Below are 115,343 nucleotides of genomic sequence, written 5' to 3'. Positions count from 1 at the left end.
GTTACAGTGTGTGGGGAGGGGCTGACAGCATTTTCCCTGTAGATGTATATATTCCCGGCTGTCCTCCAACTCCGGCAGCGACGTTGTACGGCATGGCTATGGCCCTGGATTTACTCCAACAAAAGATTAAAGGAGAGCAGTTTGCAGAAACGGAGGTTACCCGGGTTGTTCCGAAATACGATGGAGTTTGCCCCGAACTGGCCAAAGAGATTGAGCAGGAGGCCCGCCGTTTGAGCGGTTACCTGCATGGCCGGCGCATAGCCGCGCAATATATCGAGTTCGTCAGGGAAGGAGACCCGCTGGCGGTCGACCGGAAGATTAAAGAGCTGATCAAGCAGGAGAAAGACCCGCGACTGGCCGAAGTTTTTTTGAGCTTGCACAAAATTTATATGGAGAAGATGGAGAGTGGAGGCCGTAATGCCGGGTAAGGTAAAATTCTACAAGTTATGCAAGAGGTTTGTGGACGAAAAAGACGCCCCGCCCCGGGTTAAGCAAATGGAGTATTATGCCCTGGCCATCGGTCACCATATAGGGGTGGTTGATTGTTTGTCGCCCGTTATGGTTATCGAAGAGGGGGACTATTTTAAATGGATTAGCAAGCTGCCCCGGGGTAAAGCCAGGAGCAAGCTGGAGGGCCTGGCCAGGTGGGGAGAGTTGGAGATAAATAAAGAGCATGTTTCACCATTAGTAGCAGCACTGGCGGGAGCTGCTTCCAGTTTCCTTACGGAAGAGAAGCAATGGGCCGGCTGCCTGCTCCAGCATCTCCAATCTATAGGAAAAGAACCGTCTATATATCTGGTGGTGAGGCTAAGTGAAGGGGCTAGTGATTACTGTAGGCAACGAACTGATGGGCGATGATGGAGCCGGGCCGTTGCTGGCCCGGCTCCTAGAAGAAAAACGCGTCCCCGGGTGGGAGGTAATTAACGGCGGGCCGGTGCCGGAGAATTACCTGCATCAAGTGCGTGATCTTAAACCAGAAGCGGTGGTGGTAGTAGATGTCTGCGAAATGAACCTGCAGGCCGGGAGCATACGGCTCCTTTCTGAAAGTGATATTGCCTGCGAGTTTATTTTGTCCACGCATCGGTTACCTTTGTCATTCTTCATATCAGCCTTGAAAGAACTGGTTCCGGAAGTCTGTTTTGTCGGTATCCAGCCTGCGGTAGTTGCCTTTGGTTTGCCGGTGTCGCCTGAAGTAAGGCGAGCTGTAGAGACTGTGTATCAAAAGTTGCAAACGGGAAAGCTCGATTTTCCGTACCTCGGGTAATTAGGGAGAGCAAGGAGTGCCTGCTCGATGTTCCGGTTCGGGAGCAGGAAAACGGGAATCTGAGGATCGCCGATGTCCTATCCGGCGGGTTTCCAGACCTCGAGGACGCGGTGTTGGCCAGGTAGACCCTGGGTGAGGTGCTGAAAAGGCTCATGGGGATCGAGGGCCGGGCGGTCCTCATGCTGGCCTGGGGTTACAACCAGGCAGAGATCGCAGCGGCTGTAAAGGAAGGGTGCCAGGGTGGACAACGCCCTGCGGGGGCCCGGCAGAAGGCCGCTAGGGCGTGGGCCAAAGGACAGTTTTGACAAAACTTCAGGAGGGGGAATGGTGAAGATGAAAGGCATTATCTTTTCCGTGCTCAAGGAGTACGCCGGGAACCGGCACGGCGACGGGGGAAGGGAAGCCTTCAGGAGGGCGACCGGGCTGACGGCGCCGCTCGCCACTTCCGACTACCCCGACGAGAAAGTGGCGGCGGCCGTCGGGGCGCTGGCCGAGCTTTCCGGTAAGAAGCCTGAGGAGGTGCTGGCCGATTTCGGCCGCTACTTCGTGGCGGAATCACCATTAATGCAGAAGACCTACGCGGCGTATTTTAAAAATGCCAGGAATGCCAGGGATTTCCTGCTGAAGATGGACTCGGTACATGTCCAGACCACCAAGGCCCTGCCGGGCGCCGCGCCCCCGCGGTTCGAGTACGAGGACCGGGGCGACGAGCTGGTGGTCGTCTACCGCAGCGAGAGGAAGCTGTGCCTGCTGCTGAAGGGCCTGATCGAGGGCATAGGGCTGCGGTACAACGGCAGGCCGCTGTCCTGGCGCGAGGAGGCCTGCATGCTGGGCGGGGCCAAGGCCTGCCGCGTGGCTGTGAGGTTCTAGGCGTAAGCCTGCGGCGGACCGTAGAGCTCGGGCGGAGAAATCCGGAAGCGTTTTCCGGGTTTCTCCGCTTTCTCCCCGGAAGAGAGCAATGGGCCGGCTGCCTGCTACAGCTTCTCTAAAGTTGCAAACGGGAAAGCTCAATTTTCAGTACCTCGGGTGATTAAGGAGGGGGATAGGATGCATGAACTGGCCCTGACGGCTGAGTTATTAAAGCTATTAGAACGCAATGCCCAGGAGAAAGGTATAAAGCGCATCCGGAAAGTTAAGCTGGTGATAGGGGCAATGACCTCGGTTTTACCGTCTGCCCTGGAGTTTTCTTTTTACGCGCTTAAAGAAGGACCGTTGTTTGACGGGGCCCAATTGGAAATAGAGGAAAGGCCTGGGCGGGGACATTGCCAAGATTGCCTGGCTGAAGTAGTTCTGGATAACTGGTGTATTATGTGCCCTTCCTGCGGGTCGAGGAGGGTTGCTATAGATCAAGGAAGAGAGCTTTATATTGATTTTTATGAAGGCGAATGAACCCTGGGAGGAATTACCCTTGAAGGATACCGCCACAGTCATTACTCGATTATTAATGTCGGCAGAATATATAATTCATATTTTAGCGGCGATCCTGCTTGTTATCGCCGCAATAGGGATCTCTTTTCAATCCCTTAGCGAAATCAAGTTTTCCATGGTTAGTATGCTTACCCTTATTAGCAACTCGCTCCTCATACTGATTATAAAAGAAGTACTGTGGACAATCATCAGGTTTATAAAAACTCAGGATTTCAGTGTCAGCTCATTTCTCCATCTCGGCGTTGTATCAAGTATCCGGCAAATGCTTTTCATTGAAGCCCAAAAATCAACGGAGAAGATGGAGCCGTTAATTTATTTTGGTGAATTGGGAGTAAATGCTATCGTAATTTTAATCCTGATGGCTTCTTTCTATTTGTGGCAGAAGGGGTATAGTTTGAAGGTTTTAAAAAAGAACGGAGGGAATATCGATGAAAGTAATAATGGCTCAAAAGATTCTCCAGGCTAATCAAGATATAGCCGAGCAAAACCGAAAGCGCCTATCCCAAATACTAACTGTCAATCTGATAGGTTCTCCTGGTGCGGGTAAAACTGCACTCTTGGAAAGGACAATAGCCTCATTAAAAAGGGAATTTACCGTCGGGGTGATTGAAGGTGATATATACACCACCCTAGATGCCGAGCGTATTGCCGGTCAAGGGGTAGAAGTTGTCCAGATCAATACCGAAGGAGCTTGTCACCTGGATGCCAGTATGCTCTCCAGTGCGCTAGAAGGGCTCGACCTTTCCAACCTGGAACTTATATTTATCGAAAATGTGGGCAACCTGGTATGTCCGGCCGAATTTGACCTGGGTGAGGATTATAAGGTGGCCCTGTTGAGCGTCACTGAAGGCAGCGATAAGCCTGCCAAGTACCCTTTGGTATTTCGCGAAGCCCGGGCAATAGTAGTTACAAAGGCAGACCTCTTACCGCACACTAACTTTGATTTGAAGGCAGTCGAAGAAGAGATTAAGGCAGCCAATCCTGCTGTGAAGATTTTTGTAACCTCAGCTCAAACCGGTGAGGGCCTGGAGGCATGGTGTTCATGGCTCAAAGATGCAATGCAAAGAAAAAGGGGATTGTTCGCTATCGGATAATCGTCAAAGGGATCGTCCAGGGTGTGGGGTTTCGCCCCTTTGTTTATAACCTGGCAAGCCTGCATCGCCTGAAGGGCACGGTTTCCAATACCAGTCAGGGCGTGCTCATTGAAGCCGAAGGTCAGGAGGAGACAGTACACGCTTTTCTGTCCTGTTTAAAGGCAAATCATCCTCCATTATCGCGGATAACTGCTTTAGAATGGGACGTCCTGGAACCGTGCGGTTATAGTTCTTTTACTATTATCCCAAGTGGAGAAGGAGCCGGAAAGGAAGCCCTGATTCCCCCTGATGTAGCCCTGTGTTCTGATTGTGCCCGGGAAATAACGGATCCCCGGGATAGGCATTACGGCTACCCCTTTACCAACTGTACCAATTGTGGACCGCGATTTACCATTGTACGGGGCGTACCGTATGACCGCGCGAAGACCTCCATGGCCCGGTTTCCGATGTGTCCGGAATGCGCCCGGGAATACTACGATCCGGGCAACAGGAGATTCCACGCCCAGCCGGCCGCCTGCCCGGCCTGCGGGCCTCAGGTAGAGCTGGTGGACAGGCAGGGGCGAAAGGTGGAAGGCAACTGGTTGGAGCTGAGCTGGAGATTCTTGCAAGACGGCAAGATATTAGCCGTAAAAGGGCTGGGAGGCTTTCACCTGGTATGCGATGCCAAGAATAGGGCAGCCTTAAAGACCCTCCGCCGGCGCAAGGGCCGTGAAGCCAAACCCCTGGCGGTAATGTGCCTCCTGGAAACGGCCAGGAAGTACTGTTACGTTAGCCCGGAGGAGGAAAAATTGCTGTCTTCTCCTCAAGCACCTATTGTTATTCTTACCAAACTGGCCGGTTGTAATTTGCCGGATGAGCTGGCCCCGGGGATGATGACCCTGGGTATAATGTTACCTTATACACCGCTGCACCTGATGCTTTTAAACGGCCCCCTGGAAATTTTAGTCATGACCAGCGGTAATCGCAACGGTTTGCCCCTGGCAAAAGACAACGGTAGAGCCCTGGAGGAACTGGGCGGTATAGCCGACTATTTTCTCTGGCACAATCGCGAGATTGTCAACCGCTGCGACGATTCCGTTGTAGCGGTGACAGGTGATATGGTTCAGATCTGGCGACGCTCGCGGGGATATGTCCCCTCGCCCGTTAAGGTTGCGGTTAAATCCAGTTCCCCTGTGCTGGGCGCCGGCGGGGACATGAAAAACACCTTTTGCCTGTTAAAAGGCAATCAGGCCTTTGTCAGCCAGCACATCGGCGACCTGGGCAGCAGGGAAGGTGAAGCACACTTTTTCTCCAGCCTGGAGAATTTAAAAAACCTCATCGGCTCCGAACCTGAAGTGGTCGGTTACGACATGCATCCCGGCTATCGTTCCTCCCGCCTGGCGGCAGGAATTCCGGCCAAGGCGCACTTTGCCGTTCAACACCATCACGCCCATATGGTTTCTTGCCTGGCCGACAATGGCGTGGATGAGGAAGCAATCGGGGTAATCCTTGATGGAACCGGATACGGAACCGACGGGCGTCTCTGGGGTTTTGAGATCCTCACCGGGGATTGTGCCGATTTTACCAGGGAGTATCACCTGGCCTATGTACCGTTGCCCGGTGGCGAGCAGGCAGTGCGTTATCCATGGCGGACAGCAGTAGCCTATTTAATGAAATACCTTTCGGCGCAAGGCGAGTCGCTTGCCGACCGCCTTTTTCAAAGCAGGGGGCAGGAGCTTGAGGTTATCAAACGCCTCGTCGCCACAGGCTTTAATTCACCGCTAAGCTCGAGCTGCGGTCGTCTTTTTGACGCCGTTTCGGCCCTCCTCGGCCTCTGCTGCCATAATAGTTACGAAGGACAGGCGGCAATCGAGCTGGGAGAAATGGTCCTTGACCCGGCGGAGGGCAAAAGATTAATACCCTATCCATTTTTTATCGAGGGGAAAGTTATCCATCCGGGCGGGGTCATAGCCGGCGTGGCGGCCGACCTGGAACGGGGAGTTGCCAGGGAGATTATTGCCACCCGTTTCCACAATACGGTCCTGGCGATGGTACGCGAGGCGGTACGAATGGTTGCTGAAAGAACACATATAAAGACTGTAGCCCTTAGCGGTGGTGCCTGGCAAAACCGCTATCTTTTCAGCCTTGCTAAAGAAGTCTTGCCTGGCGACGGTTATCGCCTGCTGGTCCACCGGCAGGTACCGGCCAATGATGGGGGGCTCTCCCTGGGCCAGGCAGTAATCGCTTGCCGGAGGTGGCAACAATGTGTTTAGGTATTGTGGGTAAAGTAATTAAGGTAACTGCGGCTGATGAAACCGCGATAATTGATGTTCACGGCGCCCGCAGGGAGATATCCATAGCTTTACTGGGGCAGGTAAAGGTTGGCGATTATGTGCTGGTTCATGCCGGATTTGCCATTGAAAAGATTGATTTAAAAGAAGCAGAACAGATGGTAAAAATGTGGGAGGAACAATTAAACGATGTCACCTCTGGACAGGTTTTGTGATACGGAATTAAGCAGGAAACTCATGGGCCGGGTTGCCGCCCTGGCAGATGAGGTTGCGGAACGCCTTGGGCGGCCGGCAGTTTTTATAGAAGTATGCGGTACACACACAGTGGCTATTTCCCGGCTGGGATTGCGGAGCTTGCTGGCAGGTCGCGTAGAATTGCGAAGCGGCCCCGGGTGTCCTGTTTGTGTAACCGATCACCAGGAAATCGATATGATGGTCAATCTGGCCCGCTTGCCCGGGGTTACGGTGGGAACCTTCGGGGATATGTTACGCGTTCCCGGCAGCCAGTCTTCCCTGGAGAGGGAACGCGCCGGCGGTGCCGACGTGCGCATTTTTTACTCGCCCTTGGACGCAGTGGCCTTTGCTGAAGCCAACCCGGGAAGAGAGGTCGTGTTCCTGGGAATTGGTTTCGAAACAACTGCCCCGGCAGTCGCTGCAAGCCTTGCGAGAGCCCGGGCTAAAGGGGTGAAAAACTTCAGTATATTTTCGGCCCATAAACTCATCCCCCCGGCCCTCCGCGCCGTTCTCAGTGACCCCGAATTAAAACTTGACGGGCTTATCTTGCCGGGGCATGTTAGCGCCGTTACTGGCAGGCGGGCGTTTGACTTCATCGTTAAAGAGTATGGCCTGCCATCGGTAATCAGCGGGTTTGAACCCATGGATATTCTGATTGCCCTTCACGAGCTTTTGCTTCAATTGCTCCGGGGCGAGGCACGGGTAGCGAACAAGTACACGAGGGTAGTGCGGGAAGAAGGTAACCTGGATGCCCGCGAGCGCATAGCGGAGTGTTTTGAGGAGGTCGATGTCCCCTGGCGCGGCCTTGGAGTTATTCCTGAAAGCGGACTTTCACTACGGGAAACTTTTCGCGATTTCGATACGCGATTTAAACTAAATATAGAACCGGCCCCGCTATCACCTCTTTACCCGCCAGGCTGTGCCTGTAAAGAGATTTTACGGGGAAAACTTTTACCCCTGGAATGCCGGCTATTTAGTAATGTATGTACACCTGTTCATCCTGTAGGCCCCTGTATGGTTTCAAGTGAAGGGGCCTGCGCGGCTTACTATCGATATGAACGTTTATCTACAGTTGGAGGTGGCATTTAGGATGAAAGAGAATGGCAGTGATATTGTTTTGCTGGCTCACGGTGACGGGGGTGCCCTTACCCATGAACTCATCAATACCCTTTTTCTTCGCTATTTTGGAAGCAATATCTTGAAAAAGCTCAGTGATGCAGCGGTTTTTTCCGTAAATCAAGGGAGAATGGCCATTACTACTGATTCCTTTGTGGTTGATCCGCCTTTCTTCCCCGGGGGAGATGTGGGAAAACTGGCGGTTTGCGGCACGGTAAATGATCTGGCGGTCAGCGGCGCCCGGCCCATCTATCTCACGGCTTCTTTTATTTTAGAAGAAGGACTGCCCCTTGCCGATTTAGAAAGAATTGTTCAATCTATGGCCGGGGCCTGCGGGGTGGCGGGCGTAGAAATTGTCACCGGGGATACCAAGGTGGTTGAAAAAGGACATTTAGATAAAATTTTTATTAACACCACCGGTATCGCTTATATTTTTCCAGGAGTAGATTTGGGTTACCACCGGATTAAACCCGGTGATAAAGTTTTAGTCAATGGTAACCTCGGGCAACACGGTATTGCGGTACTCTGCAAACGGTATGGCTTTGATTTTGCAGGACAGGTCATGAGCGATTGTGCCCCGCTCAACGGCATAACTAGCCTGCTTTTAAAGGAAATCCGGGGGATCAAGATAATGCGGGATCTTACCCGGGGTGGCCTGGCGACTGCAGCCAAAGAAATTGCGTCAGCCTGCGGTTTAGATATCTGGCTGGATGAAGATTGTATCCCGGTAGATGCCGGAGTAAAGGGTGTTGCTGAGATGCTGGGACTGGATCCCCTTTATCTTGCAAACGAGGGGAAATTTATGAGTATTGTCAGCCCGGAGGAAGCAGGAAAAGCTGTAGCGGTAATGCAAGAGCATGCCCTGGGAAGGGATGCTAGTATTATAGGTGAGGTGAAGGCTGGTGAAGGTAACGTTTATCTCTCTACATCCCTTGGAGGTACTAAGTTTTTAGATCTTCTAGCCGGGAGACCTTTACCACGGATCTGTTGATTACTGCACCTTCTGATTAAGTTAGGAGGCTGATTTCGTAGAATTTATAGGTGGCGGTCACTCGCTGCCTGAAGTGATAGAGGCGGCAGTCGTTGCCCAGCATACCGTAGTTACAGCCATAGGGAGCGACACCGATGGGAAGAAGCCCATCCCGGGGCTCTGTCTAACGTATCTTTCTCGCCAGGCGTTGTATAACAAAAAATGGTAAAATATGACACAGCTAAAAGTGATGTCAATAAATTTTTAATGTGTCAATTTAAATTGACACCCGGATAAAGGAGATTGCCCAAGCTTACCGGCTTTTTGTACAATCTTACCGACCTTTTGTTTTTATGGCACACTTCTTGCTAGATAAAATAAATGCTAGATAACATTTTATAGCCAAAGCTGAAGGAGATGAAAATTCTTGACCCACTATGTCATCGTCGGAAACAGCGCTGCCGGTATTGCCGCGGCCGAAGCTATTCGCAGCGTTACCCTTAATGGAGACGTAACCATTGTTTCTGATGAACCTTTGCACCCATATTCCCGCTGCCTGATAACCGAAGCTATAGCCAAAGATTCCCCCGTAGAAGAAATAAGCTTTAGGCCAGTTGATTTTTACCACCGTCTTAACATTCAGCCATTGCTCGGCAAAATAGTAGATGCCATTCATCCTGCCGAGCAAAAAATCCGCTTGGACAATGGAAGAGAACTATCTTACAACGCCCTCCTGGTGGCTACCGGCGCAAGGGCTGTACGCGCAGATGTTCCCGGCCAGGAATTAGATGGAGTTTTTACATTACGCACCTGGAGTGATGCTCAGCGAATAGCCAGGAAAGCAGAAAAAGCTGAACGAGCAGTAGTAATAGGGGGCGGTCTGGTAAGTCTTAAGGCGGCAGCTGCTCTGAAAAAAAGGGGTGTTCCACGGATAACTGTAGTTGTCAAATCAGGGCGTCTCTTGTCCCGGCAGCTTGATGAGCGAGGGGCAGCCCTCATTCAGCAGGCGCTGGAAGCTGAAGGAATAGAATTCGTTTGGGGCCAAAACCCCAAAGCCTTTAAAAATAAGCCTGGATCTTCCCTGATAGAAACCGTACTTCTAGAGGACGGGAGGGAAATAAAGGCCAGCCTGGTGATAGTGGGTAAAGGAGTAATTCCTAATGTCGAGCTAATCAAAGAGGCCGGGGGTCGCGTCCGGCAGGGAGCAATTGTAAATAAATACCAACAAACTAGCTTGCCCGGGGTCTATGCCGCTGGAGATGTAGGTGAAACAATAGATCTTCTTACCGGTGAAATGGTTCCCTCTGGCCTCTGGACTCTGGCTGTGGAACAAGGTAAGATAGCCGGCTTCAATATGGCAGGGGAAAGATGCATATACGAGGGCAATTTGACCCGCCTGAATGCCGCAGAATTCGCCGGTGTTCCCTTTGTATCCGTTGGTCTGGTGGAAAAGGAAGGAACCGGATGGAAACATATGAGCTATTTCAGCTCCCATAAAAATTCTTATCGTCGATTGGTATTCCGAGAGAATAGGTTGGTTGGAGCTATCCTGGTAGGCGATATTTCCCAGGCCGGTATTTACACAGCATTAATCCGCCAGGGAATAGAAGTTTCCGGTCATGAGGAAGAGCTCTTGTACGGAGAAGTTTCGGGTTACCAATTTATGGGCTTAGCTAAATTAGACCAGAACTTATCCAGGATGAAGGTTGGTCACTCGACCTTGGAAGGGGGAAATAAATATGCATAGGGAAATCCTTATACGCTTTGACAGGTGCCTTGGCTGCCTTTCATGCGAAATAGCGTGTGCCATAGCCCATGCTGAGGAACAAACTCTCCTCGGCGCCATAACCCAGCCTAAACCGCCGCAAAAAAGAATTTACGTTGAGCAAGTTGAAAGCAGGAAAGCCCCCGTAACCTGCCGGCATTGCCAAGAAGCTTACTGTATAGATGCCTGTATTGCCGGAGCCATGCACCGGACAGAGGAAGGCGTGGTAACCAACCTGGGGAGAGAACAAAAGTGTATCGGCTGCTGGATGTGCGTCATGGTATGCCCTTACGGCGTAATCCGCCGGGATGGAGAACAGCGCATAGCTTTGAAATGCGACCGGCAATGTCTTGATGATCAAAAAGTGCCGGCCTGCGTCCGGGCTTGTCCAACAAAAGCCCTCGTATTTACCACGGTAGAGGAATTTGAAGCTGAAAAACGGCATCAATACCTCGCCTCGTTAACCTGAATCGAGGAGGAGGGGGCGGCTAACCCCCTCCTCTCACACTACAGTAGGTTCTCGGAAACTCCCAGACGTTGGTACTCAAGCCCTTCGTGAAGGCTTTTATTTTTTTCTCCACATCCCCTATGGGGTATAAGGATAAATAGGTGCCGAAAATAGGCGTTTGAGTTAGACGTGTGCGATTTAGGTTATATTGCTTCTAATTCCATCCATCATGGCAAATTTTAGCCCTCGACTTTTTCAAAACACTACCAAAAGGGAGATGTTGGGCATGAACCCCATATCAACAGGTTTACTCGTTTCCAATCATGGGAAGGTAAAACTATTTTCAATGAATACCCGCTCCACATCCGCCATGGCAATATCACGGTAACCCTGCTTTTTCAAGATAAGGAGTCTATCGAACGCTTATGGCAACTCCTGGGGGCAACCATGTTGGAGATTGAATCTGCGGACCCGGTAAATACTTTACCTTTTCTTTAAACCTGGCCCTTTCCTGGCTGGAGGATAGGGCTCTGCTGGGAAGCAACCTGAGCGCCTGCAAGGTTTCTACAAAAGGACGGGGCGGGGTGACTGCCTGTTGAAGTTGCCTTGCCTCTGCTTTTTAATCTAAAACCCTTTGGAGAAACTAAAGCGATAAATCCCGGGGGTTTGGGGGCAGCGCCTCCAATAATGATCATTTTCTATCGCTTAATCGTGCTTATTACCTTGCATCTGATCATTTATTTCATCCTAATTTTATGCTCATTTATCTTGATTTTTCTGTGCTCATTTAATTTGACGTGTAACACTATCTACCCGCGAAAGACTGGCAAGAAGAGAAGTAGACCTGGGTAATGAGAACATACCGGGCCGGACGGACAGTGGACCGCCATAATGACTTTAGGAGTCATTATGCGGATATTTTTTGACGATACCTTCCCTGCAGGCGCAATAATTAACGGAGCAATATAATGGTGAAGTAAAAGTTTGACCCTTGAAGAAGCGTGGCATTGAGTTTAAGCTTAGGGTGGAGGGATAAACATGAATCAGGAAACGATCCGCCGTCAGGAATATGTGGACGCCCACTGCCATGTATGGGAATTTGCCCTCTTCAATCACTTCGCCAGCCTGGAAAAATGCTCAAACCTTGAAGAGCTGGTGGAAACCCTGAAGTCACGTCTTATTGCAGGGTGGGCTGTTGGGGTACGTTTTAACCAGGAAATCCTGGCCGAAAAGATTATACCCGCAAGGGCCTTCCTGGACCGTACCTTTGGTTCGACGCCGGTAGTAATAATACGGACCTGCCTGCACTTGGCTGCAGCCAATACGGCCGCCATGCAGGGGCTGGGATTTTTCGCGGAAAACGGGCTCTTCCATGAAGCCAAAGTATTTAACCTCCTAAAGACCCTGGTGGCCAGGCTAAACCTGGAACCGGGAGACATCCTCTCCCGGGGCTTAAGGGAGCTTAAGAAACTGGGGATAGTTAAAGTCATCGATATGGGAATGGACCGGCACAAGCGTCCCTTCTTTGAGAGTCTTGAGCAGGAGGTGAAAGTGGATTTCTACACGGTGGAGTTCGGGCTACTGGATGAGGCCCTGGGGTTCAAGGTATTCCTGGACGGGGGCCTGGGCGCCCGTACCGCCGCCCTGACAGAGGAATACGCCGACGATCCAGGTAACTACGGCCTGCTTAATCACAGTGATGCAGCCCTCCTTTCCCTGGTTGAAAAGGTTCACCGAAAAGGTAAACCCATAGCCGCCCACGCCATCGGGGACAGGGCCGTTGACCAATTCCTGCGCGTTGTGCGGCAAAGCCGCCACCCCCTGGACCGCCTGGAGCACGTCCAGTACGCCCGGGAGGAGCAGCTGGAGGCCCTGGCTGAGCTCGAGATCCCCGTCTGTATACAACCCATCTTTTCCCGGGAAATGTCCTGGGCCATGCGCAGGCTGGGCCCGGAGCGGATGAAAACAGCCTATGCCTGGGGGCTTATGAGGGACAAAGGCATCCGCTTGTTAGCCGGCTCCGACGCCCCTGTGGATCACCCCGATCCCCGGGAAGCGGCCGCTACGGTTGCCCTTCTAAAAGGTGGGCATCATCTGGATTTTGAGGAGGTTTTAGACCTTTTTGCCCACGCCAACCGGGAATTTTATCCAGGAAATTAAATTATATTTAATTGTGAAAACGGGCGCAAAAGCGGAGTTGATTTGGAGGAAAAGAGGCAAAAAAGGGTAGTATATTCGGTTAAGTATAATTTAACACCTGTCTGAAAAATTTTTTATAAAAGTGTTAAGGAAAAGCAGGAATCTTAATTTAAATGGCGAAATATATTAGCGAACCGGAACCGATTTCGATATATACATCATCTATCGTTAAATAGAGCCTTATATTTCAACATAATCATGTTTAGGAAGCGTTTTCGATAAACTGTAGCAACAAGGGTAGAAAAGAGGGAGAAAAATTGCAGGATTTACGTTATCAAACCACCCGCCGCTCGCCGGAAGAGTTAATCCGGCACTTGCAAAATTTTGAGCTAAAACTTCGCTTTTCAGCCGGCATATGGTTCTTTTCCGGCAGCAACAGCCGCTTTCATACCCGTTATGGCAGGGAACTGACCATTGAGGAACGCCTGGAGAAATACGCGGCTCTGCAACAATATGGCCTGGAAGGCATTGAGGCCCATTATCCCAACGAGATCAATGAACATAACCTCACCCTTTACCGGGATTTTTGCCGGGATACCGGGATGCAAATAGTAACGGTAGTGCCCAATCTTTTCTATGAAGAACAGTTCCGCCACGGGTCTTTATCTTCACCCCTGCCGGCGGCCCGGCAGGTAGCCATCCAGCGCGTTAAAGAAACGCTAGAAATAAATAAAGAGCTGGGCACAGAGTTCATGGTTGTCTGGCCCGGAATAGATGGCTATGAAAACCCCTTCGGTATCGATTTCATAGAAATGCGCCGTCGTTTCGCTGCCGGACTGGCAGAAGCCATGGATGCTGTGCCTGGGGTACGGGTGGCCATGGAGCCAAAACCATATGAGCCCCGGGGGAGAATAATCTACGGCACCACCGCGGAAGGGGTTTTGCTGGCCGGGAAGGTTGAGGGGCTGCTGCAGAACCAGGAAAATAAACAACTCCTGGAGCAGGGCTATACCCTGGTCGGCCTCAATCCTGAGATCGGCCATGTTCTCATGGGTTATGAAGATTTGCCTTATGCTTTGAGCCTGCCCCTGGAGTACGGCCGGCTGGTGCATACCCACTGGAACAGCCAGCCCCTGGGTAACTACGACCAGGATTTGAATGTCGGCGTCGTAGCGCCGGAACAGGCCGAGGCCGCCCTCTACGTCCTCAAGATGCACGGCTACCAGGGCTGGTTTGGCCTGGACATCAACCCGGAGCGGATGCCGGTAGAAAGGGCGCTGCTGAACTGTATCGATGCCTTGCGGGCCATGAATGACCGCATCAACAGCCTGGATCACGAAATGGTAGTCACCTGTTTGCAGGACCCGGAGCGCTATGCCGGTTACCTGGAGGCCATCCTCATCCGCGCCCGGGCCAGGAAGGCTGATATTTTGAGCCCTTTAGCCTTCTCAACGCCATAGTTATATATCCCGGGGCCCGGCACGTCACCAAAATCACCAATTCCCGGATAAGGGTCGTTACAGTGAGCCATAAAAGCTCTCTTAAGGGCAATCGAATCAAGCAGTGGGCGCAGGGGTCCTAAAAAGCAACCAGCTATTAGTCCTGGCAGGAAGGGAAAAAAGATCATGCCATACTTACTCGGGATCGACATCGGTACTTCTGGCACCAAAGCCGTCCTGGTGGAGGAAGACGGCAGGGTAGCGGCTTCCTCCTATGTAGAGTATCCATTGAGCCAGCCCCGGCCGGGCTGGGCCGAGCAGGAGCCGGAACAGTGGTGGCAGGCCGTGGTGATGGCGGTGCAGGAAATCTGGGTTAAAAGTGGCCATGACGGCCGGGATGTCGCCGGCGTTGGCCTGTCGGGCCAGATGCACGGGGCCGTAGTTTTAGACGCCAACTACCAGGTTTTACGGCCGGCCATCCTCTGGTGCGACCAGCGCACCGGTGGGGAATGTGCCTGGATGTACGAGGAAATAGGGGAAGAAAAGCTCTACCAGTGGACGGGGAACCCCGCCCTGCCAGGCTTTACGGCACCCAAGCTGGTCTGGCTTAGACGCCACGAACCGGAAATTTATAATCAAATCCGCCATGTGCTGCTTCCTAAAGACTATATCCGTTTCCGCCTGACGGGGGAACTGGCCACCGAAGTATCCGACGCTTCCGGGACGTTGCTCCTGGATGTGGCTGCCCGCCGCTGGTCGGGAGAAATGCTGGCGGCCCTGGACCTTCCCCAGGAATGGTTGCCCCGGGTACACGAGTCGCCGGAAATAACCGGCCAGATCACCCCGGAAGCCGCGGCTGCCACCGGCCTCCCGGCCGGGACGCCGGTAGTGGGTGGCGGTGGTGACCAGGCTGCCGGGGCTGTAGGCACAGGCATTGTAGAAGAAGGGATTCTATCGGCGGCCCTGGGAACCTCCGGTGTGGTTTTCGCCATGACTGCTAAGCCAAATATCCAGCCGGGCAGTACCCTGCACGCCTTCTGCCATGCCGTCCCCGGTAAGTGGCACCTTATGGGAGTGATGCTGGCTGCAGGGGCTTCATTACAGTGGTTCTGCAACCAGCTGGGTGGCGAAGAGATCAAAGAAGCTGCGGCAACGGGTACTGATCCCTATGACTTGTTGACGGCCCGGGCGGCTGAGGCGGGCCCGGGAGCCGAAGGGTTGCTGTTCTTGCCCTATCTGCTGGGGGAAAGGACGCCCCATCCCGACCCGGCAGCACGGGGCGGATATATCGGTCTCACCATGCGCCACAAGAAGGGTCACCTGGTGCGGGCCGTCCTGGAAGGCGTGGCCTTCGGCCTGCGCGATTCCCTGGAACTTTTACAGCAGGCCGGGGTGAAGGTGGAAGAAATCCGTGTTTCCGGCGGCGGCGCCCGCAGTCCTCTATGGCGGCAGATTCTCGCCAGCGTCTTTAAGCACCCGGTGACCACGGTGAACAGCACCGATGGGCCGGCCTTTGGCGCAGCTTTGCTGGCCGGGGTGGGGGCGGGTATTTACCCTTCCGTGGAAGCTGCCTGTAGCTCTACCATCAAGGTGACCAGCCGGGCCGAACCGGTACCGTCAGAAGCAAGCACCTACGACCGCCTTTATACCCTGTATACGTCCTTGTATCCCCTCCTGCGGGGCACCATGCACGATTTGACCAAGATGACGGAGTGAAAAAGAGTTGGCAAATATCTCTGATGTTGCTAAAAGAGCCGGAGTATCACGAACTACAGTATCCAGGGTTCTCAACGGGAAAGACGACGTCAACGAAGAGACCCGGCGCCGGGTGCTGGAGGCTATCCGGGAGCTTAACTACCGTCCCAGCGCCCTGGCCCGCAGCCTGGTGAAACAAAAGACCGACACCATCGGCGTTATCCTGTCGGATATCACCGACCCCTTCTTCTCCCGCATCATCCAGGGAGTGGAGGATGTAGCCCATAAGTTTGGCTACGGCATCGTGTATGCCAGCATGCGCTGGGACCCGCAAATCAAGCACAACTATGTTAATTTCTTACGCAGCGGCCGGGTAGACGGCCTGCTCATGATGGGTCACACCGTAGGGAATGAAGACTATGTGCGCGAGATGGTGGAAGAAAGATTTCCAATAGTTCTGGTAGAGTACTGGATCGAAAATTTGAAGGCGAACTTCATTGCCATCGACAACCGGGGTGGTGGTTACCTGGCTACCAGGCACCTGCTGGGCCTGGGGCACCACCGCATTGCCCATGTAGCGGGGCATAAGAATGCCCGGGTGTCGCAAGAACGCCTGGCCGGCTACCGCCAGGCCCTGGCCGAGGCTGGTGTATCCTACGATGAAAGCCTGGTGGTTTACAGCGATTTTACCACCGAAGGGGCCATACCGGTTGCGAAAAAACTATTATCCCTGCCTGAGCGGCCGACAGCCATTTTTGCTGCCAACGACCTGATGGCCTACGGTGTCATCCATGCGGCGCGCGAACTGGGCTTAAAGGTTCCCCAGGACCTGGCTGTGGTGGGTTATGACGATATTGAGCTGGCGTCCCTGGTAACGCCGCCCCTGACCACCGTCCACCAGCCGCGGTACGAAATCGGCTCCATGGCCGCCTGGTCCCTGATCCAGCAGATCGAGAATAAAGAGATGCAGCCCACAGTAACCGAGTTTAAGACGAGCCTGGTTATCAGGGAATCTTGCGGTGCTGTTTTCCGGCGCGGCAGCCAGGGGTATCTAGAAGGAGGTAAACCGGCATGAGCCCCTGCTGGTGGCGGGAAATAAACTTCCGCGGCTGGGATGGCGCTGTCGAGTTCGGCAATGACCTCATCCGGGTGGTGATGGTCCCGGCCCTGGGCGGAAGAATTATGGCCTATGATCTTGGTGATTATTCCTTCCTTTACGTTAATAAAGAGTTAGAGGGCAAACTTTTCACGCCCGAAGAAAATTACGGCGATGGTTCCATTGCCGCCTGGAAGAATTACGGCGGTGATAAAACCTGGCCGGCACCCCAGGGGTGGGATACCGAGGAAGAATGGCACGGCCCGCCGGACCCGTTGCTTGATACCGGGGTATATACGGGGCGATGGCTGGAATGCAGCCCGGAAAAAGTAAGCTATGAAGTGGAAAGCCCGCCGGATACCCGGACGGGGATTAAGATTTTTCGCAAGGTTACTATCCGGCAGGACAGCAGCAAGCTGTGGCTGGAGTTAAGGATGAAGAATGTCAGCTCCCGGCCAGTGGCCTGGAGTATCTGGAATGTAACCCAGTTAGATACGCGATTAAGAAGTAGCAACGGCTATGACACTAATTGCCACCTTTATATACCTTTAAACCCTGAGAGCAGGTTTGCCAAAGGATATCGCGTGATCTTTGGCGAAGAAGATAACCCGCAATGGGGCAGGCGAGAAGGCGACCTCTTAGTAGTACCTTATCTGTTCTATGTTGGTAAAATTGGTGTCGATTCACCGGCTGGTTGGATGGCCTTTGTCAATGGTACCGAAGGCTATACCTGGTGCCTGCGTTACCCCTACTATCCGGGAGAGAAAGAGGCCTATCCCGACGGAGGTTGCACAGTGGAATGCTGGACGGTGGGACGCGGTGTAGTGGCTGGTAAGGATTATTCGCAAGAAACCGGTTATCACCTGGAAGCGGAAGTGTTGGGGCCCATCCGCAAGCTGAAACCGGAAGAAATACAGATTTTTCCTTTGGAAATGGGAGTTGCTAAAGGGGGTGGGGGATTTGCGAGTGTAACAGCAGCGGGTTATATAGCCAGAGGGGGTGACGTCAGGTTAGAACAAGGGAAATTAATAATAAATCTTTCTGGCGGTGTTTTTTATAAAGGAAGGCTACGGGTAGTTGTAACTGATGCCGGGCATAACGTTATTTGCCAACAAGATTTAGGAGACGTATCTCCTCAAGAAGAGGTAAAAATTAACCGAAAAATAGACCTGCCCTTTTCCAACAAAAATTTGCTAACTCTGCAAGCTCATTTAGTCATTGACCATCCCGGAGGTATGGATGAATACTACCAAACGTACCTCTAATTCTAAGAAAAGGATAAATTTGACTTTAATTCTTAGTGTGAAAAGGAGGAGCTTTAAGAGTGCTAAAAAAGAGGACTACCAGGATAATTGCCCTGGCTGCAGTTTTGATCCTGCTGGCTATGACCCTTCTTACAGGTTGCGGTCAAGGTGGAAATTCGAGCAAAAATGGAGGTAATCAGGGCGCTTCAGCCAAAAGTGGCGATAAGATAAAAATAGGTCTCTCAATGGATGATTTACGCCTGGAACGCTGGCAGCATGATAGAGACTTGTTTGTCGCTAAGGCCAAGGAACTCGGAGCTGAAGTACTGGTACAATCGGCAAACGGTGACGATGCTACCCAGCTTTCCCAGGCTGAGAACCTCATTTCCCAGGGTATTGATGTCTTAGTTGTAATACCCCATAATGGCGATGCTATGGCTCCTATTGTCGAAGCGGCGCATAAAGCTGGTGTGAAAGTCCTGGCTTATGATCGTTTAATAAGAAATGCAGATGTAGATCTCTATATTTCCTTTGATAATGTCCGCGTCGGTGAATTGCAGGCAGAGTATTTGACCAAGAAGGTTCCTAAAGGTAAATATTTCCTTATGGGTGGATCGCCTACAGACAACAATGCTAAATTATTTAGACAAGGGCAGATGAATGTTCTTAAACCGCTTATTGATAAGGGAGACATTAAGGTTGTTGGCGATCAGTGGGTTAAAGATTGGCTGCCGGAAGAGGCCATGAAGATTATGGAAAATGCCCTGACCAGCAATAATAACCAGATTGATGCTGTGGTCGCATCTAATGATAGTACCGCCGGCGGAGCTATTCAAGCTTTAGCTGCCCAGAACTTAGCTGGTAAAGTGGCTATTTCTGGCCAGGATGCGGACCTTGCTGCCTGCCAGCGTATTGTTGAAGGAACACAATCGATGACTGTTTATAAACCTATTACGGCTCTGGCTACCCGGGCCGCCGAGGTTGCGGTAGCTCTGGCCAAAGGTGAGGATGTTAGACCTAATAATAAAGTAAACAATGGGAAGATAGATGTGCCGTCCATTTTGCTGACACCCATCATGGTAGACAAAGATAATATGGTCCAGACCGTAATTAAAGATGGTTTCCACAAACTTGAGGATGTTTATAAAAACGTCCCCAAAGAAAAGTGGCCGAAGCAATAGACAATCAAGAAATACAGATAGGCAAGAGGCCACTATGGCCTCTTGCCTGTTAAATTTAAGGCCGGCTGATTCTATTGGGAAAGAAGGGGTCTATTATGGACCACTATATCCTGGAGATGCGGGAAATTACAAAGCAATTTCCCGGCGTCAGGGCTCTAGACAAAGTTGATTTTAAGGCCAGGAAAGGTGAAATACATGCTTTATGTGGCGAAAACGGGGCTGGTAAATCTACCTTAATGAAAGTCTTAAGCGGTGTATATCCTTATGGTACCTACCAGGGAGAAATTTTGATTAACGGTCAACCCCAAAAGTTCTACACCATTAAGGATTCAGAAAGAGCCGGAATAGCTATTATTTACCAGGAACTGGCTTTAGTTAGCGAATTATCTGTAGCGGAGAACATTTTTCTGGGCAATGAGCCTCTGCAGCATCAATTGATTGATTGGGACAAAATGTATATGGAGGCGACGAAATGGCTCAAAGAGGTGGGCCTGGAGGTAAGCCCGGGGACCAAGATTAAAAACCTGGGGGTAGGGCAACAGCAGCTGGTCGAGATAGCCAAAGCTTTAGCGAAGAACGCTAGTATTCTTGTTCTAGATGAACCTACTGCCGCTTTGACGGAAAGTGAAGTAGAAATTCTGATGCGTATTTTACGCCAGCTAAAAAGTAAAGGAGTTACTTGTATTTATATTTCCCACAAGCTAAATGAAGTCTTTGCAATTGCCGATAATATTACCGTCCTTCGTGATGGTAGAACCATTGGCACCGTGAAAAAAGACGAAACGAGCCAGGATAAGATCATATCAATGATGGTTGGCCGGGAACTGAACAGCCTTTTCCCCTATACTAACCATAGTCCCGGAGCAATTACTTTGGAGGTTCGTAATTTTAGCGTCTACAGTCCAGATAACCCCCGCAAAAAGATAGTAAAAGATGTCAGCTTTTATGTCCGCCAGGGAGAAATCTTAGGTATTGCCGGACTTATTGGCTCGGGCCGTACGGAATTAGTTACCAGCATTTATGGCGGTTATCCAGGTAAAAATGAAGGAGAAATATGGCTGGATGGGAGAAAGGTAAAAATAAAGAATTGCGAAGATGCCCTTTCGAATGGGATAGCTCTCGTGCCTGAAGATCGCCGGCGTCAAGGGCTGGTACTGGATATGGATATCCGCAAAAATATAACCCTTGCCAGCTTAAAAAGATCATATAATATTATGCTTAACGAAAACGCGGAAATTAGAGATGCGGAATTCTATGTTGATAAATTGAAAATAAAGACCCCCTCCGTAGAAGCTCGTGTAGGAAACTTGAGTGGTGGCAATCAACAAAAAGTAGTCCTGGCTAAAGCCATGATGACTAAACCCAGGGTCCTAATTCTTGATGAGCCAACACGGGGTATTGATGTGGGGGCTAAATATGAAATATATAATCTCATTAATAGTTTAGTTAGTCAGGGTGTAGCCATAGTTATGGTGTCATCCGAGTTACCTGAGATATTGGGTATGAGCGATCGTATCCTGGTGTTATGTGAAGGAAGAATAACGGGCGAGTTTTCCCGTGAAGAAGCCAAAGAAGAAAAAATAATGGCCTGTGCAACTGGAGGTAAGGCAAGTGCTTAAAGTACAATCTAACCCTAAAGCAGGCGGGTTTTTAAGTAAGATAGATGTGCGCGCTTATACAATGATATTAGCCTTGCTGGGTATATGGGCTATTTTCACTTATACTACCCAGGGTGCTTTTTTAACTTCCCGTAATCTATCAAACCTCTTCAGGCAGATGTCAATTACTTCTATTTTAGCGATTGGTATGGTCTTTGTTATAGTCGCCGGTCATATTGACCTTTCCGTAGGTTCGCTCATGGGACTTACTGGAGGGGTAGCGGCAATTTTACAGGTCTGGCATGGGTGGCAGACCATTCCCGCCATTTTGGTAAGCCTTTTAATCGGCCTGCTGGCCGGCTTATGGCAGGGCTGGTGGGTAGCCTATAAAAAGGTTCCTGCTTTTATTGTCACTCTGGGCGGTATGATGGTATTCCGGGGAATTCTTATAGGAATTAGCCATGGCGAAACTGTATCGCCTCTTATGAATAGTTTTAAACAGATAGGCCAATCCTATGTACCTGAAAATATAGGCTTCTTACTAGCAGCACTTGGCATTATTTATGTGACCTATGTTACTGTAAAGCAACGGTATACTAGAATTAAGTATGGTTTTACTGTGCCTTCTTTAACTCTGGAAATAATGCGCACTACTTTTTATGCCGTTCTCATTGGCCTCTTTGTCTATCTAATGAATGATTACCAGGGTATACCTGTACCCGTCCTTATGGTAGTGGTGATGGCACTTATTTTTACGGGTTTGGCGACGAAGACACGCTTCGGGCGTTATGTCTATGCTATTGGTGGCAATAGTGAAGCAGCACGCTTATCTGGTATTAATATTCGCCATAATGTCCTGGCTGTTTTTGTTCTCAGTGGGTTAATGGCTGCCCTGGGCGGCATCCTGTTAACAGCAAGATTGAACGCTGCTTCAGTAGCTGCGGGTCAAATGGCTGAGCTTGATGCTATTGCAGCGTGCGTTATTGGTGGTACAAGCCTCATGGGTGGTACAGGTAGTATTGGTGGGGCGATTATAGGAGCACTTGTCATGGCCAGTTTAGATAATGGCTTGAGTATGATGAATACCCCCCCTTTCTGGCAGTTTATAGTTAAAGGCCTGATTCTCGTGCTGGCGGTATGGGTCGATATTGCAACTAAAACAAGGGCTCAAAATTAAGGGAAACAGATTATATTCGTCAAAGAAAGCCAGATCATCTCCTGGAAGAAAATAAGGGCCTCAATGGCAGCGTGCTTTGAGGCCCTAATTTATATTTTTCATTCCGGTCAGGAATTAACGGCCCAAGATCTCCGGCGAGTTATCTCAAGACCTTATCATGGTCAGCACCATCTTGAAATTTGTTAGCGCCCGCAGGGCATGGGGCTGGTTGGCGGGCATGATTACGGCCTCCCCTGGCTTTACATGGAGGGGTCTGCCGGAGATGGTAATTTCCACTTCCCCGTCCAGCACGTGTACCAGGGCGTCGTAGGGCGCCGTATGTTCGCTCAGGCCCTGCCCTTCAGCAAAGGCGAATAAAGTCACCGTACCACTTTTTTTATCGATAATGGTACGGCTGACGATAGAGCCCTCCTGGTAACCTACCAGCTCGTTTAAAATGGCCGCCTGGGCTTCAAGGGGCCTCCTGCCCGCCTGCTCCTTATTCTGCTCCATTTCATTGACCTCCCGGCTGTTGTTTCGATTTTACTGGTTTATTATACCACCAGGAATGGAGGAATAAAATAACAAAAAAGTGTGAACAGTATCCGGCACTGGCCCCCTGGCTGCAAGACTAAGGGGGCTGTTGCGTGCAAATATGTATAACCCGGACTTTGGCCAGGGAAACATTTAAGTATAATATTAAAAGGAGAAATGATCGTGAGCGAACTGCTGGATACCCGGGAAGAGCGCCAGGAAATTTTAAAGGGGATTATCCGGGATTTACATGCCGGTAAGGACCTGGAAGAGCTGAAACAACGCTTTGCCCGGCTGATCCGTAACGTCAGCCCGGGTGAAATCGCGGCCCTGGAAAGCCGGCTTATTGCCGAGGGCATGCCGGAAGAGGAGATCAAGCGCTTATGTGATGTTCACGTCGCCCTGTTTAAGGAATCCCTGGCCGAACAGCAGATGGATACTACCCCGCCCGGCCACCCCGTCCATACCTTCCGCCTGGAGAACGACGCCATCCGCGGTGTGGTGGAAGCCCTGAGGAAGCTTCTGGGGCAAATTAAGGCTGGAGATAAGGAAGGCCAGGAAGTTTTCCGGCAGCTGAAGGAAGACATTAAAAAAGAGCTGGCCCGCCTGGCGGAAATCGACAAGCATTTCCTCCGCAAGGAGCACCAGCTGTTTCCGCTGCTGGAACGGCGGGGAGTATACGGCCCGCCCAAGGTCATGTGGCAGCTCCACGACGACATCCGGGATATGTTGAAAAAGGTAACCCGTGCCGTGGATGAAGATGATCTGGCTACTGTTATCAACCAGGGAAACGAACTGCTCACGGCTATAGGGGAAATGATTAATAAGGAAGAAAGCATCCTCTTCCCCATGGCCCTGGAAAAACTTACACCCTCCGACTGGGTTGAGGTACGCCGGGGTGAAGAGGAAATAGGCTACGCCCTGGTTTCTCCCGGGAACGAATGGCGGCCGCGCCAGGCGGCCGGGACCGCCCCGGATGCGCAGGAAAAAGAAGGCCCGGCAGGGGCAATCGAGTTGGCTACCGGCAGGTTGACCCCGGAACAGGTGAACCTCCTTTTAACCCATTTGCCTGTAGATATCACCTTTGTTGACGAGAATGACAACGTACGCTATTATTCCGCCGGTAAGCATCGCATTTTTACCCGCAGCCCGGCTATCATCGGCCGTAAAGTGCAAAACTGCCATCCCCCGGCCAGCGTCCATGTGGTGGAGAAGATTCTGGCCGAATTCCGGGACGGTACCAAGAGTGAGGCTGAATTCTGGCTGACCATGAACGGCCGTTTCATCCATATTCGTTATTTCGCCGTGCGCGACGCTGAGGGCCGCTACCGGGGCGTGGTGGAGGTCACCCAGGACGTGACGGACATCCGCGCCCTCGAAGGAGAAAAGCGCCTGCTGGACTGGTAGGCTGGGCATAAGGGCAGGGCGGCAAAGAGTTGACTGTGGGATATAGAAAGCAGGTTAACTCAAGTTGAATACCAGGAGTTGAGGAGAAAGCTCTGGCTCTAGCCAGAGCTTTCTCCTTGCGGGGGCGGGTTGAGGCCCATTTTTAGGACCTGGGCCAGCATCCGGCCGGTAAACTGCTGGAATTCCGGGGTGCGAATGAGGTTCCACACTAATTGTAAGGATGAAGCCGGTAGTTGCATAGAAGTGGTGCTGGCGGTACTGGCGGCTGGAGCCAGGCCCAGTTCCTTTTCCAGGGTACCTTTGGCGATGTTAACAATGTTTCCAGCCGTCTCGATACCGGTATCGGCGTAGAGCAAGAAAGTCCGGATTTTTTCGATCCAGACCCGCAACTCGGCCAGGACCTGGTTAACGCTACCGTTTAAAATAGCTTCCCGGAAGAGGGCCTGGCTGTGGGCGGCCAGGGTCAGGGGCTGGTTCTGGCCCTGGCCTGGCGATAGGCCGGGCGAGGCATCTTCTGTGGGTGCAGGGGTACTGTCTGCCAGCAGGCCGGAGCCGCTGGCATTTTTCTCACCTTCCTGGTAATCTTCTTCCAGGCCAGCCAGGGCGGCCGCAATTCCTTTCTCTTGCTGAGGGGCCTGCAAGCGGATTATTTGCTTCTCTGCGTCCCTATTGAACACCTTGTTCACCTCACATATACTTTACCTGCTGCATTATATGCAGCCCTTTCCTGGATGGAGAGAAAGAAAAGAACCGCGTAGCAGGTTTTTTATCTATCGGGGCGAATATAAGTAATGTTTGGGAGTGTGAAGATCTTGGCAGACTTTATGGCTTTACTTAACAAGCCCCAGCAAGAAGCCGTCAGCCATCGCGGTGCGCCCCTCCTGGTCCTGGCCGGTGCCGGGAGCGGCAAAACCAGGGTTTTGACCTACCGGGTGGCCTCCCTGATCCAGGAAGGGGTGGAGCCGGAAAATATCCTGGCGGTGACCTTTACCAATAAAGCGGCCCAGGAAATGAAGGAACGACTGGAGGGGCTGGTGGGTAACGCGGCCCGGCGCCTCCAGGTCAGCACCTTCCACTCGGCCTGTGTCCGCATTTTAAGGCGGGATGCCCACCTGCTAGGCTACCGGCCCAATTTCACCATTTACGACACCGACGACCAGCAGGCTGTCATTCGTGAGGTTTTAAAGGAATTAAACCTGGATGAGAAAAAGTTCCCGCCCCGCTCGGTAGCCCATGTTATCAGCAATGCTAAAAACTCCTTGCAGACGCCCGAACAATACCTCGGCTGGAGCGCAACTGTAAAAGAACAGCAGCAGGGCACTATCTACCGCCGCTACCAGGAGAGGCTTAAAGCCGCTAATGCCATGGATTTTGATGACCTCATCATGCAGACGGTAGCCTTATGGCAGAATAACCCCCTGATTTTACGCTACTACCAGCAGCGCTGGCAGCATATCCTGGTGGACGAGTACCAGGATACCAACCATGCCCAGTATGTCCTGGTGCGCCTGCTGGCCGGCAATGGTGAAAACCTCTGCGTCGTCGGCGACCCGGACCAGGGCATTTACGGCTGGCGCGGGGCCGACATCGGCAATATCCTGGCCTTTGAAGAGGATTTTCCCAATGCCCGGGTAATCCTCCTGGAAGAGAATTACCGTTCCACCCAGCCCATCCTCAAGGCGGCCAATGCCGTTATCCAGCATAATGTGGGCCGCAAGGAAAAGCGCCTCTGGACGCGGCGGCGGGAAGGGGAACTGCTGCACCTCTACAGCGCCAACGATGAACGCGACGAAGGTAATTATATTGCCGCTGAAATTTACCGCCGCCACAGCCAGGAAAGCCGACCCTTCAGCGATTTTGCCGTCCTCTACCGTACCCATGCCCAGTCGCGGGCTTTAGAAGAGGCCTTCCTCCAGGCGGGTATTCCCTATGAAATCGTCGGCGGCCTGAAATTCTACCAGAGGAAAGAGATCAAGGACATCCTGGCCTACTTAAGGGTGATAGCCAACCCCGATGATGCCACGAGCCTCTTAAGGATTATCAATGTCCCCCGGCGGGGCATCGGTGAAACCTCCCTGGCCCGGCTGGAGGCTTTCGCTGCCAGCAGCAGCCTGGGTCTTTACCGGGCTTTACAACAGGTGGAAAACATCCCCGGTATTCCCGCTAAAGGCCGGCAAGCCCTGCAGGAAATGATAATCTTGCTGGATAACCTGCGGCAACAGCAGGAAAACTTAACAATAACGGCCATGGTGACCGCCATTTTACAGGAAACCGGTTACCAGGCCGAGTTAGAAGCGGAAAAAACGCCGGAAGCCCAGGCGCGGCTGGAAAACTTAAAGGAGTTCCTGACGGTTACCAGGAATTATGACCAGGGTAGTGAGAAGCCTGAGCTGGCCGATTTTTTGGCCCAGGTGGCCCTGGTGGCTGAAAGCGATTCCTATAGCGGCGGTAACGCAGTGGTCTTTATGACCATGCATACGGCCAAGGGCCTGGAGTTCCCGGTGGTCTTCCTGGCGGGCCTGGAAGAAGGGGTCTTCCCCCATTTTCGCTCCCTGGAGGACCCGGAGGAGATGGAAGAAGAACGCCGCCTCTGCTATGTGGGCATGACCAGGGCGAAGGAAGTCCTCTACCTTACCCATGCCTGGACCCGCAACCTTTACGGCAATACCATGAGCAACCCTCCTTCCCGTTTCCTGGAGGAAATACCGCCTGATTTAATCGCCCGGGATGGACAGGCCGGCCTCCCAGCTTCCGGGGGCGGTATCACCGGCCGCCAGCAGGGCCGACCCGGGACCGGGATAGCTCGCGGGGTCCAATTTGACTGGCAACTGGGGGATAAAGTCCAGCATAATAGTTTTGGTCTCGGGGTTGTTGTAAAAATCAGTGGCGAAGGTGAGGATACTGTTATCAGCGTTGCCTTCCCCGAAAGAGGTATCAAGCAACTCATGGTCCGGTATGCTCCCGTTAGGAAGGTATAAGACACTATATTGTTCAAGGTCTGGCTTTTGTTTGGAGCGAGCGACTTGGCCCGAGCGGTAAGCGGACTTGGCGAAGCCGAGGAGCGAGGGTGGGGCCGAGGACAGCGGGACTAAAGGCCGGCCTCGGAAGGCTTGTGATGCCGAATGGGCCGGGAACCCCGCCTTAAGCCCACGGCTGAGCCATAGGTTGCTCAGCATGGGCTTTGATGCGATCCAAAAACAAAGCCTGACTAAGAAGAGATGCGATATGTTTTTTTGGAGGAAGGTAATAAATGGATTTCCAAACAGCCCGGCAGAGGGTTGAAGAACTGCGGCGCCTGATAGAAGAACACAACTACCGCTACTATGTCCTCGACCAGCCGGTAATCAGCGACCGGGAATACGACGCCCTGATGCAGGAATTGATAGCCCTGGAAGAGGCCTACCCGGAACTCCTGACACCGGATTCCCCCAGCCAGCGGGTAGGCGGCGCGCCCCGGGAAGAATTCAACCCCGTCCGGCATCCGGAAGTTTTATTGAGTTTAAACGACGCCTTCAATGAGGGCGATTTGCTGGATTTCGACCGCCGGGTGCGGGAAATAACCGGCGGCGAGGTGTCCTACCTGATCGAGCCCAAAATAGACGGCCTGACGGTGGCCCTCACCTATATTGACGGGGCTTTTAGCCTGGGGGCCACCCGCGGTGATGGCCAGGTAGGGGAAGAAGTGACGGCGAATCTCCGGACCATCCCTGTGCTGCCCCTGCGTTTACGGCAACCCCTGCCCCACCTGGTAGTGCGGGGGGAAGTCTACATGCCCAAGGCAGCCTTTGCCCGCCTGAACGCCGAACGAGAAGAGGCCGGGGAGCCCCTTTTCGCCAATCCCCGCAATGCTGCCGCCGGGTCTTTGCGCCAGCTGGATCCAAAAGTAACGGCCGGCCGCAGCTTAAGCCTTTTTGTCTACCAGGTGATCAGCGTCGCCGGGGCACAGGTTACTACCCAGGCAGAAGCTCTGGAGTTGATGGCCGGATTGGGCCTGCCCGTCAACCCCTACCGTTTCCTGGCCCCCGACATCCGGGCCGTACTGGCAGAAATTAAAAACTGGACGGCGGAGCGCCGCGCAGCATTACCCTATGAGATTGACGGCCTGGTGATCAAGGTTAATGACCTGGCCCTGTACCCTGTCCTGGGAGCGACGGCTAAAGCGCCGCGCTGGGCCGTGGCTTATAAATTTCCGGCCGAGCAGGCGACGACCCGGGTGGAAGGGATTATCCTCCGGGTAGGGCGCACGGGAGTCCTGACACCAACGGCTATCTTAACGCCGGTGCGCCTGGCCGGGACTACCGTCAGCCGGGCTACCTTGCATAATGAAGACTACATCCAGGAAAAGGACATCCGCATCGGCGACACGGTGGTTATCCAGAAGGCCGGCGACATCATTCCGGAAGTGGTGGAGGTCCTGCCGGAACGGCGTACCGGGTCGGAAGAGATATTTACCATGCCGGAGAAGTGCCCGGCCTGCGGCGCGGCAGTAGTCCGCCCGCCGGGGGAAGCGGCCCACCGCTGCACCGGGGGCCTGGCCTGCCCGGCCCAGGTCCTGGAAGGGATCATCCACTTTGCCTCCCGGGGGGCCATGGACATCCAGGGCCTGGGGCCGGCCATCGTCGCCCAGCTTCTGGAGGCCGGCCTCATCCATGATGCGGCCGATCTCTACTACTTGAAAAAGGAAGACTTGCTAAAACTGGAGCGCTTTGGCGAGCAGTCGGCCAGCAACCTCATTGCGGCCATTGCCGAAGCCAAGGACAGGCCCCTGGAACGCCTGCTCTTTGGCCTGGGCATTCGCCATGTGGGCGAGCGGGCGGCGCGGGTCCTGGTCGGCCATTTCGGCTCCCTGGAGAAGCTAAGGGCGGCCTCAGAGGAAGAACTGACCGCCCTGCCCGACATCGGCCCCCGTATCGCTGAGAGTATCCGGGAATTTTTTGCCGAGCCCAGGAATCTGGCCGTCCTGGAGAAACTGAAAAAAGCCGGGCTACGGATGGAAGCCGAAGGCAAAGCGGCTCCGGCCGGACCTTTAAGCGGCAAGACCTTTGTCATCACCGGCACCCTGCCGGGTCTGACCCGCCAGGAGGCAGAAGAACTTATTACCAGGGCAGGGGGTAAAGTCAGCAGCAGTGTGAGCCGGAAAACCGACTATGTAGTCGCCGGCGATAAACCGGGCTCCAAGTACGACCGTGCCCGCGAACTGGGGGTGCCGGTGATAGATGCGGACGGTTTAAAACGATTGCTGGAAGGAAAACGAGCCTGGCGGCGAGAAGATCTATATGACCGGGCTTAACCAGGCAAGGATTGCCCTTGGGCACCCCTTCTGTTATAATTAGGCAGAAAGTATACCTTAAAAAGGTGGTTATTATATATGCCTATCACGACAGCCGAGGTAGAACATGTCGCCCTGCTGGCCCGCCTGAAGCTTACCCCGGAGGAAAAGGCGGCCTATACCGGGCAACTCAACGCAATCCTGGAATATATGGATAAATTGAACGCCCTGGACACCACGGACGTGGAGCCCACGGCCCACGTGTTGCCCCTGCGCAATGTTTTCCGCGATGACGTAGCGCGGCCCGGTCTACCCCGGGAGAAGGCCCTGGCCGGGGCACCGGCAGCCAGTGAAGGGCAGTTTAAAGTGCCGCGGGTAGTTTAGACCGGGAGGTTAAGGCGATGGATTTACACTATTTAACCGCCCACGAGCTGGGCGATCTTTTACAGCGCCGCGAGGTCAGCGCGGTAGAGGTTACCGAAGCCATTGTCGACCGCATCGAGGCCGTCGATGGCCAGGTGCAGGCTTATCTAACCCGGACGGCCGAACAGGCCCTGGCCCAGGCTAAAGCCATTGATGCGGCCCGCGCCCGGGGGGAGGAACCGGGGCCCCTGGCCGGCGTACCCATGGCCCTGAAGGACAACCTCTGCACGGAAGGGATACGGACAACCTGCGCTTCACGAATGCTGGCCGACTGGGTGCCACCCTATGACGCCGCCGTTGTCCAGCGCCTTAAAGCGGCCGGGGCGGTAATGCTGGGCAAGCTCAATATGGATGAATTTGCCATGGGCTCCTCCACGGAAAACTCCGGCTTTTTCCCTACCCGTAATCCCTGGGACCTGGAGCGGGTACCGGGCGGGTCCAGCGGCGGTTCGGTAGCGGCCGTGGCCGCTGGGGAAGCCTGTTATGCCCTGGGGTCCGATACCGGCGGTTCCATCCGCCAGCCGGCCTCCTTTTGCGGCGTCGTTGGTATGAAGCCGACCTATGGCCGGGTGTCGCGCTATGGCCTGGTGGCCTTTGCCTCATCCCTGGACCAGATCGGCCCCATCACCCGGGATGTCACCGACTGCGCCCTGGTCATGGGGGTCATTGCCGGTCATGATCCCTGCGATTCCACCTCGGCTGAATTGCCGGTACCTGATTACCGGGCGGCTTTAAAACCTGAAATTAAAGGTTTAAAAATAGGTGTACCGCGGGAGTATTTTGGCGCCGGTATGGAACCGGAGGTAGAGACGGTTGTCCGCCGGGCCATTGCCAGGCTGGAGGAAATGGGGGCCATTTGCGAAGAAACTTCCCTGCCCCATACGGAATTCGCCCTGCCGGCCTACTACCTGGTGGCCCCGGCGGAGGCTTCCTCCAACCTGGCCCGTTATGACGGCGTCGGTTACGGTCTCAGGGTGCCGGGCAAGGACATCATTGAAATGTATATGAATACCAGGAGCCAGGGCTTTGGGCCGGAGGTAAAGCGGCGCATTATGCTGGGTACCTACGCCTTGAGTTCGGGATACTACGACGCTTATTACCTCAAAGCCCTGAAGGTCAGGACCCTGATCCGCCGGGACTTTGAAGCCGCCTTTGCGAAATATGACCTCCTGGCGACGCCGACTTCACCGACGGTGGCCTTCCGCCTGGGGGAAAAGGCGGGGGACCCCCTGGCCATGTACCTGTCCGACCTGTGCACCATCCCCATCAATATGGCCGGGTTGCCAGCCCTCTCCCTGCCCTGCGGCTTCAGCCAGGGCCTGCCCGTTGGCCTGCAGTTGATCGGTAAAGCCTTTGATGAGGCAACACTGCTGCGGGTAGCTTACGCCTTTGAACAAGCTACCGAATATCACCGGCGGCGGCCGGAGCTGGGAGTGGCTTAAAGTGGAATACGAAGCAGTAATTGGCCTGGAAGTCCATGTGGAACTGAAAACCAATGCCAAGGCTTTCTGTGGCTGTACCACGGCCTTCGGCGGTGAACCCAACACCCATGTCTGCCCCGTCTGCCTGGGGCTGCCCGGGGTGCTGCCGGTCATTAACCGCCAGGTGGTGGAGTTCGGCCTGAAGACGGCCCTGGCGCTGAACTGCCAGGTGGCACCGTTCTGCAAGTTTGACCGCAAGAATTACTATTACCCGGATCTGCCCAAAAACTACCAGATATCCCAGTACGACCTGCCCCTGGCCAGGGGGGGCTATTTAAAAATTACCGTTGATGGCGCAGAGCGGCTTATCGGTATCACCAGGGTGCATATGGAAGAAGACGCCGGCAAGCTAATCCACGTCGACGGTCCCGATGGCGGTTACTCCCTGGTAGACTACAACCGGACGGGGGTACCCCTGCTGGAGATCGTCTCCGAACCGGACCTGCGCTCGCCGGCCGAAGCCCGGGCCTACATGGAAAAGTTGCGGACCATCCTCCAGTACCTGGACGTGTCCGACTGCAAGATGGAAGAAGGGTCCCTGCGTTGTGACGCCAATGTGTCGGTGCGGCCCCGGGGCAGCCAGGCCTTTGGTACCAAGACGGAAGTGAAGAATCTGAACTCCTTCCGCTCCCTGCAGCGGGCCCTTGAGTATGAGATTGAGCGCCAGGTTGCCATCCTGGAAAGCGGTGGCCGGGTCGAGCAGGCGACCATGGCCTGGGATGAAAATCGCGGCGTGACGTATGTCATGCGCACCAAGGAAGAGGCCCAGGATTACCGCTATTTCCCTGACCCCGACCTGGTACCCTTAGAGATTGACGCCGCCTGGATCGAGCAGGTGCGCCGGGAGCTCCCCGAGCTGCCTGATGCCCGGTGCCAGCGCTTAATTAACGATTATGGCCTGCCGGCCTACGATGCCGGGGTGATTACCAGTTCCCGGGATCTCGCCGATTATTTTGACCGGGTGGTGGCCCTGTATCCCGACGCCAAGACCGTCAGCAACTGGATCATGGGCGACTTCTTGCGCCTTTTGAATGCCGGCAACCTGGAACCACGGCAATCTCCCGTACCACCGGAAGAAATGGCGGCCCTGCTGCAGCTGCAAAAGGAAGGGACCATCAGCGGCAAGATAGCCAAGCAGGTCCTGGAAGAGATGTTTGCCACCGGTAAAGGGGCGCGCCAGGTAGTCGAAGAGAAGGGCCTGGTCCAGATCAGCGATGCGGCCGCCCTGACGCAGATTGTCGAGGAAGTCCTGGCCGCCAACCCGGGCGTGGTTGAGGATTACCGTAACGGCAAAGACAAGGCCCTGGGCTTCCTGGTGGGCCAGGTGATGAAGGCCACCAAAGGCAAGGCCAACCCCGGCCTGGTGAACCAGCTGCTGAAGGAACGGCTGTAAGGGGGTAGGGTTTTGTTCGCCGGCGTACTCTTTGATTTTGACGGCACCCTGGTGGATACCTCCGAACTGGTAATCAAGTCCTTCCAGCATACCCTGGCGCCATACCTGGGCCGGATGGTAGCCCCGGAAGAAATTTACCCTTATTTTGGCATCCCCCTGCGGGACGGCTTGAGCGCCTTTGTACCCGGTAAACCCGAACTGGTAGAAGAGATGCTCCCCGTTTACCGCCGCTTCAGTGAGGAACATTTCGATAACCTGGTGCAGCCCTGCCCTGGGGTGCGGGAAGGCTTGGAGCAGCTTCTGGCAGCAGGTATCAAGCTCGGTATAGTTACTTCCCGTGTGCGGGATACCACCCTCTATGGCCTGCGCCTTTTTAACCTGGAAGATTTCTTCCCGGTAGTGGTTACCATGGAAGACGTGCGTAGCCACAAGCCGGGTCCGGAGCCCGTCCAGCGCGGCGTCGAGCTATTGCAGCTTGCTCCAGCTGATGTAGCAATGATCGGCGACAGCCCCCACGACATCCTGGCGGCCAGGGCGGCCGGAGTTACCAGTGTGGCTGCCACCTGGAGCAAGATTCCCCGGGAACGACTCCTGGCCGCCCGGCCGGACGCCGTCGTAAATACCATGACGGAGTTTGTAGATTTTTGCCTGGATGGTAATTTAGCTGCTGTTAATATTTGCGGCCCTGTCTCACATGGTGGCTGACGATAGTCCATGGAAAGCGGAGAAATGTTTTTAAGAGTTGGAGTAAGAGGCCTGCCAAAAGTTTGGGTGATTCGGAGGAAGGAGAACAGCCGTGGATAAACTGGCCTTTTTCCGGCAGTTGCTGGCGGCCCTGGAGGGACAGCAGCCGGCGATAGCCGCTCTGGTAGTCAAAGTAGAAGCAGGCCTGCCGGGGGTGGCGCCTGGCAACCGTTTCCTCTGGACTCCGGATGGTCATTACGGCGGCCTGGGAGCAGCAAATCTGGAAGCTGCTGTAGCTGAACGGGCCAGGGAGGTTTTAGCCGGGCGCCGGCCCCGGTTGGATACCATAGAGTTAGATGAAGGTAGCATAACCCTTTTCCTGGAACCGGTGCTCCCCGAACCGGAAGTTATCGTCCTGGGTTGCGGCCATGTCGGCCAGCAGGTTGCTGCGGTGGCCAAACTGGCTGGTTACCGGGTAACCGTAATTGACGACCGTCCGGACTTTGCTAATAAGGCCCTTTTCCCAACAGCCGATAGAATTATTTGTAATAATTTTACGGCGGCCCTGCAGGATATTAAGATCACTCCCGCCACTTTTATTGTTATCGTCACCCGGGGTCACCGCTATGATTATGACTGCCTGCGGGCCGTAATCGACTCCCCGGCGGCCTATATCGGCATGATCGGTAGCCGGCGGCGCGTCCAGGGGATAAAAGAGCGCCTGCTGGCCGAGGGTGTAAGCGAAGCGGCCCTGGAGCGAGTCCATGCCCCCATTGGCCTGGATATCGGTGCCGAAACGCCGGCAGAAATTGCCGTCAGCATCCTGGCGGAGATTATCCGGGTTTACCGGCGTGGAGCTTAAATCTACCGCCCCTCTTTAAGAGCCGGCGGTTATTTTTTGGTAGCGAAAAATAAGTATAAAGATCGCCAGCGAAGAAGGAAAAAGAGTTAAATATGTTGTAATAAATACTTAATGAGTTCAGTTGCCTTAAGCGGGGGAGCTAACAAGATGGACCGGGAGCTTGTTCAAGGGGCGGTTAGATTAATGGAGCAAGGAGAGCCGTGTGCCCTGGCGACTATAATCCAGGTTAAGGGTTCGGCACCCCGGGAAGCCGGGACCCAGATGCTGATTACCGCCGGGGGCCAAACCCTGGGGACCATTGGCGGTGGTTGTGCCGAAGCGGCCATTCGCCAGCGGGCTTTGCTGGTCCTGGAAAAGGGTGAGCCGGAAATATATCACCTGGACTTAACGGCCGACACAGCTGCAGACGAAGGTATGGTCTGTGGCGGGATTATGGATGTATTTATTGAACCACTGGGAGGGTAAAGAGTGCTTGGAGAAAAGATACGCAACTTACGCCGGGAGCGGGGCATGAGCCTCAAGGATGTAGCGGAAAAGACGGGCCTCACTTCCAGTTTTTTAAGTCAGGTGGAACGGGACCTGGCCGATCCCTCCATTACTTCTTTACGCAAAATCGCCGAAGCCCTGGATATCCCCATTTTTTATTTCTTGTTAAACCATGAAGACCACAGCCCGGTAGTCCGGAAAGACCAGCGGAAGGTGCTACGCTTCCCCCAGTCCCATTTGACCTATGAGCTATTGTCACCGGATTTAAACCGTAAGATGGAAGTGATGATGGCCCGCCTTGAGCCGGGAGCGGCCAGCTGTGACGAGCCCCTGGCGCACCCGGGAGAAGAGTGCATTGTCGTCCTTGAGGGGATTATGGAAATCGATATCGGCGGGGAAGTCTACCGGCTGGAAGCGGGAGATAGCATCTACTATTACGCCTCCATCCCCCACAAACTGTGGAGTGCCGGTAACGAAGACCTGGTCTTTATTTCGGCCATTACGCCACCCCAGTTCTAGAGTCCCTTATGGGGGCTGGCGCCCTTACCGGTGTATTATGTAAAATACCGGGTTATGAAAAGTGCTGTTTTCGGAGGATTTTTGATGCGCTTATACCAGGCCCTGGGGTTGCAGGCCAAAGAAATCATCACTGTTGTCGGGGCAGGGGGTAAAACTTCAGCCCTTATTTGTCTGGCCCGCGAACTGGCAGCCATGGGGCGACGGGTGGTTGTTGCCCCTACCACAAAAATGCTGTTAAGCCAGCTCCGGCAACTGGCGGAACCGGTTATTACCAGCGATACCGCCAGCCTGGCAGCAGGTGTGGCTGCCGGTCTAAAAAGGGAGAATCTAGTCACCTGTGGGTCCGGCGTTACCAGGCAGGGTAAGGTTACGGGCCTGGACGCGGCAGCAGTAGCCGCGCTGAGCCATCTTAATATTGATTACCTGTTGCTGGAGGGCGATGGAGCCGCAGGCGCCCTCCTCAAGGCCCCGGCGGGTCACGAACCGGTCATCCCGCCGGTGACAACCCTGGTAGTGACGGTAGCTGGCCTGCCGGTGCTGGGGCGGCCCTTGGCCGCCCCTTTTGTCCACCGCCCCCGGCTGGTGGCCGGGTTGCTGGGACGAGAAGAAGGCTCCCTGGTGACAGCGCATGATGTGGCCCGGGTCCTGGCCCATCCTCACGGCGGGCGCAAAGGGGTGCCGCCGGCAGCGCGGTGGGTGGTTTTGTTAAATCAGGCTGAAGATTATGAACTGCTGCGGGCGGGTAGGGCTGTAGCCGGGGCCATCCTTGCTGCCGGTGGCGAGAAGGTTGTCCTGGGCGCGGTGGCCACCCCGGCGCCGGTGCGCCAGGTATTCCTGGGACAGGCAGTCCGGCCCGGACCGGTGGGAGTTATTGTCCTGGCCGCCGGGGCCGGGGAGCGCTTTGGTGGCGGCAAGCAGCTATTGTCAATCGCCGGCCAGCCCATGGTGCGCCAAGCAGTGGCAACAGCCCTGGCAGCCGTGCCGGGGAATGTCGTCGTGGTCCTGGGTCATGAGGCCGGTAGGGTGGCTGCCGCCCTGGAGGGTTTAGCGGCCAATATTGCTTACAACCCCGGCTACCGCCAGGGCCTCAGCACCTCCCTGAAGGCCGGGCTGGCCGCCTTGGGGCCGGAAAGCCGGGTCGCCCTTTTTGTCCTGGCCGATCAGCCGGGAGTTACCCCGGACGTCATAACCAGGCTGGCCGGAGCTTACCAGCAGGAAGGGAAGAAAATTATTGTTCCCGTTTATCAGGGACGGCGGGGCAATCCTGTCCTCATTGACCGCGATCTCTGGCCGGAAATCCTGGTCCTGCAGGGGGATGTGGGAGCCAGGGAGATTATCCGGGCTCACCCGGAGGAAGTTCTAACGGTGGCAGTTGACTGCCCGGGAATTTTAAAAGATATCGATACCCCCATCGATTACCAGACCTGGCTGGAGGGAAAATAAACCTTGCCAGAATAGCGGCCTTATGTACAATATAATTAAATGGTAATAACTTATTGACGGGGTATAACCAGAGAGTGAGCGCAAACAAAGCCAGTTTATGAAAGAGCTGTTTCCGGATGAGCAAATCTGCCGCAGGCTTTGTCAGGGGAGGGGCAGGAAAGTGCGAAATCTGGTAGTCATCAAAGGGGCGGGGGACCTGGCCAGCGGTGTGGCCCACCGTCTCCATCAAGCAGGTTTTCCGGTAATCATGACAGAGATAGCCCGGCCCACGGTAATCCGCCGGGCCGTGGCCTTCGCGGAAGCGGTTTATACCGGCGCCATTACTGTAGAGGGGGTTACCGCCCGCCTGGTGGCCGGCCCGGAGGAGGCCCTGACGAAAGCCCTGCAGGGAGAAATTGCCGTCCTGGTTGATCCCCCGGCCGGGGTTATTACGGCCCTCCAGCCACAAATAGTCGTGGATGCCATCCTGGCTAAGACTAACCTGGGGACAAGTATAGATCTGGCCCCCATTGTCATCGCCCTGGGGCCGGGTTTTACGGCCGGGCGGGACGCCCATGCTGTAGTGGAAACTAGGCGCGGCCATTATCTCGGCCGGGTCATCTGGCAGGGCGCAGCCCTGGCCAATACCGGCATCCCGGGCGAAGTTATGGGCTATACCGAAGAAAGGGTCTTAAGGGCGCCGGCTAATGGTATCTTTAAGGGCTGCAAGGCCATCGGCGACCCGGTGACTGCCGGCGAAACGGTGGCCATGGTTGACGGCGTGCCCATACCAGCGCGGATCAGCGGCGTACTGCGGGGGATTCTTCATGATGAGTTAGAAGTCACCAGAGGAATGAAGGTTGGCGACATCGACCCCCGCGGTGAACGGGATTACTGTTTCACCATTTCCGATAAAGCCCGGGCCATCGCTGGCGGGGTTTTGGAGGCCATATTACACCTCACCTCTTCCCCGGAAAATAAACTTATGTTAGAATAGGGTTACTTCTTATTGCAAGGGGGACAGAAGAAGTGAGTGTGGCGCAACCAAAGGAGAATCAATATGCTGGTTCCCTGTTGCTCAAGCAGCTAGTCATAGCCTGGCTGGAGCGGCGGGGGGTAACATTAGAAGATATTGCCCGCCTGGTATATGAAGTCCAGCAAAAGTATATCCGTGACCTGACCATGGCCGCCTGCCGCGAGAGCGTTGAGCGGGTACTAGAAAAGCGGGAGGTCCAGAATGCCATCTTAACCGGTATAGCCATTGATGAGCTGGCTGAAAAGGGGCAACTGGCCGAGCCCCTGGCTACCATGCTGCGTAATGATGACGGCCTCTACGGCATTGACGAGGTTATGGCCTTGAGCATTGTTAATATTTACGGTTCCATCGGTTTTACCAACTTCGGTTACCTGGACAAGGTCAAGCCGGGCATCATTGGCGTGGTCAATAGTAAGAAAAACGAGAAGGTCAACACCTTTCTCGACGACCTGGTGGCTGCCATCGCCGCCGCAGCCTCCTCCCGCCTGGCCCACCGCGACCGGGACGGGCTGCTTAAGTGAGGTTGAAAAAGATAAAAATCGGTAAAATAAAACCTTCCTTTTTTAGCTAGAAAAGGAGGGTTTATTTTTTATACGTCGAACTATACAATAAGTGTGGGTGAAGTTTTTAGCACTCAATAATATTACATTTAACTGGAGGGATCCATATGGCGGGTAAAATTCCCTTTGGCCCGACCTTCACGGAGATGTGCGACCCTTCGCAAATTGACCCGGCAATAAGGCAGCGGGCCTTAAAAGCCCTCAAGGAGGATGAGCTGGACCCCATTAACCTCTTCAACATCACCTGGAAAGACGAAAACAACCAGGTGCGGAAAATGGTCCTGCCCCCGGAAGTAACGGGTGTGGACGCCAATATCGTCGTCCTCCTGGGCCGGGGTTTCCCTTCCGGCTCTCACAAGGTGGGACCGGCTTACGCTACCTTGATTGAAGGCTGCGTTGACGGCGTCATCAAGCCCGGTGAACATACCATCCTGGGACCTTCAACGGGCAATTTCGGCATTGGTGTGGCCTATATCTGCAAACTCCTGGGCTTCCGGGCGGTAGTCATTATGCCCGATAACATGAGCAAGGAACGTTATGAACGCATCCGCAAGTACGGCGGCGAGCTGGACCTCACTCCCGGCACGGAGTCCGACGTTATTTTAACCCTGCAGCGAACCTATGAACTGAAAAAGGACCCCAGAAACTTTGCCTTGGCCCAGTTTGAACTGCTGCCCAACTACCGCTTCCATCGCCATGTTACCGGTAATGCCGCCATTGAGGCCGTCCAGGGTATCGGTAACGGCCGTATCGCCTGCTTTACTTCGGCCCCCGGCTCGGCGGGGACGCTGGGTGCTGGCGACCAGATTAAAAAGGCTTTCCCGGAATGTAAAGTGGCGGCCCTGGAGCCCTATGAGTGTTCTACCCTGTATAACGGGGGCCGCGGCCAGCACCGTATTGAGGGTATCGGCGACAAGATGTGCACCCTCATCCACAACGTCCTCAATACCGACTTTATTGTCCTCATCCACGATGAAGATACCGTCCGCGGCTTGAAGGTCCTCCAGGATGGTACCGAAGTCCTGATCAAGAATGGTGTGAAAGAAGCCGATGCCCTGGCCTTACGCGATAACTTCGGTCCTTCCGGCATTTGCAACATCCTGGGTGCCATTAAGATGGCCAAATTCTTACGCCTGGGCCCCGGCGATAACGTGGTGACCATTGCCACCGACGGTTTTGACCGCTACCCTTCCGTGCTGGAGAACCTGGCCCAGCGGACCCTGGAAATTGAGGACTTTGTCCTTGAACGCTGGTTTAAAGATATCTTCCTCAAGGCCCATACCCATTATATTATGGACACCCGCAGGCCGGAAGCCAAGGAGCGGCTCTTCCAGCAGAAGGAGAAAGACTGGTTGCCCTTTGGGTACACCAGAGAATACCTAGACGCCATGAAGAGCCCCTCTTTCTGGGATGACGAGTACGCCAAAATTGAATATTACGACGCTAAAATAAAAGAAATGCGCTGATTCCCAGGGCCCCACAGCCAGGGGAACTGCGCCTGGCAAAGTTGCTCGCTAACTGCTGCCAGTAAAATCAGCTAACGGGGGGAACGGCATGCGTCTGGAATTGCAGGTTAATGGCCGGCGGCGGGTTGTTGATGTTCACCCGGACGCTACCTTGCTGGAAGTGTTACGGGAGGATTTACGGCTGACGGGAGCCAAAAATGGCTGTGGCGAGGGCACCTGCGGCGCCTGCACCGTGCTCCTGGGAGGCAAAGCGGTCCGGGCTTGCCGGACGCCGGTCACCAGGGCCGCCGGCCAGGAGATCATTACCGTCGAGGGCTTGAGCCCGCGAGAAAAGGAGATTTATACTTTCGCCTTTACGGCGGCCGGGGCTGTGCAGTGCGGCTTCTGCACGCCGGGGATGGTCATGGAAGCCAAAGCCCTCCTCGACCGGCAGCCGGACCCGGGTGAAGACGAAATCCGCCAGGCCTTCAAGGCCCACCTCTGCCGTTGCACCGGTTACCAGAAGATTATTGCCGCCGTACGCCTGGCCGGCCGCGCTTTAAGGGGCGAGATCGAGCCCCGGGCAGGTGACCCGGCCGGTATGGGTAAAGCCTTTTTCCGGCCCGATGCCCCGGCCAAGGTCCTGGGCAAAGCCGTCTTTGTCGACGACATGCAGGTGCCCGGCATGCTTTACGGCGCCGTTTTTCGCCTGCCCTGCGCCCGGGCGAAGGTCAAGGCCATTGATGTCACAGCAGCTAAGGAACAGCCCGGGGTAGTGGCCGTCCTCACCGCCGGCGATATCCCGGGAGAACGCTATCAGGGGCATATCTTTAAAGACTGGCCGGCACTGGTGGCGGTAGGTGAGGAAACCCGCTATGCCGGCGATGCCCTGGCCCTGGTGGCGGCCAGAAGCAGCCGGGAAGCCCGGGCGGCACTGGACTATATTAAAGTTGATTATGAAGAATTGCCCCCCCTGACTTCGCCCCAAGACTCCCTGGCGCCGGGGGCGCCGGCCCTGCACCCCAAAGGTAATTTATTAAGCGAAACGGTGGTCAAAAAAGGTGACGCTGAGGCAGCCTTAAAGTCCTGCGCCCACGTGGTAACCAATACTTATACCACGCCCTTTACGGAACACGCCTTCCTGGAGCCGGAGAGCGCCCTGGCAGTACCGGAAGACGGCGGCCTGACGATATACACCAGCACCCAGGGCGTTTACGAGATCCATACCCAGCTGGTTTCTCTCCTGAACCTACCACCGGAAAAGGTACGGGTTGTTAACAGGTGTGTCGGCGGCGCTTTTGGCGGCAAAGAGGACCTGAGCGTCCAGCACCATGCCGCCCTGCTGGCTTGGGCAACGCAGAAACCGGTGAAGCTCACCTGGACCCGGCGGGAAAGTATCCTCTGCCACCCCAAGCGTCATGCCATGACCATTACCATGACCACCGGCTGTGACGCGGAAGGTAACCTGGTAGCCCTGGTGGCCGACCTGGTGGCCGATACCGGCGCCTATGCTTCCCTGGGGGCCCAGGTGCTGGAGCGGGCCTGCACCCACGCTACCGGCCCCTACCGTATCCCCAACGTGACCATCCGCGGCCGGGCCGTCTATACCAATAACCCGCCGGCCGGGGCCTTCCGCGGTTTTGGGGTGCCCCAGTCCAACTTTGCCATGGAGAGCCAGCTGAACCTCCTGGCAACTGCTACCGGCCTTTCCCCCTGGCAGATCCGCTGGCAGAACGCCCTGGAACCGGGCGACACCCTGGGCACCAGGCAGGTAGTCAGTGCCGACATCGGCCTGAAAGATACCCTGCTGGCCGTCAAGGAAGCCTTTGAAAGCAGCCCCTGCGCCGGCATTGCCTGCGGCTTTAAAAATGTCGGCCTCGGTGTTGGTACCCGGGATGTCGGCCGGGCCAATCTGGCGGTTGCAGGGGGACGGGTGAAAATCTATTCCGGGGCGGCCTGCATGGGCCAGGGTTTGGAGGCGGTCCTCATCCAGATTGTCGCCGAGACTACCGGCCTGCCGGCAACGCTCATTGACTGCGTCCTTGCCGATACGGCCCGGACTCCCGATGCCGGCTGCACGACGGCTTCCCGCCAGAGCCTCTTTACCGGGGAAGCAACCCGCCGGGCGGCGGCGGCTCTGGCGGAAGCCTTAAAAGGCCATACCCTTGCCGGCCTGGAGGGCCGGGTTTTCCAGGGAGAATTCTACGGCGCCACTGATCCAGTTAATTCAACCAAGGAGCACCCTGTGACCCATGTCGGCTACAGCTATGCCACCCAGGTAGTCATCCTGGATGAGGAGGGCCGGGTGGCTAAAGTAGTGGCTGCCTATGATGTGGGCCGGGCCATTAACCCCTTAAACCTGGAAGGCCAGATTGAAGGGGGCATTGTCATGGGCCTGGGATATGCCCTGACGGAAGACTTCCCGCTCCAGGACGGTATCCCCGCGCGCCAGACTCTCGGCAGGCTGGGGCTCTTGCGGAGCCACCAGGTACCGCAGATGGAGGTGCACCTGATTGAAAAGGGCGGCACTCCCTATGCCTATGGCGCCAAGGGCATTGGCGAGCTGGCGACCATTCCCACTGCGGCGGCCGTCGCCGGCGCCTACTACCGCCGCGACGGCAAATTACGCCTGAGGTTGCCCCTGGAAGGAACGCCGTATAGAAGGAGATGACCTACGTGACCAACATTACCCAGTTACGCTGCATTAATTGCAGCCGGACTTATCAGCCCCGGCCCGGCTTTTATACCTGCCCCATCTGCGGGTCAACTGACGGTATCTTAGACGTGGAATACGATTATGACTATATCAACAAATATATTTCTAAAAAGAGCCTGGCCGGAAACAGGGAGCCTTCTATGTGGCGCTACCGTCCTTTCCTGCCAGTGGCCCAGGAGGGACCCCTGCCGCCTTTAAGGGTGGGCTGGAGCCCCCTCTACCGGTCCGGGAGACTGGGGGCCGAGCTGGGTTTAAAGGAATTATACATCAAAGATGATGGGATTAATCCCACTGGCTCACTGAAGGACCGGCCCTCGGCCGTGGCCGTGGCCCGGGCCCTGGCCGAAGGGGCCGGGGTGGTGGCCTGTTCTTCCACCGGCAATGCCGCTTCCTCCCTGGCGGGGGCCGCGGCTTCCGTGGGCCTGAAGGCTGTAATCTTTGTCCCCGGCCGCGCGCCCCAGGGCAAGGTGGCCCAGCTATTAATCTTCGGGGCTACGGTCATCAGTGTCCAGGGCTCCTATGAAGACGCCTTTCGCCTGTCGGCTGCGGCTATAGAGGAGCACGGCTGGTATAACCGCAATGCTGCCATTAACCCCTACCTGGTGGAAGGTAAGAAAACGGCCTGCCTGGAGGTGGCCGAACAGCTGCAATGGGAAGTACCCGACTGGGTAGTACTCTCGGTGGGCGATGGCTGCACCATGGCCGGGGCCTGGAAGGCCTGGGTGGACCTGAAAAAAGCCGGCTGGATTGAGAAGCTGCCGCGGATGCTGGGGGTCCAGGCCGAAGGCTGCTGTCCCATTACCCGTGCCTTCCGGGAGGGCACCAGGGTACGTCCTATGGAAGAAAATACCCTGGCAGACAGCATTGCCGTCGGCGTACCCCGCAATCCCGAAAAAGCCCTGCGGGCCGTTCGCGATTCCCGTGGGACTATGATTAATGTTAGCGATGAAGAAATACTGGCGGCCATGCGGGTCCTGGGCCGGACCAGCGGCGTTTTCGGTGAACCGGCGGGGGTGGCCGGCACGGCCGGGCTCATCAAAGCCGTCCGGGAAGGGATTATTAAGCCGGAGGAAAGGGTAGTCGTTCTGGTAACCGGTAATGGCCTCAAAGACGTGGCCAATGCCATCAAAGCTGCCGGGGAACCCATCCGGGTGGCACCCTCCCTGGAGGCCCTGCATAAAGCACTAGGGGATTTAAAATTGCCCAATTATGGGTGGGGATATGTCCCGGAGCCGCGATTAGCGGAGCGCCGGTAACAGAACAGGCGAGGTGAGGTAACCGTTGCCGCTGCCGAGGACGCCTGAGCGTGCCTTGGCGAGGAATACTGCATGACCTCATAGAAGGATCTAGGCCAGCGGAGCAGGAAGCCTTTTCATTGGCAATCCGCAGGCGGCGAGCAACGGTCCGAACCGAGCCGTAGTTCTGTCGGCGCGGAGCTTCTGAGCGGCGCAGGGACATATCCCCACCAGAAGGCACATTTCTGGCAGAACCCTACTTTTGGGGGAGGGGTTAAAGTGGACCTTTTGCTGAAGGGCGGGTGGGTTGTCACCGCCGCACGGGTAGAACAGGCCGACGTGGCCATTAAGGGAGAAAAGATTGCTGCCGTAGGCCCGGACCTGGCTGCTCCAGGAGCGGTGGTCCGGGATGTAACCGGTAAATATATCCTACCCGGAGCCATCGATGCCCACGTCCATTACCAGATGCCCATCGGCGACCTGCTGACGGCCGACGACTGGTTTACCGGGACGCGGCTGGCTGCCTGCGGTGGCGTCACTACCGTCATCGATTATGCCGAGCCCGCAAGCCCTGGAGAATCTCTTACGGAGGCCCTGACCAAGCGCCTGGAGGAAGCCACGGACCAGGCCTGCGTAGATTACGGCCTACACCAGGTGGTCATGCCCGGCCAGGAGGAAGACGAAGCGGAGCTAAGGGCTGTAGTCGAAAAGGGTGTCACCAGCTTCAAGGTTTTTACCACTTATGCCCAGCGCTTGAGCCTGGCTGCCATCGGCCGCCTGCTCAGACAGGCCCCCCGGCTGGGTGCCCTGGTTACGGTTCACTGTGAGGATCATGAAATAATTACGGCTAAGAGGGAAGAGTTAATCGCCGCCGGTCAGACGGACCCGGCCTACCATGCCGCCAGCCGGCCTGCAGAAGCAGAGGTCAAAGCCATCCGGGACGTTATTGCCCTGGCCAGGGAAGCCGGCGCCCCGGTTTATATCGTTCACGTCTCTACCGGCGAGGGAGCGGAAGCTATTGCTGACGCCCGCAGCAAAGGCCAGCAGGTCTACGGCGAAACCTGCCCTCACTACCTGCTTCTTACGGAGTCTCAATATACCGGGCCGGACAGCCGCCTTTTCCTGATGTGCCCTCCTCTACGGACGGCGGCCGACAATGACCTCCTCTGGCGGCACCTGGCTGGTGGGGCCCTCCAGGTGGTGGCTACCGATCACTGCAGCTACAGCCGGGAACAGAAGGCTGCCGGCACGGCTTTTTATAACACCCCCTCCGGGGTACCTGGAACAGAAACTTTATTACCCCTTCTTTATTCCTACGGCGTTCGTAATGGCTGGCTGACCCTGCCCCAGCTGGTCCAGGTGCTGGCCACCAACCCGGCCCGCCTTTTCGGCCTCTACCCGCGCAAGGGAAGCCTCAAGCCGGGGAGTGACGCCGACCTGGTAGTTTTTGATCCTCGCAGGCAGGTTACCCTGACGGCGGCAGACCTCCATTCGGCGGCTGGCTATACTGTCTTTGAAGGTTTTAACCTCCAGGGTTACCTGGAAGCAACCTACTTGCGGGGGCGGCTGATTTACGACCGGGGACGCTTCCTGGGCCAGGCCGGCCAGGGCCAGTTCATTCCCGGCCGGATTGCGACCACATAAATTTTCTTAGTTTACCACGGTACCCAGCAGCACCCTCAAAAGTAAACACGGGCTCAAGGTGGGGCACATTGAGCAAGCGGGCTAGGGAGAGGGTGCCCACGTTAAGCAAGTGGGTAGCAATGGCAGGGTCTGGTTATAAGACTAAATGTTTTTTGGACCCAATTTGTTCTTTAGCAGGATTTTATTAAAAAAAGTTGAATTAGATTAAATGTGGCTTAATTATGAAGGTGTTATATTGCCGGGTCGGTTTACCGCGCCACTGTGGTTGGGGACCGATGGTTATATCAATAAAGGGATAGCTGGTAGGTCCTGTAAGGTCCTGCTGGTGATATAAATTAACTAATACATTCCAATATGGAGGGAATAACATGAAGACCGATTTACGCGGTAAGCACTTGATTACCTTGCAGGAATGGACTAAAGAAGAAATCGACACGTTGTTAGACATCGCCTTTGATCTCAAAAGGCGGAAAGCCCTGGGCGAAAAACATCGCCTTCTCGAGGATAAAACCTTTTATATGCTCTTCTTTGAAAACTCCACCCGTACCCGCAACGCTTTCGAAACCGGTATGACCCAACTAGGCGGACATGCCATTTTCTTGACTCCCTCGGCTACCCAGATTGGCCATGGAGAGACGGCTAAGGATACGGTAGAAGTTTTAAGCCGCTTTGGTGATGGTATAGGTATACGTTACTGCACTTACAAAGAAGGAAACGCCTATATGCGGGAACTGGCCAAACACTCCCGCATTCCCGTTATCAACATGCAGTGCGACTTGTACCACCCCACCCAGGCCCTTGCGGATATAATGACCATCCAGGAAAAGTTCGGTAAAAACACGCGAGGCCTCAATTTCACCATTAGCTGGACTTACGCACCTAACTATATACGGCCCCTGTCTATGCCCCAATCCCTCATCCTCCTCATGAGCCGTTTTGGGATGAATGTAACCTTGGCCCACCCGCCCGAGTTCCATTTATTGCCGGATATTGTGGAACAGGCCAGGAAAAATGCGGAAGAAAATGGCGTCAAATTTAACATTGTCCATGATATGGACGAAGCCTGTAAAGATGCCCATATTATTTATGCCAAGAGCTGGGGTCCCATTGCCTATACCGGCAGCAGGGAGGAAGGTCTAGATCTGATTGAAAAATATAATGGGTGGGTAATGGATGGCCGCCGCATGAAGCTCGGCCATAAGGATGCCATCTACATGCATTGCATGCCGGCCGACCGGGGCGTTGAAGTAACAGAAGAGGTTATGGATGGCCCGCAATCGGTAATCTACGACGAGGCCGAAAACCGCCTGCACACCATCAAGGCCATCCTGGCGGCCACAATGAGGTAAAGGTTGACCTGTTGGCAGTTGACTATAATAACCTCGTAAGCAGTGGCTCTTACCTGGCAACAAAGCCGCCTTTCTTCAAGACAGAAGAGAGGCGGCTTTTTACTTATTTTGCCGATCTTTGCCGCTAAGTTCATAAGAGGCTATATCAGGTGAGATGAATATCCAGAAGCTGGCCGGCCTTACTTTAGCACCTTAAAGGTCACATAATCGCCATAGGTAAAGAAGGGCTGCAAGACCTGCGGATTCCTTTGCGCCCAACGGTAATAGGCTGAAGTAGTTGTTGTCAAGAAGTACTGGCTATCCCTGGCACGTAGTTGAGCCAGCATATCCGCTTCCGAAGTAGCAATGACGCGGTAGACCTGGTTTTCCAGGCGGGGGCCAAAGAGCAGGTAGGGGAAGGCTGTTTCCGTAAAGGCAATGCGCGAACCCGGAGGTACCCGGTCAACCCAGGCTAACTCATCGCCCCAGGGCGTTATCTGGAAAAAGGTACGCTGCTCCGGGGGCAGGGCCAGGAAGCGGCCGATTACCTGGGGCGTAAAGTAACCGTGGGTTAAACTACCGGCCAGGGATATGAGGACCAGGGCCAGGGTAGCGGCCCGTAAAGGTCGTGCCCAGAAGCCTGGTAGCCTCTCCTCCAGGTAAGCCAGGCTCAAAGTCCCGGCGGCGACAATGAAGATGGTATAGCGGGTCCACCAGTTGGAGGGCTGCAGCCAGAAAAGCAGGATCAGGGGCAGGAGGAGGAGAAGGAGGTGCCGGTGACCCCGGGCCAGGGCCAGGATAAGGGTTACGGCCAGGGCCGGGAGTTCCAGGTAGAGCCACTGGGGGCCGAATCCCCCCAGGCGCTGGTCGAAGGTATAGGGACCGCTGGTTTCCTGCCAGGAGCGCAGCAACTGCTGCCAGGCCGGCAGGCCTGCCAGTTCGGGGGGCGTATTTTTGACCATGACCAGCTCGGCCACGCTGCCCTGGCCTGGCCAGAGGGTATACCCCAGCACTTTAAACGTAAAAGGGAAAAGGGGATTGCCGTAGGCCAGCCAGTTGCGCAGGTACCAGAAACTGCCCCACAGGAGCAGGGCTCCGGTAAAGATAACCAGGGAAGGGAGCAGGGATTGCCTGAAAGGGTGGTTAGTTGCCCGCCTGGCCACCCAGTTTCCGGCGATGATTAAGAGAAAAATTACAGCCACATAGGGGGCGGCCGAAGCCTTCATCCCGAAGGTCAGGCCGCTGGCCAGGGCGGCCAGGAGTAAATAGACGCGCCGCGGGTAATGGCAATAGCGGTAAGCAAAGTAAAAAGCCACCAGGAACATGGCCGCAAAGGCGACATCTACATAGCAGGTCTTGCTCTGGACTAGGACAATGGGCGTCAGGAAAAAAAGGCAGGCAGCTACGGCGCTATTGGCCTGCTGCAAGCCTGTTTCTCGCCCCAGGGCGTAGACGGCCAGGCCCCCGGCCAGGGCGAAAGGTAGCTGGGTAAGGTCGACCAGCAGGTCGCTGCCTGAAAACAACATATTCCAGGCAAAGATGAGTTCGGTGTTCATGGGGTAGACGTTGGCCCAGAGGGTATAGGGGCTTAAAACGATTCGGCCGCTCTGGAGCCAGGTGGCCACTGCCGTCAGGTGGTAGTAGAGGCTGTCCCAGGCATAGGGCGGGAACAGGTATCCCAGGAATATCAGCCACGCCGTTTCCAGGAAGGCCAGGAACAGTAAAAACCTGGCCCAGAAATTATGGTGCCAGCTGACATCAGGCCGGGGAATTGGTGCCCGGTTGGAACCGGGAAAGAGGTGCCCTAGCAGGATAGCCGCAGCCAGCAAAATTAAATTTAATACCAGCAGGGTAGTAATTGTCAGGCGTAATACGGTACCGGCCAGGAGCATGGTGAAGACAATTTGCCCCGTCGCCAGGGTAAAAATGGCCAGGAACTTTTCAGCGGGGACCAGTCCCCGCCGGCGGGTCAAAAAAAAGGCCGTGAGAAGAACTATTAAATTGCCGCTAGTGAAGGCCAGCCAGTGCAAAATACCAGCTCCCTGGTCGCCACTTTTCTTTTATCGCTGTCACGGTAATCTCCCCACAAGTATCAGGGGCTTTGCATCCTTTATAACCAGTACAGGATGACAAAGCAACTGGCCGCCCAGAGGAGGATGGTGGCTGCCAGGGACTTATCTTTGAGGACCAGGCTTTCCGGCTCGCCGCCGCCCTGGCGGCGGTAGGTCAGGTACAGGTAGCGGCAGATGCCAAAGAGCACCAGGGGAACGGTATACATCAACTGGGGTCGGGCGGCGCCGATAAAGGTATAAATGGCATAGACGACGACGGTAGCAGAAGTTACAGTCGCAATCAACTGGTCCAGGAGACCCAGGGAATACTCGGCCAGGATCCCCCGGTGGGCGGCAGCGTTGTCCAGGAGGACCAGTTCATGGCGGCGTTTACATAAAGCCAGGAAAAGGGCCAGGAGAATAACGGCAATGAGCAGCCAGGCCGAAATCGGCACCATAATGGCCGCCGCGCCGGCCGCCACCCGCAGGACAAAACCCAGGGCGACGATAAAGACATCAATGAGGACCATTTGTTTTAAATAAAAGGAATAGGCCAGGGTCTGGAGGGCATAGGTGAGGCTAATAAGGCCTACCTGCCAGCTTAAGGCAAAAGCCCAGGTGAGGCTGCCGGCCAGGAGGATGGCGGCTGCCGTCGCTGCCGGGAGGGGGGGCAGCAGGCCGGCGGCAATGGGACGGTGCTTTTTGCGGGGGTGGCAGCGATCCCTTTCCCGGTCCATGAGGTCATTGACCAGGTAGGTGCCACCCGAGAGAAGACAAAAGATAACAAACACCTGGATGGTGCGTACTAGGAGGGGGATGTCCAGCAGGTGGCGAGAAAAAAGGATGGCGGCGAAGACAAAGGCATTTTTCGTCCACTGTTTGGGCCGCAGGCTCAATAAGAGATAGCGCCAGAAATAGCGACTAGTTATAGCCTCAGCCCGGCCGGAGGTTTCCAGTAAACTCATGTCCCCGTTGACCTCCACATCTGTTTTCTGTTGACATTCCTTACCTATTTTACCCTAACTTACTCCAGCATAACAATAGCCAGCCGGGCAAGGACAAAAAATTAAGGCTGTTGCCCTCCGGTAACAGCCTTAGAAACTCAACTTTTTTAACCCTGGTAATGATAATCAACCCATTACTCTATTCTTTACGGCTGGGATAACGAGGGGCATGGTAATAATCATGGTCAGGATAAACACCCATACTGCGCCGCCGGCTCGGGCCACAAGGGTATAAGTTTTCCCTGTCAGGAAGGTGAGTACCAGGAAAAGGAGGGCCATCCCCAGGGAAATACCTGTATAGATTATCCCAGCCTGCCGGGCGGCTTTTGTTTCGAGATCAGTCATAATTTCTCACCTCATGATAATTTTGCGCCGGGAGTCCTCTTGCTAGATGAAAACGTAAGTTTGGCAGACTTTAATCCGGAACCGGTATAGCCAGTTCCTACAAGTCTCCAACCTCCACTTCCCACCTCCATATTAACCAGCCTGGGGCGCCCGTCGCCCCTCGGGGGCAGCTTAATCCCGCTCCTGGCGGAGGGAGGGCTGGAAGCGTTTGAGGGTAAGGGTATTCATGGTCACAGAGACAGAACTCAATGCCATGAAGAAGGCGGCCAGTTCGGGGCTGACGATCAGCCCGGTGATGGGATAGAGGATGCCGGCGGCAATGGGGATACCCAGGGTATTGTATAAGAAGGCCCAGACCAGGTTTTCTTTGATCTTGCGCATGGTGGCGCGGCCGATCTCAATGGCCCCTACCACATCGCGAATGTCGTCCTTGATCAGGATAATGTCCCCTGTCTCCTTGGCCACGTCGGTACCGGAGCCGATGGCAATGCCCACATCGGCCTGGGCCAGGGCCGGAGCGTCGTTGATGCCGTCACCCACCATGGCTACTTTGAGGCCGCGGTCCTGAAGCTTCTTCACTTCCTCGGCTTTGTCCTGGGGCAGTACCTCGGCCAGGACGGTCTTGATGCCGACCTGGCGGGCAATGGCCGCAGCCGTCCGCCGGTTATCACCGGTGATCATGGCCACCTGGATACCCATCCTGTGCAGGCGTTCGATGGCAACCTTTGCGTGCTCTTTTAAAGTGTCGGCCACGGCGATGATGCCGGCGGCCCTACCGTCCACGGCCATCAGCATGGCTGTTTTACCTTCCTCTTCAAGCTGTTCCATCTGTCCTGCCAGGTCCCCTATGGCGATGTTACGCTGCTGCATCAGCCGGCGGTTGCCCAGCAGGATCTCCCGGCCCTGGTAGGTGGCCCGGACACCCTGGCCCGGGATGGCTGCAAAGTCCTGTACTTCCTCGATGGCCAGGCCTTCCTCCCTGGCGCCGCGGACAATGGCCTCGCCTAAAGGATGTTCGGAAGGTTTTTCCGCCATGGCGGCCAGTCGCAGGATTTCTCTTTGCTCAAAACCCGGGGCGGCAATCACATCGGTGACCGAGGGTTCGCCTCTGGTCAGGGTTCCCGTTTTATCAAAGACAATGGCATTGAGCTTGCTGCTCGCCTCCACCGCATCGGCGCCCTTAAAGAGGATACCGTTCTCGGCCCCTTTGCCCGTCCCGGCCATGACGGCGCTGGGAGTGGCCAGGCCCAGGGCACAGGGACAGGAAATGACCAGGGTGGTTACCGATAACAGGAGGGCGAAACCGAAGACACCTACCTCGGCCAGGCTGTAGGGTGAAAGGATAAAGCGACTGTCCGGCCGGAAAAAGGCATCGTAGCCAATAAAGAACCAGAACAAAAAGACTACCAGGGCCAGGATGTGGACGCCGGCGATGAAGTGGCCGGCCACGAAGTCGGCCAGTTTTTGAATGGGGGCCTTGGAAGCCTGGGCCTCCTCCACCATCTTGATGATCTGGGCTAAAGCTGTTTCGCTCCCCACCCGGGTGGCCCGGAACTTGAAGGAACCGGTCTTATTGATGGTCGCCCCCACCACCTGGGCTCCGGGACGTTTTTCCACCGGGATGCTCTCGCCAGTAAGCATGGATTCATCTACGGCCGAATAACCCTCGATAACTTCCCCGTCCACCGGGATGCTTTCGCCGGGGCGGACCACCACAATGTCCCCTACCTCAACTTCATCGGCAGCAATCTCCATCTCCTGGCCGTCCCGGATAACCCGGGCGGTTCTGGCCTGCAGGCTCATGAGCTTACGGATGGCCTCGGAAGTACGGCCGCGGGTAATAGCCTCCAGGTAACGACCCAGGACGATAAAGGCGGTGAGCAATGCGGCGGACTCGAAGAAAGTGGCCCCGCGCCCACCAAAACCGGCCTCAGGCCAGAGGGTATTGATGGTAGCGATGATATAGGCTGCCCCAATACCCGTCGCATAGAGGAGGTTCATATCTGTAGTTCCGCGTTTAAGGCCGTTCCAGCTATGGACGAAAAACTGCCAGCCGGGGATAAAGGTGACCGGTGTGGTTAAAGCCCACAGCACATACACGTTTCCGAGCCATTCTGGTACAAAGTAGGGGAAAATCCACATGTCCCGGAACATGCCGATCATTACTAAAGTGGCCAAGGGCCAGGCAATCCACATATTACGGCGCTGGTATCGGATTTCTTTCTCCCGGGCCTCTTTCTCCTGGTCCAGGGCCTCTTGACCCGTTAGCTTTTCCGTTGCCTCATAGCCCAGGGCATTGATTTCCTTTTTAATGCGTGCCTTGTCTACGGTCCCAGGGTAGAACCGGATTCTCGCCGATTCCGCCGGCAGGTTCACTACTACCGAAGTGACGCCGGGCAGAGCTTTAACGGCTTTTTCCACCTTGGCCACACAGGCGGCACAACTCATCCCCCTTACCGTCAGGAGAACTTCCTCTTCCGGTACCTCATAGCCGATCTCCTGGATGGTCTTGGCCATTTGGGGCACGCCGACCTGCTCCGGGAAATATTCCACTGTGGCCTTCCCGGCAACCAGGTTGACGCGGGCGTCAGCTACGCCCGCCATATTTTTCAGAGCCTTTTCCACTTTGGCCACGCAGGACGCACAGCTCATACCCATAATGGGCAAATTTACCTGGGCCAGGCCGCTCTTTTCGCTGGCAGGCACCATCTTTCACCTCCGGGTAAGTAATTATCAACTTCTACCTTGCCCTTTCCCTGCCAATTTTATAAACGGGTGTACCATTCCAGAGGTACAATAGTCTCTTTCCCGTACAGGTCGGTGGCCGGGCCAACATTTTAAACTACCCCCCACCCGTATATCTTTACCTCGATTATATTTTACTGGCCACATGCTGTCAATGAACTTCACAAAAACTACAAAATTTATTCCTGGCCTTTCCTGGAAGTTGCCCGGGGCATTTTAAAAAGCCTTCCCCTCCTGTAGGGGAGGGGAAGGCCAGCTCCTTGGTTTCAACTAACGGGCAGTTTAACGTCATGCCCGGGACTAAATTCAGCAACCTTCTTTGCAATGGGCAACGGCCCTCAGCATCCAGCGCTTCCTGGTCAATTTTGATCCCTCCTCGCTGTATAAGTCTGTAATAGAATTCTACCAGAGCACCTTTTATCCTGTCTACAAGTTTTCCGATGCAGCGCTATTACGGCCCCAGGCTATAAAAGGCTGCCAGGGACAGGCCAAGCAGTAAAACCAGGACTAAAAGTTGCCCCGTAAGTCTGTCTTCTATAGTTGCTCCCACGCCCCGGAGTTCGGCTGTGGTAGCCGCCCCGGGAGCGCCGGAGTTTGCCCGCGGCCCTGGGCGTAGCTTCAGGATTATACCGGCCAGGGCGGCGACAATGATAAAGGCCAGGCTGGCCACGTGAGCCACCGAGAAGGGACCCCAAACTGGCGGGTTGTAACGGACAAACTCTACTATTCCCCTGATGGTAGCATAGAGGATAATAAAGCGGATAAAGAGCTGGCCGTCGTAAGCGACATTTTTCCTCCGCCGCCAGAGGTAGAAGAAAAGAAGGTAGTCGAGGATGAACTCATAGACCTGGGCCGGGTGGAGCAGTTGCCCGTTGACCATAACTCCCCAGGGCCAGGCGTTGGCCATGGGACGGCCGAAGACGTCACATCCCACCCGGCCAATAGCTATCCCTAAGGCCAGCCCCGGTGCTACGGTATCAGCCAGGCGCCAGAAGGGCAGCCGGTAACGCCGGGTAAAAATAAGGCCCGCTAGTATTCCCCCGATAATTGCCCCGTGGATGGAAAGGCCGCCATCTTGGAGGTGGAAGAATTGTAAGGGGTTTTGCCAGAAGTATGCCGGGCCGGCAACAACTACATAGCCGACCCGGGCCCCGAAAATGCCTAAAATAAGGGCCCATAAAGTAAAATCAAGTACCTTATCTTCGTTTAAACCTTTCCGCCTGGCCTCCCGTAAAATGATAAAGATGGCTGCCAGGATGCCCAGGGCGATCATAAAACCGAAAGTGTTTACTGGTAGTGGTCCTAGATAAAAAAGTACCCGCCGCACCGTATTACTCCTTTCTCATGCCTGGGTCTTTTACTTACCGGCCTAAGATTTTATATGCTACTTTCTACAAATCCCTGCTTTATAAAGTTGTTTGAATACCTACCCCTTACGGGTAAAAATGCTACTTCGATTATATTTTCCCGGCCACCCGGCGTCAACGAACTTTTATGAAGATATTATGAAGAAAAAAAGAAGGAAGATTGAAAGATGACCTCCTTGTTGTAAAATTTTTATGCCCGGCATACCGCTGTAATCCGGGTCGGGATAACCAGGGTAGGATGTAAAAGCTCGGGAAGAGGGAAAACTTCACCTTTTCTTTATACTTTCAGCACAGATTGCTAACATTTTTCTTCCATAATGAGGACAGGGAAACTAACAAGGAGGAACTAAAAACAGGAAGTGGGGGATGAAATGATTTACGGCAAGAACCCGGGCTTAAAGTCGTTTCTGGTCGGGCTGATAGCAGCCCTGGCCCTGGTGGCCTTTTATTTCTTCCTGGTTAGCCTCAGCTCTCGTTCATGGCGGCACAGCCTTGATCTGTTAAGCCAGGATCGTTTTTATGTTTTGGCCATTGCGGCCGGTTTTGGAACCCAGGTAGGCCTTTATAGTTATATCCGGCGCTGGCAAAAATTTAGCCGGGCGGGCAGCGCCGGTGCTGTGGCTGCTTCGGGTACCGGGACCTCGACGGTTTCCATGGTGGCCTGCTGCCTGCACCATTTGGGAGAGTTGTTGCCTGTTATCGGCGCTTCAGGTTTCGCCATATTCCTGGAACGATACCGGTACCCAGTCATGTGGTTGGGTATAACCATCAATTTGCTGGGCATTTATCTCATGCTGCGCCTCATAGCCACAAATAACATCTGGCCCTCCAGGGTGCTGAAAAAATAATGATAGCTTACTTAAAGTGAAGGGAAGATTGGCAATGCCGAAAAATAAAGGCCGTTTCTTGATAATCCTCTCCAGTTTATTTATCCTGATGGCAGTCATCCTTACCGGCTGTGGTGATTCCCGCTTCCAGAAGGACAGGGGGGCAGTTGTTCTCCCGGAAAATTCCGGGGGAGCCAGGGCAGGAGAAGAAGTTAATACCAGAAAATCTTCGCTTCCGGCGACAGCCCCACAGAGCAAACAGGAGTCCAACCCGGGCCAGAAACAAAAGCCCTCAGACAGCCAGGTGCCGGTGGTGCGCCGGCCCGCGGAAGCCGGATTTTATGAACGCCAGGATAGCCAGGGCGAGGTTGCTGTTGATGTTATCTGGCTGACACCGGAATACCTGCAGGCCCGTGGTCTGAAAATGACTCCGGAACAGGAGCAGGATCTATCTGCGAACCTGGTATTTAACCTGGCCTTGACCACCCATTCAGGCGATTTACGGGACTTTGACTTTGCCGAGGCTATACGCTTAAAGGTCAACGGCCGCGATGCCGGACCGGGTAGCTGGGAATTTGTCAACCGGGACGGCCACCACCCGGAAGGCATGATACGTTTTATGGCCCCTGGAAATGAACCCCCCAGGGAGCTAACTTTAAGCATTAATAACCTCAGCGGGGTGCCGGTACGGGAGTTTAAGTGGCAATTATAATTTGCTGGATCAGCAGGCGTCATACTTGCATGCGCCTGCTTTTTTTGGTTTAAAAAACCGGCTTGGTACCTGCAAGACTAAATTAATATGAGAAATTTATACCGGAATACTTGACATTATTAGAGGCAAGAAAGTATAATAATGGCGAAAATGAAAATCGTTATCAACATGGAGGTGCTTCGCAAGTAACCTGAAATTCTAAACATGAGCTATTAAAGCCTTGAAAGTAATTACGAAGGGGATAAAGATGTAATATTAATGAGAATGAATATTAATATCGCAAGGCTTAAAGGCTTGCGAGCGGGGGACAAGGCACCGGGAAGTTGAATTATTCCCGGAAGCAACACTTCTCTGGAGGAGGGAACGGAATGTCACGTAAAGTTATATTGGTCCTACTAATACTATTTGTAATTATCCTCGCCTGGCAGGAGACGAGCCAGGCGGCAACGTCATGGGAAAAGGTGGTCGATAAGATTGAGGGTATCCTGCGGCAATCCCTCAATACCTATCGCCAGGGAGATGCGGAGAAGGCCAGAGGCCTGGTTAATGAGGCTTATTTTGGATTCTTTGAAAAGGAAGGCCTGGAAAGGGCCATCCTTTCCAAACATTCTAGCAATCGTGCCGCCCTGCTCGAGTATAAGTTCAGCAACATAAAAAAGCTCATGGGCAACCAGGTGCCTGTACCCGAGGTCGAACAGGCCATAACCGAACTGACCGGCATGCTGCGGGAAGATGCTGCCCGTCTGGACGGGCCGCAGCAACAAAACCCTCTTGAGAACTTTCTTTCTTCCTTCCTCATTTTAGTGCGCGAAGGCTTTGAAGCCATCCTGATCCTGGGGGCCATAGTCGCCTACCTGGTTAAGAGCGGCAACCAGCGCCGGATCCCTACGATTTATTACAGTGCTGGCCTGGCCGTGCTGGCCAGTATCGTCACGGCCATCGTACTGCAACTGGTTCTCCGCTTGAGCGGCGCCAGCAACGAGATCCTGGAAGGGGCGACCATGCTGCTGGCGGCCATCGTCCTCTTCGCGGTTAGCCACTGGATGGTGGGTAAGGCCGAGGCAAAGTCCTGGCAGCGTTATATTGAAGATAAAGTCCAGGGGTCTTTAAGCAGCGGTAGTGCCCTGGCCCTGGGGGCGGCAGCCTTCCTGGCCGTCTACCGCGAAGGGGCGGAAACCGTTCTCTTCTACCAGGCCCTGCTGAACAACGCTGCTGGTGCCGCGGGCCTTGTCTGGCTGGGGTTTGCGGCGGGAATCCTGGCCCTGGCTGCCATCTTCCTGCTGGTGCGCTATGGCAGTTTGAAAATACCTTTAAAGCCTTTCTTCCTGGGCACCAGCCTCCTGCTTTACTATTTAGCATTCGTTTTTGCCGGCGATGGAGTGAAAGCATTGCAGGAAGCCGGTGTTGCCGGAGCTACGCCTGTACCGGGGCTGCCGGCCATAGATTTCCTGGGTATTTACCCCACCTGGGAGACCCTATTGCCCCAATTCATACTCCTGGCCGCGGCAGCATTGGGGGTGATCTGCCAGCGGCGGCAGGCCCTGGCTGGCCGTTCCGGCCATACCCCTTCAGCGAACCCATGAAAAATGTTTTTGACCGGGGTAAGTCACTTGACTTTGTTGTCAAAACCGTTACCTGAAGGCATAGAAGTTTCCGGGGTTGTACTGGCGGACCAGGTTGAAAGCTTAGACTGGCAGGCACGTCAAGCCGAATTTGCCTGCACAGCTCCGGTAGGCGTGAGCGCAGGAGTTCTTGCGAAAATCAAGGTGTTAATTTCTTAAAAAGGCAATTTAACCTTGGTTAAGTCAACTACTTTTTAAATGCGATAGTTTGTTTTTACCTGTGCCCGCGGGGAGAGCCAGCGCCTGTTCCAGGTCGGCCTGCAGGTCTTCCGCCTCCTCCAGACCCACCGAGAGCCGCACCAGGTCGGGGGTGATCCCCAGTTCGCGCTTTAGCTCTCCCGGCAGGCTGCCGTGGGACATGGTGGCCGGCAGGGAGATAATGCTTTCCACCGCCCCCAGGCTAGACCCAATTACCGGCAGGCGGACATTGTTAATGACCTGGCGGGCCAGTTCCGGCGTGGAGAGGCGGAAGGACAGTACGCCCCCGGCGCCGCCGGCCTGGCGGAAGTGCGTCTCCCGGCCCGGGTGCCCCTCCAGGCCGGGGTAGTAGACGACCTTCACCTGCGGCTGTTTGCGTAACCATCCTGCCAGTACAGTCGCTGTTTGTTGCTGCTGGAGCAGGCGTACCTTTAAGGTCTTGAGGCCCCGTAAAATCAGCCAGCACTCATGGGGCGCCAGGACTGCTCCCAGGGTGTTCTGTAACAAAGCCAGCTCACGGCCCAGCCCGGCATCCCGGGTGACGGCTAGGCCGGCCAGGCAGTCGCTGTGGCCCCCCAGGTATTTGGTGGCGCTGTGGACGACGATGTCAATTCCCAGCTCCAGAGGTCGCTGGAAATAGGGAGTCATGAAGGTATTGTCGGCTATGGTTATCAAGCCGTGTTCCCTGGCCAGGGCGGCGGCCCTGGCCAGGTCGGTAATTTTCATTAACGGGTTGGAGGGGGTTTCGAGGTAAAGCCCTTTAGTAGAAGGCCGGATCTGGGCCGCCACCTTCTCCAGGTCCGTAGTATCGACAAAAGTGATATCCAGGCCAAAGCGCCGGAAGACCCTGGTCAGGGCACGGTAGGTGCCGCCGTAAATATCCCGGGATACCAGGAGGTGGTCACCGGTCGCAAAGAGACTCAAAACAGCCGTAATGGCCGCCATGCCGGAAGCGAAAGCAAAGCCGTAATTACCTCCTTCGAGATCGGCGATGGCTTCTTCAAGGGCCCGCCGGGTAGGATTGCTGGAACGGGTGTATTCATATTCGCCCGGCTGGTCCAGGCTCTCCTGGGCAAATACCACGCTCTGGTGGATAGGGATACTGACCCCACCGGTGGCAGAATCCATAGATAAGCGGTGATGGATGAGTCGCGTTCCTCTCTGCATACTTTGTTTACCCCTCTTCTTGAAAGTCCTCGCTTGCCTGGCGGTAATTTTAAACCGCCGCCCAGGGTAAGGTACTTCTTTTCTCGTCCTGGCCGGTAGATTAACAGGCCAGGGCCTGCTCCAGGTCGGCCTTGAGATCGTTCAAATCTTCCAGTCCAACTGATAAACGTAACAAACGATCATTGATGCCCAGTTTAAGACGCATCCCGGCAGGGATTTCGGCATGGGTCTGGCGCTCCGGAAAGGTGATCAGGCTTTCTACCCCACCCAGGCTTTCCGCAAAGGAAATAATTTTTAAGCGCCGTAAAACCTGCTCCACCAGGGCGGCATCCTTGACTTCAAAGGAAAGCATAGCCCCGAACCCGCTGGCCTGTTTCTTACAGATTTCGTGACCGGGATGATCGGGTAGGCCCGGATAATAAACCCTGGTCACCAAGGGGTGTCCGGCCAGCCAGCGGGCCAGCTCTAAAGCGCTGGCCTGGGCCTGCTCCAGGCGTACGGCCAGGGTTTTCAAGCCCCGGATCACCAGCCAGCAATCCTGGGGACCGGGAATAGCGCCGATGGTATTCTGGAAAAAGGCCAGCCTTTCGCTGAGGTCCTCCCGGGCGGCTATCGCTACCCCCATAACCACATCATTGTGGCCGCCTAAATATTTGGTGGCGCTGTGGACCACCAGGTCCGCTCCCAGTTCCAGGGGTCGCTGCAGGTAAGGGGTCATAAAAGTATTATCCACAATAGTCAGCAGGCCCCGCCGGCGGGCCAGGGCGACCACGGCAGCAATATCGGTGATTTTCATTAAGGGGTTGGTAGGTGTCTCCAGGAAGATGCCTTTCGTATTGTTCCTTATAGATGCAGCCAGGCCAGCCAGATCAGTAGTATCTACAAGGGAAAATTCCAGCCCCCAGGGAACCGCTACCTGGTTGAGCAGCCTGTAAGTACCCCCGTATAGATCTTCAGAGACTAGCAGGTGGTCGCCGGGCCGGAAAAGGCAGAGAACGGCGGTAATAGCGGCCATGCCGGAGGCAAAGGCCAGGGCGCGACAGCCTCCCTCCAGCCCGGCCAGGCCTTCTTCCAGGACCTGGCGGGTATGGTTACCCGTCCGGCTGTAGTCAAAACCGGTGCTCTGTCCCAGGGCCGGGTGACGGAAAGTAGCAGACTGGTAGATAGGCGTGCTGATAGCTCCTGTTTTACTATCGTATCCTACTCCCAGCTGGACCAGCTCTGTAGCCAGGCGCATTTTATCCAACTCCCCTCATGACAAAATAAAAGCTCTTCGCAGACGAAGAGCTTTTTTTCAACTCTCATCTGCCAGGAAAATCCTGCAGGAATTGGCACCGTACCTGGGTTCCCACAGGCCGGTTGCCGGGCTTCATCGGGCCAGTCCCTCCGCCAGCTCTTGATAAGAGTTTTTGGCATATTTATTAAGTTATTCAATCGGAATAGATGAGTTTACTATACTACGTTTTAAAAAAGACGTCAAGGGTTTTAGGGCAACATCCCAGGAAGATTTTTTCAAGCACCAGGAGAGCTGCCAGGTTGCCTTTAGCAAGCAGGTAGGAGATGGTGGTGCGGCAGTTAAATTATATTTAATTGTGAAATTGGGTACAAAAGCGGAGTGGAAGCGGAGGGAAAGGGGGGAATAAGGGGGGTGACGCGGGTTAAGTATAATTTAAAAAAAATTGTCTTGACCACCTTTTTGGTCCCTGCTATAATCTAAGATAAACCGATATATTTAGTCGAGATTGGAGGGCTAAGAATGGCCTTAACCAACGAAGAAATAGAACGCTACAGCCGGCAGATTATCCTGAAGAACGTCGGCGGCCGGGGCCAGGAAAAGCTGAAACAGGGGAAAGTGTTGATCGTGGGGGCCGGGGGTCTTGGTTCGCCGGTAGCCTACTACCTGGCGGCTGCCGGCGTAGGTACTGTAGGTATAGTCGATAGCGATAGGGTAGACCTTTCCAATTTACAACGCCAGATTCTCCACAATAGCGACCGCCTGGGACGGCTCAAGGCGGAATCGGCCCGCGAAACCTTGCTGGCCTTAAATCCAGCGCTGACTATAAATACTTACCCGCTGCGTTTAGGTAAAGACAACATTTTAGCTATTATCCGCGACTACGACGTGATTGTCGACGGCGTTGACAACTTTCCCACCCGCTATTTGTTAAACGATGCCTGTGTCATGACTGGAAAAACTATGGTTGAAGGCGGGGTACTGCAATGGGACGGCCTGGTCATGACCATCAAACCCGGCCAGGGTCCCTGTTACCGCTGTATCTTTCCCGACCCACCCCCGCCGGGAGCCGTGCCCAGCTGCCAGGAAGCCGGCGTCATGGGTCCGGTACCGGGGCTCATCGGGGCCATTCAGGCTACCGAGGTAATTAAAATTTTACTTGGGGTTGGGGAAACCCTCACCGGCCGGCTCCTGATCTACAATGCCCTGGAGATGCGCTTCCGGGAAATAAAGGCCGAACGTAACCGTAATTGCCCTGTCTGCGGGGAAAATCCGCGCATCCGTGAACTGGAAGAGTACACTTTTGTCTGTAAAGCAAAATGCGAAAGGTGAAATCACTTATGACACTAGACTTTCATGAACTAAAAAAAGGCGGCTTTATCAAGCAGCAGAGCCCCGACCTTTTTCTCATGCGGCTGCGGACCATTGGCGGGCATTTAACGGCGCGGGACCTGGAGAATATTGCTAAGGTTGCTGCTAAATATGGCCGGGGCGAAGTCCACTTGACCACCCGCCAGGGGGTAGAAATACCCGGCGTAAGACTGGAAGATTACCAGGCACTGATTGAAGAAATCAAGGCTCTGAACCTGCTACCGGGGGCCTGCGGCCCGCGCGTACGTTCGATTGTCGCCTGCCCGGGAAAGGAAGTTTGTCCCAACGGCGTTGTTGATACCCGGGAGATGGCCCAGAAAATAGACCGGGCCTTTTTCGGCCGCGAAGTACCGGTTAAATTTAAAATTGCCGTCGCCGCATGTTTCAATGCCTGTACCAAGCCCAGGGAAAACGATGTTGGCCTGCAGGGCATTGTTTACCCGGAACTGGTGGCCGAACGCTGCAACCTATGCGGGTTGTGCCAGTCCATCTGCCCCGGTGGAGCAATTAAAATCATTGATGATAAGGTAACCATCAACCGGCAAAAGTGCTATGGCGACGGGGCCTGCATAGCCTCCTGTCCCACCAATGCCTGGGTAATGGCCGCCAGGGGATTTGTAGTTTACGCTGGTGGTAAAATGGGAAGCAGCCCCCAGTTGGGGTATAAGATGTTTGATTTCGTCCCGGAAAATGAGGTAATCCCTTTAATTAATTCGATATTAATGGTTTTTGAACAAAAAAGGAAAGGGCAGGAGCGCCTGGCCGATACTATAAAACGTCTCGGACCGGAATTGTTCCGGCAACTCGTCTCTTTTCCCGGCCCAGGTGAGGAGTTGCAGAAGGCTAATATGGCACGCTGATAGCAAGAGGCGTAACGAAAAAGACGGCTGCAGATCGTTTTCCTGCTCCTGACCTCTTGCCTCTGACATCTATTACAGGGAGGTTGCTACCGGTGGCGGAGATTAGAGCGACGAAACGCCTGGACATTACCGGGGACTGCTGCCCCATAACCTTTGTGAAAACCAAACTAGCCCTGGAGGAGATGCAGCCCGGGGAAATCCTGGAGGTTTTGCTGGCAGAAGGGGAGCCATTGAATAATGTCCCCCGGAGCCTTAAATCAGAGGGCCATAAGATCCACCAGGTAAGAAAGGTTGGCCCCAATATTTATTCATTACTCGTGGAAAGGGGAGAGGACCAGTGACGATTATTTTAAACCGGCAGGAAAAAGAGGTGGCGGAAGGTATTACCGTAAAGGAATTGGTGGAACAGCTTAATTTTAATCCCGTGACGGTGGCCGTTGAAGTCAACGGGCGGCTGTTATTGCCTGAGGAATATAATCAGAACCTGCAGCAGGGCGATAAAGTGGAAATTGTATTAAACATGGGCGGGGGAGTATAATTAGACTGGTAACCGGCCTGCCAGGACACTTGTAGGCCTGCAGGCGGGTAATTAAAAGAAACAAAGGTGACTCCCTGCATGCTAAAAAGCAACTTAAAGAGCGATGATTTCCTGGCTGCCGCAGCAGCACTCAAACCTCGCCTGGTGGCCTGGCGGCGGCAGTTGCACCAGTGCCCGGAACTGAGCTTTGCGGAAAGGGAGACGGCTGCCCTGGTGGCCGGCGTTCTGGCGGAACTGGGACTACAGGTCAGAACCGGGATCGCCGGCACTGGTGTCGTAGGGTTGCTGGAGGGGGTGAAAGACGGCCCTGCCGTAGCCCTGAGAGCCGATATGGATGCCCTGCCCATCCAGGAGGCCACCGGGGTGGAGTATGCTTCCCGCTACCCGGGCCGGATGCACGGTTGCGGCCATGATGCCCATATGGCAGTAGTTTTAGGAGCGGCGGCACTGCTAGCCGAACGTCGCCGGGAACTCCCCGGGCCGGTAGTATTTATTTTTCAACCCGGAGAAGAATTACCGCCGGGCGGGGCCGCCCTGATATTAAAGGCGGGCGTCCTGGACAACCCGCCGGTGAAGGCCATTTTCGGCCTCCACGTCACTTCTTATCTACCGGTGGGTACGGTGGGCATTCGCCCGGGGGCTGCCATGGCGTCGGCCGACAACTTTACCATTAAAATTAAAGGCCGCACCAGTCACGGCGCTTCGCCCCACCTGGGGGCCGATGCCATCGTCGCTGCCGCCCAGGTCGTTCTGGCTTTGCAGGCTATTATTTCCCGGCGTATGGATCCGGTGCAGCCGGCCGTTCTCACCATCGGTACTATTCATGGCGGCGAGAAGGAAAACATTATCGCCGCCGAGGTAACCATGACCGGTACCACCCGCGCCCTGAATCCGGTTGTCCGGCAGGAACTGGAAAGGGGTATGCGCCAGGTCCTGGCCGGGGTGGCGGCCGCCAGCGGGACGGAGATTGAACTGGATTACCTGCGGGGTTACCCGCCGCTAATAAACGATGCCAGGCTCATGGAGCTGTTTCGCCGGGCAGCCGGCGAAATCCTGGGGCCGGAAAAGGTTTTCGAACTGGCGGCCCCCTCCATGGGCGCCGAGGATTTTGCCCGCTATGCGGAAAAGGTTCCGGCAGTATATTTTAACCTCGGGGCAGCCATACCGGGAGAGACTCCCTACCCCTGGCATCATCCCCGGTTTAATATCCAGGAAGATTGCCTGCCCATTGGCAGCGCCCTGCTTTCCTGGCTGGCCATCAAGGCCCTGGCTGATTTCTCACCCGGCAGGAGCGGCTTTTAGAATAGCCGCTCTTCTTAATTATTTTACTCTACCTGGGTTTTTCCTACTTTAGGCTGATCTTTGCTGTTGGCCTTTTGCTCCCCATGCTGACATTCACCATGATTATGACCGCGCATCATGAAAAGGTGCATCAGGGGACAAAGTAAGAATAACAGCCAGGCCCAACTACCACCTGCAGTGCTGCTACTTGCAGCTGTACCGCGAGCCAGTAAGAAAAATACGGCCACCATCATCAGGCCACAACCCAGGAGCATTAACAAGCCATGCTTTCTATGATTCATCCCCAATCCCTCCTGATTTGGAAGTTAATAAGATAAAAGCCTACTCCCAGCATATTACCCTATCTGGGTATATGTCAAGACAGGGATGCAATCTTTCAGACTTTCTTCATATTTTCTTCATAATGTCTTCACAGTCGGAGTAGTAGGCGGAAGGTGTTTTGAGCCGTGATGTCCCACCCCAATCTTCCCCAAAAGCTTAACACTTCATGTTCACGGCGCAAAGATAAAATTGTTAGCAGGATTTAAGTTGCTTTTGCCGAATATAACTTTAGTGAACTCGTATAACCCCGGCGATGGGGCCGGGGGTTTCTACCAGGTGACCGGAATCACCTCGACTACGAGGGTAACCGTCAGCTGGTTTCTTTATTATATTTGTTTCCGCGAGGATAAATTTATCAGGGGGGTGGGTTGAAACCAGTGCCTAGGATTAAACTAAAAGTCAACGGCCAGGAGTACCAGGTCGAGGCCCCGGCAGACATTACCCTGCTGGAACTGCTGCGGGAATACTTAAGCCTCACCGGTACCAAGGAGGGATGCGGCAAAGGGGAATGCGGTGCCTGCACGGTACTCATGGACGGCCAGGCGGTCAACTCCTGCCTGGTTCCTGCCGCCAAGGCTGAAGGGTCGGAGGTGCTTACCATCGAAGGCCTGGCCTCGCCTGACGGCCGGCTCCATCCTTTACAGGAGGCCTTTATCAGCGAGGGTGCCGTCCAGTGCGGCTTCTGTACCCCGGGAATGATTATGAGCGCCAAAGCCCTGCTGGACCAGAACCCCCATCCCACCCGGGAGGAAATTAAGGTCGCCCTGTCGGGCAATTTATGCCGCTGCACGGGCTATGCCAAAATTATCACCGCCGTAGAAAAGGCGGCAGCAATGATAGCCGGTTCGCCCTCACGCTGACTTCCGACATCCTGCATCTGACTTCCATTTACGGAGGGGGTAAAATGGCTTATACAGTAGTTGGGAAAAGCATAAACAGGGTTGATGCTGTTGCCAAAGTTACCGGGCAAGCAAAATATACCGGCGATTTTATAGAAAGAGACATGCTGGTCGGCACAATATTAAGAAGTCCTTATGCTCACGCCATAGTTAAAAACATCAATGTCAGCAAAGCCAGGGCCCTGCCAGGTGTAGAAGCGGTTTTGACTTATGCAGACGTGCCGAAAATCAAATTTGCCACGGCAGGGCATCCCTATGCCCTGGACCCGAAGCACAGGGATAAAGAAGACCGGACTATTTTAACCAACAAGGCACGCTTTGTGGGGGATGCTATTGCGGCAGTAGTGGCCACAGACGAGTTGACAGCCGCAGAGGCTCTGAAATTAATTGAGGTAGAGTATGAAGTACTGGAGCCGCTGCTCACCCCGGAAGCTGCCATGCGGGAAGGCGCGCCTTTAATCCATGATGACTGTGAAAGAAACATCCTTAGTTCTCATGGCTATGAAATCGGCGCTATTGAAGAGGCTTTCCAGGAAGCTGACTATATTTTTGAGGATGAACTGGAAACAAGTATTGTCCAGCACTGCCAGTTAGAAAACCATGTATCCTGTGCTTATGTTGACAGCGATGGCCGGATTGTGATTGTAACTTCCACGCAGATTCCTCATATTGTAAGAAGAATCGTCGGCCAGGCTCTGGGTATCCCCTGGGGAAGGGTACGGGTAATTAAGCCTTATGTCGGCGGCGGCTTTGGCAGCAAGCAGGATGTCTGCCTGGAACCGTTAAATGCCCTGATGACCCTGGCCGTGGGTGGTAGGCCGGTAAGACTGGAATTGTCCCGGGAAGAGTGCATGATCGATACGCGCACCCGTCATGCCATTAAATATAAAATTAAAACTGGCGTTTCCAAAGACGGGAAACTAATCGGCATGCATATTGCGGCTATTTCCAACACCGGGGCCTATGCTTCCCACGGACATTCTATTGCAATGGCCGGGGGCTCCAAATTCAGGGTTCTATACCCCATGAAGGCCTTAAAATACGAACCATTAACTGTATATACCAACCTGCCCGTTGCCGGTGCCATGCGGGGTTATGGTTCACCCCAGATAACCTTTGCCGTGGAAAGCCACTTAGAAAATATTGCCAGGAAGCTTAATATCGATCCTCTTGAATTCCGCATGAAAAATCTCGTTCATGAAGGCTATGTAGATCCCTTGAATGGCAACACGGTGAGGAGCTGCGGCATTCGCGAGTGCATTGAAAAGGGTAAAGAATTAATCAAATGGGATGAGAAAAAAGCGCGGTATAAGAATCAAGCAGGTACGAAACGCAGAGGATTAGGCATGGCCTGCTTCAGCTACGCCTCCGGCACCCATCCGGTAGGACTGGAAATGGCGGGAGCAAGAATTGTTTTAAACCAGGACGGCTCCGTCCAATTGCAAATCGGTGCCACCGAAATAGGTCAAGGAAGCGATACTGTCTTTGCCCAGATGGTGGCGGAAGTCCTGGGTATACCCGTAGATATGGTGCATGTCATTTCTACCCAGGATACAGATATTACACCTTTTGACACCGGTGCCTATGCTTCCAGGCAGACTTATATTACCGGCATGGCGGTGGCAAAAGCGGCATTAGAAGTAAAAGAAAAAATCCTGGATTTTGTCTGGGGTATGACCGATATACCCGCCCACGCCTTAGATATTAAGGAACAAAACATTGTTTATAAACACTCGGGAGAAGTTGTCATGCCCCTTGCCGAAGTGGCCTTGCACACTTATTATGATACCGTTTTTGCCAGACCGATAACAAGCGATACGTCCAACAATGCCAGGATCAATGCCTTTGTTTTTGGTGTTACTTTTGCAGAAGTTGAAGTAGACCTTAAAACCGGAAAAATAGAGGTCCTGGAAATATATAATGTGCATGATTCAGGTAAAATTATCAACCCCCAATTAGCAGAAGGACAGGTGCATGGCGGCGTAGGCATGGGAATTGGCTATGCGCTGGCAGAACAGATGTTGTTTGACGAAAAAACCGGCAAACCCCTGAATAATAATTTGCTGGACTATAAAATGCCAACGATAATGGATATCCCGGATATTGGCGTGGCTTTTGTCGAAACCTTTGAGCCCACCAGCCCCTTTGGTTGCAAGGCTTTAGGAGAGCCGCCGACTATTCCCGTGGCACCGGCGATTCGCAATGCCGTTTTAGACGCGACTGGCGTGGCCTTTAACAGGCTACCCATGAACCCCCAGCGGGTCTTTGAAAAGTTCAAGGAAGCCGGCTTAATATAGGAAGGTGGTGAGGATGGGTGTACAACATTCAAGGATACTATGAGGCGACAACATTAGAGGAAGCCACCGAGTTGCTGGCAGCTAATCCTAACTTGACCATCATTGCGGGCGGCACGGATGTTTTGATTAAAATGCATCATGGCCAGATTGAAAAAGCAGAGTTGCTCAGCATCCGTAAAATAAAATCCTTGCAAGGTATTCGTAAACTTGAAGATGGTACTATCGTAATCGGGCCGTTAACTACTTTCACTCAAGTTGTCAATGCTCCTGTTATCAAAGACAATATTCCTGTTCTAGCAGAAGCTGCCCTTTCCATGGGGGGACCGCAGATCCGCAACGTTGCTACCATAGGCGGCAATATTTGCAACGGTGCCACGTCTGCCGACAGTGCTTCCACCTTGTTTGCCCTTAATGCCAGGTTAAAGCTACAAAGCAAGCTGGGGGAGAGGGTTGTTCCCATCCAGGAATTCTACCGGGGTCCTGGCAAGGTTGATTTAAAGTCCGGGGAAATCCTTACGGAAATAATAGTTGCCCCTGAGGACTATCAAGGCTATGGTGGACATTATATTAAATTTTCCATGCGCAAGGCAATGGATATCGCTACTTTAGGTGTGGCGGTGATCTGCCAAATAAGGGAAGGCAATATATTTGCAGATGTCAGGATTGGACTGGGGGTTGCAGGCCCAACTCCTTTAAGATGTCGCGAAGCAGAAGCCTTTGCTAAAGGCAAAACAATCTCCCGGGAAACCATAGCGGAAATTGGAAAATTGGCAGTTAAATCGACAAAGGCAAGGACCTCCTGGCGAGCTTCGAAAGAATACAGGGAGCACCTGGTTGAGGAACTTACCCAGAGGGCGCTGAAAGCGGCTATTGTCAAGGCGGGGGGTGAGGAAATTGCTTAAAAAAATTTCCTTTACAGTAAATGGGATACAGGCAACTCTGGAAGTAGACATTCGTGAATCGTTGCTTGAAGTCTTGCGCAACCGTTTAGGATATACTGGAGTTAAAAAAGGGTGTGGCGTTGGTGAATGCGGCGCCTGCACGGTTCTCATCGACGGCATGCCGGTTGACTCGTGTATTTACCTGGCTGTTTGGGCCGATGGCAAAAATATCGTCACGATAGAAGGTATAGCTAAAAGCGGGGAGCTTTCCAAGGTACAAAAAGCCTTTATTGAAGAGGGGGCCATCCAGTGCGGTTTCTGCACGCCCGGTTATGTCCTTACGGCAACCGCCATGGTAGAAAGCGGTAAAAAATATACGCGGGAAGAAATTAAAAGAGAATTGTCCGGTCATCTATGCCGCTGCACCGGTTACCAGAACATCATTAAAGCTGTAGAAAAAGCGCTGGCAGATTAGTTAAGTACAATATCTTTTATGGAGGTGTACGTATGCTCCTCATTGGTAACGGCCGCCTGTTGACCCTGGACCCGGGCAATCCCTTTCAGGAAGAAGGCGCGGTGGCCATTGACGGTGACCGGATAGTTGCCGTTGGCCCAACGGCTGAATTGAAGCAACGCTACCCGGAGGCCGAATGGCTGGATGCCCGGGGTATGGTGATTATGCCCGGCATGACCAATACCCACATGCACCTGTACAGCACCTTTGCCCGGGGCATGGCCCTGAAGGACGCGCCGCCGACCAATTTCCTGGAGATCCTGCAGCGGCTGTGGTGGCGCCTGGACAAGGCCCTGACCCTGGAGGATGTCTATTACAGCGCCCTGATCCCTCTGGTCGACTGCATTAAGAGCGGTACCACTACCATTCTGGACCATCATGCCAGCCCTCGCGCCGTCCGCGGCAGCCTGGAGATGATCGCCCGGGCGGCCCGGGAAACCGGCGTCCGGACCTGCCTAGCCTACGAGGTTTCGGACCGCGACGGTGAGGCCATTATGCGGGAAGGTATTGAAGAGAATATGGCAGCCATTAAAAAATACCGCGGCCAGGAAGGGTTGATCACCGCCACCTTCGGCCTCCACGCCTCCTTCACCCTCTCCGACGCCACCCTGGCCGCCTGCCGGGAGGCAGCGGCCGAGGTGGGCAGCGGCTTCCACATCCACGTGGCCGAAGGCATCCAGGACGTAGAAGATGCCCTGGAACGCGAGGGTAAACGGGTGGTGGAGCGTTTGTATGACCACCGCATCCTGGGACCAGAGACCATCGCCGCCCACTGCGTCCATGTGACCGAAAGGGAAATAGCCATCCTGAAGGAAACCGGCACCCTGGTGGTCCATAACCCCGAATCCAACATGGGCAATGCCGTCGGCTGCGCCCCGGTAGGCGACATGCTGGCCGCCGGCGTGACGGTTGGCCTGGGGACCGACGGCTATACCAGCGATATGTTTGAATCCCTCAAAACAGCCAGTGTGTTGCGCAAACTTGTCTCCGGCGACCCCAACGCCGGCTGGAGTGAAGTGCCGGCCATGGTGTTTGAGAATAACCGCCGCATCCTGGCCCGGTTCTTCCCCCATCCCCTGGGCCGCTTAGAGCCCGGCGCCTACGCCGATGTCATCCTGGTGGATTACCACGCGCCGACCCCCCTTACGGCGGCCAACTGGTTTGGCCACCTCCTCTTTGGCTTTAACGGCGGCCTGGTGGACACGACCGTTATTGGCGGTAAAGTTCTCATGCGGGAGCGGCGGCTCTTGCACCTGGACGAGGCGGCCATTGCCGCCAGGGCCCGGGAACTGGCGGTGAAGGTGTGGGAGAGGTTTTAAGGTTAAGGAGTGATAACATGCCCCAGCAATACCTCTTTGCCACCTCACCGGCCGATTGCCTGGCCATGCTGGCCGCCCACCCGGGGGCGCGCCTCATCGCCGGCGGTACCGACCTGGTAATCGACCTCAAAGAAGAAAAACGGCAAATTCATACCCTGGTTGATATTACCCGCATTCCCGAACTAAAGATAATTGCGGAAGAAAACGGTAAGATAATCCTGGGCGGGGCCGCAACCCATACCCAGGTCTCAACAGCAAAGCTTATCCGGGAGAAGTTGCCGGCACTGGCAGCAGCCGCTGCAGCCGTCGGCTCACCCCAGATACGCAATGCAGGTACCCTGGGGGGCAATGTGGTTAACGCCCAGCCGGCAGCCGATACAGCCGTAGCCCTGGTGGCCCTGGGAGCCGTAGCCACCATCCTGGGGCGGGAGGGAGAACGCCAGGTACCGGTGGAAGAACTCTATGAGGGCGTCGGGCTCTCCAAAGTGGATGCCAGCCGCGAAATATTGACCAGGTTTACCGTTGAACTGTGGGGAGAAGGCGAAGGGTCGGCCTTTGCCCGCCTGTCGCCCCGGCGGGCCCTTTCCCTGCCCATGCTCAATGTTGCCGTGCGGGTCCAGGTGGTAGAGGGGAGATGCACCCGGGCGCGCATCTGTATCGCCCCGGTGGCGCCGCAACCCTTCCTGTGTGAGGAAGCGGCCAGGGTCCTTATTGGCCAGGAGCCTGGCGCAGACGTAATCGCCAGGGCCGCGGCGGCAGCGAAAGCAGCGGTCCGCCCCAGGGACAGTCTCCTCCGGGGGTCCAGCGCCTATCGTAAAGATATGACGACAGTCCTGGTTACCCGGGCTTTGACCGCAGCTTTTTCCCGGGCCGTAAGGCGTGGATTATAAAATAGTTAAATCAAAAAAATTTTCTTGTTGCTAGCAGGATTATTTGATGAAGCGTCGAATGTATAAAATAAAATAAAATAGAAAGCCTTTCTATATATCAGAACAAGAGGAGATCCCGGTGCTGGAGAAACTGGAGAAAGAAGTTAAATATCCTGTCCAAACTGTAGAAAGGGCTTTGGAAATTATTAAGCTTTTGGCTCAAAGTGGTCCGGAGGGCCTGGGAATTAGCGAATTGAGCCGGCAATTAGGGCTGGGCAAGAGTACCGTCCATCGTTTACTTAATACGTTGGTAGCCTATCGTTATGTTGAACAGGATGCCAAGACTACGAAGTACCGTCTCGGGTGGGCGTTATTTGAGATTGGTAATGTTGTGCCCAGACAGCACAAAGTTGGTAATTTTGATATTGGTATACTTGAGGACCTCTGTGCTGAGTATGATGAGACGGTCAACTTAGGAATTCGGGACGGGAATCGTACAATTGTTATTACTAAAGTAGAGCCGGAATTGAGACTGAGAGCAAATGTAAACATTGGCGAATGCGAGCCATTACATGCTACTGCATTGGGTAAAATACTTATATCAGAACTGGATAGCAACCAGCTTAAGTCAATATTAGGAGAAAAATTGGAAGGCTTTACACCTCATACCATAAGAACTCTGGATGAACTTATTAATGAACTTAAAAAAGTAAGGGAGCAGGGCTATGCTCTCGATTGTGAAGAATATTGTTATGGGTTAACCTGTATTGCCATGCCGGTAAGAGATTTTACCGGAGAGATCAGAGCGGCGGTAAGTGTTAGCGGCCTGACTAGTCGTCTTAATTTCAATAGAATCATGGAAATAAAAAACGGTCTTGAAGTTGCTACAAGAAGGCTTTCTAGTTATCTAGGATATAAAGGGGGTAGTTTTAGCGTTAACTTATAAAGACTTCCAGTGATAAAACGGGAAAAGGTAAGGAAAGGTTCTAGTTCAAAAAAATAATTGGAGGCAAAAACATGAGTAATAACCCTTTTGAAACTGCTTTAAATAGTTTATTCATTGCGAGCAGATTGGCAGATCTTGATCCCAATGTGGTAGAGATATTAAGCAAACCCAAGAGAATCTTTGAGTTTACTATTCCATTTAAAATGGACAACGGTGAATTCAAGCTTTTTACGGCCTATCGTGTTCATTATAATGATGCCCTCGGGCCGGTTAAAGATGGGACACGCTTTGCACCTGATTTGGATTTAGATACGGTTAAAGCTCTTGGTTTATGGATGACTATTAAGCATGCCGTTGCTGGTATTCCTGCTGGGGGCGGGAAAGGTGGCATCAGAGTAAATCCTGCCGAATTAAGTGAAAGGGAGTTAGAGCGACTTACCAGAGCTTATATACGCAAGCTTCCTTTAAAAGGGGCATGGATAGACATCCCGGGTGCCGATATAGGAACTAGCGGTAAAACGCAAGCCTGGATGCTTGATGAATTTGAAGAAATAATGGGTTACCATAGCCCTGCTGCCATAAACGACAAGCCAGTAGAAGTAAACGGGACCCAGGGCAGTGCGGAAGCCACCGGCACAGGTGCATTTTATGTTACCATGCAAGCTGTCAAAGATTTTGGCATTTCCCAAAACGCGTCAGTTGCGATACAAGGTTTCGGTACAGTAGGCCGTATGATTGCTAGTCTTCTTTATAAAGAAGGTTTTAAGATATTAGCCGTCAGTGACATCTACGGGGGCGTTTATTCAGCGGTCGGGCTTAATATAGAAAAGTTAGCGCTACATGTAGCAGAAACTGGGTCGGTTGTTAACTTCCAGGATGCTGAATCCATTACAAATAATGAGTTACTGGAACTGCCATGCGATGTATTAGTACCGGCTGCTGTACAGAGTGTTATAACCGTGGAAAACGCTAATAAAATTAATGCTCGTTTAATTATAGAATGCGCCAATGGGCCTGTCACTCATGAGGCAGAAAAAATTCTTGAAGGAAAAGGAACGATTATTATCCCGGATGTACTAGCAAATTGCGGGAGCGCCATTGTTTGCAGTTTTGAGCGTATCCAGGGCCTAACTGACGATTATTGGGATCTAGAAACAGTTTTGCATCGTTTGCGGGAAAGAATTTTAAAAGCTTATCAGGAAACTTATCAGGTAGCCATGTCAAAGGATATTTCATTAAGAAATGCGGCTTGGGTTAATGCTCTAGTTAAGCTTGCTCGAGCGATCGAAAAGCGCGGTTGGGTCTAAAGCGAAAGCAGGGGAACTATGGCGACAATAATTAAGAATGAAGAATATAAATATATTTTTAGCCCTTACCTGGAACCCGTTGCGAGAATTACACCCGGTAATGAAGTAATTGTTTATACAGAAGATGCATTTAAAAGCAGGATTAAAACTGAGGCAGATATACCCTCAAAAGCCTTGGCTACAGTTAGATTCTTAAACCCGCAAACAGGTCCAATATATATTGAAGGTGCCGAACCCGGGGATACACTTAAAGTCGAGATTCAGGACATAGAACTTACCAGGGATTATGCTGTTAGTTGTTTCCTTAAACATTTCGGTGGATTACACTTAGAAGAACGCCTGGAAGAAAAGGTATGGATATGGAGATTAGTCGAGAATCGGCAATACCTGTATAACGAAGAAATTAGAGTAAAAATTCCTGTACGACCTTTTTATGGAACTTTTGGTGTGGCTCCTGAAATTGAAGCAATATCAACTATGTCACCCGGACCTTTTGGGGGCAATATGGATGTCCCAGATATCACGGCTGGCAATACCGTTTATTTACCTGTATATAATAAAGGCGCACTTTTCTATATGGGCGATTGTCATGCTGCACAAGGGGAGGGCGAATTATGCGGAGTAGCCTGTGAGATTACTGCAAAAGCTACTATAAAATTTGACCTGATAAAAGGAAAAAAAATAGCTTGGCCAAGAATAGAATCCAAAGACAAAATTATGGCAGTAGGAAGCGCCCGACCCATGGAAGATGCTGCGCGAATAGCTTATGCTGAGCTACTTGCCTGGTTAGCCGAGGATTATGGATTTACGAAAGCAGAGGCTTACGAGTTATTAACTCAAGTGGGGGGATTATATGTAGGCAATATGGTAGATACAAGCTATTCGTTAGTTGCTTCTATTCATAAAAGATATTTGCAACGTATAGATGCGTGATGGTTGATTTAAAGAATTTTTATAGGCAGTAGGGAGGACAAGATTATTGAAGAATATTTATTATAAAAATGAAATAGAATTACGTTCCAAATAATAGAAAATAAAAGTTGTAAATAAAAGTTTTAAAAGGAGAGTGTTTACCTATGGATGTAATTAAACAAGCTTTAGAGAGGATGGGCTATGCCGCTGAAGATGCCTATGATGTACCGAGTTCGCCGTACAGGTTTCCTGATGGTGCCCATTATCGCAATGAAGTATCGGGGATAGAAAACGTAGCCAATTTAGAAGTACTAATAGAAGAATCGGAAAAAAGAAATGTGCCGGTACACCGTATAATTTGTACGGTAAGAGGAGCAACGTTGCTTACCAATTCGGAGTTAAGAACGTTTGCCCGGCTGGCGGCGGAAAAGAAGTATGAGATAATCATGACACCCTATCCCAGCCGCGCCTGGGATACAGGCAGGATGTATATAACCCCTGAAGGTTACGTATCAGGGATGCGTATACGGGGAATGGACAATACTTACCGCGTGCTCAAAGATATAGAACGTTGCATAGAAGCCGGCATACGTGGCTTTTTAGTAACTGACGAAGGCTTGCTAACAATCCTGGTACAAATGCGCGCCGAGGGGGTACTACCGAAGGACGTGGTCTTTAAAGTATCGAGTTTTACAGGTCACGCCAGTCCTGCCGGGGCGAGATTATTAAAGCAATTGGGAGCAAATACGTTTAATCCTCTGGCGGATTTATCCCTTCCCATGCTTGCCTCAATTCGAAAAGCAGTAGATATTCCAATAGATGTGTATATGACACTGGTTGATTCTATAGGAGGCTACCATAGATTTTTAGAAGCCGCGGAGATTGCGCGGGTATGCGCGCCGGTATACTTCAAGTTTGAGCCCGGAAGAAGCGAAGGCGAGCTATACAAGTCCTGGGCTGAGCCCGGTTATCTAAACTTCCTGACACGGGAAAAAGTCAGGCAGGTACAGGTAACCATGGAATGGATAAAAAGGTTGAACCCGGAAATTATATGTTCTACCGCCGGGCCCGAAGACCTGGCAGTACCCAAGCCGTAGCCATCATAGTACTTTATAATAAATCCAGGGAGGCGATGTTATAAATGGCCAAGAGAACGGTTCTCGATTTTATGCGGATGAAACGGCAAGGCGAACAGGTAGCCTGGGTGACTGCTTACGACTACCTGATGGCTTCTTATGCCGAGCAAGCCGGTGTAGACATGATTTTAGTTGGCGATTCAATGGGTATGGTAATCCTCGGCTACGACAGTACCGTTCCCGTGACAATGGATGATTGTATTTCCCATTGCAAGGCGGTGCGGAGGGGCGCGCCCAATACATGGATTGTAGGTGATATGCCCTTTTTATCCTACCAGGCTTCCGACGAAGAGGCGGTAAGAAATGCGGGGCGCTTCTTGAAAGAGGCCCAGGTGGATTGCATCAAGTTAGAGGGAGGACGGCGGGTAGCGAGCCGTATCCGGGCCATAACCGATGCGGGTATCCTTGTAATGGGACATATCGGCTTGACGCCGCAAAGTTCTAGCCAGCTGGGAGGCTTTAAAGCCAGGGGAAGAGATATAGATAGCGCCAGGGAAGTTATAAAAGACGCCCTCGCCGTTCAAGAAGCCGGCGCTTATGCCCTGCTTATTGAAGCCGTTCCCCCGCAGGTAACCCAGTTTATTGCCAAAAAACTTGACATCCCGGTGTACTCAATTGGTGCCGGGCCCTGCGACGGCCAGCTCCTGATATGTGCTGATATGCTGGGCATGTACCAGGCTTTTACGCCAAAGTTCGCCAAAAAGTATGCCAATGTATCATCAGTTATAGTAAATGCATTCCAGCAATATATAAGCGAGGTAAAAACCGGAATATTCCCTTCGGATGAATATCTCTATCATATCAAAGATAATGAAGAGGATTTCGAGAAGCTCTTTAAGGAGTTTAGCTAAATAATTCAACTGGGGCGGGCGAGCGGGTCGATCTGCCTGCCCTCATTTCCAATTATCAAGGAGGTATCTGCCGGTGGCTCTTTTAATGCCTTTTGAAAAAGAAGAGTACCTTGCACGAATGAAAAAAGTTAAAGATAGCATGAGTTCCAGAGGTATTGACGTGTTGCTGGTTACAGACCCCGCCAATATGTGCTACCTTGCGGGATATAATGCCTGGTCCTTTTACGTCCACCAGGTGCTGGTAGTTACACTAGATGATGAACAACCAACTTTTATAGGGCGTTATATGGATGCTTTTTGTGGTGCTTTGAAAACTACTTGGCTAGATGCTTCCCATGTTCGCTGGTATAGTGATGATTATGTCCAGAATACTGAAAAACACCCTTTTGATTTTGTGGCTGGCGTATTAAAAGACATGGGAGCAGGGAAGAAGACAATCGCTGTTGAGATGGATTCGTATTATTTTACTGCCACATGTTATGAGAGCCTTAAAAATGGGCTTCCTGAAGCTAAGATTGTCAATGGCAACTTACTGGTAAACTGGGTGCGTATTATTAAATCACCAAAAGAAATTGAATTGATGAAAAGAGCTGCCAAAATTGTAGAGAAAGCCATGCAAACTGCAATTGAATCCCTTGAACCGGGGTCCAGGCAATGCGACGTTGCGGCCAATATCTATAATTCGTTGATAAAAGGAACAGATGAGTTTGGGGGTGACTATCCTTCTATTGTACCTCTCCTGCCTTCCGGTGATACGTCGGGAGCCCCGCACTTAACCTGGACGGATGAAAGATATAGCACGGGTACAATTGTAATGATTGAGATTGCGGGGTGTCACCAGCGCTATCATTCTCCGATGGCGAGAACGGTTTCAATAGGTAAACCGGATGACAAAGTTAAAAGGGTAGCGGAAATTACAGTTGAAGGGCTTAATGCAGCTTTAAATACTGTTAAGCCGGGAGTAACCTGCGAGGAAGTTGAACTGGCCTGGCGGAAGGTTTTGAAAAAATATGGTTTTGAAAAAGAATCGCGTATCGGGTATTCCATGGGTTTGAATTACCCCCCTGACTGGGGTGAGCATACGGCAAGCCTCCGCCCGGGTGATAAGACCGTACTACAACCCAATATGACTTTTCACTGTATACCTGGTATGTATTTTGATGATTTCGGCGTCTCGATCAGCGAGGCATTTAGAGTAACAGAAAATGGTTGTGAAACGCTTGCCAATTTCCCGCGACAGTTATTTATAAAATGAAATGTTAGTGCTCAATTTTATGCAGTTTTTTACATTAACTAGATAAAAAAGGGGGTGAATATCGGGCCAGGAAAAGGAAAAGGTTCTTTATACGAAGGTGTGGGAAAAAAGCGGGTTGTCTAAAAGCAAAAAATATATTTGAAGGAGGGCGAAGTAGAGAATGAATAAAAGATTAATAGTAATTTTAATGAGCCTTCTGGTTGTATTATCAATAGCGATTGCAGGGTGTGGAAAGCAGGAAGATAAGAAGAATAACAACACCTCTTCCGGTAATACAACCCAGGAGAAGAAGATCGAAGCCAAATTTGCATCCGAAGAGATCGAGGGCGACTTCATGACCGTATGGGCCCAAAAATTCGCCGAAGAAATGAAAAAGTCGTCAAATGGAAACATCGATATTACCGTTTACCCGTTTGGTACCCTGGGTGAATCCCGTGACATCAATGAGCTCTGCCAGCTCGGGGTAGTACAGTACGTGTTTTCTGACTTTGCCTGGATCAGTTCCTTTGTCCCCGAGGCCCAGGTACTGGCATTAAACTATATCTGGCCAAAGGAACGTATAATCGAGTGCCTGGAATGGGTTGTAAAGAACGGTGAGTTCATGCCGGTGCTGGAAAAATACTTCCGCCAGAAAGGCCTTGTACCGCTTGGAGTAATGTTTGAAGGCTGGCAGACGATTACTTCAAAGAAGCCGATCAACTCCCTGGCCGATATGAACGGCTTCAAAGTCAGGGTTATGGGCTCCAAGTTGTTAGTAGAAAACTATAAAGCCTATGGCGCTGTGCCTACTCCTATAACTTTCGGCGAGGTTTATACCGCTTTGCAGACGGGGCTCGTCGAAGGCCAGATAAATCCTATTTTTGCCATCAGGAGTTCCAAGTTTTATGAAGTGCAGGATTACTTCATCCAGGCTTATAATGAGCCATTCTTGGGTATTCCCACGGTCAATGCCCAGTTCTTTGACTCTCTGCCCAAAGAAACCCAGGAAAAGATGCGGCAGTGGTGGAAGGACGCAGTTGTACCCAGTGGTAAATGGATTGAAGAACGGCACAAAGAAGATTTAGCGGCAATGCTTAAAGAAAAACCCCAGATAAAGGTTATTGAACTCAGCGATGCGGAAATTGGGAAATTTAGGAAAAGGGCCGAGACGGTCTATCCCAAGTTCCTTGAAATCGGCGGCCAGGGGGCCAAGGAAGTCCTTGATGTGCTGCAAAAAGATATAGAAAACGCCAAAAAAGCACTCGGTATAAAACTGTAAGCTTGCTATTAGAGGCTCAAACCTAATGAAACCTCACGGCGGGTCCTTTCTCGCCGTGAGGTTATCTAAGTTAGGAGGCTACTGGGGTGGATGCGCTTAAAAAAATAACGGATAAGATAAGCACGTTTTTAGAGATAGTTGAGGTTTGGGGTATGGTATGTGGCGTTATTTTTGTAGCATCAATGTGGATAATCAATGTCATAGCCAGGCAGCTTGATCGCAGCATCTTTTTCGTAGAAGAGCTATCGCAAATTATGATGATCCTGATAACTTTTATAGGCTCGGCCTATGGGGTCAGGAGGGCAAGGCATATCCGCATGAGCGCAGTTTTCGACGCTGCCAGACCTGTTATCCAAAAAGTATTGATAATATTTACTGCCTGTATGGGCGCGCTTATAACGTTTCAAATGACCGGCTATGCCTATGATTATGTAATGGTCGCCAAATCGAGGGCACAACTTACGCCTGCTTTACAGATCCCCTACTGGCTGATCTGGTCCATTATACCTATCGGATTCTTTTTAATGGGTGTGGAATACGTAAGAACGGTCATAAAAAATATTGTTGTTAAGGAAGTGTGGTTGTCCCCCGAGCAGAAAAGCGAATATGAGGAGTGAGTTACGGCAATGCTATGGGCTTTGCTACTGGGTGTATTATTATTTATCGGCTTTCCTTTTATATTAAACATTCTAGGAACCCTGATGCTGTACCTAAAGATTAATTTGCCAATGCTGGATCCAAAAATTTTGGTTCAGCAAATAGTAACTGGTATCAGCCCACCGGCCCTGGTATGTGTGCCCCTTTATATTCTTGGAGCGGAGATCATTATCCACGGGGAAACGGGGAAAAAACTGGCGCGCATGATAATGTCCTGGCTGGGTCACTTGCCCGGAGGCATTCCAGTTAGTAGTAGTGTGGCCTGTACCGTTTTTGGAGCTGTATCGGGTTCCGCCCAGGCAACCTTGGCGGCAATAGGAGGCACTTTCCGGCCTATATTACTTCGCGCCGGATATCCAAGTTCGTTTACCTTTGGATTAATACTTAACTCGGCGGAAATAGCCCTGCTTATTCCACCAAGTGTTATTCTAATCGTATATGGGGTTATAACAGGTACTTCCATTGGTAAATTATATATGGCCGGGATTGTACCTGGTGTTATTTTGTGTATTCTCTTTTGCGCTTATAGCATTATCTACTCCAGGGTTAAAAAGATCGGCTACACTGAACAAAAGGCCAGCTGGCAGGAAAGGATGGAAAGCGTAAAAGAGGGAATTTGGGTTTTTGGCTACCCCGTTATTATTATCGGCGGTATTTACGCCGGGATTTTTAGCCCTACCGAAGCTGCTGCCGCTGCTGTCCTTTATGCCTTGCTAGTGGAATGGCTCGTCTATCGCGCTTTAAGTATAAAAACTATTTTCAATGCAGCCCTAGCGACGGGTGTAGTTACGGGCGTGGTCTTTATTCTCGTAGGTGCGGGCCAGGTGGCTTCCTGGTTGATAAGCTTCCTGAAATTACCTGATAAAATACTGCCGGTGCTACTGGGAACTCAGCCTTCTTATTTAAAAGTAATTATCGCTATAAATCTAGCTTATCTGGTTGCCTGTATGCTTGTTGACGGCCTGGTTGCCATGTATATTCTTACGCCGATATTTGCGAAATATGTTGCCATGGTGGGGATAGACCCTCTCCTTTTAGGGATTATAGTTACAACTCAGGTGGCAATGGGAACGATAACACCGCCCTTCGGCTGTGACATCTTTACGGCTCAGGTAATATTCCGGCGACCGTATCTGGAGATTATTGCCCACATCTGGCCTTTTCTTTTAATGACGCTAATGATGATTGTCGTGCTCATCATGTTCCCGCAACTGTGCCTCTTTTTGCCTAACGCCATGCTGGGCGGTCATTAAAGTTTTGCATAGAAAGAGGTGAGCTTATGATTTACCAGGCGAGAAAAGGGCAGGTCAGCTACGGTGAGGCAATAGGTATCCTGCTCCTGGAGACTTACGCACCTTTTATTCCCGGTGATGTGGGTAATGCAACTACCTATTCTTTTCCCGTACGCTTTAAAGTTGTTAAGGGTCTGACCGCAAAAAGGGTATTTGAACATGATTGGAACGTACTCGATGCCATAATATCGGCAGGCCGTGAACTGGTTCAAGAGGGTGTACGGGCCATTACCGGGGACTGCGGCTTCCTGGCTATATATCAAAGGGAGGTCGCCAATCAATTAGAAGTGCCAGTATTTTTATCCAGCCTGCTGCAGGTACCTTTTATTTCACGAATGCTAAAAGAAGATGAAAAGGTAGGTATAATCGTAGCCAATAGTAAAGCTGTAAATAATAGGTTACTTGAGACTGCGGGCATTTCCAGAGACGTTCCTGTAAATATCCGCGGTCTAGAAGACCAAGAACACTTTCGCCGTGCAGCTATCGAAGAAACCGGAATCCTAGATGCTGAAAAAATCGAGGAGGAAGTAGTTTCAGTAGCAAAGCAGTTGGTTGCAGGCGATCCAAAAGTTAAAGCGCTTTTACTGGAGTGCAGCATGTTACCTCCCTATGCCGCTGCGGTGCAGCGAGCGGTTAACATGCCCGTCTTTGATTTTATTACTATGATTAATTTTGTGTTCTCCGGATTAATAAGGAAGCCTTTTCAAGGCTTTATGTAATAAATTTAAGATTTTATTTCATATATAAGAAGGCGGGTTATATGATACCAGAGCTAAAACATGAGATTAAATCCCTGAAAGAAGAAGTAATCTGGTTGCGCAGGGATTTGCACATGCACCCGGAACTAGGTTTCAAGGAATTCAGGACATCCAAGATGATATGTGAGTATTTGGGGGCGTTAGGGATAGAGACGCAAGTTCTTGCCCAAACCGGGGTGGTAGGCCTGCTGAAAGGTAACGGTCCCGGTCCTACGGTTTTGCTACGCGCGGATATGGACGCCCTGCCGCTGCAAGAAATTATTGATAAACCCTACAAATCGATTTACGAAGGTGTAGCTCACGGCTGCGGTCATGACGCCCATGTGGCCATGCTTCTTGTAGCCGCTAAAGTCTTAAGCAAACATCGCCAGGAGTTTAAAGGGAATATCAAGTTTCTGTTCCAGCCCAATGAGGAGACTACCGATCCCAGGGCCGGCGCTTTGGTAATGATCCGGGAGGGCGTCCTGGAGAACCCCCGGGTGGACGGGGCTTTTGCCCTTCATGTTTGGACGGACATTGATAGCGGGAAAATAGGGGTGGTAAACGGGGCTATTATGGCAGGGCTTGAAGAGTTTGAGTTGACCGTATTCGGTAAAGGAGGCCACACCGCCTCCCCCCATGCGGCGGTAGATCCCGTCATAGCGGCAGCCAAAATTGTTGATGCTGTGCAATTTATATCCACCAGAGAAATTAACGTTTTCAACCCGACAATAATCATGTTTGGTAGAATTCAAGGAGGTTCCTGGAGAAATGTAATTCCGGAAAAAGTAGAGATCGGGGGAACTATTCGCTATTTATTAGAAGATGAAGAGCGGGAAAAAGCGATACTCAAGGAAAAATTTGAGCGCATTATTCAAGGTATTTGCCTGGCTACCAGAACAGATTATGAAATCAAATATATACCCAGCAATCCCAGTATGAAAAATGCGCCAGAAATGGTCCAATTTGTCCGAGAAGCGGCACGGGACACCCTGGGAGGAGAGCAAAGTATTGTTGAATATCGAGTTATGGGTGGCGAAGATTTTGCTGAATTTAGCCGCAGGGTTCCCAGCGCGTTCTATTTTATAGGTGCTAGAAATAAAGCAAAGAGTTCCCATTATCCCCATCACCATCCCCTTTTTGATATTGACGAAGACGTATTGTTGATTGGCGTAGAGATGCACGTCAGGTCAGCCCTGGCTTACTTAAACAAATAAAATAAAACATGAAAGGAGTAACGGGCTATGTCTAAAATTCCTGTTCATCCGGTAAACACACCTCTACCTGCCGGGCCATACACGCATGCCATCATTGCCGGTGATTATATATTTGTTAGCGGGCAAACCCCTGAAAAGCCTGGCACGGACGAACTCGTTGAGGGCGGTATTAAAGAACAAACGCGACAGGTCTTAGAACATATCAAGACTATTCTGGCTACTGCCGGGTGTACCATGGACGATGTGGTCAAGGTTAACGCCTACCTGGCGGATATAAACGATTTCAGCGGTTATAACGAGGTATATAAAGAATATTTTTCCCGGCCTTACCCGGCACGCCTGACGGTCCAGAGCGCCAACCCCAGCAATGCCCTGGTAGAGATTGATGTAATAGCTTATCGACCTGCGAACAAAGGTTAAATAGAGGTGTTCAATTTGGCCAAACCTGACATTCGTGACATCTGGGCAGCACGTAGGAGGATTGCCTCTATCGTTGCCAAAACCCCGTTATTTTTCTCGCCAGCGATTTCGGAGGATACGTGTTCTTCCATATTCTTGAAAATGGAGATCTTTCATGAACCCGGGAGTTTCAAAATCAGGGGCGCCGCCAATAAGATATTAAGCTTAACCCCGGAACAGCAAAAAGCCGGTATTGCCACATTTTCTACCGGCAATCACGGTCTTGCCACTGCCTATGTTGCCAAACGGCTGGGTATTCCGGCTTTCGTATTTATTTCCGAGAGGGTTCCCGCGGTTAAAGTCCAGGCTTTAAGGCGGATGGGTGCTACACTAATGATTCACGGTCACGGTCAGGATGACGCGGAGGAATACTGTTACAAGGTAGCCCGCGAACGCGGGCTGACAATAGTACAACCCTTTGATGACCCGGAAGTTATTTCCGGGCACGGGACTATAGGCTTGGAACTGCTTAATGACTGTCCCCAACTGGACAAGGTTATCGTACCTTTATCGGGAGGTGGGTTATTATCAGGTATTGCCCTGGCATTAAAATCATGTGACCCTGCTATAAAGGTTATCGGTGTGTCCATGGAGCGGAGCGCGGTGATGTATCACAGCCTCAGGGCCGGGAAACCGGTTATGCTTAAAGAAGAAGACACCCTGGCTGACAGCTTGTTAGGAGGGATAGGCCGGAATAATCAGTACACATTCAGGATGGTCCGGGAACTGGTTGATGAAACTGTTCTTGTTTCAGAAGAAGCGATAGCAGAAGGAATGGCGTATCTTTTCAAAAATCACCAGTTGGTTGTTGAAGGTGCTGCCGCTACTGGCATCGCCGCAATAAGGCAGCTGGGTTTGGCAAAACCCGGGGAGAATGTTGCTGTTATTATAACTGGCAAGAGTGTTGATGCTTCCACTTTTATAAACGCTACCAAAAAATATTTATAAATATAACGGGGGGAGATATATGCTGCCATTCGAGCTTGCAGAGTACCATGAAAGAGTTAAAAAAACAAAGGAAAAGATGGTTGCTGCCGGGATCGATGTTATGGTAATCGCCGATCCGGCAAACATGAATTATCTTTCAGGGTATGACGGTTGGTCTTTTTATGTTCCGCAGTGCTTGATTCTAATGTTGGACCGGGAACAGCCCATTTGGGTTGGAAGGGGCCAGGACGCCAACGGGGCGAGGCTGACCACATGGTTAGATGAAGAGAATATCAGAGCCTATACAGACGATTATGTACACAGTGCCGTCAAACACCCTATGGATTATGTGGCGGACATAATCAAGGCAGAGGGTTATGGCGATAAGACTATAGGCCTGGAGATGGATGCCTATTACTTCACTGCTAAATGTTGCAAGAGACTGGAAATGAAACTGCCTAATGCAAAGTTTAAAGATGCTACTCTCTTGGTTAATTATGTAAGAATAATAAAGTCTCCTAGAGAAATTGAATATATGAAAAAGGCCGCCAGGCTCGTAGAAAAAGCAATGCAGACAGCTATTGATTATATCAATGAAGGCGTCAGGGAGTGTGATGTGGTAGCTAACATCTATCACAGCATGATCAGCGGTACCGAGGATTTCGGCGGAGATTATCCTGCCATCGTTCCACTTTTACCTTCCGGCGAGAAGACCTCGACTCCTCATTTGACGTGGAGCGACGAAAAATACAAAAGAGGCGATACGGTTATTATTGAACTCGCAGGTTGCTACAAACGTTATCATTCACCTCTGGCAAGAACGCTTGTTCTAGAACCCGCACCTGCGAAGGTCCATGACTTGGCTGCTGTAGTTGTGGAAGGTATAAATGCTGCGCTTGATTTTATTAAGCCAGGTGTAACTGCAGCTGAAGTAGAAGCGGTTTGGCGCAAAACTATAGAAAAAAGTGGTTTCAAAAAGGAATCAAGGATAGGATACTCCATGGGCCTGAACTATCCTCCAGACTGGGGTGAACATACAGTTAGTCTTAGGCCGGAGGACAACACTGTACTTCAACCCAATATGACTTTCCACATGATCCCTGGCATCTGGCTTGACGATTGCGGCGTGGAAATAAGTGAATCTTTCCTCGTTACCGAAAACGGATGCGAGGTATTTGCTAACTTCCCGAGGATGTTATTTGTAAAATAAATTACAAGAAAAAGGGTATGGAATTATCTTGTTGGTTTGTCCCATACCCCTTTGTCTAACTTACTTTTTGGTGGCCCGCCGTAAGACTTTCTAAGGGGTGAGCAATTTGCAGTTAGCAATTGAATTCTTAAAAGCAGATGTTCTGGTAATTGGTTCCGGCTGCGCGGGCCTGATAGCAGCAATAGAGGCTGCAAAGACTAGATGTACGGTAATGCTGATTGATAAAGGCCTAATCGGGAAAAGCGGATGCACTGTTGGGGCACAAAACATTGCTGCGGTTATTAAAGACGAAATACCGGAAGACAGTGTTGAGCTTCACTACAAGGACACCATAAAGGCAGGTAAGGGCCTCAATGATCCACATTTGGTTAAAATTATGGTAGAGGAGGCGGAAGAGAGCATAAGGCAACTAGAAGCAATAGGGATGTTTTTTGAACGAAGGGAAGATGGGCGGTATAAACTTTTGGACATGAATGGTCACAGTTATCCGCGAGCACTGCTCCATTCGGACCGGACAGGAAAGGTTATTGTAGATGTATTACGCGCTGAGGCGGAGCGACTTGGTGTAACAATGAAGGGGGATGTCCTTTTAACCTGTATATTCAAGGAAAAGGGACAGGTCCAGGGAGCAATGGCTGTAGATTTCGCCCGTGGATGCTTGGTGTTAATTTTAGCTAAGGCGGTCGTAATTGCTACCGGGGGTGCAGGTCAGCTATATCCTCTGACAACTAATTGCGATCAGTCCACAGGTGATGGGATGGTTTTATCTTTAAAAGCAGGCTGTACTTTAAAAGATCTGGAATTTTACCAGTTTTATCCTGCTACAGTAATTGTGCCGAAAGCCCTTCACGGATACTGTTTGGGGATGATCCAGTTCGGCAGGCTTTATAACAATAAGGGCGAAAGGTTCATGACAAAGTACGACCCTATCTCCCTGGAAAAGGGTACCCGCGATCTTATTTCCTTGAGCATTTACAGGGAGATTATTGCCGGCAATGGAACGCCAAATAAAGGGGTTTATCTGGATATTTCCGGGCTACCTGTGGACGTTCTTAGATCTTTTGACGAAGAGTGCAAAATTCTTCATAGTTGTGGGATCGATATAAACTCTAATAGGATTGAAATCAGTCCCGCTGCCCATTACTTTATGGGTGGCATTAAAATTGATGAGAATGGGAAGACGGCGCTAAATGGTTTATTTGCGGCGGGTGAAGTGAGCGGCGGATTCCATGGAGCCAACCGTCTTGGGAACAATAGTCTTCTCGAATGCCTGGTGTTTGGTCGTAGAGCTGGTAGAGCCGCCGGGTTATATGCTGGAGAAACAGATTATTATCCACCGGGTCGGGATAGCATTTCGGGAGAAATTGCCCGGTTGAGGACCATTCTTAATAAAGGGACAAGAAAATATCAACCCGGCCATATCCTAGAAGCCTTGCAGCAGGTAATGTGGGAACACGTTGGAATAATTAGGAGCACCGGTGGATTGGAAAAGGCTAGGGAGATATTAACTGAGCTGAAGGCTAATCTTGAAACTAATACAGGTATATCCCGAAAGGACCTTCTTTTTAACAGAGAGCTGTACTATTACCTCCAGGTGGAAAACATGATTTTATTAGCAGAAGCCATGGTAATTTCTGCGCTGGCCAGGAAAGAAAGCAGGGGTGCCCATGTTATGGAAAATTATCTCGAAAGCAACGATGAGCAATGGCTGGTGAATACGGAGATTACCTTTATTAATGGCCGGCTAAGCTTACAATTAGTCCCATGTAAAAAATTAAATGACTACAGGCGGGGCGGTATTGTTGAGTAAAAAGAGTTTTCTAGCTAGTGTATACCGGTATAATCCATTTACCGACAGAAAGCCTTATTACGTTAAATATGAAATTGAAGCCGGCGGAAAGATGAAGGTTTTAGATGTTCTGAGATATATCCAGCGCAACTTTGACGGCGAGCTTGCTTTCCGAAGTTCCTGCGGGATAGGGAGATGCGGTAGTTGTGCAGTAGTTGTTAACGGGAAACCGGTATTATCATGCAAGGAATACATTGAAAATATAGATATTGTTATCGAGCCCCTGGCCAATTACCCTGTTATAAAAGACTTAATCATTGATCGTGAACCTTATAATAATAAACTCAAGCATATTAGGCCTTTTTTAGAAAATACCGCGCGTGGCACCAAGCAAGTAGCACAGGAAGATTATCAACAGTACAAATACTTTACTTGTTGCGTAGAATGCCTTTGCTGCATGTCAGTATGCCCGTCTTTTAGCAGGGTTCCCCTCGAATTTTACGGGCCATGTATATTCGTCCAGCTGGCAAGATATAAGTCTCATCCACTTGATGGTGGAGCCAGGATTTTAATGGTAAAATATGGAGGGTTGCATAATTGCATTTCTTGTAAAAGGTGTACTGCCGTCTGTCCCCAGGGAATTGATATCTATAACGATGTGGTTGTACCTTTTCGTACAGCTATATTGCGAGAGGGAGGGGATAGTTTTTAAATACACAATATTAATTTTTCCTGATATGAATGTGTGAGGTGGGTTAAAAACTGTTCGGGTAATAGCGCCATCTATTTTTTGGTGATTGTTACGATCGGGGGAGGGGTTTCTATATCTATCTTTGATTACATTAACGTGGACGAAGTGATAAGGTTTGCGCAGGCTCTGGTGCAAATCCCAAGTGAGAGCGGCAATGAAAGGCAGGTAGCCGAACTTATTGCCCGGGAAATGAGAAAACTTGGTTATGATGAAGTTTATGTTGATTCGATTAACAATGTTATTGGCAGGATTAAAGGATTTGGTAATGGGCCTTCTTTACTTTTAGTTGGGCATATTGACCATGCTGAAGCAGGTACTATGATAAAACCCTTTTCGGGCGAATTAATGGATGGCTCCATTTTTGGTATTGTTGGAGAGGTTATCTATGGAAGAGGCGCTGTCGATATGAAAGGGGCCATGGCTTGCATGGTCTATGCTGCAGCTGCTGTTAAAAAGGCTGGTATAAAATTAAAAGGGGATGTAATTGTTGCCGGTAACTCTCTGGAAGAGGTAAGTGCAGCTGAAGGCGTCCTTTATATGCTGGATAATGATAAAATCACCGCCGATATGGCAATTTGCGGTGAAGCTACAAATCTAAACGTCTGTTTAGGTCACCGCGGTAATGCCGAAGTGAAACTAACTGTAAAAGGGCGTATGTGCCATGCTTCCAACCCCAGTCGCGGGATTAATGCCGTTATTAAAGCCTGTGAGTTTATAAACTTCTACCTAGAGAATTATAAACTTCCCAAGCACGAACTACTGGGTGATTGTACCACCACCGTCCTTGATATTCGCGCAGTTACCGAACGTAAGGCGCCGATCGTGCCTGACCTATGCCATGTGTACTTTGACCGGCGATTTTTACCAGGGGAAACCCGGGAAAAGATAATTGCCGAATACAAGGAAATAATAAAGCAAGCCCAAAAGGTAATAGCCGACTTTGATGCCGATGTTGAGATTACCAAATGGGGTTTGGCATTATATACTCCTGTTGAAGAAAAGGTAGTGCAAAGCCTACAAAAGGCGCGGTCAAAGGTTATGGGCGAAGAAGGCAAACTATCAGCGTGGATTTTCGGTACCGATGGAGCTTTTATTGCCGACAAGGGTATCCCGACTGTGGGCTTCGGTCCGGGTGACGAAGCATTTGCCCATACGCCGGAAGAACATATACCTGTCAAGCATCTTGAATTGGCGACAAAAGTTTATGCTCAGGCTATTCTGGATATTTGTGGTTAATCAATAAAACAACGTGAGAGGAGTATGGTTATGAGACTTAATGAGGAAGCAGAAAGGTATTTACTATCAGCCAAAGGCTATGGTAGTTTTTGCCCGGACGATTATGATGTCAAATTGGCAGAGATTATGGGCGACTGGAGGCAGATGGATACTGTAGATCTGGGTATCGTTGGCGTTCCTTTTGATACTTCTGTTATGTATCGACCTGGCTGTCGTTTCGGGCCGGAAAGCATAAGAAATAGCCTGGTTTTTTCGAACATATATGAGCCAAGCCTTGATTTTGACCTTAAAGGTCTAAAGATCAGTGATTTTGGTAATATAGATGTAATTTTTACCGATGTATTGGAAACTCATAAGAGGGTTGAGATAGTAATAACAGAGATTATTAAACAGGGTGTAACCCCTTTAATCCTGGGCGGGGACCACGGTTTAACCTATCCACATGTTAAATCACTGATGAATAATGTCAATGGAAATGTGGGTGTCATAATGTTTGACGCCCACCTGGATGTCAGGAAAAATCATCATGGTATGATTTCGAGCGGGACTCCTTTCCGCAGGTTGATGGAAGAACCGGAAAAGAATCCATTACAACCTAAAAATCTCGTGGAAATTGGCATTAACGGTTGGCTGGCCTCGAGATATTATGGGAACTATTGTAAAGAGCAGGGGATAACTGTAATTCCGGCTCGGGAAGTGCATAAACGGGGCATCGAAGATGTAGTTGAACAGGCCCTGGAAATAGCCGGTGATGGCACGGAGGCTATCTGGATCAGTGTCGATATAGATTGTTTAGATTCAGCCTATGCTCCCGGAACATGCGCCCCCAACACGGGTGGATTAACTTCTTACCATCTATTAGAAGCAATTTGGACCATCGGGCAGCATCCTCTCTGCCGTGGTATGGATCTCCTGGAGGTATCTCCACCATGGGATGTTCAAAACCTTACCTCTTTAACGGCCGCGTCGCTGTGCATGCAATTCATAGGTGCTACTAAAAAACGGATTTACGGGTAATTTTGCCCGCTATCTTCCAGAACAATACCTTACGAGGCTGTTCATATCAAATCTGTATGCGGCCTGGGCTAAGTAATTTTAAGGGATTGCCCGGGCGCCGCCCATTTTTTGGGAGGTATGCGGGTGAATAAAATAAAGTTGGGCACGCTTGCGGCGTTAATTTCCGGGATCGCCTACGGAATTGCCCCTGTTCTTGCTAAAATTGCCTACCATAGTGGGTTAAACGTAATTACAGTCTTGTTATTGCGCTTCCTCGGGGTAGTATTGATTATCTGGTTATACAAAAGAATTTACTGGGGCGACAGAAAACTCTCCGCTCGTATGGTCGTAAAATTAATTTTATTCGGGGCATTAGTTTATGCGGGCATGTCGGGGCTTTATATGCTCTCTTTTACTACTATACCTGCTTCTCTGGCCTGCATCTTGCTTTACCTTTATCCCAGTTTTGTTGCGGTAAGTGCAGCTTTTTTGAGAATGGAAAAATTAACGAGGCAGAAAGGAATAGCTTTGGTACTGGCTACCCTGGGTCTTGTTCTATTGCTCAGGTCTTCTTTTGTCAGAGTTAATTTGGCAGGAATCATTTACGGCATAGGGGCAGCTATGCTTTATGCCACCTATTTAATAATAGGAACAAATATAATGAAAAAAATTGAACCTATCGTGGTAACTATGTATATTATGATGGGAGCGACTATATCATACGGCCTGGCGGGCCTGGTGAGCAGGGGGATTCTTTTTGATATATCGCTGGGGAACTGGGTTTTAATGGCCAGTATAGTTATTTTTACAGTTTTCGGGCTGGTATTTTTATGGATCAGTGTTAGACTGGTCGGTCCCGTTAAGGCCAGCATTATTAGTACTGTCGAAGCACCGGTAACTATGTTTTTGTCCGCACTGATTTTCCGGGAAAGAATGACCGCAACTCAGTTCCTTGGTAGTATGATGATTATAGCAGCCGTTATAATCCTGCAATACTCAGCTGCAAAAGAAAAAGATGAAGGGGAATGCTGGGATATAACTTCACAGGAGAATATGCATTCGCATGGAATCTAGCCTTTATGCTGCGCTTCAATCTTTTATTTTGCGAGATTTATTGAAGGGGGATGTTATCTCATAGCACTTTCACAACAGCGGCAATCTTTACCAAGGCCTTTTCAATGTTTTCTATCGAGTTGGCATAGGAAAGGCGCAGATAACCTTCGCCGTATTTGCCGAAGGCCGCGCCGCTTAAAGCGGCCACACCAGCCTTTTCCATGAGGAAGGTTACCAATTCTTGGCTGGAACGTCCCAGGCCTTTAATGTTGGGGAAGACGTAGAAAGAACCTAGGGGGCGCTTGCAGGTGATGCCGGGGATGCTGTTCAGACCGTCAACAATAAAGTCGCGCCGCTTTTTAAATTCGGCCACCATGGCCGCGGCGGCATCCTGGGGTCCCGTCAGGGCTTCCTGGCCCGCCTTCTGGGTGAAGGCTGCCGTGCAGGAATTGGAGTTGACCATCAACTGGGCTATAGCTTCGGCTAGTTCCCGGTGCATGAGACCGAAACCCAGCCGCCAGCCGGTCATGGCGTAGGTCTTGGAGAAACCGTCTAAAATAATGGTCCAATCTTTCATGCCGGGTTGGGCGGCAATGGAAACCGGCCGGACGCCATCATAGACGATGCGGTCGTAGATTTCGTCGGAGAGGACAAAGATGTTCCTCCCCCTTACCAGATCGGCAATGCGGGCCACGTCTTCTGGAGTAAGGACGCCGCCGGTGGGGTTGGCCGGGGAATTGAGGATCAGGAGTTTGGTCTTGGGGGTAATTAAAGCTGCCAGTTCGCCGACGTCCAGGCGGAAGTCGTTCTCTTCCCTGAGGGGAAGGGTGACGGCTTTGCCTCCCACAAAATTAATGACCGATTCGTAAATGGGGAAACCGGGGTTGGGGTAGATGACCTCATCGCCGGGATTGACTAGGGCCAGGATGGTGAAAAAGATTATGGGTTTCCCGCCGGGGGTGATGACGACTTCCTCAGCAGTATAGGGAACGCCTTTTTGTTTGGTGGCATACTCGGCGATGGCCGCCCGCACTTCCGGCAGGCCGGGGGCGGGGGTATAGTGGGTGTAACCTGCATTTAAAGCCCGAATGCCGGCTTCAATTATGTTGCGCGGGGTATCGAAATCGGGCTCGCCGATTTCCAGGTGAATGATTTCCCTACCCTGGGCTTCCAGGGCCCTGGCCCTTGCCAGAACGAGGAAGGCCGTTTCTGTACCCAGATTATCAATCCTGGCAGCCAATAAGTCGGCAAACATGGACTTTCTCCCTAAAATTTTTAGGGATATAATATTCTACGCCGGAAGTTATTTTCCTTTAAATTTTCCTTAATTAAAATTACTTTAATGAAGAGATTGTTGTCCGGCAGGATTTTTTGCATGAACGGCGAATAATACTCTATTATTATACAAAGCGGAAGTCTTCAAATTGAAGTCTTCGTATAATCCCGGAAATGGGTTCGGGAGTATCTACCAGGTGACCGGAATCACCTTGGCTACGAAGGAGGTTAACCTTTGGCAGCGCGACGGGCACCTGGTTTTTCGTTGCCGTGTTCAATGTTGCTAACAGCCCCGGGAAATATTACCGGGAATGAATTGCCCTGAAGAATACTGAAAGAGGGAGGGGTGTCGCGCGGGCTAAGGTATGTCAGCTTCTGAGTACAGCGCGGGAAAATTTAAGGGAGGAGGTGTAAATCCACAGCTTCGAATGGAAGCTGTGGACCCATGATGCGCAAAGGATGGCGTTTCATACTAGTGCTACTGCTGGCCCTGGTGGTAGCGGTAGCTGCCGCCGGCTGCGGCGGCCAGAAGCCCGCCGGTGACAGCAAGGGTGGGGAAAAGCCGGCGGCCGGTGGGCAGGCTAAAGACGAGAAGTTTAAGGTAGCCTTTATTTACGTGGGACCCGTGGGCGACGCTGGCTGGACCTGGGCCCATGACCAGGGCCGCAAGTATTTGGCTGAGAAGTTACCTTGGGTGGACGCCAATACTTATATGGAAAGCGTCCCCGAAGGGGCTGACGTGGAGCGGGTTTTAACGGAACTGGCGGAAAAGGGTAATAAGGTAATCTTTGCCACCAGCTTTGGTTATATGGATTACGTCATTAAAGTGGCCGAAAAGTATCCCGACATGGTCTTTTTGCATTGCTCCGGCTATAAGACGGCCAAGAATGTCGGCACTTACTTTGGTGCCATGGAAGAACCCCGGTATCTCTCGGGCATGGTGGCCGGCAAAATGACCAAGTCCAATATCCTGGGTTATGTGGCGGCCCATCCCATTCCGGAAGTGATCCGCGGCATCAACGCCTTTACCCTGGGGGCGCGTTCAGTTAACCCCAACGTCAAGGTAAAGGTAGTCTGGACCAATACCTGGTACGACCCGGCAGCCGAAAAGCAGGCAGCCCTGAGCCTTTTAGATGCGGGCGCCGATGTCATTGCCCAGCACCAGGATACGCCCGGGCCCCAGCAGGCGGCCCAGGAGCGCGGCAAATACGGTATTGGCTATAACAGTGACATGCGCCAGTTCGCCCCCAATGCCAACCTGACATCGCCAATCTGGAACTGGGGCCCGTACTATGTTAAAACAGTGGAAGCCGTCAAGAACGGGACATGGAAATCAGAAGACTACTACGGGACCATGAAAGACGGTATTGTTGACCTGGGTCCCTTCAGTGACAAGGTACCCCAGGAGGTTCGCGACCTGGTAAATCAGAAGAAGCAGGAGATTATTGACGGTAAGTTCTACGTCTTCCAGGGTCCCATCAAGGACCAGAGCGGCAAAATCCGGGTACAGGAAGGCCAGAAGATGAGCCACGAAGATGTCCTCGGTTTTAACTGGTTTGTCGAAGGTGTAGAAGGCGAGATCCCGAAATAAAAGGAGCGCGTTAAGCCAGGAGGCCGTGGAATTTATTTCCACGGCCTTAACTATAAGCCGGGAGTTAAGTGATACAATACTAATATAGCCAAAATTTAATTATAAATTATATTTTAGAGCAGGAATTCGCCTTCACAGAGCGAATTATAAGCGAGAAGGTTTTGAGGGAGGCATTTTTTTATGGCAGTACCCCTGGTAGAGATGCGGGGAATAACCAAGGTTTTCCCCGGTGTGGTGGCCAACGACGGGGTTAATCTATCCGTCCAGGCGGGGGAAATTCATGCCCTGCTGGGGGAAAACGGGGCCGGTAAGAGCACCCTCATGAGCATCCTTACCGGGCTGTACCGGCCCGATGGTGGTGAAATCTATATAAATGGTCAGAGGGCGAATTTCCGTTCACCCCGGGATGCCATTGCGGCGGGCATCGGCATGGTCCACCAGCATTTCCGCCTGGTGGCGCCCTTTACGGTGACGGAAAACGTGGCCTTAGGCTTAAAGGGTGGCCTCAAACTCAACTTAAATAAGCTGGCCGGGGAGATAGCCGCCCTTTCTAAAGAATATGGACTCCGGGTAGATCCCCAGGCCCGTATCTGGCAGCTTTCGGTAGGCGAACAGCAGCGGGTGGAGATTATTAAGCTTTTGTATCGCCATGCCCGGGTGTTGATCCTGGATGAGCCGACGGCGGTTTTGACCCCCCAGGAAGCCCGGGACCTGTACCAGACGCTGAAGAAGATGGCCGCCCGGGGCTGCGCCGTAATCTTTATTACCCATAAACTGCAGGAAGTTATGGATGCTGCCGACACCATTACGATTTTACGGGGCGGTAAAACCGTAGCCACCGTCAAAAAAAGCGCAACAAACGAGAAGGAACTGGCCCGGATGATGGTCGGCCGGGAGATCTTATGGCAGGTGAATAAACCTGCAGCCCGGAAAGGCGATAAAGTCCTGGAGATAAAGAATTTAAAGGCCTTAAACGATAAAGGCCTGCCGGCCTTAAGGGGCATAAATCTGGCAGTTTATGCCGGCGAGATCCTTGGTATAGCCGGGGTGGCCGGTAATGGCCAGCGCGAGCTGGCAGAGGTTATTGCGGGTTTAAGACCCTGCCAGGGTGGCACTATTACCGTCGCCGGCCAGGAGTTAGGCCAGTGCGATCCCTGCCGGGTAATTAACGCCGGGGTGGGTTATATACCCGAGGATCGCCTGGGCATGGGTCTGGTACCCAACCTGGGGGCTGTCGATAACCTGCTCCTCAAGGAATACCGCCACCCCCGCTGGGGCCGGGCCCTCCTCAACAGGCGGGCGGCGCGCCAGTGGGCCAGGGAGCTGGTGGAACGCTTTCAGGTCAAGATGGCCGGCCTGGATGCCCCGGTGAAGATGATGTCCGGCGGCAACCTGCAGCGGTTGCTCCTGGCACGGGAGATTTCCACCCGGCCGCGCCTCCTGGTAGCCGTTTACCCGGCCCGGGGCCTGGATGTCGGCGCCACCGAAACAGTGCACCGGCTGCTCCTGGAGCAACGGGCTGCCGGGACGGCCATCCTCTTAATCTCCGAAGACCTGGAAGAGCTTTTCCGCCTGGCCGACCGCATTGCCGTCATGTATGAAGGTGAAATTATGGGCCTGGTGGCTGCCGAAGAGGCCAGCGTTGAGGAGTTAGGCCTGATGATGGCCGGAGCGAAAAGAATGGAGGTTAGTGCCTGATGGTTGGATCTTCCTTACCGGGGCCGGCCCCGGCACCCCTGATCACCTGGGAAAAACGCCTCGAGCCCTCGCGGGTCATGGCGGTGATAGTTCCTGTCATTGCCGTCATCCTGGCCCTGGGGGTGGGGGCCATCTTCCTGGCAGCGACAGGATTTAACCCCTTAAAGGTCTACCAGAGCATGCTTTATGGCGTCGTTGGCTCCAAGTACGGCCTGTCGGAAACCGTCGTCAAGGCCATCCCTTTGATGCTGGCGGGCCTGGGCGTTTCCGTAGCCTTCCGCATGCTCCTGTGGAATATAGGGGCGGAAGGACAATTTTATATGGGCGCCTTTGGCGCCAGCTTTGTAGCCCTTTACTTTCCCCACCTGCCGGCCTACCTCATGCTACCGGCCATGTTTGTAGCCGGTATCGCTATGGGCGGCCTCTGGGCCGTGTTGCCGGCATTGCCCAAAGCCAGGTGGGGTGTAAATGAAGTCATTACTACTTTAATGTTAAACTATGTGGCCATCCTCTGGGTGGATTACCTGGTTTACGGACCCTGGAAGGACCCCAAAGGATTTAATTTCCCCCTGACCGCACCCTTCAGCAAGGCGGCAATCCTGCCGACCATTGCCGGCACTCGCGTCCACCTTGGTCTGATTTTTGCCCTGCTGGCTGCTATTATGCTGACCATTATTCTCTGGCGTACCCGCTGGGGCTACGAAATCCGGGTTATTGGTGAAAGCCCCCGGGCCGCCCGCTATGCAGGGATTAAAATTGAGCGCAATATTATCCTGGTCATGCTGTTGAGCGGCGCCCTGGCCGGCCTGGCCGGCATGAGCGAGGTGGCGGGCATTACCCACCGCCTGCAGCACGGTATTTCCCCGGGGTATGGTTATACGGCCATTATTATTGCCTGGCTGGCCAAACTCCACCCGGCGACCATCATCCTGGTATCTTTCCTTTTTGGCGGCCTCATTGTCGGGGGTTACAGCGTCCAGACTTCCGGCGTGCCGGCGGCGACGGTATCCATGCTCCAGGGAGCCATCCTTTTCTTTGTCCTGGGAGGCGAGATTTTAACCCGCTACCGCCTGCACTTTGGCCGTAAGGAGGGAAAATAATATGGAAAATTCTGTCTGGATCGCCACCCTGGCTGCAGCCATAACTGCCGGTACGCCCATCCTTTATGCCGCCCTGGGGGAAATCCTGGCCGAGCGGGCTGGAGTTTTAAACCTGGGGGTGGAAGGCATGATGCTGGTGGGAGCTGTGACCGGCTTCATGGTAGCGGTGCGCACGGGTAACCCCTGGCTGGGCTTCCTGGTGGCCCTGCTGGCGGCCGGGTTGATGGCAGCCATCTTTGCCTTTTTGACCATCACCCTGAGGGCCAACCAGGTGGTAACCGGCCTGGCCCTGACCATGTTTGGTACCGGTTTAAGCGGTTTTTTGGGCAAACCCTATGTTGGTATTCCCCTGCCCTTAAGCTTCAAGCCCGTGGCCATACCCTTCCTGGTGGATATCCCCCTTATTGGTCCGGTCTTATTCCGCCATGACCCTCTGGTTTACCTGACCTATATTCTAGTACCGTTACTCTGGTACTATTTTTACCGTACCCGGCCGGGCCTGAATTTACGAGCCGTGGGGGAGAACCCGGCGGCGGCCGACGCCCTGGGGGTCAATGTCTTTGCCCTGCGCTATTTCTACGTCATCATTGGCGGCATGCTGGCCGGGGCCGGCGGCGCCTTTCTTTCCCTGGCCTATGCCCCCAGCTGGCTGGAGAACATGACGGCCGGCCGGGGCTGGATTGCCGTGGCCCTGGTTATTTTTGCCGTCTGGGACCCTGTTAAAGCGCTCCTTGGTTCCTATCTCTTTGGCGGCGTGGATGCCCTGACCTATACCCTGCAGGCGGCCACCAAAATCGCCATTCCTTCCTTTTTCTTAAAGATGTTACCCTATATCCTGACCCTGGTGGTCCTGATCATTGCCACCCGCCAGACCCTGGTGAAACACATCGGCGCCCCCGGTGCCCTGTCCATTCCTTACGACCGGGAGGAAAGATAAGGTGGCGGCAACGCCCGGCTTTTCAAAAAATGTTATCAGGTAAGCAGATTTTTTAGTTGGGACTGGATTGCATTTTCATTATGGGGGGATAGCGCATGGGTAGCGTAATGCGTCCGATGCCGTTCAGGAAACTCTTAAACTGGGTACTTGCAGAAAAAGAGAGATACGGCAGCATTTTTGGCCTACCGCAGGAAAAATTTTTCAAGAGGAGAAGGGCCGTCTACCTGCAATTATTTGGAGAATACCTGGAGAACGTCATTGGACCGGCTGCCGGTCCCCATACGCAGCTGGCACAGAATATAGTCGCTGCTTTTCTATCCGGCGGCAGGTTTTTTGAGCTGAAGACGGTGCAGGTGCTTGACCAATTGGACATTCCGAAGCCATGTATCGACGCAGCGGATGAATGTTATAATGTGGAATGGTCAACCGAACTGGCCATTGAGGAAGCCCTGGAAGAGTATGTCAAGGCATGGTTTTTGCTGCACATTTTGCAAAAGGAACTGTGGGGTTCGGACCAGCGGGGCTTCATTTTCAATATGAGCGTTGGCTATGACTTAAAGGGGATAAAATCTCCCAAAGTTGATCAATTCATAGAGGGGCTCAAGGACGCCTCAAATACCGCGATATTCCAGGAATGCAAGACGGTGCTAAAGGAAGAAATTGAAAGGTTTGCGGCGGTGGATGAAGGATTTATCGACAGTATCTCACCAAACATATGTAATTCCGTCACCCTTTCGACTATGCACGGTTGCCCGCCGGCAGAAATAGAAACCATTTGCCGGTATCTCCTGGCTGAGAAAAAACTGCATACTTTTGTCAAGCTGAATCCGACCCTGCTGGGCTATGAATTTGTAAAAGATGCCCTGGCCAGGATGGGTTATAATTACATCCGCCTGCAAGAGGAGTCTTTTAGCCACGACCTGCAATATGAAGATGGCCTCGCCTTATTAAAGAGGCTGCAAGGGTTTGCTCAGGAACAGGAAAGGGGTTTTGGCGTAAAACTTTCCAATACCCTGCCGGTAAAAAACACAAAAGGCGAATTGCCGGGCGAAGAAATGTATCTCTCAGGCCGGGCCCTGTACCCGTTGACCATTAATCTTGCCTCCAGGCTGGCTGCGGAATTTGCCGGCCGGCTGAAAATTTCCTACGCCGGAGGAGGAGATGCTTTTAACATTGTTCGCATCTTCGCAACGGGAATATGGCCCATTACCGTAGCAACGACGCTCTTAAAGCCTGGAGGCTATCTAAGGTTGCAGCAAATTGCCGGGGAACTGGAATCTCACCTGCAGGACAGGGCAACAGATACTGTAGATGTGGAAAAGCTCGCCGAACTTGCGGCCGGCGCCTTTAAAGCTCCCGATTACCTGAAGGAAAAAAGAGGGGTCAGGAGCCGGAAGTTAGTCAAGAAATTACCCTTAACGGATTGCTTTATAGCGCCGTGTACCGTTGGCTGCCCTATTGGCCAGGACATCCCGGAGTATATCAGGCTGGTGGGAGAGAAAAGGTATCGCGAGGCGTATGAACTTATAATTGAAAAAAACCCGCTGCCCTTTATCACGGGAACGATTTGTACCCAGCACTGCGCCGCCAAGTGCACACGCCTGGACTATGATGAGCCGGTTCTCATTCGCGCCATAAAGAAGGTGGCTGCCGAAAACGGCTGCCGGCCTCATGAGCAAAGAGATGGGCAGGCGACCGCGAGAAAAACACCCAGGGTGGCAATTATCGGGGCTGGTCCTTCGGGCCTGGCTGCGGGTTATTTTCTAGCAAAGGCCGGCATGGGTGTCACCATCTTTGACCAAAGGGAAAAGCCCGGTGGTACCGTCGAGTATATTATCCCGCCTTTCCGGATGGCAAGGGAAGCAATTGCAAACGATCTGGAGCTGATTAAGGGGACGGGCGTCGAATTTAAGCTGGGCGCCGATCCGGACTTTTCCGTCGAGCAGCTAAAAAGGGACGGCTATAAATACGTGTACCTGGCGATAGGGGCGGGAGAAGCTAAAGCCCTGGATCTAAAGAGCGGCGCAGAAAAAGTAGTGAGCGCTATTGAATTCCTGGAGAAGTTTAAAGCGGGCAGGAAGACTGTGCAGCTGGGGAAAAAGGTGGCCGTCATCGGCGGAGGGGACGTGGCTATGGATGCCGCGAGGGCGGCCCTGAGGGTGGAAGGCGTAGAAAGAGTTTATATAGTCTACAGGAGAACGAAAGAGTATATGCCGGCGAGCAGGGAAGAGCTCAAAGCTGCCCTGGCGGAGGGCATAATTTTGAAGGAGCTTTTGTCCCCGTACTCCTGGTCGGAAGGTGTACTGCAGTGTCAAAAGATGAAACTTAGCGAACCGGATGCCTCAGGAAGGATGGGTGTAGTTCCTCTAGAGGGTGAATTTGAAAATATGGAAGTTGATGCCGTTATCTCTGCCATCGGCCAGGGTGTGGACTATAGTATTCTGCAGAAGAACGGTATAGAGGTTAACGCGCAAGGGGAAATTGCCATTAATCCCGCTACCAATGAAACAAATGTTGAAAATGTTTTTCTCGGCGGCGATGCCCTGCGCGGTCCGGGCACAATAGTGGAGGCTATTGCCGATGGCCGTAAGGTTGCCGGGGCCATTCTTGCCAGGGAAGGCGGCTTGCAGGACGCCGGCCTCAGGCCATCTTTTGACGAGGGAAAGAGGCTGCAGGAGATCAAGTGGAAAAAAGGAATCCTGCAATCCCCCGGCCAGGACTTACGAGAAGAACCTGGGCGCTGCCTGGAGTGCAGTTTTGCCTGCAATATTTGTGTGGAAGTCTGCCCCAACAGGGCCAACGTTGCCGTTAAAACCGCTCATGGTGTTTACAGGAATTCAAACCAGATCATTCATGTGGACGGCATGTGCAATGAATGCGGCAACTGCGCGACATTCTGCCCCTATGACGGCGCTCCATATAAAGATAAATTAACTCTTTTCTGGAGGGAAGAAGATTTTACGAACAGCCAGAACAACGGTTTCCTCTTGTTAGCAGGCGGGGAGGAACCTGTCTTTAAGCTCCGGGTTGGCGGCAGGGTATTGAAGGTAATGTTTGATGCCTCTGGCAGGGCTGATGCTGATTTAGAAAATGGCATTTTAGACCTTGTTTGGGCTGCTTATAAGGGGTATAAGTATTTGTTTTAAATTACACCTGGCAAGCCTTTAATGCTCAGGGCAACAGCGCCTTGAACGGTGCTGGTTTAGTAGGGGTGGCAAAACCACCCCATCGGCTCCCTGGCCAGGGCTGCCGAGGCCGTAGCCGGCCGTTCTGGGACCAGGATTGTCGCGGGGTAAGTTATGGTCAATTAGCCTCCAGAGCCTGATGAGCCTGGTCTGTGACCCGGTGGGTGGCCTGGTGGAGATACCCTGTGTCATGCGCAACGCCACCGGGGCGGCTCAGGCCCTGGCGGCAGCCGACATCGCCCTGGCCGGTGTCCAGTGCTATCTACCCTTTGACGAGGTAATAGCCGCCATGGTCCAGGTGGGCCGCGCCCTGCCGGCATCATTACGGGAAACCGGTACCGGCGGGGTAGCTGCCTGCCCTACAGCCCGGAGGCTGGTGGAGCAAGCCTTCCGCCAGCTACCTCTTCGCGAACATTAGCACAGGCAAGACAGCATAAAGTTCAAGGAAAAATTACCTGAAAAATTTTTTCGGGCGGCAGGAATTTACACCTGCAGGACGAATAGAATATAATAACTTGAAAATAAAACTGCATACCGGGCGGATGAAGGGAGTGGAAGAGACCCCCTCAAGGGCGCCGAAGGAGCAATTTCCCCCGGGCGGGTGACGGGGGAAGGAACCTCTCAGGCAAAAGTACCGCTCCCGGACCCAACTCTGGAGAGCTTCCTTAAAGCCTGGCTTTAAGGAACACCAAAGGGGAAGGCAGGCAGCTGCCTAATCTCTCAGGTACCAGGACAGAGGCCATCACCGCATGATGCGGCGATGGCTTTTTTATTTGGACATAATAGACATACTAACAAAGCGAGGTGGATTAAGTGGCGGAGTTAAAAAAGACACCTCTATATGAAGAGCATATAGCTGCCGGGGCCAGGATGGTCGAATTCGGCGGCTGGCTGATGCCCGTCCAATACACCGGCATTATCGAAGAACACCAGCAGGTGCGTAACTGTGCCGGCCTCTTCGATGTTTCCCACATGGGAGAGATTGTCATTAAAGGACCGGATGCCTTTAACCTGGTCCAAAAATTAATCACCAACGATGCCGCCCGGGCTACTGGCGACCGGGTGATTTACAGTCCCATGTGTTACCCGGACGGCGGTGTTGTCGACGACCTCCTGGTCTATCCCTGGGGGGAAGGCGGGTACCTGCTGGTAGTCAACGCCGGCAATATTGATAAGGACTTTGCCTGGATCCGGGAGAACGCCGCCGGCCTGGAAGTGGAGGTAAGCAATATTTCCCCGGCCACGGCCCAGCTGGCCCTCCAGGGTCCCCGGGCCCTGGCCATCCTCCAGCCCCTCACGGATGTGGAACTTGCTCCCCTGGGCTATTACCGCTGGACCAGGGGCCGGGTGCTGGGGGTGGATTGCCTGATTTCGCGCACCGGTTATACGGGGGAAGATGGTTTCGAGATCTATTTTGCTGCGGGTAACGCCCCCGCCATCTGGCGCCGGCTCCTGGCCGCAGGCCAAAAAGCGGGCCTGGTGCCAGCCGGGCTGGGGGCCCGGGATACCCTGCGCCTCGAAGCAGCCCTGCCCCTTTACGGCCATGAGCTGGGCCCGGCCATCAGCCCCCTGGAGGCGGGCCTGGGCCGCTTCGTCTGCCTGGCGAAGGGTGAATTCAACGGCCGGGCAGCCCTGGCGGCGCAAAAAGAAGCCGGCCTAAAACGCCGGCTGGTGGGCCTGGCCATGGTTGACCGGGGCATCCCCCGGCCGGAGTACCCCGTCCTGGCAGGTGGCCGGGAAATTGGTTATGTTACTTCCGGTTCCTATGCCCCAACTTTAGGGAAAAATATTGCCCTGGCCCTGGTGGCGGCAGGAACTGTTAGCGCCGGCGCCGAAGTAGAGGTGAGCATCCGCGGCCGCCTGCACCGCGCCGTGGTGGTGGATCTCCCCTTCTACCGCCGGACCAAAAAGTAAGAAGGAGGAATGGGAACATGGAATTCCCTGCTAACCTGTATTACAGTAAGGATCATGAATGGGTGGAAGTTGAGGGCAACCGCGCCCGCATCGGCATTACCGACTACGCCCAGGAATCTTTGGGAGATATCGTCTTTGTCGAGTTACCCCAGGTAGGCGACGAGCTGGCTGCCGGTGACAGCTTTGGCGTCGTCGAGTCCGTCAAGTCGGCCTCCGATGTCTACGCACCGGTAGGCGGTAAAGTCGTCGCCGTCAATGAAGCCCTCCTGGATTCACCCCAGGACATCAACGCCGACCCTTACGGCAAGGGCTGGATGATTGAGCTGGAAATGAATGACCCGGCTGAAGTGGAAAACCTGATGGATGCCGGTGCTTACCGGCAACTGGTGAAGGAGGAGAAGGGGGAGTAGGGGGATGACGTACATTCCCACCACGGCAGCGGAACGGCAGCAGATGCTGGCGGCCTGCGGGGCCAACCGGATGGAAGAGCTTTTTAACGACATACCGGCGACTGTCCGCCTGGGCCGGGACCTCAATCTCCCCCGGCCCATGGCGGAAGCCGAGGTCTGGCGCCACCTGGAGGAACTGGCCGGGAAAAATAAAAGACTGATCTCCTTCCTGGGCGCCGGTGCCTATGAGCACTACATTCCCAGCGTTGTTGGCAACCTCCTGGCCAGGTCGGAGTTTTATACCGCCTACACGCCCTACCAGCCGGAGATCAGCCAGGGGACTTTACAGGCCATTTTTGAATTTCAATCATTAATGTGCGAGCTGACGGGCCTGGATGTAGCCACGGCGTCCCATTACGACGGGGCTACGGCCACAGCCGAGGCAGCCCTGGTGGCCTGCAACGCCACCCGGCGCCAGAAGATTTTAGTTTCCCGGGCCGTCAATCCCCAGTACCGGGCCGTCCTGGCCACCTATACCAAAGGCCAGGGAGTAGAGCTTATAGAGATACCCCTGGCCGATGGCCGGACGGACCTGGCTGCCCTGGAAAAAATGGCCGGGAAGGACGTTGCCGGGGTTGTCCTGCAGAATCCCAATTTCTTTGGTCAAATTGAACCCATGGCCGCGGCAACGGAACTGGCCCATCAGGCCGGGGCTTTAAGCATTGCCGTCGTGGATCCCATTTCCCTGGGGCTGCTGGCGGCACCGGGGGAATACGGCGCCGACCTGGCCGTGGGCGAGGGCCAGGGCCTGGGTAATCCCCTGAACTTCGGCGGCCCTTACCTGGGCTTTATCGTCGCCCGGGAGAAGCTGGTACGGCGGCTGCCGGGCCGCATCGTCGGCCAGACCACGGATGTCGAAGGCAAACGGGCCTTTGTCCTGACCCTCCAGGCCCGGGAGCAGCATATCCGCCGCGAGAAAGCTACTTCCAACATCTGCTCCAATGAAGCCCTCTGCGCCCTGGCAGCCACCATATATCTCGCGGCCCTGGGTAAGGAGGGCCTGAAGCAAGTGGCCCGCCAGTGCCTGCTGAAGGCCCACTACGCCTACGACAGGCTGGCCGCCCTGCCCGGGGTGACGCCGGTCTTTCATGGCCCCTTCTTCTGCGAGTTTGTCCTGAAGACGAAACTGGGGCCAGGGGATGTGGCCCGGGGCCTGGCGGATCAGGGTTTTGCCGCCGGTTTTGACTTAAGTCCTTATTACCCGGAAATCAAAGGCGCCATGCTTTTTACCGTCACGGAAGTGCGGACCAGGGCCGAAATTGACGCTTTGGTAGCGGCCATGGGAGGGATACTGGCATGAGGACGGAACCGTTACTTTTTGAACTGGGGGCTCCGGGCCGGCGGGGTTATACCCTGCCGGAGTGCGACGTGCCGGGGAAGGTAGAAGATTACCTCCCGGAAGCGGCCCGCCGCCGGGCTGATGCCGCCCTGCCGGAGCTGGGCGAAGTGGAAGTCGTCCGCCATTTTACCCACCTGTCGAGCATGAACTATGGGGTGGATACCGGCTTTTACCCCCTGGGCTCCTGCACTATGAAATACAACCCCAAGGTCAATGAAGCGGCCGCCAGTTTACCCGGGTTCACCAGCCTGCACCCCCTGGTGCCGGTTGAGGCGGCCCAGGGCGCCCTGGAACTCATGTACAACCTGCAGGAGTATCTCGCGGAAATCACCGGTATGGACGCCGTTACCCTGCAGCCGGCCGCCGGGGCCCACGGCGAGTATACCGGCCTGGCCATTATTGCCGCCTATCATCAGAGCCGCGGCGATCTGGAACGCCGCCAGGTGCTGGTACCGGATTCCGCCCATGGGACCAATCCAGCCAGCGCCGCCATGGCCGGCCTGGAAGTAGTCCAGATACCATCGGACGAGCGGGGCCTGGTAGACCTGGAAGCCCTGCAGGCGGCCGTCGGCCCCCGGACGGCGGCCCTTATGCTGACCAATCCCAACACTTTGGGCCTTTTTGAAAGCGATATTGAAGCCATGGCCGCCCTGGTCCACGCGGCCGGCGGGCTCCTCTATTATGACGGCGCCAACCTGAACGCCATTATGGGTATTACCCGGCCGGGGGATATGGGCTTTGATGTGGTGCACTTGAACCTCCACAAGACCTTCTCCACCCCCCACGGGGGCGGCGGACCCGGTAGCGGCCCGGTGGGGGTGAAAAAGCACCTGGCGCCCTTCCTGCCGGTACCGGTGGTGGCTTGCAACGAAGCCGGCCAGTATTACCTGGATTACGACCGGCCCCAGAGCATCGGCCAGGTACGTTCCTTCTACGGCAACTTCGGCGTTTTGATCAAGGCCTACACCTATATCCGTACCCTGGGAGCTCCCGGCCTAAAGGAAGCCAGCGAGCAGGCCGTTTTAAACGCCAACTACATGCTGGCGCGGCTCAGGCCATACTTCAAGGTGCCCTTCGACCGGGTGTGCAAGCATGAGTTTGTCATCGCCCCGCTCAAAAAGGTTAATGACGCCGGCGTTCATACCCTGGATATCGCCAAACGCCTCCTGGACTACGGCTTCCACGCGCCGACCATCTACTTCCCCTTGATTGTTCCGGAGGCCATGATGATTGAGCCCACGGAAACAGAACCCAAGGAAACCCTGGATGCCTTCTGCGATGCTTTGATAGCTATCAGCAAAGAGGCAGTCGCCAATCCGGACCTCCTCCACAGCGCGCCCCATAACACCCCGGTGCGGCGCCTGGACGAAGTCGGCGCCGCCAGGAACCCGGTCTTACGCTGGCAGGGAAAGTAGTTGTCCCTGGCGAAAGATGAACAAGCCGGCAGGCACGGAGCTGCCGGCTTTGCTCCTTCTATGTCGCAAAAAACCGCTAAGATCTTGAGGACTTCAATAACTTTTTCTAACTACTCCAGCCAAAGCCAGTCCGGTTTCAACCTGATATTTTGCAGCGGAGCCAGAGGCGGGAACTAAAAAATAATATTTTTATGGGAACCAACAGGCCTTAATTTTTATCTTAATTTATAGAAGGGGGACAACTTATCGGTCGGAAGGGAGGTGCCAGAAGGTTGTTCAGAATTGATTGAAGGGCATGGTTAAGCCAATATTAAGTTAATCAATGGTAGTGTGGGAGCATGTATTGGGAGGAAGAATCCTCTGACCGTTATCGTACTAGAAAGAGGTAAGAACATCTCATTGGTGTTGGTCCAGAAGACTCTATAATTTAAAACGGGGGTATAAGGTAATGAAACGACTCTTTAGAGTGGTAACACTTTTAACTTGTTTATTGCTTCTAATGCCTACACTGGCCGTTGCCTCGAATGAATCTTCTAAGCCTAAATTAGATAAGGATTTTACACAGGAGGAATTAGAGGCCCGGTTCCAACAAATCCACAGTGTCATGCGTAAAGTGCATGAGAAAGAAATTACTCATGTAGATGCGCTGAACAAACTAGCAAAAATAGGTGTTTTTCCCGCAAAGGGATATATCAGGAATAATAATGGTGATGAAATTACAATTCAAAGTAATCCTGACTATGCTATATGGCTTCCAACGGCCTTTGCTCTAAAAGATACTGAGACAGGTTATTGGTATGCTGGTGTACATTTCTTTTGGAAAGATCCTGCATACTGGCAGTCAGATTTCCCAAACCCTTGGCCTGCACAGCCAGGGGTTGGAGTGAATATTGGGGGATATGATGGTTTTGGGATTGCTTTTTCGCGTGGTATAAATAGGGTTACACAGACCTTCGATGTATATGACACACACGCTAACCGTACATCTTACAGCACACCTAGTAAAAGCAGTTCATACGGTGTTGGTTATACTAAACAAGATTATGGTTACAAAATGTCTGATGGAACCTACGATTATAACTGGGATTCAGGCTATCTGGGGATTTACTTTACTCCTCAGGAACCGGGTCAAGAGATGTCAGTTTGGCAAGAAATGGCTCACACTTGGGAGACAACCTCTGTTTCTATAACAGGAATTTCATATATCGGCATTAGTTGGCAATTTAATAAGCTAGAAAATAGATGGAATGCAGTTGCACCATATGCCTATGTATTTACACCGTATTAATTCTGACTTTAAAAAGAATGAAAAATAATTTAATTATCTAAGCTAGTGGTAACCCCAGTTTAAATAAAGGTAAAGGCTTTAACTAGGGGTTACCACTTGCTATTTATTATCATAAGTTGAGCTAATGTGGCTCGCTTTGCTGTGGGAGGGAAAGAAATATAATATGCCAAGAAACTTATTATTGTTTCTTCAGGTTATTATTGTTACAACAATTTTTTTAACAAGCCTTTTCTGCTTAGGCGGCTGCTCTGCCACCAATACCATTCCCCAGCCGGAGGACATTTTATTCGATGCTAAAGTTTATTCCTTTAATTCTGTTTGCAAATATCGTTCCTATTTTGGCCTCATAAACTACGGTCGTTCAGATGATGAGTATCAGGACGAAATGAAACAGGCGATAGAAGTAGCGGTCTTTTGGGAACTGCGTCCGCAAAAGCGTCTAGAAGATGAGAACAAACTTTATTATCCACCATATATCCTGATTATTCCTGATAGAGAGTACTGGACATATGCGGGCACCATGCAAAGTGTAAACAAACTGCATACCGTTATATCCTTACCTTATGATATTATCGACAATGTTTTAAAAGATTACCCAGAATACAACTGGGTCAAAAATAGTGAAGAACGTTTTGCATGGGTGCTGCATGCAACCTCTTTTGAACAAGGTTTCACCAGTTTAGCATTTAGAAAAAGAAGCAATTCCGGACAACCCCAACCGTTCAAAATTTACTTTATTTACTATGATCCGGTTCTCAAGAAAGGATGGGCCAAATCATTGGAAGTTGCTAGTCCCAGTAGTTAGAGAGGAGTGCTGCCAGAAAGTGAAGGAAAAAGGCACCTAAACATCAGGAGAACAGGTGATTAAACTGATGCTGGGAAGCAGCTACACCCTGGCCCTAACCCAAAACATACCCGTAGGTTCCCGCTAAAACAGGATGATTTTCGTTTTTTTTCGTAATAAATATTATGGGAACCTAACAGCGTTTATTTTTATCTAAATAACGACGAAATTATCAAGGGGGAATGAATGATGTTATCGAGAAAAATGCCATTAATAGTAATACTTGCTATCCTTTTGTGGTCTTTTGGACTGATTAGTAATCCTTCGTTTGCCCAAAACGCATTGCCTTCTCCTCCTGCAGAAGAAAAATCCGGAATCGGTATTGAAAGTTTACAATTAATCGCCTTCTATGGTAGTCAAATTTCTCAGGTTGGTAGTGAAGCTAAAGTTATGCTTGAAGGTTATACTACTACCCAATCAGCAGTAGACTATATTGCCGTGAGAATATATCTGCAGAAATGGGATGGATATAACTGGGTGGATGTTATTTCTTATCCTTTTGAGGATTACTTTACTTCTTATGTGGAGGGAGTATATTACTACCCCGTGCAACGCGGATATTATTATCGAGCCAAGGGTCTTCACTTGGCCCGGGATGGAGCAGTAGCCGAAGAGACAATTTCATATACTGCCAGTATCAAAATCCAGTAAGCTCGAGCTTCCATATTTTTTATCAAAGGTTGCTGAGGAAAATAGTTTTTAACGCCATCGGGGTCCAAAGCACCCCGATTTAATTTTTAAAGTACTTGACGGCAATATTTCTATCTATTTTTACCACCATTCTTTCCATTATCTAGCTATTATACCATAAATGTGTTATAATTAAATATAAAAGTTCTCACATTCTTGTCTTATGAGTCGGGGAGGTAATGAAATGCTATTTAAGAAACATAAAACCGTATGCTCTCCCGAAATACAGCAGATTATTTACGAATCCTTCTTTGACCGTGTATATCGCTGCGCCCTCTCCCTGACTCGTGACCCGGCTGCAGCAGAAGAAGTAGCTCAGGAAACCTTCATGATAGCATTTGAGAAGTATCACCAGTTACGCGACCCAGCCAAAATCGGTGCCTGGCTGGTTGCCATAGCCCTCAATGTGGCCAGGGCAAACTATAATCAATCTAAAAAGGTTGTCCCCTTGAATCCCGATGACATAGCCCGGGTTCGTGATAATTATTGCTGGCAGAATATGGAAAAGTTATTAGAAGACCGGGAAATAGTGCAGGACTTAAAAGAAGCCATCAGCGAGCTGCCCATGGAGTTCAAAGAAGTTTTGATTTTAAAATATTACACCGAAATGGAAGTGGAGGAAATAGCTTTCCTTCTTGAAATTCCTTTGGGTACAGTTAAGTCCAGATTAAGCAGGGCCAGGGAAAGACTGCGGAAAATGCTGATAAGTAGAGAATTTGGCCGGCTCTCAAGCAAAGGAGGGAATTAATAGTGTTAACTGATCACGAACTGGATAAATTAATTAGAACTGCTATCCGTGAGGAAATAGAAGAGCAAGAAGTACCTCCCGAGGCCAGGGAGAGGGTACGGAAGGCTTTGGGGCTAAATAAATTGAGGCGCGTTAAGGGAGGGTTCAGGGCAGCAGCTCTAGTTGCTGGTGTGACGTTAATTATGGTCTTATCTGCCTATTTAGTTTTCCCTACCAAAGCCACGGCCATTAGTATAGTGCTAGTAAAAAGGCTGGAATACTTAGTTAAAGACAGGCTTTATAATATTGCGGAGAGGTACAGTGCAGAACAGAACCCTGGAGCCTCAGTCCCAGTCCCAGCCCCGGACATCGGGAAGGAAGAAAAAGTATCCCTGGATGAGGCCCGGTCCAGGTTACCTTTTGCGTTATTGATTCCCGGGTATCTGCCGGAAGGAACTGTTTTAACGAGTATTTCTCTTTCCGGTAACAAACCCCTTATGGAAGTTACCTTCGTCTATATGGGTAATACGGGGATATTAAAGATAAAGGAAAGCGGGATAAGTAGCAACAGAGGAGTGGGGATCGGCTATGATGCTGATGATACAAAAGTCAAGAAAATAGAAGTTCGAGGTGTGGAGGCCAATCTACTTTCGAACAAAAGCGGCCAAACCCTATTAATCTGGCATGAGCAAGGAGTCACTTACAGAATTGAGGGAGCCTATACTGCCGAAGAAATTGTTAAGATTGCCAATAGCCTTTCCGCCTATTCGGAAAGATAGGCGCCTCGTAACACCTCCGGTGCGGCGCCTGGACGAAGTCGGCGCCGCCAGGAACTCGGTCTTACGCTGGCAGGGAAAGTAGTTGTCCCTGGCGAAAGATGAACAAGCCGGCAGGCACGGGGCTGCCGGCTTTTACTCGATCTATACCTAATAAAACGCATTTTACCGAAGCTTATACCCGGTAGTAAGGGAGGAGGGATGCTGCTTACTTGCTCGAGCGTAATTTATTAAGTAAACGTCTTTCAATATCCCTTAGCATTAACTTCGTTTTTGTAAGGTCCATATTTGTTACTTCGGCAATCTTATAAATCGGCATGGCAGTTTTTATTCGGCTCCCTGGATCAACCTATTAAATCAGGAGAATAAGCTGTGCCACTTATTAGGGATAATCATAAGCATAGGGAGTGTATAGCAAGGCTAGAGTTGGATGGCATTTTTTAAAAGCTCCCCGGCAAAACGGCTGTTTTTAAGTTCACCGGGAGTATACACAAAAAGGTCCAGTCCCACGGGAAATTTGCCGGGCAAATAATCCGGTACTCTATCCCAGGGTTTTCTATCGTCATTTGTAACCAGGATCAAAAGGTCGATGTCGCTATAAGGGGTGTAGTTCCCCCTGGCCCAGGATCCGCAGAGGTAAACAGCCAGTACCTCCGGCCTTGACTTCAACCTTGCCGCCAGGTCTTCCAGGGCATTTCTGACAGTATTTTCGTCAACTGAGATGACTCTTACAGAATTCAATGATTTCACCTGCAATCTTGATGGCGGTGTCAGCCTCCCCCGCAGTGTAAAAATCGGTGGGCGCTCCGATTTCAAAACCATTCGGATAGCGGGCCGGGATATAATGCTTGTCGATAACTTTGGCTTGCTCAATCAATTTTCCGGGTACGGCAATTTCCGCAGGAAGATTTGCTAGTAAAATGGACACGGTATGACCCCAGGCATCAAGGTGCAACTTTTGAAATAATGCTTTTACTGCTTTTTCCGCCGCCTGCTGGGCGGCAAAACAGGACCATTCAAAATCCCCGGCGTTAAACGAATTAATGGCATGCCTTAAGTCTGCTTCTGCTTGCCGCAGCCAGTCGCTGCTTCTTTCAGGCATTTTCAACACCTGCAATATTATTACATATTTTCCCATCTATTTACAGGATAGCATTATGCGAGAAGTATGTCAATATCAGGGTAAATATTTAAGATTAGTCCCCGGGTGCAGTTTTTAATGGGGATTATATTTCCCGGATCTGTTATAATACAGAAAAACGGAAGTAAAAAGAGGTGTATCAGGTATGGAGCGGGGACACGCAGTAATTGAACAAGTGCAGAAGAGGATGCTTATCAGTATAGGTCAACTGGCAAAGAAACTGGGGCTTAAAGAGGGTGATTATGTACGCTTAGAGTTGGCCGAAGATGGTACCAGCCTTCGCCTTGTCCCGGTTGACTGGCACCCCAGGCAACAGGAATATTTCTGGAGCGAGGAATGGCAGGAAAGGATGCAACGGAGCTTGCAGCATCTGGCGGAAGGGCGAGTTAAGGCTTACGGCAGTGTTGAAGAATTAATAGGAGAACTGGAGAATGCCTCAGATAATAAGGACTGATAGTTTCCTGGAACAGTTTCAAGAGTTAAGCAAAGAAGCTCAAAAGCACGTGTTGAAAACCATACGCTTCCTGGCTCAAAACCCGTGCCATCCTTCCCTTAAGATACACCGTATTAAAGGAACACCCTTTTGGGAAGCCTATGCCAGCATTAGTATCCGGGTTATTTTTGAGCGGACCGGTGATACTCTGGTATTACTAGCTTGCGGTCATCATGATGTCCTTAAGAAATATTAATGCGATCTAATCAGTTCAGGACCAGGGGGGTAAATCTATGCCGGCGGAAACCTGGCGGCTATTAGATACCGGTGTGGCCGATCCTTACACCAACATGGCCGTGGACGAGGCCATCCTGCTGGAGCACCGGGAAGGCAAAACGCCGCCAACCTTACGTTTTTATGCCTGGCAGCCGCCAACCATCTCCTTGGGTTATTTCCAGCAACTGGAGAAAGAAATCGACGTGGTGGCTGTCAGGGAGCGGGGGCTGGGGCTGGTGCGCCGCTTAACCGGCGGCCGGGCCGTACTCCATGATAATGAAGTCACCTACAGCGTGGTGGCCCGGGAAGACCACCCCCTCATGACTGGCGGGATTCGCCCTTCTTACCTGCGCCTGGCGGAGGCCCTGGCCCTGGGGTTAAGGGAGCTGGGAGCGCCAGTGGAGATTGCCTCTGGCCGCAAAGGAGGCCAGGATGAGCATACTTCGGCCGCCTGTTTTGATGCCCCCTCCTGGTATGAGATAACCTGTGGCGGCCGCAAGCTGGTAGGCAGCGCCCAGACACGTAAGGGGGGCGTGGTCCTCCAGCACGGGTCGATAGTCATCGCCTTAAATGTTGACGACCTTTTTGCCGTCCTAAAAATGCCTTCGGAAGCCGTACGCCAGCGCCTCAAGGATAAATTTTACCACCAGGCCTGCGGCCTGGAGGACATTTTAGGCCGCCGGGTCGAAGGAGAGGAAATAAAGGCCGGTATAGCCCGGGCCTTTACCAGGCTCTACGGCTTAGAATTTATACGGGGAGAGCTGACAGATGGGGAAAAAGGGCGATTGGAGGAGTTAAGGGCGAAATATGCCAGTAAAGACTGGTTGGAAAGACGGTAAGTTCCTAAAGAACCGACCTGCATCTCTAAACTCATTTTTCGCGCCTGGTGTCTTAGAGCAGCGCTATTACCGGACAGGCGAGAAAGTAGCAGTTTTTGCATAGCCCGGCCTGGCTCCAGGGAAACTAATTTTAGCAACTTTTCCTGGGGAGGTAATAGATTTGGGCGATAAAAACCGCAGCCGCTTTGTGAGTGATGAAGGGACGCGCCTGCAACAGATGCGGGCGGCCGAATATCCCGGCGGGGTGGTGGTGGACCCGGTACCCATTACCGCCGGCGACGAAGTGACCATCCTTTACCACGGTCTCCTGGATGCCTGCGGCGCCGACCAGGTATGGATGCATACCGGTTACGGGGACGCCAATAACTGGCAGAATATCTATGATTACCGCATGGAGCGTACCGGCTACGGCTGGGTCAAAAACATCCGGGTGGAAGACGGCAGCCGCCTGAACCTCTGCTTCAAGGATAGCGCCAACAACTGGGACAACAATAACGGCCTCAACTGGAGCTTTGAAATCCACAACGGCAACCTGCCGGGACGCAGGTAAAAGCAAGCCTCCTATCCATAACAGTGATCTAGAGGCCCCCTGGACTTAGCCGGGGCCTTTTAATTTTATAAAGGCGAGCAAAAAGGGCTTCATGTTTACCGGCCTTTCCGGGGATAGAGATAAGCATCATGGCGGGTGGAAAGATCGTGATCCTGGCTCTGGATACGGCCGCCTAATTGCCAGATAGGATCTTCAAGTTTGGGGGTGTTGGCTTCTATTTCGGTAAAGTAGCGTTCCAGCGATTCTCTGATTTGTTCGGCCATGGACTTACCAGTAATGACCGCGCGTCTTCGCAAGCGCTCATAAAGTTCTTCTGGCAAGTAAATCTGGGTGCGTACAGCCATGGCTTTAATACCTCCCTCTGTAATATACATATACATTATACAGCAACATATATAAATAAAACACAAGAGAAAAAACGTAGCAGCAGCGAGTGCTCGGCTTAAGCTAAATTAATGCTGATGTTAGTTTACCTTAAGCAGGAATTATCAAATAAATGGAGAATAGTTGTATAAACGACAAAGCTTCCTTGGAACCCAGGGTTGTTAAGCTGGTTATCCTACCTGAGTGAGGTGGGTTAACACGTGGCTATAGACAAAAGTTCTTTTGTGCCTCCTTACTATCAGCTCGCGCAAATCCTGGAACGCCAGATCAGGTTAGGTGAATACCGCCCGGGCGAGGCTTTACCCTCCGAAGCGGAGCTGAGCGAAAAATACGGGTTAAGCCGCATGACCGTCCGCCGCAGCCTGAGCCAGCTGGCCAGGGCCGGTCTCATTCGCACTGAACGAGGGAAAGGTACTTTTGTCTCCCGGCCCGAGCTGGACCGCGCTGTTTTTGTCATGGAAGAATTCCACAAGGAGGTGGCTGCGCGGGGGTTAACCTCCAGTGTCCGGCTGCTGGAAGCCAGGCTGGTTCCCGCACCGGAAAGGGCAGCGGGGAAATTACAAGTTCCGGTAGGGACGAAGGTGCTCTATATCCGCCGTTCCCTTTTAGCCGGGGGAGAGCCCCTGGCCTATGACCGTAAATACCTCCGTTACGACCGGGGACGCCCTATCCTTGAGAACGAGCTCCAGTACCAGGCGCTCCCGGACATGGTGGAGAAACATGCCGCGGCCCTGCCTGTAAGCAGCAAAATGATCTTACAGGTAACATCCCTGAATGACGAAGAGGCCCGGGCTTTACGGGTGGCGCCGGGTTCGCCGGCCTTCTTGCTGGAGCAGGTACTCCTGGCCGGGGATGGCCGGCCGGTGGGGTGGGGATGGTGTTTATACCGTGGCGATCGGTATCAATTGACTTCGGTTCACACGGTAATTTAGCCGCTGGGTACAGGCCTGCTACCAGTTTAACAAAGATGAGAGCATTCCTGTAATGATGTAAGGTAGGTGTTGCCAATAAAAAAGCCTCCTGGTAAAAAAATAATAGACCAAAACAAACAAACCAACCAGGAGGCGAGAAACCGAATGAATGAGGTGCAAAAGAAATTACTGGTCCATGGTGATGTGATAATTGTCGGTATCGATGTAGCCAAACACAACCACTGGGCACGGATCTATAACCAAATCGAACTGGATGTGGTCAAACCCTTCAAGTTTCATAATAGCAAAGAAGGCTATTATCGTCTAGTGGCAAAAATGGAAGAAGCGAAAGAAAAAGCCAGGGCAACAAAAGTAGTAATCGGCATGGAACCCACAGGCCACTACTGGAAACCCTTAGCATGGTTTCTCCAGGAGCAGGGCTATACGGTAGTGATAGTCAACCCCTATCACGTCAAAAGGCGGAAAGAGGAAGTAGGTAACTCCCCCACCAAGAACGACCGCAAAGACGCCGGGATAATAGCCAAAATAGTCAAGGACGGGAACTTCC

At 52.4% G+C, this 115,343-nt stretch carries 108 protein-coding genes and 5 riboswitches (1 of these 113 running past the window's edge); of the genes, 94 read left to right on the top strand and 14 right to left on the bottom strand.

Annotated features, from left to right (window positions below; all coding sequences use genetic code 11):
• The 22 genes from MOST_RS16175 to MOST_RS16075 all read left to right on the top strand — a co-directional run.
• A protein-coding gene (locus MOST_RS16175; RefSeq protein ID WP_054936706.1) for an NADH-quinone oxidoreductase subunit B family protein crosses the window boundary here: on the top strand, positions 1 to 428 show its 3' portion. Its footprint begins 325 nt before the window's first position; only the last 428 of its 753 coding nucleotides appear in the window; the start codon falls outside the window, past its left edge; the stop codon is at positions 426 to 428.
• Positions 418 to 858: a formate hydrogenlyase maturation HycH family protein gene (locus MOST_RS16170; RefSeq protein ID WP_054936705.1), complete on the top strand. Its 441-nt coding sequence runs from the start codon at positions 418 to 420 to the stop codon at positions 856 to 858. Before MOST_RS16175 ends, MOST_RS16170 begins: the two co-directional genes overlap by 11 nt.
• Entirely contained in the window at positions 812 to 1,264 is a 453-nt protein-coding gene (gene hycI, locus MOST_RS16165; protein ID WP_054936704.1) for a hydrogenase maturation peptidase HycI, read from the top strand. The genes MOST_RS16170 and hycI overlap by 47 nt, the downstream gene beginning before the upstream one ends.
• Before the next feature lie 137 nt (positions 1,265 to 1,401).
• Positions 1,402 to 1,569 carry a hypothetical protein gene (locus MOST_RS17455; RefSeq protein ID WP_157049479.1) on the top strand — a complete coding sequence of 56 codons (168 nt, stop codon included), beginning with the start codon at positions 1,402 to 1,404 and terminating at the stop codon, positions 1,567 to 1,569.
• A 28-nt stretch (positions 1,570 to 1,597) separates the two neighbouring features.
• A complete protein-coding gene (locus tag MOST_RS16160; RefSeq protein WP_161952872.1) occupies positions 1,598 to 2,134 on the top strand; it encodes a heme NO-binding domain-containing protein in 537 nt (178 codons plus the stop codon).
• Between the two features lie 177 nt (positions 2,135 to 2,311).
• Positions 2,312 to 2,653, top strand: a complete 342-nt coding sequence (hypA, locus tag MOST_RS16155; protein ID WP_054936702.1) for a hydrogenase maturation nickel metallochaperone HypA — start codon at positions 2,312 to 2,314, stop codon at positions 2,651 to 2,653.
• 19 nt (positions 2,654 to 2,672) lie between these two features.
• Positions 2,673 to 3,158, top strand: a complete 486-nt coding sequence (locus MOST_RS16150; protein ID WP_054936701.1) for a phosphate-starvation-inducible PsiE family protein — start codon at positions 2,673 to 2,675, stop codon at positions 3,156 to 3,158.
• Complete coding sequence (gene hypB, locus MOST_RS16145) at positions 3,121 to 3,786, top strand: hydrogenase nickel incorporation protein HypB (RefSeq protein WP_054936700.1); 666 nt, start codon at positions 3,121 to 3,123, stop codon at positions 3,784 to 3,786. The genes MOST_RS16150 and hypB overlap by 38 nt, the downstream gene beginning before the upstream one ends.
• Positions 3,735 to 6,038, top strand: coding sequence for a carbamoyltransferase HypF (gene hypF, locus MOST_RS16140; protein ID WP_054936699.1), 2,304 nt, complete (start codon positions 3,735 to 3,737; stop codon positions 6,036 to 6,038). Before hypB ends, hypF begins: the two co-directional genes overlap by 52 nt.
• Positions 6,029 to 6,271: a HypC/HybG/HupF family hydrogenase formation chaperone gene (locus MOST_RS16135; protein WP_054936698.1), complete on the top strand. Its 243-nt coding sequence runs from the start codon at positions 6,029 to 6,031 to the stop codon at positions 6,269 to 6,271. The genes hypF and MOST_RS16135 overlap by 10 nt, the downstream gene beginning before the upstream one ends.
• Positions 6,246 to 7,379, top strand: coding sequence for a hydrogenase formation protein HypD (gene hypD, locus MOST_RS16130; RefSeq protein ID WP_054936697.1), 1,134 nt, complete (start codon positions 6,246 to 6,248; stop codon positions 7,377 to 7,379). The genes MOST_RS16135 and hypD overlap by 26 nt, the downstream gene beginning before the upstream one ends.
• A gap of 1 nt (position 7,380) precedes the next feature.
• Positions 7,381 to 8,397, top strand: a complete 1,017-nt coding sequence (hypE, locus tag MOST_RS16125) for a hydrogenase expression/formation protein HypE (protein WP_054936696.1) — start codon at positions 7,381 to 7,383, stop codon at positions 8,395 to 8,397.
• 406 nt (positions 8,398 to 8,803) lie between these two features.
• Entirely contained in the window at positions 8,804 to 10,123 is a 1,320-nt protein-coding gene (locus tag MOST_RS16120) for an NAD(P)/FAD-dependent oxidoreductase (RefSeq protein WP_054936695.1), read from the top strand.
• The gene (locus MOST_RS16115) at positions 10,116 to 10,610 is read left to right on the top strand and encodes a 4Fe-4S dicluster domain-containing protein (RefSeq protein WP_054936694.1); all 495 of its coding nucleotides are present in this window, start codon (positions 10,116 to 10,118) and stop codon (positions 10,608 to 10,610) included. Before MOST_RS16120 ends, MOST_RS16115 begins: the two co-directional genes overlap by 8 nt.
• A gap of 1,017 nt (positions 10,611 to 11,627) precedes the next feature.
• A complete protein-coding gene (locus MOST_RS16110; RefSeq protein WP_054936693.1) occupies positions 11,628 to 12,749 on the top strand; it encodes an amidohydrolase in 1,122 nt (373 codons plus the stop codon).
• Between the two features lie 296 nt (positions 12,750 to 13,045).
• Positions 13,046 to 14,188: a TIM barrel protein gene (locus MOST_RS16105; RefSeq protein ID WP_054936692.1), complete on the top strand. Its 1,143-nt coding sequence runs from the start codon at positions 13,046 to 13,048 to the stop codon at positions 14,186 to 14,188.
• Positions 14,189 to 14,353: 165 nt separating this feature from the next.
• On the top strand, positions 14,354 to 15,883 hold the full coding sequence (gene xylB, locus MOST_RS16100; RefSeq protein ID WP_054936691.1) for a xylulokinase: 1,530 nt from the start codon (positions 14,354 to 14,356) through the stop codon (positions 15,881 to 15,883).
• 7 nt (positions 15,884 to 15,890) lie between these two features.
• Complete coding sequence (locus MOST_RS16095; RefSeq protein ID WP_083476613.1) at positions 15,891 to 16,937, top strand: LacI family DNA-binding transcriptional regulator; 1,047 nt, start codon at positions 15,891 to 15,893, stop codon at positions 16,935 to 16,937.
• Positions 16,934 to 18,223: a DUF4380 domain-containing protein gene (locus MOST_RS16090; protein WP_054936689.1), complete on the top strand. Its 1,290-nt coding sequence runs from the start codon at positions 16,934 to 16,936 to the stop codon at positions 18,221 to 18,223. Before MOST_RS16095 ends, MOST_RS16090 begins: the two co-directional genes overlap by 4 nt.
• A gap of 119 nt (positions 18,224 to 18,342) precedes the next feature.
• A complete protein-coding gene (gene xylF, locus MOST_RS16085) occupies positions 18,343 to 19,383 on the top strand; it encodes a D-xylose ABC transporter substrate-binding protein (protein ID WP_054936757.1) in 1,041 nt (346 codons plus the stop codon).
• Positions 19,384 to 19,478: 95 nt separating this feature from the next.
• Positions 19,479 to 21,002 (top strand): xylose ABC transporter ATP-binding protein, encoded by a 1,524-nt coding sequence (locus tag MOST_RS16080; protein WP_054936688.1) that lies wholly within the window; start codon positions 19,479 to 19,481, stop codon positions 21,000 to 21,002.
• A 61-nt stretch (positions 21,003 to 21,063) separates the two neighbouring features.
• Complete coding sequence (locus MOST_RS16075) at positions 21,064 to 22,158, top strand: sugar ABC transporter permease (RefSeq protein WP_244267018.1); 1,095 nt, start codon at positions 21,064 to 21,066, stop codon at positions 22,156 to 22,158.
• Positions 22,159 to 22,302: 144 nt separating this feature from the next.
• Here MOST_RS16075 and MOST_RS16070 read toward each other — a convergent pair whose 3' ends face one another.
• Complete coding sequence (locus MOST_RS16070; RefSeq protein WP_054936687.1) at positions 22,303 to 22,650, bottom strand: cupin domain-containing protein; 348 nt, start codon at positions 22,648 to 22,650, stop codon at positions 22,303 to 22,305.
• 204 nt (positions 22,651 to 22,854) lie between these two features.
• Between MOST_RS16070 and MOST_RS16065 the strand changes: the two genes are divergently transcribed.
• A complete protein-coding gene (locus tag MOST_RS16065; protein ID WP_054936686.1) occupies positions 22,855 to 24,078 on the top strand; it encodes a DUF438 domain-containing protein in 1,224 nt (407 codons plus the stop codon).
• A gap of 98 nt (positions 24,079 to 24,176) precedes the next feature.
• Here MOST_RS16065 and MOST_RS16060 read toward each other — a convergent pair whose 3' ends face one another.
• Positions 24,177 to 24,755, bottom strand: a complete 579-nt coding sequence (locus tag MOST_RS16060) for a hypothetical protein (RefSeq protein ID WP_054936685.1) — start codon at positions 24,753 to 24,755, stop codon at positions 24,177 to 24,179.
• A gap of 114 nt (positions 24,756 to 24,869) precedes the next feature.
• On the opposite strand from MOST_RS16060, the gene pcrA reads away from it, so the two are divergent.
• The 17 genes from pcrA to argF all read left to right on the top strand — a co-directional run bounded on the left by pcrA (position 24,870) and on the right by argF (position 46,602).
• Positions 24,870 to 27,056 carry a DNA helicase PcrA gene (gene pcrA, locus MOST_RS16055; RefSeq protein WP_054936684.1) on the top strand — a complete coding sequence of 729 codons (2,187 nt, stop codon included), beginning with the start codon at positions 24,870 to 24,872 and terminating at the stop codon, positions 27,054 to 27,056.
• A gap of 272 nt (positions 27,057 to 27,328) precedes the next feature.
• The gene (gene ligA / locus MOST_RS16050) at positions 27,329 to 29,368 is read left to right on the top strand and encodes an NAD-dependent DNA ligase LigA (RefSeq protein ID WP_054936683.1); all 2,040 of its coding nucleotides are present in this window, start codon (positions 27,329 to 27,331) and stop codon (positions 29,366 to 29,368) included.
• A 78-nt stretch (positions 29,369 to 29,446) separates the two neighbouring features.
• Positions 29,447 to 29,731, top strand: coding sequence for an Asp-tRNA(Asn)/Glu-tRNA(Gln) amidotransferase subunit GatC (gene gatC, locus MOST_RS16045; protein ID WP_054936682.1), 285 nt, complete (start codon positions 29,447 to 29,449; stop codon positions 29,729 to 29,731).
• Positions 29,732 to 29,748: 17 nt separating this feature from the next.
• On the top strand, positions 29,749 to 31,212 hold the full coding sequence (gene gatA / locus MOST_RS16040) for an Asp-tRNA(Asn)/Glu-tRNA(Gln) amidotransferase subunit GatA (protein ID WP_054936681.1): 1,464 nt from the start codon (positions 29,749 to 29,751) through the stop codon (positions 31,210 to 31,212).
• Between the two features lies 1 nt (position 31,213).
• Positions 31,214 to 32,644 (top strand): Asp-tRNA(Asn)/Glu-tRNA(Gln) amidotransferase subunit GatB, encoded by a 1,431-nt coding sequence (gene gatB, locus MOST_RS16035; RefSeq protein ID WP_054936680.1) that lies wholly within the window; start codon positions 31,214 to 31,216, stop codon positions 32,642 to 32,644.
• 12 nt (positions 32,645 to 32,656) lie between these two features.
• Positions 32,657 to 33,349 (top strand): HAD family hydrolase, encoded by a 693-nt coding sequence (locus MOST_RS16030; RefSeq protein ID WP_054936679.1) that lies wholly within the window; start codon positions 32,657 to 32,659, stop codon positions 33,347 to 33,349.
• A gap of 91 nt (positions 33,350 to 33,440) precedes the next feature.
• The gene (locus MOST_RS16025; RefSeq protein WP_054936678.1) at positions 33,441 to 34,190 is read left to right on the top strand and encodes an XdhC family protein; all 750 of its coding nucleotides are present in this window, start codon (positions 33,441 to 33,443) and stop codon (positions 34,188 to 34,190) included.
• Between the two features lie 147 nt (positions 34,191 to 34,337).
• Complete coding sequence (locus MOST_RS16020) at positions 34,338 to 34,655, top strand: XdhC family protein (protein ID WP_054936677.1); 318 nt, start codon at positions 34,338 to 34,340, stop codon at positions 34,653 to 34,655.
• Between the two features lie 3 nt (positions 34,656 to 34,658).
• Positions 34,659 to 35,195: a cupin domain-containing protein gene (locus tag MOST_RS16015; RefSeq protein ID WP_054936676.1), complete on the top strand. Its 537-nt coding sequence runs from the start codon at positions 34,659 to 34,661 to the stop codon at positions 35,193 to 35,195.
• An 84-nt stretch (positions 35,196 to 35,279) separates the two neighbouring features.
• On the top strand, positions 35,280 to 36,638 hold the full coding sequence (yqeC, locus tag MOST_RS16010) for a selenium cofactor biosynthesis protein YqeC (RefSeq protein WP_161952870.1): 1,359 nt from the start codon (positions 35,280 to 35,282) through the stop codon (positions 36,636 to 36,638).
• Between the two features lie 160 nt (positions 36,639 to 36,798).
• Entirely contained in the window at positions 36,799 to 37,614 is an 816-nt protein-coding gene (gene yqeB, locus MOST_RS16005; protein WP_244267015.1) for a selenium-dependent molybdenum cofactor biosynthesis protein YqeB, read from the top strand.
• A 32-nt stretch (positions 37,615 to 37,646) separates the two neighbouring features.
• On the top strand, positions 37,647 to 38,174 hold the full coding sequence (locus tag MOST_RS16000) for a phosphatidylglycerophosphatase A family protein (RefSeq protein WP_083476609.1): 528 nt from the start codon (positions 37,647 to 37,649) through the stop codon (positions 38,172 to 38,174).
• Between the two features lie 146 nt (positions 38,175 to 38,320).
• The gene (locus tag MOST_RS15995) at positions 38,321 to 39,679 is read left to right on the top strand and encodes a PLP-dependent cysteine synthase family protein (RefSeq protein WP_054936675.1); all 1,359 of its coding nucleotides are present in this window, start codon (positions 38,321 to 38,323) and stop codon (positions 39,677 to 39,679) included.
• 88 nt (positions 39,680 to 39,767) lie between these two features.
• Complete coding sequence (xdh, locus tag MOST_RS15990) at positions 39,768 to 42,329, top strand: selenium-dependent xanthine dehydrogenase (protein ID WP_054936674.1); 2,562 nt, start codon at positions 39,768 to 39,770, stop codon at positions 42,327 to 42,329.
• Positions 42,330 to 42,334: 5 nt separating this feature from the next.
• Positions 42,335 to 43,630: a threonine synthase gene (locus MOST_RS15985; protein WP_054936673.1), complete on the top strand. Its 1,296-nt coding sequence runs from the start codon at positions 42,335 to 42,337 to the stop codon at positions 43,628 to 43,630.
• Between the two features lie 258 nt (positions 43,631 to 43,888).
• Entirely contained in the window at positions 43,889 to 45,253 is a 1,365-nt protein-coding gene (gene hydA / locus MOST_RS15980; RefSeq protein WP_054936672.1) for a dihydropyrimidinase, read from the top strand.
• 368 nt (positions 45,254 to 45,621) lie between these two features.
• On the top strand, positions 45,622 to 46,602 hold the full coding sequence (argF, locus tag MOST_RS15975) for an ornithine carbamoyltransferase (RefSeq protein WP_054936671.1): 981 nt from the start codon (positions 45,622 to 45,624) through the stop codon (positions 46,600 to 46,602).
• A 179-nt stretch (positions 46,603 to 46,781) separates the two neighbouring features.
• On the opposite strand, the gene MOST_RS15970 is transcribed toward argF, so the two are convergent.
• The 5 genes from MOST_RS15970 to lgt form a co-directional block, all read right to left on the bottom strand.
• The gene (locus MOST_RS15970; RefSeq protein ID WP_054936670.1) at positions 46,782 to 48,611 is read right to left on the bottom strand and encodes an ArnT family glycosyltransferase; all 1,830 of its coding nucleotides are present in this window, start codon (positions 48,609 to 48,611) and stop codon (positions 46,782 to 46,784) included.
• 80 nt (positions 48,612 to 48,691) lie between these two features.
• A complete protein-coding gene (locus MOST_RS15965) occupies positions 48,692 to 49,597 on the bottom strand; it encodes a decaprenyl-phosphate phosphoribosyltransferase (protein WP_054936669.1) in 906 nt (301 codons plus the stop codon).
• A 165-nt stretch (positions 49,598 to 49,762) separates the two neighbouring features.
• Positions 49,763 to 49,981 (bottom strand): hypothetical protein, encoded by a 219-nt coding sequence (locus tag MOST_RS15960; RefSeq protein ID WP_054936668.1) that lies wholly within the window; start codon positions 49,979 to 49,981, stop codon positions 49,763 to 49,765.
• A gap of 171 nt (positions 49,982 to 50,152) precedes the next feature.
• Positions 50,153 to 52,690, bottom strand: a complete 2,538-nt coding sequence (locus MOST_RS15955; protein WP_054936667.1) for a heavy metal translocating P-type ATPase — start codon at positions 52,688 to 52,690, stop codon at positions 50,153 to 50,155.
• A gap of 487 nt (positions 52,691 to 53,177) precedes the next feature.
• Positions 53,178 to 54,053 (bottom strand): prolipoprotein diacylglyceryl transferase, encoded by an 876-nt coding sequence (gene lgt / locus MOST_RS15950; RefSeq protein WP_083476607.1) that lies wholly within the window; start codon positions 54,051 to 54,053, stop codon positions 53,178 to 53,180.
• Between the two features lie 411 nt (positions 54,054 to 54,464).
• On the opposite strand from lgt, the gene MOST_RS15945 reads away from it, so the two are divergent.
• The 3 genes from MOST_RS15945 (at position 54,465) to MOST_RS15935 (ending at position 57,215) form a co-directional block, all read left to right on the top strand.
• A complete protein-coding gene (locus MOST_RS15945; protein WP_161952869.1) occupies positions 54,465 to 54,941 on the top strand; it encodes a hypothetical protein in 477 nt (158 codons plus the stop codon).
• A gap of 34 nt (positions 54,942 to 54,975) precedes the next feature.
• Positions 54,976 to 55,632 (top strand): hypothetical protein, encoded by a 657-nt coding sequence (locus tag MOST_RS17450; RefSeq protein ID WP_054936665.1) that lies wholly within the window; start codon positions 54,976 to 54,978, stop codon positions 55,630 to 55,632.
• A gap of 368 nt (positions 55,633 to 56,000) precedes the next feature.
• Entirely contained in the window at positions 56,001 to 57,215 is a 1,215-nt protein-coding gene (locus tag MOST_RS15935) for an FTR1 family iron permease (protein WP_054936664.1), read from the top strand.
• A gap of 222 nt (positions 57,216 to 57,437) precedes the next feature.
• On the opposite strand, the gene MOST_RS15930 is transcribed toward MOST_RS15935, so the two are convergent.
• Both MOST_RS15930 and MOST_RS15925 read right to left on the bottom strand, forming a co-directional pair.
• Positions 57,438 to 58,619, bottom strand: coding sequence for a trans-sulfuration enzyme family protein (locus MOST_RS15930; RefSeq protein ID WP_054936663.1), 1,182 nt, complete (start codon positions 58,617 to 58,619; stop codon positions 57,438 to 57,440).
• A 100-nt stretch (positions 58,620 to 58,719) separates the two neighbouring features.
• A complete protein-coding gene (locus MOST_RS15925; RefSeq protein ID WP_054936662.1) occupies positions 58,720 to 59,856 on the bottom strand; it encodes a trans-sulfuration enzyme family protein in 1,137 nt (378 codons plus the stop codon).
• A gap of 61 nt (positions 59,857 to 59,917) precedes the next feature.
• Positions 59,918 to 60,025: riboswitch (SAM riboswitch) on the bottom strand.
• 350 nt (positions 60,026 to 60,375) lie between these two features.
• Here MOST_RS15925 and MOST_RS15915 point away from each other — a divergent pair.
• The 5 genes from MOST_RS15915 to MOST_RS15895 all read left to right on the top strand — a co-directional run bounded on the left by MOST_RS15915 (position 60,376) and on the right by MOST_RS15895 (position 63,924).
• Positions 60,376 to 61,185, top strand: coding sequence for a HesA/MoeB/ThiF family protein (locus tag MOST_RS15915; RefSeq protein WP_054936660.1), 810 nt, complete (start codon positions 60,376 to 60,378; stop codon positions 61,183 to 61,185).
• A gap of 8 nt (positions 61,186 to 61,193) precedes the next feature.
• Complete coding sequence (locus MOST_RS15910; RefSeq protein ID WP_054936659.1) at positions 61,194 to 62,084, top strand: ferredoxin-like domain-containing protein; 891 nt, start codon at positions 61,194 to 61,196, stop codon at positions 62,082 to 62,084.
• 92 nt (positions 62,085 to 62,176) lie between these two features.
• Positions 62,177 to 62,425 (top strand): sulfurtransferase TusA family protein, encoded by a 249-nt coding sequence (locus MOST_RS15905; protein WP_054936658.1) that lies wholly within the window; start codon positions 62,177 to 62,179, stop codon positions 62,423 to 62,425.
• Complete coding sequence (gene thiS / locus MOST_RS15900) at positions 62,422 to 62,622, top strand: sulfur carrier protein ThiS (RefSeq protein WP_054936657.1); 201 nt, start codon at positions 62,422 to 62,424, stop codon at positions 62,620 to 62,622. Before MOST_RS15905 ends, thiS begins: the two co-directional genes overlap by 4 nt.
• A 78-nt stretch (positions 62,623 to 62,700) precedes the next feature.
• Complete coding sequence (locus MOST_RS15895) at positions 62,701 to 63,924, top strand: M20 metallopeptidase family protein (RefSeq protein ID WP_054936656.1); 1,224 nt, start codon at positions 62,701 to 62,703, stop codon at positions 63,922 to 63,924.
• A gap of 23 nt (positions 63,925 to 63,947) precedes the next feature.
• Here MOST_RS15895 and MOST_RS15890 read toward each other — a convergent pair whose 3' ends face one another.
• Positions 63,948 to 64,205: a DUF2933 domain-containing protein gene (locus tag MOST_RS15890; protein WP_054936655.1), complete on the bottom strand. Its 258-nt coding sequence runs from the start codon at positions 64,203 to 64,205 to the stop codon at positions 63,948 to 63,950.
• A gap of 257 nt (positions 64,206 to 64,462) precedes the next feature.
• A riboswitch (purine riboswitch) is annotated at positions 64,463 to 64,563 on the top strand.
• A 59-nt stretch (positions 64,564 to 64,622) separates the two neighbouring features.
• Between MOST_RS15890 and MOST_RS15885 the strand changes: the two genes are divergently transcribed.
• The 25 genes from MOST_RS15885 (at position 64,623) to MOST_RS15765 (ending at position 91,034) form a co-directional block, all read left to right on the top strand.
• Positions 64,623 to 65,105: a (2Fe-2S)-binding protein gene (locus MOST_RS15885; RefSeq protein WP_054936752.1), complete on the top strand. Its 483-nt coding sequence runs from the start codon at positions 64,623 to 64,625 to the stop codon at positions 65,103 to 65,105.
• 44 nt (positions 65,106 to 65,149) lie between these two features.
• Positions 65,150 to 67,441 (top strand): xanthine dehydrogenase molybdenum-binding subunit XdhA, encoded by a 2,292-nt coding sequence (xdhA, locus tag MOST_RS15880; RefSeq protein ID WP_054936654.1) that lies wholly within the window; start codon positions 65,150 to 65,152, stop codon positions 67,439 to 67,441.
• Between the two features lie 17 nt (positions 67,442 to 67,458).
• A complete protein-coding gene (gene xdhB / locus MOST_RS15875) occupies positions 67,459 to 68,343 on the top strand; it encodes a xanthine dehydrogenase FAD-binding subunit XdhB (RefSeq protein WP_054936653.1) in 885 nt (294 codons plus the stop codon).
• Positions 68,336 to 68,797 (top strand): xanthine dehydrogenase subunit XdhC, encoded by a 462-nt coding sequence (xdhC, locus tag MOST_RS15870; protein ID WP_054936652.1) that lies wholly within the window; start codon positions 68,336 to 68,338, stop codon positions 68,795 to 68,797. The genes xdhB and xdhC overlap by 8 nt, the downstream gene beginning before the upstream one ends.
• A gap of 32 nt (positions 68,798 to 68,829) precedes the next feature.
• A complete protein-coding gene (ssnA, locus tag MOST_RS15865; protein ID WP_054936651.1) occupies positions 68,830 to 70,155 on the top strand; it encodes a putative aminohydrolase SsnA in 1,326 nt (441 codons plus the stop codon).
• Positions 70,156 to 70,172: 17 nt separating this feature from the next.
• A complete protein-coding gene (locus MOST_RS15860; protein WP_054936650.1) occupies positions 70,173 to 71,045 on the top strand; it encodes an FAD binding domain-containing protein in 873 nt (290 codons plus the stop codon).
• Between the two features lie 118 nt (positions 71,046 to 71,163).
• Positions 71,164 to 71,970, top strand: a complete 807-nt coding sequence (locus MOST_RS15855; protein WP_208974839.1) for an IclR family transcriptional regulator — start codon at positions 71,164 to 71,166, stop codon at positions 71,968 to 71,970.
• A 71-nt stretch (positions 71,971 to 72,041) separates the two neighbouring features.
• Positions 72,042 to 73,277 carry a Glu/Leu/Phe/Val family dehydrogenase gene (locus MOST_RS15850; RefSeq protein WP_054936648.1) on the top strand — a complete coding sequence of 412 codons (1,236 nt, stop codon included), beginning with the start codon at positions 72,042 to 72,044 and terminating at the stop codon, positions 73,275 to 73,277.
• 18 nt (positions 73,278 to 73,295) lie between these two features.
• Complete coding sequence (locus tag MOST_RS15845) at positions 73,296 to 74,210, top strand: acetamidase/formamidase family protein (RefSeq protein ID WP_054936647.1); 915 nt, start codon at positions 73,296 to 73,298, stop codon at positions 74,208 to 74,210.
• Between the two features lie 143 nt (positions 74,211 to 74,353).
• Complete coding sequence (locus MOST_RS15840; protein ID WP_054936646.1) at positions 74,354 to 75,286, top strand: hypothetical protein; 933 nt, start codon at positions 74,354 to 74,356, stop codon at positions 75,284 to 75,286.
• 44 nt (positions 75,287 to 75,330) lie between these two features.
• Complete coding sequence (gene panB / locus MOST_RS15835; RefSeq protein ID WP_054936645.1) at positions 75,331 to 76,176, top strand: 3-methyl-2-oxobutanoate hydroxymethyltransferase; 846 nt, start codon at positions 75,331 to 75,333, stop codon at positions 76,174 to 76,176.
• 85 nt (positions 76,177 to 76,261) lie between these two features.
• A complete protein-coding gene (locus tag MOST_RS15830; RefSeq protein ID WP_054936751.1) occupies positions 76,262 to 77,431 on the top strand; it encodes a M24 family metallopeptidase in 1,170 nt (389 codons plus the stop codon).
• Between the two features lie 160 nt (positions 77,432 to 77,591).
• The gene (dctP, locus tag MOST_RS15825; protein ID WP_054936644.1) at positions 77,592 to 78,689 is read left to right on the top strand and encodes a TRAP transporter substrate-binding protein DctP; all 1,098 of its coding nucleotides are present in this window, start codon (positions 77,592 to 77,594) and stop codon (positions 78,687 to 78,689) included.
• Positions 78,690 to 78,775: 86 nt separating this feature from the next.
• Positions 78,776 to 79,306: a TRAP transporter small permease gene (locus tag MOST_RS15820; RefSeq protein ID WP_054936643.1), complete on the top strand. Its 531-nt coding sequence runs from the start codon at positions 78,776 to 78,778 to the stop codon at positions 79,304 to 79,306.
• Positions 79,307 to 79,315: 9 nt separating this feature from the next.
• Entirely contained in the window at positions 79,316 to 80,599 is a 1,284-nt protein-coding gene (locus MOST_RS15815) for a TRAP transporter large permease (RefSeq protein WP_054936642.1), read from the top strand.
• A 26-nt stretch (positions 80,600 to 80,625) separates the two neighbouring features.
• Complete coding sequence (locus MOST_RS15810) at positions 80,626 to 81,357, top strand: aspartate/glutamate racemase family protein (protein ID WP_054936641.1); 732 nt, start codon at positions 80,626 to 80,628, stop codon at positions 81,355 to 81,357.
• 41 nt (positions 81,358 to 81,398) lie between these two features.
• Positions 81,399 to 82,592, top strand: coding sequence for a M20 metallopeptidase family protein (locus tag MOST_RS15805; RefSeq protein WP_054936640.1), 1,194 nt, complete (start codon positions 81,399 to 81,401; stop codon positions 82,590 to 82,592).
• A 27-nt stretch (positions 82,593 to 82,619) separates the two neighbouring features.
• Entirely contained in the window at positions 82,620 to 83,012 is a 393-nt protein-coding gene (locus MOST_RS15800) for a RidA family protein (RefSeq protein WP_054936639.1), read from the top strand.
• Positions 83,013 to 83,027: 15 nt separating this feature from the next.
• Positions 83,028 to 83,999 (top strand): pyridoxal-phosphate dependent enzyme, encoded by a 972-nt coding sequence (locus tag MOST_RS15795; RefSeq protein WP_170067061.1) that lies wholly within the window; start codon positions 83,028 to 83,030, stop codon positions 83,997 to 83,999.
• A gap of 19 nt (positions 84,000 to 84,018) precedes the next feature.
• A complete protein-coding gene (locus MOST_RS15790) occupies positions 84,019 to 85,188 on the top strand; it encodes a M24 family metallopeptidase (protein ID WP_181950124.1) in 1,170 nt (389 codons plus the stop codon).
• A gap of 106 nt (positions 85,189 to 85,294) precedes the next feature.
• Entirely contained in the window at positions 85,295 to 86,998 is a 1,704-nt protein-coding gene (locus MOST_RS15785; RefSeq protein ID WP_054936637.1) for an L-aspartate oxidase, read from the top strand.
• Positions 86,991 to 87,689 (top strand): succinate dehydrogenase/fumarate reductase iron-sulfur subunit, encoded by a 699-nt coding sequence (locus MOST_RS15780; RefSeq protein ID WP_054936636.1) that lies wholly within the window; start codon positions 86,991 to 86,993, stop codon positions 87,687 to 87,689. The genes MOST_RS15785 and MOST_RS15780 overlap by 8 nt, the downstream gene beginning before the upstream one ends.
• 135 nt (positions 87,690 to 87,824) lie before the next feature.
• Positions 87,825 to 88,964 (top strand): M20 family metallopeptidase, encoded by a 1,140-nt coding sequence (locus MOST_RS15775; RefSeq protein WP_054936635.1) that lies wholly within the window; start codon positions 87,825 to 87,827, stop codon positions 88,962 to 88,964.
• 30 nt (positions 88,965 to 88,994) lie between these two features.
• Positions 88,995 to 89,981, top strand: coding sequence for an agmatinase family protein (locus MOST_RS15770; protein ID WP_208974837.1), 987 nt, complete (start codon positions 88,995 to 88,997; stop codon positions 89,979 to 89,981).
• A gap of 123 nt (positions 89,982 to 90,104) precedes the next feature.
• Positions 90,105 to 91,034, top strand: a complete 930-nt coding sequence (locus tag MOST_RS15765; RefSeq protein ID WP_054936633.1) for a DMT family transporter — start codon at positions 90,105 to 90,107, stop codon at positions 91,032 to 91,034.
• 58 nt (positions 91,035 to 91,092) lie between these two features.
• Here MOST_RS15765 and MOST_RS15760 read toward each other — a convergent pair whose 3' ends face one another.
• A complete protein-coding gene (locus MOST_RS15760; RefSeq protein WP_054936632.1) occupies positions 91,093 to 92,268 on the bottom strand; it encodes a pyridoxal phosphate-dependent aminotransferase in 1,176 nt (391 codons plus the stop codon).
• 158 nt (positions 92,269 to 92,426) lie between these two features.
• Positions 92,427 to 92,527, top strand: a riboswitch (purine riboswitch).
• Positions 92,528 to 92,733: 206 nt separating this feature from the next.
• On the opposite strand from MOST_RS15760, the gene MOST_RS15755 reads away from it, so the two are divergent.
• The 15 genes from MOST_RS15755 (at position 92,734) to MOST_RS15685 (ending at position 110,244) form a co-directional block, all read left to right on the top strand.
• Positions 92,734 to 93,879, top strand: coding sequence for a BMP family ABC transporter substrate-binding protein (locus MOST_RS15755; RefSeq protein ID WP_054936631.1), 1,146 nt, complete (start codon positions 92,734 to 92,736; stop codon positions 93,877 to 93,879).
• 180 nt (positions 93,880 to 94,059) lie between these two features.
• A complete protein-coding gene (locus MOST_RS15750) occupies positions 94,060 to 95,577 on the top strand; it encodes an ABC transporter ATP-binding protein (protein WP_054936630.1) in 1,518 nt (505 codons plus the stop codon).
• Positions 95,577 to 96,677: an ABC transporter permease gene (locus MOST_RS15745; RefSeq protein WP_054936629.1), complete on the top strand. Its 1,101-nt coding sequence runs from the start codon at positions 95,577 to 95,579 to the stop codon at positions 96,675 to 96,677. The genes MOST_RS15750 and MOST_RS15745 overlap by 1 nt, the downstream gene beginning before the upstream one ends.
• Before the next feature lies 1 nt (position 96,678).
• Positions 96,679 to 97,614, top strand: a complete 936-nt coding sequence (locus MOST_RS15740; RefSeq protein WP_054936628.1) for an ABC transporter permease — start codon at positions 96,679 to 96,681, stop codon at positions 97,612 to 97,614.
• Between the two features lie 95 nt (positions 97,615 to 97,709).
• Entirely contained in the window at positions 97,710 to 100,760 is a 3,051-nt protein-coding gene (ygfK, locus tag MOST_RS15735; protein ID WP_054936627.1) for a putative selenate reductase subunit YgfK, read from the top strand.
• 178 nt (positions 100,761 to 100,938) lie between these two features.
• A complete protein-coding gene (locus MOST_RS15730; RefSeq protein WP_054936626.1) occupies positions 100,939 to 101,217 on the top strand; it encodes an L-serine ammonia-lyase, iron-sulfur-dependent, subunit alpha in 279 nt (92 codons plus the stop codon).
• Positions 101,218 to 101,341: 124 nt separating this feature from the next.
• Positions 101,342 to 101,446: riboswitch (glycine riboswitch) on the top strand.
• Positions 101,447 to 101,449: 3 nt separating this feature from the next.
• Positions 101,450 to 101,537, top strand: a riboswitch (glycine riboswitch).
• Between the two features lie 75 nt (positions 101,538 to 101,612).
• A complete protein-coding gene (gene gcvT / locus MOST_RS15725) occupies positions 101,613 to 102,713 on the top strand; it encodes a glycine cleavage system aminomethyltransferase GcvT (RefSeq protein WP_054936625.1) in 1,101 nt (366 codons plus the stop codon).
• Positions 102,714 to 102,730: 17 nt separating this feature from the next.
• Entirely contained in the window at positions 102,731 to 103,123 is a 393-nt protein-coding gene (gene gcvH / locus MOST_RS15720; protein WP_054936624.1) for a glycine cleavage system protein GcvH, read from the top strand.
• Between the two features lie 4 nt (positions 103,124 to 103,127).
• Entirely contained in the window at positions 103,128 to 104,462 is a 1,335-nt protein-coding gene (gcvPA, locus tag MOST_RS15715; RefSeq protein WP_054936623.1) for an aminomethyl-transferring glycine dehydrogenase subunit GcvPA, read from the top strand.
• Positions 104,459 to 105,916, top strand: a complete 1,458-nt coding sequence (gene gcvPB / locus MOST_RS15710; RefSeq protein WP_054936622.1) for an aminomethyl-transferring glycine dehydrogenase subunit GcvPB — start codon at positions 104,459 to 104,461, stop codon at positions 105,914 to 105,916. The genes gcvPA and gcvPB overlap by 4 nt, the downstream gene beginning before the upstream one ends.
• 448 nt (positions 105,917 to 106,364) lie before the next feature.
• The gene (locus MOST_RS15705) at positions 106,365 to 107,204 is read left to right on the top strand and encodes a hypothetical protein (protein ID WP_054936621.1); all 840 of its coding nucleotides are present in this window, start codon (positions 106,365 to 106,367) and stop codon (positions 107,202 to 107,204) included.
• A 163-nt stretch (positions 107,205 to 107,367) separates the two neighbouring features.
• Entirely contained in the window at positions 107,368 to 108,009 is a 642-nt protein-coding gene (locus MOST_RS15700) for a hypothetical protein (protein ID WP_129588709.1), read from the top strand.
• A gap of 225 nt (positions 108,010 to 108,234) precedes the next feature.
• Positions 108,235 to 108,699 carry a hypothetical protein gene (locus MOST_RS15695; RefSeq protein WP_161952868.1) on the top strand — a complete coding sequence of 155 codons (465 nt, stop codon included), beginning with the start codon at positions 108,235 to 108,237 and terminating at the stop codon, positions 108,697 to 108,699.
• Between the two features lie 223 nt (positions 108,700 to 108,922).
• The gene (locus MOST_RS15690) at positions 108,923 to 109,486 is read left to right on the top strand and encodes an RNA polymerase sigma factor (RefSeq protein ID WP_054936618.1); all 564 of its coding nucleotides are present in this window, start codon (positions 108,923 to 108,925) and stop codon (positions 109,484 to 109,486) included.
• Between the two features lie 2 nt (positions 109,487 to 109,488).
• Entirely contained in the window at positions 109,489 to 110,244 is a 756-nt protein-coding gene (locus MOST_RS15685; RefSeq protein ID WP_054936617.1) for a DUF4367 domain-containing protein, read from the top strand.
• 417 nt (positions 110,245 to 110,661) lie between these two features.
• On the opposite strand, the gene MOST_RS15680 is transcribed toward MOST_RS15685, so the two are convergent.
• Both MOST_RS15680 and MOST_RS15675 read right to left on the bottom strand, forming a co-directional pair.
• Positions 110,662 to 110,982 (bottom strand): nucleotidyltransferase domain-containing protein, encoded by a 321-nt coding sequence (locus MOST_RS15680; RefSeq protein WP_161952867.1) that lies wholly within the window; start codon positions 110,980 to 110,982, stop codon positions 110,662 to 110,664.
• Positions 110,954 to 111,343 carry a HEPN domain-containing protein gene (locus tag MOST_RS15675; protein WP_054936616.1) on the bottom strand — a complete coding sequence of 130 codons (390 nt, stop codon included), beginning with the start codon at positions 111,341 to 111,343 and terminating at the stop codon, positions 110,954 to 110,956. Before MOST_RS15675 ends, MOST_RS15680 begins: the two co-directional genes overlap by 29 nt.
• Before the next feature lie 184 nt (positions 111,344 to 111,527).
• Here MOST_RS15675 and MOST_RS15670 point away from each other — a divergent pair, with 184 nt between their 5' ends.
• From MOST_RS15670 to MOST_RS15655, 4 genes are all read left to right on the top strand, one after another.
• A complete protein-coding gene (locus MOST_RS15670) occupies positions 111,528 to 111,836 on the top strand; it encodes an AbrB/MazE/SpoVT family DNA-binding domain-containing protein (RefSeq protein ID WP_054936615.1) in 309 nt (102 codons plus the stop codon).
• Positions 111,814 to 112,071, top strand: a complete 258-nt coding sequence (locus MOST_RS15665; RefSeq protein WP_054936614.1) for a type II toxin-antitoxin system RelE/ParE family toxin — start codon at positions 111,814 to 111,816, stop codon at positions 112,069 to 112,071. Before MOST_RS15670 ends, MOST_RS15665 begins: the two co-directional genes overlap by 23 nt.
• Before the next feature lie 37 nt (positions 112,072 to 112,108).
• Complete coding sequence (gene lipM / locus MOST_RS15660; RefSeq protein ID WP_054936613.1) at positions 112,109 to 112,930, top strand: octanoyltransferase LipM; 822 nt, start codon at positions 112,109 to 112,111, stop codon at positions 112,928 to 112,930.
• A gap of 160 nt (positions 112,931 to 113,090) precedes the next feature.
• Positions 113,091 to 113,480 carry a carbohydrate-binding protein gene (locus MOST_RS15655; protein WP_106007225.1) on the top strand — a complete coding sequence of 130 codons (390 nt, stop codon included), beginning with the start codon at positions 113,091 to 113,093 and terminating at the stop codon, positions 113,478 to 113,480.
• Positions 113,481 to 113,575: 95 nt separating this feature from the next.
• Here MOST_RS15655 and MOST_RS15650 read toward each other — a convergent pair whose 3' ends face one another.
• A complete protein-coding gene (locus tag MOST_RS15650) occupies positions 113,576 to 113,824 on the bottom strand; it encodes a ribbon-helix-helix domain-containing protein (RefSeq protein ID WP_054936612.1) in 249 nt (82 codons plus the stop codon).
• A 240-nt stretch (positions 113,825 to 114,064) separates the two neighbouring features.
• On the opposite strand from MOST_RS15650, the gene MOST_RS15645 reads away from it, so the two are divergent.
• Both MOST_RS15645 and MOST_RS15640 read left to right on the top strand, forming a co-directional pair.
• Positions 114,065 to 114,796, top strand: a complete 732-nt coding sequence (locus MOST_RS15645) for a GntR family transcriptional regulator (RefSeq protein ID WP_054936611.1) — start codon at positions 114,065 to 114,067, stop codon at positions 114,794 to 114,796.
• Positions 114,797 to 114,940: 144 nt separating this feature from the next.
• A partial coding sequence (locus MOST_RS15640; protein ID WP_129588656.1) for an IS110 family transposase occupies positions 114,941 to 115,343 on the top strand: 403 nt, incomplete at its 3' end.

It is taken from the genome of Neomoorella stamsii, from assembly GCF_002995805.1.
GTDB lineage: Bacteria > Bacillota > DSM-521 > Neomoorellales > Neomoorellaceae > Neomoorella > Neomoorella stamsii.
This window is presented reverse-complemented; position numbering and strand designations above follow the sequence as displayed.

What these genes read in the sequence shown, in the direction of transcription:
- MOST_RS15790 (WP_181950124.1), top strand. Translation starts at nt 84,019, where the DNA reads ATGCTGCCATTCGAGCTTGCAGAGTACCATGAAAGAGTTAAAAAAACA.
- MOST_RS15890 (WP_054936655.1), bottom strand. Translation starts at nt 64,205, where the DNA reads ATGAATCATAGAAAGCATGGCTTGTTAATGCTCCTGGGTTGTGGCCTG.
- hypB (WP_054936700.1), top strand. Translation starts at nt 3,121, where the DNA reads ATGAAAGTAATAATGGCTCAAAAGATTCTCCAGGCTAATCAAGATATA.
- xylF (WP_054936757.1), top strand. Translation starts at nt 18,343, where the DNA reads ATGACCCTTCTTACAGGTTGCGGTCAAGGTGGAAATTCGAGCAAAAAT.
- gcvPA (WP_054936623.1), top strand. Translation starts at nt 103,128, where the DNA reads ATGACGTACATTCCCACCACGGCAGCGGAACGGCAGCAGATGCTGGCG.
- MOST_RS15750 (WP_054936630.1), top strand. Translation starts at nt 94,060, where the DNA reads ATGGCAGTACCCCTGGTAGAGATGCGGGGAATAACCAAGGTTTTCCCC.
- MOST_RS15670 (WP_054936615.1), top strand. Translation starts at nt 111,528, where the DNA reads ATGGAGCGGGGACACGCAGTAATTGAACAAGTGCAGAAGAGGATGCTT.
- xdh (WP_054936674.1), top strand. Translation starts at nt 39,768, where the DNA reads ATGCGTCTGGAATTGCAGGTTAATGGCCGGCGGCGGGTTGTTGATGTT.
- MOST_RS15760 (WP_054936632.1), bottom strand. Translation starts at nt 92,268, where the DNA reads ATGTTTGCCGACTTATTGGCTGCCAGGATTGATAATCTGGGTACAGAA.
- MOST_RS15960 (WP_054936668.1), bottom strand. Translation starts at nt 49,981, where the DNA reads ATGACTGATCTCGAAACAAAAGCCGCCCGGCAGGCTGGGATAATCTAT.
- MOST_RS15860 (WP_054936650.1), top strand. Translation starts at nt 70,173, where the DNA reads ATGCCCCAGCAATACCTCTTTGCCACCTCACCGGCCGATTGCCTGGCC.
- MOST_RS15730 (WP_054936626.1), top strand. Translation starts at nt 100,939, where the DNA reads ATGAGCCTGGTCTGTGACCCGGTGGGTGGCCTGGTGGAGATACCCTGT.
- MOST_RS15955 (WP_054936667.1), bottom strand. Translation starts at nt 52,690, where the DNA reads ATGGTGCCTGCCAGCGAAAAGAGCGGCCTGGCCCAGGTAAATTTGCCC.
- hypA (WP_054936702.1), top strand. Translation starts at nt 2,312, where the DNA reads ATGCATGAACTGGCCCTGACGGCTGAGTTATTAAAGCTATTAGAACGC.
- MOST_RS15745 (WP_054936629.1), top strand. Translation starts at nt 95,577, where the DNA reads ATGGTTGGATCTTCCTTACCGGGGCCGGCCCCGGCACCCCTGATCACC.
- MOST_RS15995 (WP_054936675.1), top strand. Translation starts at nt 38,321, where the DNA reads ATGGCGGGTAAAATTCCCTTTGGCCCGACCTTCACGGAGATGTGCGAC.
- gcvPB (WP_054936622.1), top strand. Translation starts at nt 104,459, where the DNA reads ATGAGGACGGAACCGTTACTTTTTGAACTGGGGGCTCCGGGCCGGCGG.
- yqeC (WP_161952870.1), top strand. Translation starts at nt 35,280, where the DNA reads ATGCGCTTATACCAGGCCCTGGGGTTGCAGGCCAAAGAAATCATCACT.
- xylB (WP_054936691.1), top strand. Translation starts at nt 14,354, where the DNA reads ATGCCATACTTACTCGGGATCGACATCGGTACTTCTGGCACCAAAGCC.
- MOST_RS15945 (WP_161952869.1), top strand. Translation starts at nt 54,465, where the DNA reads ATGATTTACGGCAAGAACCCGGGCTTAAAGTCGTTTCTGGTCGGGCTG.
- MOST_RS15770 (WP_208974837.1), top strand. Translation starts at nt 88,995, where the DNA reads ATGAGACTTAATGAGGAAGCAGAAAGGTATTTACTATCAGCCAAAGGC.
- MOST_RS15740 (WP_054936628.1), top strand. Translation starts at nt 96,679, where the DNA reads ATGGAAAATTCTGTCTGGATCGCCACCCTGGCTGCAGCCATAACTGCC.
- MOST_RS15810 (WP_054936641.1), top strand. Translation starts at nt 80,626, where the DNA reads ATGATTTACCAGGCGAGAAAAGGGCAGGTCAGCTACGGTGAGGCAATA.
- ygfK (WP_054936627.1), top strand. Translation starts at nt 97,710, where the DNA reads ATGGGTAGCGTAATGCGTCCGATGCCGTTCAGGAAACTCTTAAACTGG.
- hypE (WP_054936696.1), top strand. Translation starts at nt 7,381, where the DNA reads ATGAAAGAGAATGGCAGTGATATTGTTTTGCTGGCTCACGGTGACGGG.
- MOST_RS15650 (WP_054936612.1), bottom strand. Translation starts at nt 113,824, where the DNA reads ATGGCTGTACGCACCCAGATTTACTTGCCAGAAGAACTTTATGAGCGC.
- MOST_RS15690 (WP_054936618.1), top strand. Translation starts at nt 108,923, where the DNA reads ATGCTATTTAAGAAACATAAAACCGTATGCTCTCCCGAAATACAGCAG.
- MOST_RS16110 (WP_054936693.1), top strand. Translation starts at nt 11,628, where the DNA reads ATGAATCAGGAAACGATCCGCCGTCAGGAATATGTGGACGCCCACTGC.
- MOST_RS15700 (WP_129588709.1), top strand. Translation starts at nt 107,368, where the DNA reads ATGCCAAGAAACTTATTATTGTTTCTTCAGGTTATTATTGTTACAACA.
- dctP (WP_054936644.1), top strand. Translation starts at nt 77,592, where the DNA reads ATGAATAAAAGATTAATAGTAATTTTAATGAGCCTTCTGGTTGTATTA.
- gcvH (WP_054936624.1), top strand. Translation starts at nt 102,731, where the DNA reads ATGGAATTCCCTGCTAACCTGTATTACAGTAAGGATCATGAATGGGTG.
- MOST_RS15925 (WP_054936662.1), bottom strand. Translation starts at nt 59,856, where the DNA reads ATGCGCCTGGCTACAGAGCTGGTCCAGCTGGGAGTAGGATACGATAGT.
- MOST_RS15895 (WP_054936656.1), top strand. Translation starts at nt 62,701, where the DNA reads ATGCTAAAAAGCAACTTAAAGAGCGATGATTTCCTGGCTGCCGCAGCA.
- ssnA (WP_054936651.1), top strand. Translation starts at nt 68,830, where the DNA reads ATGCTCCTCATTGGTAACGGCCGCCTGTTGACCCTGGACCCGGGCAAT.
- pcrA (WP_054936684.1), top strand. Translation starts at nt 24,870, where the DNA reads ATGTTTGGGAGTGTGAAGATCTTGGCAGACTTTATGGCTTTACTTAAC.
- MOST_RS16020 (WP_054936677.1), top strand. Translation starts at nt 34,338, where the DNA reads ATGGACCGGGAGCTTGTTCAAGGGGCGGTTAGATTAATGGAGCAAGGA.
- MOST_RS16170 (WP_054936705.1), top strand. Translation starts at nt 418, where the DNA reads ATGCCGGGTAAGGTAAAATTCTACAAGTTATGCAAGAGGTTTGTGGAC.
- MOST_RS16070 (WP_054936687.1), bottom strand. Translation starts at nt 22,650, where the DNA reads ATGGAGCAGAATAAGGAGCAGGCGGGCAGGAGGCCCCTTGAAGCCCAG.
- MOST_RS16135 (WP_054936698.1), top strand. Translation starts at nt 6,029, where the DNA reads ATGTGTTTAGGTATTGTGGGTAAAGTAATTAAGGTAACTGCGGCTGAT.
- MOST_RS15830 (WP_054936751.1), top strand. Translation starts at nt 76,262, where the DNA reads ATGCCTTTTGAAAAAGAAGAGTACCTTGCACGAATGAAAAAAGTTAAA.
- MOST_RS16115 (WP_054936694.1), top strand. Translation starts at nt 10,116, where the DNA reads ATGCATAGGGAAATCCTTATACGCTTTGACAGGTGCCTTGGCTGCCTT.
- MOST_RS15910 (WP_054936659.1), top strand. Translation starts at nt 61,194, where the DNA reads ATGACACTAGACTTTCATGAACTAAAAAAAGGCGGCTTTATCAAGCAG.
- MOST_RS15805 (WP_054936640.1), top strand. Translation starts at nt 81,399, where the DNA reads ATGATACCAGAGCTAAAACATGAGATTAAATCCCTGAAAGAAGAAGTA.
- MOST_RS15840 (WP_054936646.1), top strand. Translation starts at nt 74,354, where the DNA reads ATGGATGTAATTAAACAAGCTTTAGAGAGGATGGGCTATGCCGCTGAA.
- MOST_RS16090 (WP_054936689.1), top strand. Translation starts at nt 16,934, where the DNA reads ATGAGCCCCTGCTGGTGGCGGGAAATAAACTTCCGCGGCTGGGATGGC.
- MOST_RS15850 (WP_054936648.1), top strand. Translation starts at nt 72,042, where the DNA reads ATGAGTAATAACCCTTTTGAAACTGCTTTAAATAGTTTATTCATTGCG.
- gatA (WP_054936681.1), top strand. Translation starts at nt 29,749, where the DNA reads ATGGATTTACACTATTTAACCGCCCACGAGCTGGGCGATCTTTTACAG.
- MOST_RS15705 (WP_054936621.1), top strand. Translation starts at nt 106,365, where the DNA reads ATGAAACGACTCTTTAGAGTGGTAACACTTTTAACTTGTTTATTGCTT.
- gatC (WP_054936682.1), top strand. Translation starts at nt 29,447, where the DNA reads ATGCCTATCACGACAGCCGAGGTAGAACATGTCGCCCTGCTGGCCCGC.
- MOST_RS15755 (WP_054936631.1), top strand. Translation starts at nt 92,734, where the DNA reads ATGATGCGCAAAGGATGGCGTTTCATACTAGTGCTACTGCTGGCCCTG.
- lipM (WP_054936613.1), top strand. Translation starts at nt 112,109, where the DNA reads ATGCCGGCGGAAACCTGGCGGCTATTAGATACCGGTGTGGCCGATCCT.
- MOST_RS17450 (WP_054936665.1), top strand. Translation starts at nt 54,976, where the DNA reads ATGCCGAAAAATAAAGGCCGTTTCTTGATAATCCTCTCCAGTTTATTT.
- MOST_RS15815 (WP_054936642.1), top strand. Translation starts at nt 79,316, where the DNA reads ATGCTATGGGCTTTGCTACTGGGTGTATTATTATTTATCGGCTTTCCT.
- MOST_RS16160 (WP_161952872.1), top strand. Translation starts at nt 1,598, where the DNA reads ATGAAAGGCATTATCTTTTCCGTGCTCAAGGAGTACGCCGGGAACCGG.
- MOST_RS15935 (WP_054936664.1), top strand. Translation starts at nt 56,001, where the DNA reads ATGTCACGTAAAGTTATATTGGTCCTACTAATACTATTTGTAATTATC.
- hypF (WP_054936699.1), top strand. Translation starts at nt 3,735, where the DNA reads ATGGCTCAAAGATGCAATGCAAAGAAAAAGGGGATTGTTCGCTATCGG.
- hypD (WP_054936697.1), top strand. Translation starts at nt 6,246, where the DNA reads ATGTCACCTCTGGACAGGTTTTGTGATACGGAATTAAGCAGGAAACTC.
- MOST_RS15675 (WP_054936616.1), bottom strand. Translation starts at nt 111,343, where the DNA reads ATGCCTGAAAGAAGCAGCGACTGGCTGCGGCAAGCAGAAGCAGACTTA.
- argF (WP_054936671.1), top strand. Translation starts at nt 45,622, where the DNA reads ATGAAGACCGATTTACGCGGTAAGCACTTGATTACCTTGCAGGAATGG.
- MOST_RS15800 (WP_054936639.1), top strand. Translation starts at nt 82,620, where the DNA reads ATGTCTAAAATTCCTGTTCATCCGGTAAACACACCTCTACCTGCCGGG.
- MOST_RS16080 (WP_054936688.1), top strand. Translation starts at nt 19,479, where the DNA reads ATGGACCACTATATCCTGGAGATGCGGGAAATTACAAAGCAATTTCCC.
- ligA (WP_054936683.1), top strand. Translation starts at nt 27,329, where the DNA reads ATGGATTTCCAAACAGCCCGGCAGAGGGTTGAAGAACTGCGGCGCCTG.
- xdhA (WP_054936654.1), top strand. Translation starts at nt 65,150, where the DNA reads ATGGCTTATACAGTAGTTGGGAAAAGCATAAACAGGGTTGATGCTGTT.
- MOST_RS15915 (WP_054936660.1), top strand. Translation starts at nt 60,376, where the DNA reads ATGGCCTTAACCAACGAAGAAATAGAACGCTACAGCCGGCAGATTATC.
- MOST_RS15695 (WP_161952868.1), top strand. Translation starts at nt 108,235, where the DNA reads ATGATGTTATCGAGAAAAATGCCATTAATAGTAATACTTGCTATCCTT.
- MOST_RS15665 (WP_054936614.1), top strand. Translation starts at nt 111,814, where the DNA reads ATGCCTCAGATAATAAGGACTGATAGTTTCCTGGAACAGTTTCAAGAG.
- MOST_RS15965 (WP_054936669.1), bottom strand. Translation starts at nt 49,597, where the DNA reads ATGAGTTTACTGGAAACCTCCGGCCGGGCTGAGGCTATAACTAGTCGC.
- MOST_RS16075 (WP_244267018.1), top strand. Translation starts at nt 21,064, where the DNA reads ATGATATTAGCCTTGCTGGGTATATGGGCTATTTTCACTTATACTACC.
- panB (WP_054936645.1), top strand. Translation starts at nt 75,331, where the DNA reads ATGGCCAAGAGAACGGTTCTCGATTTTATGCGGATGAAACGGCAAGGC.
- MOST_RS15845 (WP_054936647.1), top strand. Translation starts at nt 73,296, where the DNA reads ATGGCGACAATAATTAAGAATGAAGAATATAAATATATTTTTAGCCCT.
- MOST_RS15930 (WP_054936663.1), bottom strand. Translation starts at nt 58,619, where the DNA reads ATGCAGAGAGGAACGCGACTCATCCATCACCGCTTATCTATGGATTCT.